General features: G+C 66.3%; 99 protein-coding genes and 5 tRNA genes (1 of these 104 only partly in view). 53 read left to right on the plus strand and 51 right to left on the minus strand.

What is annotated here, in order from left to right; translation table 11 throughout:
* The first annotated feature begins 388 nt into the window (after positions 1-388).
* Genes ACZ5AC_RS13245 through ACZ5AC_RS13280 form a run of 8 tightly spaced genes read left to right on the plus strand, consistent with a single transcriptional unit; the run spans position 389 to position 10,216 of the window.
* Positions 389-2,290: a proton-conducting transporter transmembrane domain-containing protein gene (locus ACZ5AC_RS13245; RefSeq protein WP_464248074.1), complete on the plus strand. Its 1,902-nt coding sequence runs from the start codon at positions 389-391 to the stop codon at positions 2,288-2,290.
* Between the two features lie 30 nt (positions 2,291-2,320).
* Positions 2,321-3,022 (plus strand): hypothetical protein, encoded by a 702-nt coding sequence (locus tag ACZ5AC_RS13250; RefSeq protein ID WP_464248075.1) that lies wholly within the window; start codon positions 2,321-2,323, stop codon positions 3,020-3,022.
* On the plus strand, positions 3,019-4,956 hold the full coding sequence (locus ACZ5AC_RS13255) for a proton-conducting transporter transmembrane domain-containing protein (RefSeq protein WP_464248076.1): 1,938 nt from the start codon (positions 3,019-3,021) through the stop codon (positions 4,954-4,956). The genes ACZ5AC_RS13250 and ACZ5AC_RS13255 overlap by 4 nt, the downstream gene beginning before the upstream one ends.
* Positions 4,956-5,861: a respiratory chain complex I subunit 1 family protein gene (locus ACZ5AC_RS13260; RefSeq protein WP_464248077.1), complete on the plus strand. Its 906-nt coding sequence runs from the start codon at positions 4,956-4,958 to the stop codon at positions 5,859-5,861. The genes ACZ5AC_RS13255 and ACZ5AC_RS13260 overlap by 1 nt, the downstream gene beginning before the upstream one ends.
* Positions 5,858-6,502: a hydrogenase gene (locus ACZ5AC_RS13265; RefSeq protein ID WP_464248078.1), complete on the plus strand. Its 645-nt coding sequence runs from the start codon at positions 5,858-5,860 to the stop codon at positions 6,500-6,502. Before ACZ5AC_RS13260 ends, ACZ5AC_RS13265 begins: the two co-directional genes overlap by 4 nt.
* On the plus strand, positions 6,499-7,935 hold the full coding sequence (locus ACZ5AC_RS13270) for a proton-conducting transporter transmembrane domain-containing protein (RefSeq protein ID WP_464248079.1): 1,437 nt from the start codon (positions 6,499-6,501) through the stop codon (positions 7,933-7,935). Before ACZ5AC_RS13265 ends, ACZ5AC_RS13270 begins: the two co-directional genes overlap by 4 nt.
* The gene (locus ACZ5AC_RS13275; protein WP_464248080.1) at positions 7,932-9,413 is read left to right on the plus strand and encodes a hydrogenase large subunit; all 1,482 of its coding nucleotides are present in this window, start codon (positions 7,932-7,934) and stop codon (positions 9,411-9,413) included. The genes ACZ5AC_RS13270 and ACZ5AC_RS13275 overlap by 4 nt, the downstream gene beginning before the upstream one ends.
* An 11-nt stretch (positions 9,414-9,424) precedes the next feature.
* Positions 9,425-10,216, plus strand: coding sequence for an NADH-quinone oxidoreductase subunit B family protein (locus ACZ5AC_RS13280; RefSeq protein ID WP_464248081.1), 792 nt, complete (start codon positions 9,425-9,427; stop codon positions 10,214-10,216).
* Positions 10,217-10,304: 88 nt separating this feature from the next.
* Here the strand turns inward: ACZ5AC_RS13280 and groL are convergent, their stop codons facing one another.
* Both groL and groES read right to left on the minus strand, forming a co-directional pair.
* Positions 10,305-11,942, minus strand: coding sequence for a chaperonin GroEL (gene groL, locus ACZ5AC_RS13285; protein WP_464248082.1), 1,638 nt, complete (start codon positions 11,940-11,942; stop codon positions 10,305-10,307).
* Between the two features lie 27 nt (positions 11,943-11,969).
* Complete coding sequence (gene groES / locus ACZ5AC_RS13290) at positions 11,970-12,260, minus strand: co-chaperone GroES (protein WP_028576524.1); 291 nt, start codon at positions 12,258-12,260, stop codon at positions 11,970-11,972.
* Between the two features lie 299 nt (positions 12,261-12,559).
* Here groES and serS point away from each other — a divergent pair, with 299 nt between their 5' ends.
* The 12 genes from serS to ACZ5AC_RS13350 all read left to right on the plus strand — a co-directional run bounded on the left by serS (position 12,560) and on the right by ACZ5AC_RS13350 (position 23,195).
* Positions 12,560-13,843 (plus strand): serine--tRNA ligase, encoded by a 1,284-nt coding sequence (gene serS, locus ACZ5AC_RS13295; protein WP_464248083.1) that lies wholly within the window; start codon positions 12,560-12,562, stop codon positions 13,841-13,843.
* Between the two features lie 51 nt (positions 13,844-13,894).
* Positions 13,895-13,970 (plus strand) — tRNA-Lys (locus ACZ5AC_RS13300).
* A 9-nt stretch (positions 13,971-13,979) separates the two neighbouring features.
* A tRNA-Glu gene (locus ACZ5AC_RS13305) sits at positions 13,980-14,055 on the plus strand.
* Positions 14,056-14,077: 22 nt separating this feature from the next.
* Positions 14,078-14,155 (plus strand) — tRNA-Glu (locus tag ACZ5AC_RS13310).
* A gap of 7 nt (positions 14,156-14,162) precedes the next feature.
* Positions 14,163-14,236: transfer RNA gene (locus ACZ5AC_RS13315), tRNA-Gln, on the plus strand.
* 1 nt (position 14,237) lies between these two features.
* Positions 14,238-14,315 (plus strand) — tRNA-Glu (locus tag ACZ5AC_RS13320).
* Positions 14,316-14,494: 179 nt separating this feature from the next.
* Positions 14,495-15,559 (plus strand): hypothetical protein, encoded by a 1,065-nt coding sequence (locus tag ACZ5AC_RS13325; RefSeq protein WP_464248084.1) that lies wholly within the window; start codon positions 14,495-14,497, stop codon positions 15,557-15,559.
* Complete coding sequence (locus ACZ5AC_RS13330; protein WP_464248085.1) at positions 15,556-18,195, plus strand: cytochrome ubiquinol oxidase subunit I; 2,640 nt, start codon at positions 15,556-15,558, stop codon at positions 18,193-18,195. The genes ACZ5AC_RS13325 and ACZ5AC_RS13330 overlap by 4 nt, the downstream gene beginning before the upstream one ends.
* A gap of 187 nt (positions 18,196-18,382) precedes the next feature.
* Entirely contained in the window at positions 18,383-18,634 is a 252-nt protein-coding gene (locus ACZ5AC_RS13335) for a hypothetical protein (RefSeq protein WP_464248086.1), read from the plus strand.
* A 22-nt stretch (positions 18,635-18,656) separates the two neighbouring features.
* On the plus strand, positions 18,657-20,354 hold the full coding sequence (locus tag ACZ5AC_RS13340) for a sensor histidine kinase (RefSeq protein ID WP_464248087.1): 1,698 nt from the start codon (positions 18,657-18,659) through the stop codon (positions 20,352-20,354).
* A gap of 106 nt (positions 20,355-20,460) precedes the next feature.
* Complete coding sequence (locus ACZ5AC_RS13345; protein WP_464248088.1) at positions 20,461-22,338, plus strand: GspE/PulE family protein; 1,878 nt, start codon at positions 20,461-20,463, stop codon at positions 22,336-22,338.
* A 2-nt stretch (positions 22,339-22,340) separates the two neighbouring features.
* A complete protein-coding gene (locus ACZ5AC_RS13350; RefSeq protein ID WP_464248089.1) occupies positions 22,341-23,195 on the plus strand; it encodes an HDOD domain-containing protein in 855 nt (284 codons plus the stop codon).
* Between the two features lie 69 nt (positions 23,196-23,264).
* On the opposite strand, the gene ACZ5AC_RS13355 is transcribed toward ACZ5AC_RS13350, so the two are convergent.
* On the minus strand, positions 23,265-25,133 hold the full coding sequence (locus ACZ5AC_RS13355; RefSeq protein ID WP_464248090.1) for a DUF2207 domain-containing protein: 1,869 nt from the start codon (positions 25,131-25,133) through the stop codon (positions 23,265-23,267).
* Positions 25,134-25,142: 9 nt separating this feature from the next.
* Complete coding sequence (locus tag ACZ5AC_RS13360; protein WP_464248091.1) at positions 25,143-25,697, minus strand: LemA family protein; 555 nt, start codon at positions 25,695-25,697, stop codon at positions 25,143-25,145.
* A 136-nt stretch (positions 25,698-25,833) separates the two neighbouring features.
* On the opposite strand from ACZ5AC_RS13360, the gene ACZ5AC_RS13365 reads away from it, so the two are divergent.
* From ACZ5AC_RS13365 to ACZ5AC_RS13395, 7 genes are all read left to right on the plus strand, one after another.
* Positions 25,834-31,188, plus strand: coding sequence for an alpha-2-macroglobulin family protein (locus tag ACZ5AC_RS13365; protein WP_464248092.1), 5,355 nt, complete (start codon positions 25,834-25,836; stop codon positions 31,186-31,188).
* On the plus strand, positions 31,185-33,554 hold the full coding sequence (pbpC, locus tag ACZ5AC_RS13370; protein WP_464248093.1) for a penicillin-binding protein 1C: 2,370 nt from the start codon (positions 31,185-31,187) through the stop codon (positions 33,552-33,554). The genes ACZ5AC_RS13365 and pbpC overlap by 4 nt, the downstream gene beginning before the upstream one ends.
* Positions 33,555-33,576: 22 nt before the next feature.
* Complete coding sequence (locus ACZ5AC_RS13375; protein ID WP_464248094.1) at positions 33,577-35,175, plus strand: sigma 54-interacting transcriptional regulator; 1,599 nt, start codon at positions 33,577-33,579, stop codon at positions 35,173-35,175.
* 112 nt (positions 35,176-35,287) lie between these two features.
* On the plus strand, positions 35,288-36,379 hold the full coding sequence (locus ACZ5AC_RS13380; RefSeq protein WP_464248095.1) for a PAS domain-containing sensor histidine kinase: 1,092 nt from the start codon (positions 35,288-35,290) through the stop codon (positions 36,377-36,379).
* Entirely contained in the window at positions 36,367-36,978 is a 612-nt protein-coding gene (locus ACZ5AC_RS13385) for a response regulator transcription factor (RefSeq protein WP_464248096.1), read from the plus strand. Before ACZ5AC_RS13380 ends, ACZ5AC_RS13385 begins: the two co-directional genes overlap by 13 nt.
* A 74-nt stretch (positions 36,979-37,052) precedes the next feature.
* A complete protein-coding gene (locus tag ACZ5AC_RS13390; protein WP_464248097.1) occupies positions 37,053-37,199 on the plus strand; it encodes a hypothetical protein in 147 nt (48 codons plus the stop codon).
* 2 nt (positions 37,200-37,201) lie between these two features.
* A complete protein-coding gene (locus ACZ5AC_RS13395) occupies positions 37,202-37,573 on the plus strand; it encodes an iron-sulfur cluster assembly scaffold protein (RefSeq protein ID WP_464248098.1) in 372 nt (123 codons plus the stop codon).
* Positions 37,574-37,636: 63 nt separating this feature from the next.
* On the opposite strand, the gene ACZ5AC_RS13400 is transcribed toward ACZ5AC_RS13395, so the two are convergent.
* From ACZ5AC_RS13400 to ACZ5AC_RS13450, 11 genes are all read right to left on the minus strand, one after another.
* The gene (locus tag ACZ5AC_RS13400) at positions 37,637-39,085 is read right to left on the minus strand and encodes a sigma-54-dependent transcriptional regulator (protein WP_464248099.1); all 1,449 of its coding nucleotides are present in this window, start codon (positions 39,083-39,085) and stop codon (positions 37,637-37,639) included.
* On the minus strand, positions 39,082-41,526 hold the full coding sequence (locus tag ACZ5AC_RS13405) for a c-type heme family protein (protein WP_464248100.1): 2,445 nt from the start codon (positions 41,524-41,526) through the stop codon (positions 39,082-39,084). The genes ACZ5AC_RS13400 and ACZ5AC_RS13405 overlap by 4 nt, the downstream gene beginning before the upstream one ends.
* Before the next feature lie 164 nt (positions 41,527-41,690).
* Positions 41,691-41,924, minus strand: coding sequence for a hypothetical protein (locus ACZ5AC_RS13410; protein ID WP_464248101.1), 234 nt, complete (start codon positions 41,922-41,924; stop codon positions 41,691-41,693).
* Positions 41,925-41,979: 55 nt separating this feature from the next.
* Positions 41,980-43,722: a YeiH family protein gene (locus ACZ5AC_RS13415; protein WP_464248102.1), complete on the minus strand. Its 1,743-nt coding sequence runs from the start codon at positions 43,720-43,722 to the stop codon at positions 41,980-41,982.
* A gap of 272 nt (positions 43,723-43,994) precedes the next feature.
* Positions 43,995-44,747, minus strand: coding sequence for an MlaA family lipoprotein (locus ACZ5AC_RS13420; protein ID WP_464248103.1), 753 nt, complete (start codon positions 44,745-44,747; stop codon positions 43,995-43,997).
* Between the two features lie 8 nt (positions 44,748-44,755).
* Positions 44,756-46,051 carry an alpha/beta hydrolase gene (locus ACZ5AC_RS13425; protein ID WP_464248104.1) on the minus strand — a complete coding sequence of 432 codons (1,296 nt, stop codon included), beginning with the start codon at positions 46,049-46,051 and terminating at the stop codon, positions 44,756-44,758.
* A 101-nt stretch (positions 46,052-46,152) separates the two neighbouring features.
* Entirely contained in the window at positions 46,153-47,352 is a 1,200-nt protein-coding gene (locus ACZ5AC_RS13430) for a tetratricopeptide repeat protein (protein WP_464248105.1), read from the minus strand.
* Positions 47,353-47,836: 484 nt separating this feature from the next.
* Complete coding sequence (gene phoU / locus ACZ5AC_RS13435) at positions 47,837-48,505, minus strand: phosphate signaling complex protein PhoU (RefSeq protein ID WP_464248106.1); 669 nt, start codon at positions 48,503-48,505, stop codon at positions 47,837-47,839.
* A gap of 50 nt (positions 48,506-48,555) precedes the next feature.
* Positions 48,556-49,317 carry a phosphate ABC transporter ATP-binding protein PstB gene (pstB, locus tag ACZ5AC_RS13440; protein ID WP_464248107.1) on the minus strand — a complete coding sequence of 254 codons (762 nt, stop codon included), beginning with the start codon at positions 49,315-49,317 and terminating at the stop codon, positions 48,556-48,558.
* 2 nt (positions 49,318-49,319) lie between these two features.
* Complete coding sequence (locus tag ACZ5AC_RS13445) at positions 49,320-51,122, minus strand: HAMP domain-containing sensor histidine kinase (protein WP_464248108.1); 1,803 nt, start codon at positions 51,120-51,122, stop codon at positions 49,320-49,322.
* A gap of 7 nt (positions 51,123-51,129) precedes the next feature.
* Positions 51,130-51,825: a response regulator transcription factor gene (locus ACZ5AC_RS13450; protein WP_464248109.1), complete on the minus strand. Its 696-nt coding sequence runs from the start codon at positions 51,823-51,825 to the stop codon at positions 51,130-51,132.
* 250 nt (positions 51,826-52,075) lie between these two features.
* On the opposite strand from ACZ5AC_RS13450, the gene ACZ5AC_RS13455 reads away from it, so the two are divergent.
* The gene (locus ACZ5AC_RS13455) at positions 52,076-54,343 is read left to right on the plus strand and encodes a GGDEF domain-containing protein (RefSeq protein ID WP_464248110.1); all 2,268 of its coding nucleotides are present in this window, start codon (positions 52,076-52,078) and stop codon (positions 54,341-54,343) included.
* 23 nt (positions 54,344-54,366) lie between these two features.
* On the opposite strand, the gene ACZ5AC_RS13460 is transcribed toward ACZ5AC_RS13455, so the two are convergent.
* The 4 genes from ACZ5AC_RS13460 to ACZ5AC_RS13475 are packed head-to-tail and all read right to left on the minus strand — an operon-like array spanning position 54,367 to position 60,015.
* Complete coding sequence (locus ACZ5AC_RS13460; RefSeq protein WP_464248111.1) at positions 54,367-55,128, minus strand: hypothetical protein; 762 nt, start codon at positions 55,126-55,128, stop codon at positions 54,367-54,369.
* Complete coding sequence (locus ACZ5AC_RS13465) at positions 55,125-56,534, minus strand: sigma-54-dependent transcriptional regulator (protein ID WP_464248112.1); 1,410 nt, start codon at positions 56,532-56,534, stop codon at positions 55,125-55,127. Before ACZ5AC_RS13465 ends, ACZ5AC_RS13460 begins: the two co-directional genes overlap by 4 nt.
* Positions 56,531-58,000, minus strand: coding sequence for a sensor histidine kinase (locus ACZ5AC_RS13470; RefSeq protein ID WP_464248113.1), 1,470 nt, complete (start codon positions 57,998-58,000; stop codon positions 56,531-56,533). Before ACZ5AC_RS13470 ends, ACZ5AC_RS13465 begins: the two co-directional genes overlap by 4 nt.
* A complete protein-coding gene (locus ACZ5AC_RS13475) occupies positions 57,988-60,015 on the minus strand; it encodes a S16 family serine protease (RefSeq protein WP_464248114.1) in 2,028 nt (675 codons plus the stop codon). Before ACZ5AC_RS13475 ends, ACZ5AC_RS13470 begins: the two co-directional genes overlap by 13 nt.
* A 257-nt stretch (positions 60,016-60,272) precedes the next feature.
* On the opposite strand from ACZ5AC_RS13475, the gene ACZ5AC_RS13480 reads away from it, so the two are divergent.
* From ACZ5AC_RS13480 to ACZ5AC_RS13515, 8 genes are all read left to right on the plus strand, one after another.
* Positions 60,273-60,449, plus strand: a complete 177-nt coding sequence (locus tag ACZ5AC_RS13480; RefSeq protein WP_464248115.1) for a hypothetical protein — start codon at positions 60,273-60,275, stop codon at positions 60,447-60,449.
* A 26-nt stretch (positions 60,450-60,475) separates the two neighbouring features.
* Positions 60,476-61,003 (plus strand): hypothetical protein, encoded by a 528-nt coding sequence (locus ACZ5AC_RS13485; RefSeq protein WP_464248116.1) that lies wholly within the window; start codon positions 60,476-60,478, stop codon positions 61,001-61,003.
* Between the two features lie 75 nt (positions 61,004-61,078).
* Entirely contained in the window at positions 61,079-61,375 is a 297-nt protein-coding gene (locus ACZ5AC_RS13490; RefSeq protein ID WP_464248117.1) for a hypothetical protein, read from the plus strand.
* Positions 61,376-61,401: 26 nt separating this feature from the next.
* Complete coding sequence (locus ACZ5AC_RS13495; RefSeq protein WP_464248118.1) at positions 61,402-62,451, plus strand: sulfite exporter TauE/SafE family protein; 1,050 nt, start codon at positions 61,402-61,404, stop codon at positions 62,449-62,451.
* A 258-nt stretch (positions 62,452-62,709) separates the two neighbouring features.
* Entirely contained in the window at positions 62,710-63,729 is a 1,020-nt protein-coding gene (locus ACZ5AC_RS13500; protein ID WP_464248119.1) for a PstS family phosphate ABC transporter substrate-binding protein, read from the plus strand.
* A gap of 88 nt (positions 63,730-63,817) precedes the next feature.
* Positions 63,818-65,047, plus strand: coding sequence for a phosphate ABC transporter permease subunit PstC (gene pstC, locus ACZ5AC_RS13505; RefSeq protein WP_464248120.1), 1,230 nt, complete (start codon positions 63,818-63,820; stop codon positions 65,045-65,047).
* An 8-nt stretch (positions 65,048-65,055) separates the two neighbouring features.
* Positions 65,056-66,216: a phosphate ABC transporter permease PstA gene (pstA, locus tag ACZ5AC_RS13510; RefSeq protein ID WP_464248121.1), complete on the plus strand. Its 1,161-nt coding sequence runs from the start codon at positions 65,056-65,058 to the stop codon at positions 66,214-66,216.
* 133 nt (positions 66,217-66,349) lie between these two features.
* On the plus strand, positions 66,350-67,426 hold the full coding sequence (locus ACZ5AC_RS13515; RefSeq protein ID WP_464248122.1) for a DUF475 domain-containing protein: 1,077 nt from the start codon (positions 66,350-66,352) through the stop codon (positions 67,424-67,426).
* Between the two features lie 7 nt (positions 67,427-67,433).
* Here the strand turns inward: ACZ5AC_RS13515 and ACZ5AC_RS13520 are convergent, their stop codons facing one another.
* Positions 67,434-67,892, minus strand: a complete 459-nt coding sequence (locus tag ACZ5AC_RS13520; RefSeq protein WP_464248123.1) for an SRPBCC family protein — start codon at positions 67,890-67,892, stop codon at positions 67,434-67,436.
* A gap of 62 nt (positions 67,893-67,954) precedes the next feature.
* Here ACZ5AC_RS13520 and ACZ5AC_RS13525 point away from each other — a divergent pair, with 62 nt between their 5' ends.
* Positions 67,955-68,770 carry a hypothetical protein gene (locus ACZ5AC_RS13525; protein WP_464248124.1) on the plus strand — a complete coding sequence of 272 codons (816 nt, stop codon included), beginning with the start codon at positions 67,955-67,957 and terminating at the stop codon, positions 68,768-68,770.
* A 54-nt stretch (positions 68,771-68,824) separates the two neighbouring features.
* Here the strand turns inward: ACZ5AC_RS13525 and ACZ5AC_RS13530 are convergent, their stop codons facing one another.
* The 5 genes from ACZ5AC_RS13530 to ACZ5AC_RS13550 all read right to left on the minus strand — a co-directional run bounded on the left by ACZ5AC_RS13530 (position 68,825) and on the right by ACZ5AC_RS13550 (position 73,603).
* Complete coding sequence (locus tag ACZ5AC_RS13530; protein ID WP_464248125.1) at positions 68,825-69,262, minus strand: Hsp20/alpha crystallin family protein; 438 nt, start codon at positions 69,260-69,262, stop codon at positions 68,825-68,827.
* A gap of 203 nt (positions 69,263-69,465) precedes the next feature.
* Positions 69,466-70,377, minus strand: a complete 912-nt coding sequence (locus tag ACZ5AC_RS13535) for a phosphate acyltransferase (RefSeq protein WP_464248126.1) — start codon at positions 70,375-70,377, stop codon at positions 69,466-69,468.
* Positions 70,377-70,856 (minus strand): acetolactate synthase small subunit, encoded by a 480-nt coding sequence (ilvN, locus tag ACZ5AC_RS13540; RefSeq protein WP_464248127.1) that lies wholly within the window; start codon positions 70,854-70,856, stop codon positions 70,377-70,379. The genes ACZ5AC_RS13535 and ilvN overlap by 1 nt, the downstream gene beginning before the upstream one ends.
* 267 nt (positions 70,857-71,123) lie before the next feature.
* Positions 71,124-72,161: an L-threonine 3-dehydrogenase gene (tdh, locus tag ACZ5AC_RS13545; RefSeq protein WP_464248128.1), complete on the minus strand. Its 1,038-nt coding sequence runs from the start codon at positions 72,159-72,161 to the stop codon at positions 71,124-71,126.
* 257 nt (positions 72,162-72,418) lie between these two features.
* Entirely contained in the window at positions 72,419-73,603 is a 1,185-nt protein-coding gene (locus ACZ5AC_RS13550; protein ID WP_464248129.1) for a glycine C-acetyltransferase, read from the minus strand.
* A gap of 172 nt (positions 73,604-73,775) precedes the next feature.
* Here ACZ5AC_RS13550 and ACZ5AC_RS13555 point away from each other — a divergent pair, with 172 nt between their 5' ends.
* Positions 73,776-74,249, plus strand: a complete 474-nt coding sequence (locus ACZ5AC_RS13555; protein ID WP_464248130.1) for an Lrp/AsnC family transcriptional regulator — start codon at positions 73,776-73,778, stop codon at positions 74,247-74,249.
* Entirely contained in the window at positions 74,246-74,440 is a 195-nt protein-coding gene (locus ACZ5AC_RS13560) for a hypothetical protein (protein ID WP_464248131.1), read from the plus strand. The genes ACZ5AC_RS13555 and ACZ5AC_RS13560 overlap by 4 nt, the downstream gene beginning before the upstream one ends.
* Here ACZ5AC_RS13560 and ACZ5AC_RS13565 read toward each other — a convergent pair.
* The 9 genes from ACZ5AC_RS13565 to ACZ5AC_RS13605 form a co-directional block, all read right to left on the minus strand.
* A complete protein-coding gene (locus ACZ5AC_RS13565) occupies positions 74,362-75,492 on the minus strand; it encodes a hypothetical protein (RefSeq protein ID WP_464248132.1) in 1,131 nt (376 codons plus the stop codon). The two genes, ACZ5AC_RS13560 and ACZ5AC_RS13565, sit on opposite strands and share 79 nt — an antisense overlap.
* Positions 75,493-75,529: 37 nt before the next feature.
* Entirely contained in the window at positions 75,530-76,561 is a 1,032-nt protein-coding gene (locus ACZ5AC_RS13570) for a prolipoprotein diacylglyceryl transferase family protein (protein ID WP_464248133.1), read from the minus strand.
* A gap of 4 nt (positions 76,562-76,565) precedes the next feature.
* Positions 76,566-77,570 carry a phosphatidylserine decarboxylase gene (locus ACZ5AC_RS13575; protein WP_464248134.1) on the minus strand — a complete coding sequence of 335 codons (1,005 nt, stop codon included), beginning with the start codon at positions 77,568-77,570 and terminating at the stop codon, positions 76,566-76,568.
* Positions 77,567-79,945, minus strand: coding sequence for a hypothetical protein (locus tag ACZ5AC_RS13580; RefSeq protein WP_464248135.1), 2,379 nt, complete (start codon positions 79,943-79,945; stop codon positions 77,567-77,569). The genes ACZ5AC_RS13575 and ACZ5AC_RS13580 overlap by 4 nt, the downstream gene beginning before the upstream one ends.
* Before the next feature lie 260 nt (positions 79,946-80,205).
* Positions 80,206-80,742 (minus strand): GAK system XXXCH domain-containing protein, encoded by a 537-nt coding sequence (locus ACZ5AC_RS13585; RefSeq protein WP_464248136.1) that lies wholly within the window; start codon positions 80,740-80,742, stop codon positions 80,206-80,208.
* Positions 80,743-80,834: 92 nt separating this feature from the next.
* The gene (locus tag ACZ5AC_RS13590; RefSeq protein ID WP_464248137.1) at positions 80,835-82,022 is read right to left on the minus strand and encodes a PhoH family protein; all 1,188 of its coding nucleotides are present in this window, start codon (positions 82,020-82,022) and stop codon (positions 80,835-80,837) included.
* Positions 82,023-82,087: 65 nt separating this feature from the next.
* Positions 82,088-82,489, minus strand: a complete 402-nt coding sequence (locus tag ACZ5AC_RS13595) for a TraR/DksA family transcriptional regulator (protein ID WP_464248138.1) — start codon at positions 82,487-82,489, stop codon at positions 82,088-82,090.
* A gap of 130 nt (positions 82,490-82,619) precedes the next feature.
* Positions 82,620-82,991 (minus strand): sirohydrochlorin chelatase, encoded by a 372-nt coding sequence (locus ACZ5AC_RS13600; RefSeq protein WP_464248139.1) that lies wholly within the window; start codon positions 82,989-82,991, stop codon positions 82,620-82,622.
* Between the two features lie 69 nt (positions 82,992-83,060).
* Complete coding sequence (locus ACZ5AC_RS13605) at positions 83,061-83,228, minus strand: hypothetical protein (RefSeq protein WP_464248140.1); 168 nt, start codon at positions 83,226-83,228, stop codon at positions 83,061-83,063.
* 267 nt (positions 83,229-83,495) lie between these two features.
* On the opposite strand from ACZ5AC_RS13605, the gene ACZ5AC_RS13610 reads away from it, so the two are divergent.
* The 3 genes from ACZ5AC_RS13610 to ACZ5AC_RS13620 all read left to right on the plus strand — a co-directional run bounded on the left by ACZ5AC_RS13610 (position 83,496) and on the right by ACZ5AC_RS13620 (position 87,100).
* On the plus strand, positions 83,496-83,966 hold the full coding sequence (locus tag ACZ5AC_RS13610) for a periplasmic heavy metal sensor (protein ID WP_464248141.1): 471 nt from the start codon (positions 83,496-83,498) through the stop codon (positions 83,964-83,966).
* A gap of 75 nt (positions 83,967-84,041) precedes the next feature.
* Positions 84,042-85,745 carry a two-component system sensor histidine kinase NtrB gene (locus ACZ5AC_RS13615; protein WP_464248142.1) on the plus strand — a complete coding sequence of 568 codons (1,704 nt, stop codon included), beginning with the start codon at positions 84,042-84,044 and terminating at the stop codon, positions 85,743-85,745.
* A complete protein-coding gene (locus ACZ5AC_RS13620) occupies positions 85,742-87,100 on the plus strand; it encodes a sigma-54-dependent transcriptional regulator (protein WP_464248143.1) in 1,359 nt (452 codons plus the stop codon). The genes ACZ5AC_RS13615 and ACZ5AC_RS13620 overlap by 4 nt, the downstream gene beginning before the upstream one ends.
* Before the next feature lie 54 nt (positions 87,101-87,154).
* On the opposite strand, the gene ACZ5AC_RS13625 is transcribed toward ACZ5AC_RS13620, so the two are convergent.
* The 5 genes from ACZ5AC_RS13625 to bioA form a co-directional block, all read right to left on the minus strand.
* Positions 87,155-87,619 carry a universal stress protein gene (locus tag ACZ5AC_RS13625; protein WP_464248144.1) on the minus strand — a complete coding sequence of 155 codons (465 nt, stop codon included), beginning with the start codon at positions 87,617-87,619 and terminating at the stop codon, positions 87,155-87,157.
* A gap of 30 nt (positions 87,620-87,649) precedes the next feature.
* Positions 87,650-89,089: a sodium:proton antiporter gene (locus ACZ5AC_RS13630; protein WP_464248145.1), complete on the minus strand. Its 1,440-nt coding sequence runs from the start codon at positions 89,087-89,089 to the stop codon at positions 87,650-87,652.
* 481 nt (positions 89,090-89,570) lie between these two features.
* Positions 89,571-90,035 (minus strand): universal stress protein, encoded by a 465-nt coding sequence (locus ACZ5AC_RS13635; protein ID WP_464248146.1) that lies wholly within the window; start codon positions 90,033-90,035, stop codon positions 89,571-89,573.
* Positions 90,036-90,074: 39 nt separating this feature from the next.
* On the minus strand, positions 90,075-91,517 hold the full coding sequence (locus ACZ5AC_RS13640; protein ID WP_464248147.1) for a sodium:proton antiporter: 1,443 nt from the start codon (positions 91,515-91,517) through the stop codon (positions 90,075-90,077).
* A gap of 69 nt (positions 91,518-91,586) precedes the next feature.
* Positions 91,587-92,870, minus strand: coding sequence for an adenosylmethionine--8-amino-7-oxononanoate transaminase (gene bioA / locus ACZ5AC_RS13645; protein WP_464248148.1), 1,284 nt, complete (start codon positions 92,868-92,870; stop codon positions 91,587-91,589).
* A gap of 82 nt (positions 92,871-92,952) precedes the next feature.
* On the opposite strand from bioA, the gene queA reads away from it, so the two are divergent.
* The 9 genes from queA (at position 92,953) to ACZ5AC_RS13690 (ending at position 101,723) form a co-directional block, all read left to right on the plus strand.
* The gene (queA, locus tag ACZ5AC_RS13650) at positions 92,953-94,038 is read left to right on the plus strand and encodes a tRNA preQ1(34) S-adenosylmethionine ribosyltransferase-isomerase QueA (RefSeq protein WP_464248149.1); all 1,086 of its coding nucleotides are present in this window, start codon (positions 92,953-92,955) and stop codon (positions 94,036-94,038) included.
* 44 nt (positions 94,039-94,082) lie between these two features.
* The gene (locus tag ACZ5AC_RS13655; protein ID WP_028576583.1) at positions 94,083-94,322 is read left to right on the plus strand and encodes a 4Fe-4S binding protein; all 240 of its coding nucleotides are present in this window, start codon (positions 94,083-94,085) and stop codon (positions 94,320-94,322) included.
* Positions 94,319-95,380: a 3-methyl-2-oxobutanoate dehydrogenase subunit VorB gene (locus ACZ5AC_RS13660; protein ID WP_464248150.1), complete on the plus strand. Its 1,062-nt coding sequence runs from the start codon at positions 94,319-94,321 to the stop codon at positions 95,378-95,380. The genes ACZ5AC_RS13655 and ACZ5AC_RS13660 overlap by 4 nt, the downstream gene beginning before the upstream one ends.
* Before the next feature lie 2 nt (positions 95,381-95,382).
* Positions 95,383-96,144, plus strand: coding sequence for a thiamine pyrophosphate-dependent enzyme (locus ACZ5AC_RS13665; RefSeq protein ID WP_459828055.1), 762 nt, complete (start codon positions 95,383-95,385; stop codon positions 96,142-96,144).
* Positions 96,141-96,704: a 2-oxoacid:acceptor oxidoreductase family protein gene (locus ACZ5AC_RS13670; RefSeq protein ID WP_464248151.1), complete on the plus strand. Its 564-nt coding sequence runs from the start codon at positions 96,141-96,143 to the stop codon at positions 96,702-96,704. The genes ACZ5AC_RS13665 and ACZ5AC_RS13670 overlap by 4 nt, the downstream gene beginning before the upstream one ends.
* 78 nt (positions 96,705-96,782) lie before the next feature.
* On the plus strand, positions 96,783-97,595 hold the full coding sequence (gene aroE / locus ACZ5AC_RS13675) for a shikimate dehydrogenase (RefSeq protein ID WP_464248152.1): 813 nt from the start codon (positions 96,783-96,785) through the stop codon (positions 97,593-97,595).
* Positions 97,592-98,173, plus strand: coding sequence for a DNA-3-methyladenine glycosylase I (locus tag ACZ5AC_RS13680; RefSeq protein WP_464248153.1), 582 nt, complete (start codon positions 97,592-97,594; stop codon positions 98,171-98,173). Before aroE ends, ACZ5AC_RS13680 begins: the two co-directional genes overlap by 4 nt.
* Positions 98,174-98,320: 147 nt before the next feature.
* Complete coding sequence (gene ercA / locus ACZ5AC_RS13685; RefSeq protein WP_464248154.1) at positions 98,321-99,478, plus strand: alcohol dehydrogenase-like regulatory protein ErcA; 1,158 nt, start codon at positions 98,321-98,323, stop codon at positions 99,476-99,478.
* Positions 99,462-101,723, plus strand: coding sequence for a PAS domain-containing protein (locus ACZ5AC_RS13690; RefSeq protein WP_464248155.1), 2,262 nt, complete (start codon positions 99,462-99,464; stop codon positions 101,721-101,723). The genes ercA and ACZ5AC_RS13690 overlap by 17 nt, the downstream gene beginning before the upstream one ends.
* 54 nt (positions 101,724-101,777) lie before the next feature.
* On the opposite strand, the gene ACZ5AC_RS13695 is transcribed toward ACZ5AC_RS13690, so the two are convergent.
* Positions 101,778-103,412, minus strand: coding sequence for a LysM peptidoglycan-binding domain-containing protein (locus tag ACZ5AC_RS13695; RefSeq protein ID WP_464248156.1), 1,635 nt, complete (start codon positions 103,410-103,412; stop codon positions 101,778-101,780).
* Positions 103,413-103,544: 132 nt separating this feature from the next.
* On the opposite strand from ACZ5AC_RS13695, the gene ACZ5AC_RS13700 reads away from it, so the two are divergent.
* Positions 103,545-104,291, plus strand: a complete 747-nt coding sequence (locus ACZ5AC_RS13700) for a TrmH family RNA methyltransferase (protein WP_464248157.1) — start codon at positions 103,545-103,547, stop codon at positions 104,289-104,291.
* Positions 104,292-104,301: 10 nt separating this feature from the next.
* On the opposite strand, the gene fliQ is transcribed toward ACZ5AC_RS13700, so the two are convergent.
* From fliQ to era, 11 genes are read right to left on the minus strand one after another with little or no spacing between them, the layout of a single operon-like run.
* Entirely contained in the window at positions 104,302-104,571 is a 270-nt protein-coding gene (gene fliQ, locus ACZ5AC_RS13705; RefSeq protein ID WP_028576592.1) for a flagellar biosynthesis protein FliQ, read from the minus strand.
* A gap of 21 nt (positions 104,572-104,592) precedes the next feature.
* On the minus strand, positions 104,593-105,381 hold the full coding sequence (fliP, locus tag ACZ5AC_RS13710) for a flagellar type III secretion system pore protein FliP (protein ID WP_464248158.1): 789 nt from the start codon (positions 105,379-105,381) through the stop codon (positions 104,593-104,595).
* Positions 105,317-105,673 (minus strand): flagellar biosynthetic protein FliO, encoded by a 357-nt coding sequence (gene fliO / locus ACZ5AC_RS13715; RefSeq protein ID WP_464248159.1) that lies wholly within the window; start codon positions 105,671-105,673, stop codon positions 105,317-105,319. Before fliO ends, fliP begins: the two co-directional genes overlap by 65 nt.
* Positions 105,666-106,229 carry a flagellar motor switch protein FliN gene (gene fliN, locus ACZ5AC_RS13720; protein WP_464248160.1) on the minus strand — a complete coding sequence of 188 codons (564 nt, stop codon included), beginning with the start codon at positions 106,227-106,229 and terminating at the stop codon, positions 105,666-105,668. The genes fliO and fliN overlap by 8 nt, the downstream gene beginning before the upstream one ends.
* Positions 106,230-106,238: 9 nt before the next feature.
* Positions 106,239-107,216, minus strand: coding sequence for a flagellar motor switch protein FliM (fliM, locus tag ACZ5AC_RS13725; protein ID WP_464248161.1), 978 nt, complete (start codon positions 107,214-107,216; stop codon positions 106,239-106,241).
* Between the two features lie 16 nt (positions 107,217-107,232).
* Positions 107,233-107,784 carry a flagellar basal body-associated FliL family protein gene (locus tag ACZ5AC_RS13730; RefSeq protein WP_464248162.1) on the minus strand — a complete coding sequence of 184 codons (552 nt, stop codon included), beginning with the start codon at positions 107,782-107,784 and terminating at the stop codon, positions 107,233-107,235.
* A gap of 35 nt (positions 107,785-107,819) precedes the next feature.
* Entirely contained in the window at positions 107,820-108,548 is a 729-nt protein-coding gene (locus ACZ5AC_RS13735) for an OmpA/MotB family protein (protein ID WP_464248163.1), read from the minus strand.
* Between the two features lies 1 nt (position 108,549).
* Positions 108,550-109,386, minus strand: a complete 837-nt coding sequence (locus tag ACZ5AC_RS13740; protein WP_464248164.1) for an OmpA/MotB family protein — start codon at positions 109,384-109,386, stop codon at positions 108,550-108,552.
* Positions 109,387-109,405: 19 nt separating this feature from the next.
* Positions 109,406-110,161, minus strand: coding sequence for a motility protein A (locus ACZ5AC_RS13745; RefSeq protein ID WP_464248165.1), 756 nt, complete (start codon positions 110,159-110,161; stop codon positions 109,406-109,408).
* A 23-nt stretch (positions 110,162-110,184) separates the two neighbouring features.
* A complete protein-coding gene (locus tag ACZ5AC_RS13750) occupies positions 110,185-110,880 on the minus strand; it encodes a YggS family pyridoxal phosphate-dependent enzyme (RefSeq protein WP_464248166.1) in 696 nt (231 codons plus the stop codon).
* 11 nt (positions 110,881-110,891) lie between these two features.
* Positions 110,892-111,812 carry a GTPase Era gene (gene era / locus ACZ5AC_RS13755; protein ID WP_464248167.1) on the minus strand — a complete coding sequence of 307 codons (921 nt, stop codon included), beginning with the start codon at positions 111,810-111,812 and terminating at the stop codon, positions 110,892-110,894.
* A gap of 123 nt (positions 111,813-111,935) precedes the next feature.
* On the opposite strand from era, the gene topA reads away from it, so the two are divergent.
* Positions 111,936-114,006, plus strand: partial view of a type I DNA topoisomerase gene (gene topA, locus ACZ5AC_RS13760; protein WP_464248168.1) — the 5' portion only. Its footprint extends 179 nt past the window's final position; 2,071 of the gene's 2,250 nt are visible here — the first part of the coding sequence; it begins with the start codon at positions 111,936-111,938; the stop codon falls past the right edge of the window.

Raw genomic sequence — 114,006 nt, forward strand, 5'->3', positions numbered from 1 at the left:
CACTGAGACGGGTTGGCCACTGAGGTGCGGCTGAAAACCGGGCACGCCGCCGTCTTCGACTCCCTGCACAAAAATTTCCACTGCCTCCCCTCAATTCCTTGACTCGCAATTTTGAGAGGCATATCCACTGGAGTGGAAAAGATAACCTATGCTCTGCGGTCGGAAATGCCAGCCTGATCGCAGTTTGTGATTTCCGGCATGCACGGATCAGAACACGGACATGCCGCAAGGATGCAATGCGCCGCATCACGGAGAACACAACGATCTTCTCTAATATTTTACTGCGTAATTTGTCGAATAAACAGAACAAACAGGATTTTGACCCAGGCGTACAAGAATGGACGTCACAGTTCTTCTCTCCTGCGCGGCAGCAGGAATGCTTACAGGAATGGCCGCAAGCCATTCCTTTCCACGTGGATGGCTGGCCGCCACCCTCGGAGGAACGGTATGCGCCCTCCTTGCCGCGAGCATGATCCTGTCGGGCCATTCCGCCTGGGAGTGGCGCAGCGGGTGGGAGGTCGGAGGTGAGCGTTTGCTGGTGCGCCTCGATGAAATCAGCGCATTTTTCCTGCTCCTTTTGAGCGTCGTCGGGTTCGCCGGCGCCGTCTACAGCCGGGAATACCGGCCCGAAGACCGTCACCCGCGCTCGGCCCGCGCCGGCCGCATGTGGTGGAACGCGATGGTCATGAGCATGGGTCTGGTGCTGACTGCGGGCAACGGCCTGCACTTCCTCCTGGCCTGGGAATGCTTTGCCCTGAGCGCCTATTTCCTCGTCACCCTTGACCGCGCCAATGCCGAGGTGCGGTCCGCCGGCTGGGTCTATCTGGCCGCCTCCCACGCCGGCACGCTGGCGCTCTTCGCCTTTTTCGCCACCCTGGCCGCACACACCGGGACGTGGGAACTGGGGCCAGTGCACCATCTCCCTGACCTTGCCCGCCTCTACTGGCTCGCGCTGCTGGGTTTCGGCATCAAGGCCGGCGTCTTCCCCCTGCACATCTGGCTCCCCGCGGCCCATGCCAACGCCCCGAGCCACGTCTCGGCCCTCATGTCCGGTGTGGCCATCAAGATGGGCATTTTCGGCCTGGTCCGCTTCGGCTCCTGGCTGCCCATGCCTGTGGGCGCCGGCTGGGTCGTGGCCGGTCTGGGCTGCGCCAGCGCCGTCCTCGGGGTGGCCTTCGCCCTGGGCCAGCACGACCTCAAACGCTTGCTGGCCTATCACAGCGTGGAGAACATCGGCATCATCCTCATGGGCCTGGGCTTCGCCATGATCGCCGCGTCCCAGGGTCGGCCGGAGTGGGGCGGTCTGGCCCTGGCCGGCGGCCTGCTCCACGTCTGGAACCATGGCCTCTTCAAGGCCCTGCTCTTCCTGGGGGCCGGCTCGGTGCTCCACGCCGTCGGGACGCGCGAAATGAGCCACATGGGCGGCCTGTGGCGGGCCATGCCCTGGACCGCCGGGTTCTTCACTCTCGGGGCCATGGCCATCTGCGGCCTGCCGCCCCTGAACGGCTTCGTCAGCGAGTGGCTGGTCTTTTCGGGCCTGTTCGACGCGAGCCGGCATCAGACCGGGGCTATCCTGGGCGCAGTGCCCGCGGCCGTCCTGCTGGGGGCGACCGGCGCCCTGGCCCTGGCCTGCTTCGTCAAGGTCTGCGGGGTCGTCTTCCTCGGCGCGCCCCGGGCCGAGGCCGCCGGAAAAGCCCGCGAGTGCGGCCCGGGCATGCGCGGGGCCATGGCTGTCCTGGCGGGGGGGTGCCTGGCCATCGGCCTCGCCCCGGCCCTCTTCTGGCCGATGCTCATGCGCGTGGCCACGGCCTGGTTCGGGCTCGGGACGCCCCTGGACATCCCCAACCGCCTGACGCCGTTGGGCGCGGCCCACGCGCTGATCGCACTGGCCGCCCTGGCTGCGGGTGTCCTGGCCTGCCGGCTCCTGCGGCAGCGCACGACCAGGGCCGTCACCTGGGACTGCGGCTACGCCGAACCCTCGCCGCGCATGCAGTATACCGCCGGGTCCTTCGCAGGCATCATCACCGGCTGGTTCGACTGGATCCTGCGGCCCGCAGTCCACGCGGAACCGCCCGAGGACTTCTTTCCGGCCCATGCGTCCAGATCATCGCACACGCCCGAGACGGTCCTTGAACGGATCGTCAGACCGTGCGGGCTGGCCATCCTCAGACTTTCGGATCTGGCCAGGTGGTTCCAGCACGGCAGGACCCAGGCCTATATCCTCTATCTATGCGCGGCCATCCTGGCGCTGGCCCTGGCCATCCCCCTGAGCGGCGGGACGCATCCCTGATCCATCAACCTTCACGCATCGACAACGGACATGTATCTCAACCTCATTCAGATCGCCGAGTCCTTTGGTGTCTCGGAACAGCTCGTCCTCGAGTGGGTCAGAAACGAAGGCATGCCCCACGTGCATGACCGCGACCGCATCCTCTTCGAGCAGGACCAGGTCATGACCTGGGCGGCCCGCAACGGCCTGGCCGCCAACACGGGCTTCCTCGCCCAGCCGACGCCGGCCCTGGCCTCGAACCTGAACCTCGCCGCCCTGGTCCGGCGCGGGGGGATATGGCGCGACGTGACGCCCGGCGACCTTCCGGGCGTCCTCGAACGCATCGTCCGGGGCCTTCCCGGCGTCTCCCCGGCCGTGCACGGCATGCTCGCCCGACGCATCTGCACCCCGGAGGGGCTGACCATTGCGCCGACCGGCAGGGGCTTCGCCCTGCCCCACCCGGCCAGGGGCGTCTTTCTCGGCGAAGCCTGCGCCCTGGTCTCGCTCATCCTGCTGAGCGCCCCCCTCGAAGGGACCAAGGGTCCCGACGCAGTCCCCGTCACGCGGCTGCTCTTCTTCATCTCGCCCACGCCGCGCCTGCATGTGGACATGCTCGGCCTGCTGGCCCGCAGCGTCGCGTCGGGAGTGCTGAGCACCGCGTTGGACCAGGCGGCAGACGACGAGACCGTGCTGCAGGCCCTGGTCGAAGGCAGCGGACATGCCGTCCCCTTGAGATCCGGGGGGAGACGATGACCTCCGCACTGCTCGGCACGGCCGCCCTGGCCCTTGTCCTGGCCTGCGCTGTGGGGGCGCGTCCGCGCCTCTGGCTCGGGCTCAACAGCCTCGGAACCCTGGCCGGCCTGGGCGCGGCCGCAACCGTCCTGACGGGCGGGCAAGGCTGGGCATTGAGAAGTTCCCTGGCCCCTGGCGGGGAAAACGTCTTTTTGACCCTCGACGCGTTGAGCGCCCTCTTCCTGGTCCTCGTCTGTCTGACGGGGGGACTCGGCGCCCTCTATGCATCCGAATACTGGCCCGACGACCACTTCCCGCGCTCCGCGCCCCGGGGGAGGTCGTGGTGGAGCGCCCTCGTGCTGTCCATGGGCCTGGTCCTGACCTGCGCCAACGGGCTGCACTTCCTCTTCGCCTGGGAAGCCTTCGCCTTGAGCGCCTACTTCCTCATCACCCTGGACAGGGAGCGTTCCGAAGTGCGCCGGGCCGGATGGCTCTATCTGGCCGCCTCCCACGCCGGGACCATGGCCCTCTTCGCGTTCTTCTCGGCCCTGGCCGCAGGTGTCGGGACCTGGGACCTGGGGCCCCTGCGCGACCGCCCCGACCTGGCCCCGCTCTTCTGGCTGGCGCTCCTGGGCTTCGGGGTCAAGGCGGGCATGTTCCCCCTGCACATCTGGCTGCCCTCGGCCCACGCGGGCGCGCCGAGCCACGTCTCGGCCATCATGTCCGGCGTGGCCGTCAAGATGGGCGTGTACGGCATCGTCCGTTTCTCCGGCTGGCTGCCCGTGCCCGACGGCGCGGGCTGGACGGTGCTCGGCATCGGCTGCGCCAGCGCCCTCGTTGGCATCGTCTTCGCCATGGCCCAGAACGATATCAAGCGCCTGCTGGCCTACTGCACCGTGGAAAACGTCGGCATCATCCTCATCGGCCTGGGCCTGGCCCTGCTGGCCGCGGCCCACGGGCACCCCGTCTGGGGGCAGGTCGCCCTGGCCGGGTCCCTGCTGCACGTCTTCAACCACTGCCTCTTCAAGTCCCTGCTCTTCTTCGGCGCCGGCTCGGTCCTGCACGCCACGGGCACCCGGGACATGAGCCGGCTGGGCGGGCTGTGGCGGGCCATGCCGTGGACCGCGGCCCTCTTCGCCATGGGCGCGGCCGCCGTGTCCGGCCTGCCGCCGCTCAACGGCTTCGTCAGCGAGTGGGCCATCTACCAGGGCCTGCTCAAAGCCGTGGCCCAGAAGGGCGAGACCTTCGGCGTACTGCCGGCCGTCATCGTCCTGGCAGGAACCGGAGCCATGGCCCTGGGCGCGTTCGCCAAGGCCTCGGCCATCGTCTTCCTCGGCGCGCCCCGGGGCAAGACCTCGGGACACGCCACCGAATGCGGCCTCGCCATGCGCGCGGCCATGGTCGTCCCGGCCGCCGTCATGCTCTGCGTCGGTCTCATGCCCGGCTTCTTTCTGCATCTGGTGCAGGGGTGCATCGCCGACTGGACGCCGCAATGGGCCGCTTCCGCGCCTCCCATCCCGGCCCGGGCGATCGGTGCGGCGCACACGGCCCTGGCCTGCGCCCTGGCCGCCGCAGCCATCTTCGCCCTGCGCAAGGTACGGGCGGGCGGCATCCGCCGTGGCCCCACCTGGGACTGCGGCTATGCGGCCCCGACCGCGCACATGCAGTACACCGGCGGCTCCTTCGCCGGCATCGTGACCGGCTGGTTCCGGTGGCTGCTGCGCCCCGACAGGCGCATCCGCCGGGTCCGCGGCTATTTCCCGGAATCGGCCCTGGCCCTGGAGCGGGTTCCCGAAACCGTGCTGGAAAAAGGCGTCGGGCCCGCGGCCAGAGCCGTCATGCTTCTGGCCGACGCGGCGCGGGGCCTGCAGCACGGCCGTCTGCACCTCTATATTCTGTATGTTTTCCTCGGGGTCACGGCGCTGGGGATGCTGGTCTTCCAGGGAGGGATGTGATGTCCGCGATGTTGGATCTTTCGTTGCGCCTGCTGGCCTGGCTGGTCCTGGCGCCGCTGCTTCCCGGCGTCATCAACAAGGTCAAGGCCTGGGTGGCCGGCAGGCAGGGGCCGCCCGTGCTCCAGCTCTACTTCGACCTGGCCCGCCTGTGGCGCAAGGGCGTGGTCGTCAGCACCCTGGCTTCGCCAGGCTTCGTCATCGCCCCGGCCGTGGCCTGGGTGGCGGTGGTCGGAGCCGCCCTGCTGCTGCCCCTGGCCGGGGCCGGGGCGCCGGCTTCCTTCGACGGCGACGTGCTGCTCCTGGTCTACCTCCTGGCCCTGGCCCGCTTCTGCACGGCCTGGGGCGCCATGGAAACCGGCTCGGCCTTCGAGGGCATGGGCGCGGCCCGCGAGGTCAGCTACGCCGTGCTGGCCGAGGTCGGCATCATCACCGCCGTCCTGACCCTGGTGGTGCAGTCCGGCAGCATCTCCCTGTCGTCCATGTTCGCGCCGCTGCCCGGACCCAGCGCGGCCCTGCTGGCCGTGGGGCTCTTCATCATCCTGCTGGCCGAAAACTGCCGCGTGCCCTTCGACGACCCCAACACGCACCTGGAGCTGACCATGATCCACGAGGTCATGGTCCTGGACCACAGCGGGCCGCCCCTGGCCATGATCCTGCACGGCGCGTCGGTCAAACTCATGCTCTTCGCCGTCCTCCTGGCCCAGGCCGTGCTGCCCCTGTCGGAACTGCCCCTGCCGGCGTCCGTGGGCGTCCTGGCCCTGGCCGTGCTGCTGACGACCGTGGCCGTGGGTCTGGTGGAGTCCCTGACGGCGCGACTGGCCTTCCGCCGGGTGCCGCTCCTGCTGACCATCGGCTTCCTGTTCTGCCTCTTCCCGCTGCTGCTGACCTGGATGGGTGACATATGAACGATTACCTCAATCTCCTCATCGGCCTGGCCATGGGGCTCAATCTCCTGGCCCTGGGCACCAGCCGCCTGCCCGTGCTGATCCGCGCCGTGGGCGCCCAGGGCGTGCTCCTGGGCCTGGTGCCCCTGGTCCTCGAAGCCCACGAACTGGACTGGCGTCTGGTGCTCATCACCATGGCCACGGTGGCCGGCAAGGGCTTCCTCATCCCGGGCCTGCTGCACCGCGCCATGCGCACGGCCAACATCGCCCGCGAACTGGAGCCCTACATCGCCTACATCCCGTCCCTGCTGCTGGGGGCCGGGGCGACCATCGCGGCCGTGGCCCTGGCCCGCCACCTGCCGCTCCTGCCCGAGCACGCCGGCACCCTGCACGTGCCCGGGGCCATCGCCCTGATCCTGACCGGCTTCATCCTGCTCATCGGCCGGACCAAGGCCATCTCGCAGGTCTGCGGCTACCTGATCCTGGAAAACGGCATCTACCTCGCGGGGCTCCTGCTCATCCGGTCGACCCCGATCCTGGTGGAGTTCGGCATCCTCCTCGACGTCACCGTCGGCATCTTCGTCATCGGCATCATCGTCGACCGCATCCAGCGGGCCTTCGATTCCCTGGACACCCGCAAACTCACGGCGCTGCACGAATGAACTCCATGCTCCTGATCCTCATCCCCCTGGCCGGCGCGGCCCTGGCGGCAATCTGGCCCGACAGGCGCACACGCCCCTTGCTGCTGCCCGCAGTCGGCGCCGCGCACTTCGCCCTGTGCCTGTGGCTCATGGCCGCCCCGCCAGCGGTGGACCCTGCCGCGTGGCTGGCCTTCGACGCCCTGGCCCGGGCCATCCTGCCCGGCGTGTCCCTGCTCTTCCTGGTCTGCGCCTGCTACGCGGCCAGCTACCTCCGGCTCAAGGAGCAGGGCAACAGGGTCTTCGTCGCGGCCCTGCTCCTGGTCCTGGGCCTGCTGAGCGCCGGGCACCAGGCCAGGCACCTGGGCATCCTGTGGATCGCCACAGAGGCCGTGACCCTGGCCTGCGTCCCCCTCATCCATTTCACGGGCACGCCGCGCGCCTTCGAGGCCACCTGGAAATACCTGCTGGTGGGCGGCACGGGCATCGCCCTGTCCCTGCTCGGGTCCATCTGCCTGGGCTACGCCTCCCTGCACGGCGGCGGGTCCGGAGACATCACCTTCACGGCCCTGCTGGCCCACGGCCCGAGCCTGTCCAAAGCCTGGGTCCTGACGGCCTGGGTGCTGCTGCTGGTCGGGTACGGCACCAAGATGGGCCTGGCCCCCATGCACACCTGGAAGCCCGACACCTACGGCGAGAGCCCCGGCCTCGTCGGCGCGCTGCTGGCGGGCGGGGTGACGTCGGTGGCCTTCACGGCCATCCTGCGCGTCAAGTCGGTCATCGACGCGGCCGGGGAAGGGGCCATGGCCGGCCGGAGCCTCCTGGCCCTGGGCCTCTTCTCGACCCTGACCGCGGCCCTCTTTCTGCTGCGCACCCGCGACTTCAAGCGGATGCTCGCCTATTCGAGCATCGAGCACATGGGCATCCTGTGCATCGCCGCGTCCTTCGGCAGCGCCGGGGTCTGGGCGGCCCTCTTTCATGTCTGGAGCAACGGGCTGACCAAGGGCACCCTCTTCCTGAGCGCCGGCAATCTGCAGCGGGCCGCGGGCTCGGCCTCCATGGACGACGCGCGGGGCATGTCCAGAATACTGCCGCACAACTCCAGGCTCTTCGTCGCGGGCATGTTCGCCATCACGGCCTGTCCGCCCTTCGGCCCCTTCTTCAGCGAACTGCTCATCGTCCGCACCGGCCTGACGGCCGGTCACCCCTGGGCCATCGGCCTCTTCCTGGTCTGTCTGCTGCTGGCGTTCTTCGGGCTGTCCCACGTGGTCTTCGCCATCGTCGACGGCAGGCCGCGCCTGAAGAAGCCCGACCCGGTCCACCTGCGCGAGACGGCAGGCCTCGTTCTGCCGCCGCTGGCGCTGCTGGTCGCATCGCTCTGGCTCGGCCTCTTCACCCCGGCCATCCTCAAGGATGCCTGGTCCGCAGCAGTCCTTCAACTCTTCCCACTGCCATGAACACACTCGCACCGTTTTTCTCCTTCGCCAACGCATCCAGAGTCTCCTGGGCCTCTGTCCCGGTCTTTTCGGTGACCAAGCTCGTCCGCCTGACCGGCGAACTGATCCGGGGCGGCGCGCGCCTCGTGGCCTGGTTCGGGGTGCCGGACCACGACGAGACGACCCTGGTCGCCATCCTGGCCATGGACGACGACAGCGTCCTCGGCGTGGCCCGCAGCGAACCCGTCAGCGGCTCGTACCCGTCCCTGACGCCCAGGTTCCCCCAGGCCCACCTCTTCGAGCGCGAAGTCTGGGAGCAACACGGCCTGGTCCCCGTCGGGCACCCGTGGCTCAAGCCCGTGCGCCACGCCAACGGCAACGCGCCGGCCAACGCGCCCTTCTTCCGCGTGGACGGCGGCGAGGTGCACGAGGTGGCCGTGGGCCCGGTGCACGCAGGGGTCATCGAGCCCGGGCACTTCCGCTTCCAGTGCGCCGGCGAGGAGGTCATGCACCTCGAGATCGCCCTGGGCTACCAGCACCGCGGCGTGGAGGAGGCCCTGACCGGCGGTCCCCATCGCGGGACCATGTGCCAGATGGAGGCCGTGGCCGGCGATACGACCATCGCCCACGCCACGGCCCACGCCATGGTCATGGAGGCCCTGGCCGGCGTCGAGGCGCCCCTGCGGGCCCAGTGGCTCAGGTCCGTGGCCCTGGAGCTCGAACGCCTGGCCAACCACACCGGCGACATGGGCGCCCTGGCCCTGGACGTGGCCTTCCTGCCAACCTCGGCGGCCTGCGGCAAGATCAGGGGCGATTTCCTGAACCTGACGGCCCTGCTGTGCGGCAACCGCTTCGGCCGCGGCCTGATCCGGCCCGGCGGGTGCGTGCACGACCTGGAGCCGGAGCGTCTGGCCACCATGGCCGAGCGCCTGAAGACCCATATGGCCGATGTCGAGCAGGCCATGACATGGTTCTGGGACGCGGCCTCGGTGCGAGTGCGTTTTCGTAACGTCGGAGTCGTGCACCCGCCCCAGGCCGTGGCCATCGGGCTGGTGGGCCCCGCAGCGCGGGCCTGCGGACTGGTCCGCGACGTGCGCTTCGACCACCCGGCGGGCTGGCACCGCTTCTCCCAGGCCCCGGTGGCGGTATGGCCCAGCGGCGACATCTTCGCCCGGGCCAGGGTGCGTTCGCTCGAAGTCCAGCGCTCGGGCCGCTATCTTTTCGAACAGCTGGCCGAACCCGTAGACGGGGAGCTGCGCACCGAGCTTGGGGCCCCTCATCCCGAAGCCCTGGCCGTGGCCCTGGTGGAGGGGTGGCGCGGCGAGGTCTGCCACGTGGCCCTGACCGGCCATGACGGACGCTTCCGGCGCTACAAGATCAAGGACCCGTCCTTCCACAACTGGTCCGGCCTGGCCCTGGCCCTGCGCGGCACGGCCGTCTCGGACTTTCCCATCTGCAACAAGAGCTTCAACCTGTCCTACTGCGGGTTCGATCTGTAAGGGGAGCGCTCATGTACATTTTCGACACCCTCATGAACCGCATGCGCCGCGGCTGCCAGACCATGGCCTACCCCAAGGGTCCGGCCCCGTCCCTGCCCGTCCGCCACGGCGGCGCCCTGCGTCTGGACGCCTCGGCCTGTCCGGCGGAGTGCGACGCCTGCGCCGAAGTCTGCCCCACGGGCGCCATTTCGCGGGAGCCCGGTTCGAGCACGACCCTGGACCTCGGCCGCTGCCTGTTCTGCGGGGCCTGCATGCAGGCCTGCCCGCACGGGGCCGTGACGCGGACGAACGACCACCGGCTGGCGGTACGACGGCGCGACGACCTGATCCTGGGCAAGCCCGGCGAGGAGGAGCTGCGCCTGGCAGAAGCCCTGGACAAAAAAATGAAAAGCCTCCTGGGCCGCTCCCTGCGCCTGCGGCAGGTCAGCGCCGGCGGGTGCTGCGCCTGCGAGGCGGACATCAACGTGCTCGGGACCATCGGCTGGGACCTGGGCCGCTTCGGCATCCAGTACGTGGCCTCGCCGCGCCACGCCGACGGCGTGCTCATCACCGGGCCCGTGACCAAAGGCATGGAACTGGCCCTGCAGAAGACCTGGGAAGCCGTGCCCGAGCCGCGCATCGCCATCGCCCTGGGCGCCTGCGCCATCAGCGGCGGGCCCTTCGTCGGCCACCCGCAGCACAACGGCGGGGCCGACCCCATCGTGCCCATCGACCTCTACATCCCGGGCTGCCCGCCCCACCCCCTGACCATCCTCGACGGCTTTCTGCGCCTCCTGGGGCGCCTCGAAGAGCAAAAGGGCTGATTTTCCGGAGAACGCAACGCCCCGGAAAAAGGGCGCAAAAAAAGGCCGGGATCGCTCCCGGCCCTTTTTTTGGCTATGGCAAATCGGCTTAGTACATGCCGCCCATGCCGCCCATGCCGCCGCCGGGCATGGCCGGGGCAGCCTCTTCCTTGGGCTTCTCGGCGATGGCGCACTCGGTGGTCAGCAGCAGGGAGGCCACGGAAGCGGCGTTCTGCAGGGCGATGCGGGTCACCTTCTTGGGATCGATGACGCCGGACTTGAGCAGGTCTTCGTACTCGCCGGTGGCGGCGTTGTAGCCGAAGTCTTCCTTGCCGTGGCGGACCTTGTCGATGACCACGGCGCCTTCGACGCCGGCATTGCCGCAGATCATGCGGATGGGCTCCTCGATGGCGCGGCGGATGACCTGCACGCCGGCGGCCTCGTCGTCATCGGCGGGCTTCACGGACTCCAAGGCGGCCTGACAGCGCACCAGGGCGACACCGCCGCCGGGGACGATGCCTTCTTCAACGGCGGCGCGGGTGGCGTTCAGGGCGTCTTCCACGCGGGCCTTCTTTTCCTTCATCTCGGTCTCGGTGGCGGCACCGACGTTGATCACGGCGACACCGCCGACGATCTTGGCCAGGCGCTCCTGCAGCTTCTCGCGGTCGTAATCGGAGGTGGTCTCCTCGATCTCGTTGCGGATCTGCTTCACGCGGGCCTTGATGGCTTCGGCTTCGCCGGCGCCGTCGACGATGGTGGTGTTTTCCTTGTCGATGACCACGCGCTTGGCGGAACCGAGCTGGTTCAGGGCGATGCTTTCGAGCTTGACGCCCAGGTCATCGGACACGACTTCGCCGCCGGTCAGGATGGCGATGTCCTGCAGCATGGCCTTGCGGCGCTCGCCGAAGCCGGGGGCCTTGACGGCCACGACCTGCAGGGTGCCGCGCAGCTTGTTGACGACCAGCGTGGCCAGGGCTTCGCCTTCGATGTCCTCGGCGATGATGACCAGGGGCTTGCCCATCTTGGCGGCCTGCTCCAGAACCGGGAGCAGTTCCTTCATGTTGGAGATCTTCTTCTCGTTGATGAGGATCAGCGGGTTGTCCATTTCGCAGACCATCTTGTCGGGGTTGGTCACGAAGTAGGGGGACAGGTAGCCGCGGTCGAACTGCATGCCTTCGACGACGTCAAGGGTGGTTTCCAGACCCTTGGCCTCTTCAACGGTGATGACGCCTTCCTTGCCGACCTTGCTCATGGCCTCGGCGATGATGTTGCCGATGGTGGAGTCGTTGTTGGCGGAAATGGTGCCGACCTGGGCGATTTCCTTCTGGTCGCGGGTGGGCTTGGCCAGCTTGTCCAGGCTTGCGATGACGGCCTCGACGGCCTTGTCGATGCCGCGCTTGATGGACATGGGGTTGCGGCCGGCGGCGACCAGCTTGATACCCTCGTGGAAGATGGCCTGGGCCAGGATGGTGGCGGTGGTGGTGCCGTCACCGGCGATGTCGGAAGTCTTGGAGGCGACTTCCTTGACCATCTGGGCGCCCATGTTCTCGAACTTGTCTTCCAGTTCGATCTCCTTGGCCACGGTCACGCCGTCCTTGGTGATGATGGGGGAGCCGAAGGACTTTTCGATGACCACGTTGCGGCCCTTGGGTCCGAGGGTGACCTTGACGGCATCGGCCAGGGTGTCCACGCCCTTCTTCAGTCTTTCACGGGCCTTGGCGTCGAACTTGATAACTTTAGCAGCCATGTGTGCGTCTCCTTATGTAATGAAAGATTAGGCTTCGATAACGGCGAGGATGTCGTCCTCGCGCATGATGAGCAGTTCTTCGCCGTCGATCTTGACTTCGGTGCCGGCGTACTTGTTGAAGATCACCTTGTCGCCGGTCTTGACGCCCATGGGGATCTGCTTTCCGTCATCGGCGACCTTGCCGGGGCCGGCGGCAACCACTTCACCCTTGATGGGCTTTTCCTTGGCGGAGTCAGGGATGATGATGCCGCCTTTGGTTACCTGTTCCTCTTCGAGACGCTTGACCAGGATACGGTCGTGCAACGGTCTGAGCTTCATGTTTTCCTCCAAGATGTTTAAGAATTTCTTCCGAGTAGATAAATTTTCTGGCACTCTTCACCATCAAGTGCCAACACGCGGGCCTGTTCGTTCCTCGCCGGTCCGCGCAAGACAGAGGCCCAAATAATCCCTGCCCCGGTGAAGTCAAGGGCGACCGCGCAAAAAAATTTCATGTGCACCCGGATTTTTCCGCGGCCGCCCTGCGCGTCTTGTGATTCCGGCCGAGGCAGGCTATGGATTTCGCCTTGAAAACGCGTCCCGTTTCGATCAGGGACGACACCGCAGACAAGGACACGCCCATGCTCGACATCAAATTCGTTCGCTCCAATACCGACGACGTCAAGGAAGGCCTGCGCAAGAGGCGCAGCAAGCTCGACCTCGACGATTTCCTGGCCATCGACCAGAAGCGCCGCGACCTCCTGCTGGAGGCCGAGGAGCTCAAGGCCCGCCGCAACCAGGCCTCGGGCGACATCGCCCGCATGAAGAAGACCGGCGAGAACGCCGACGCCCTTCTGGCCGAGCTCGGGGCCATGTCCGTCCGCATCAAGGCCCTGGACGAGGAACTCAAGGACATCGACGGCCAGACCGAGCAGTGGGTCATGTCCATTCCCAACGTCCCGCACCCCTCGGTCCCCGAGGGCGTCGACGACTCGGACAACGTGCAGGTCCGCACCTGGGGCGCCAAGCCCGAGCTGGACTTCGCGCCCAAGGAACACTGGGAACTGGGAACGGCCCTGGGCGGCCTGGACTTCGAGACCGCGGCCAAGATCACGGGCAGCCGCTTCGTGCTGCTGAAGGGCTGGGCCGCGCGCATGGAGCGGGCGCTGATCAGCCTCATGCTCGACGTGCAGACCATGGAGAACGGCTACGACGAGGTCATGCCGCCGGTCATCGTCAACCGCGAGAGCCTCATGGGCACGGGCCAGCTGCCCAAGTTCGAGGAGGACCTCTTCCGCCTGGGCGACTCCAACTACTACCTCATCCCCACGGCCGAGGTCCCGGTGACCAACATCTACCGCGACACGACCCTGGGCGAAGGCCAGCTGCCCATCGCCCACTGCGCCTACACGGCCTGCTTCCGCTCCGAGGCCGGTTCCTACGGCAAGGACACCAAGGGCATGATCCGCCAGCACCAGTTCGACAAGGTGGAGCTGGTGCGCTTCGTCCACCCGGACACCTCCTACGACGAACTGGAAAAGCTGCTGGGCCACGCCGAGAGCATCCTGCAGAGGCTGGGACTGCACTACCGGGTGGTCACGCTGTGCGCCGGAGATTTGGGCTTTTCATCCGCGAAAACTTACGATATAGAGGTTTGGTTGCCCGGTCAGGACAAGTATCGCGAGATTTCGTCCTGCTCCAACTTCGAGGACTTCCAGGCCCGCCGGGCCGGGATCCGCTTCAAGCCGGCAGCCTCGAAGAAGAGCAGACTGGTACACACCCTGAATGGCTCGGGTCTGGCAGTAGGCCGGACAATGGTAGCGATTCTCGAGAATTACCAGCAGGCCGACGGGTCGGTCATCGTCCCCGAAGCCCTGCGTCCGTACATGAACGGACAGGAAAGGATCGAACTGAAAAAAGGGTGACTTTCCGGCTTGACAAGCAGATGGCCCGACTATAGAAGCGTCTTCTCTTTCGGGCCGTTAACTCAGACGGTAGAGTATCTGCCTTTTAAGCAGAGAGTCGAAGGTTCGATCCCTTCACGGCCCACCAAAACCTTGCGTCCCCATCGTCTAGTGGCCTAGGACGGCGGCCTCTCACGCCGCTAACAGGGGTTCAAACCCCCTTGGGGACGCCACTTTTTTTCTGACGCGGTTCGCGTCCCCATCGTCTAGCTAGGTCCAGGACACCGGCCTTTCACGCCGATAACAGGGGTTCAAATCCCCTTGGGGACGCCAAATATTTTGGGCGATCGTTCAACGGCAGGACAGCGGACTCTGACTCCGTCAATCTTAGTTCGAATCTAAGTCGCCCAGCCACGTCCCCATCGTCTAGCTAGGTCCAGGACACCGGCCTTTCACGCCGATAACAGGGGTTCAAATCCCCTTGGGGACGCCATCTTTCCTTTCGCAAGCCCCGGGCAACCGCCCGGGGCTTTTTGCGTTCCGCGGTCCGCCCACGAACCGGACAGGAACTGTCCGAATTGCCGGGAGGTTTTGACGCGGCCCTCCAATTTGGCTACCTTTGTTGACGCCTGCATTTTTCCACACCGCGGACCTCAAACACGGAGAGCGACCATGGACCCAACCCGGCTCATTCCCTCGGCCCTGCCCATTCCCATAGAATGGGGCTGGTTCTACCTTTTTCAGGTGTTGACCTTCATCCTGCACATCCTGGTCATGAACGTCATGCTCGGGGCGTCCATCATCGCCCTGGTCCACAATGTGCGAGGGAAGAGGGACTCCGAGCCCCTGACAAAAACGATCTCCGTCAAGCTGCCTTTCACCATCGCCTTCGCCGTCAACTTCGGCGTGGCGCCGCTGCTTTTCATGCAGGTCCTCTACGGCCAGTTCCTGTACACGAGCAGCGTGCTCATGGCCGTCTACTGGCTGGGCGTCGTCGGCCTGGTCATCGCCGCGTACGGCAGCGCGTACGTCTATGACTTCCGCTACACCGCCCTAGGCTCCCTGAAGACGCTCTTCATCGCCGTCACGGCCCTGTGCCTCCTGGCCACGGGCTTCATCTTCACCAACAACATGACGCTCATGCTGAACCCCGAGGCATGGACCGCGTACGTCGACAATGCCGGCGGGACGATCCTCAACCTCTCGGACCCGACGGTGCTGCCGCGCTACCTGCACGTCGTCGCCTCGTCCACGGCCCTGGGAGGCCTGGCCCTGGCCCTGCTGTACCAGCGGCGCAAGGACGACCCGCAGGCCGGCCGCTGGGTGCGGCACGGCATGAACTGGTACGCGTTCTCGACGGTCGTGCAGATGGCCCTGGGCCTGTGGTTCCTCACGGCCCTGCCCGAACGCGTCTCGCATCTCCTGCTCGGCGGCTCCCTGCCCCACACCCTGGTCTTCGCCGCGGGCGCGATTCTCGGGATCTTCAGCATCAGCAACGCGCTGCGCTACAACGTCCGCACCACGGCCATCATCTCCGTGACCACCGTCTCCCTCATGGTCTATCTGCGCGACATGGTCCGGGACGCCTACCTGAGCCCGTATTTCAACGTCTCCGAACGCGTCGTGACCGGCGAATACTCGCCCTTCGTCCTCTTCGTCCTGACCCTCCTCGCCGGGGTCGCCATCATCGTCTGGATGCTCAGAACCGCGTCCACCGACACGGAGGTGCGCTCATGAACTTTCCTGTCTGGGAACTCCATTGGGCCGGCGGCGGCCTGCTCATCGCGCTGATTTCCATCTTTCACGTCTACATCGCCCATTTCGCCGTGGGCGGCGGCCTGTTTCTCGTGCTGACGGAGCTTCTGGCCTACCGGCGCAACTCCCCGGAAATCCTGGCCTACGCCAAGCGGCACACCAAGTTCTTCCTGCTGGTGACCATGGTCCTGGGCGGCATCACCGGTGTCGGGATCTGGTTCATCATTTCGCTCGTCGCCCCGGCGGCCACGTCGAGCCTCATCCACACCTTCGTCTTCGGGTGGGCCATCGAGTGGGTCTTCTTCCTGGCCGAGATCGTGTCCCTGTTCATCTATTACTACACCTTCGGCAGGATGGGCCGGCGCAATCACCTGATCATGGGCTGGCTCTATTTCTTCTTCGGCTGGATGTCGCTGTTCATGATCAACGGCATCATCGGCTTCATGCTCACGCCCGGCGACTGGCCGGTCACGCGGGGCTTCTGGGACGGGTTCTTCAACCCGACCTTCTGGCCGGCCCTGGTCTTCAGGACCTGCATCGCCCTGATGTTCGCAGGACTCTACGGCTTCGTCACGGCCACGTGGGAAAAGGACGCGCCGACCCGCGAAGCCATGGTCCGCTACTGCGCCCTGTGGCTGCTGCTGCCCTTCGGGGTGCTGCTCCTGTCGGGATGGTGGTACCTGCAGGTCCTGCCCGAAGGGCCCAGGGCCATGATCCTCGGCGCAAACCCCGAGATCGTCCCCTTCCTCAACGGTTTCATCCAGATCTCCGCCGTCCTCTTCGCCGGCGGCCTGATCATGGCCGTGAGGATGCCCGCCGCGGTCAAGCGCCCCATGGCCGTGACCCTGCTCGTCATCGGCCTCATGTACATGGGCTGCTTCGAGTGGATGCGCGAGGCCGGGCGCAGGCCGTACCTCGTCTACGGGCACATGTACTCAAACGCCATCCTGGCCGGGACCGAGGAGGCCATCTCCGCCCAAGGCTTCCTGGCGACGTCGGGCTGGAACCGCAACCAGGAGGTCACCGCCGAAAACGCCCTGGACGCCGGCCGGGAGATCTTCCGCGGCCAGTGCGCCGCCTGCCATTCCATCGGCGGCCCCCTGAACGACATAAAGCCCCTGACGGCGACGTTCGACCGGTTCGCCATGGAGTCCATGATCCGGGGCATGGGCAAGGTCCACGCCTACATGCCGCGCTTCGCGGGCACGCCCCTGGAGCGGGGCGCTTTGGCCTCGTATATCGTTGAGGGACTGCACGGCAGAAAACCCGCGACCGCGGAAGCCCCCGCGCGTCCCGAAACAGCCATCGAAATCCCGGCCTTCGACGCGGAGAACGACGAGTACGTCCTGCTGGCCTGGTGCACCCTCGGGGAGAAATGCATCTCCGACAGCGACGCGCACCTCTCCTTCCTCCCTCCGGGCAGCACCCTGGCTGCCCAGCTCGTGCGCCGCGACCCGCGCCCGGAGATCGTGACACAGGGGGTGAAGATATCCTTCATCCCGCCCGCAGGCTTCGAAAATCCGAGCAAACATGTCGAGTTCTGGAAATACGCGCCGTCTCTGGTCGGCAAGGAGCTGCCCGAGAACGTCAGCGCCAAGGGCCTCGGTCTGTCCGGGGAGATGACGCTCAACGAGAAGAACCTGACCTTCGTGGCCGACGGCATCCCGGTGCTGCCCTACACGGACGACGGCGGCGTCGACCCTTACCCCGTCTTCACCATCGAGGCCCGGGACGCCTCCAGCGGCGAACTTCTGGCCACGACCAGGGTCGTCGCTCCGGTGTCCACCGAGATCGGCTGCCGCAACTGCCACGGCGGCGCGTGGCGCAAGGACGAGACCATGGGCATCTCCGCCCTGACGGCCTCCGACGTTCTGGCCCGGCACGACCGCCGGCACAAGACCGGCCTGCTGGCCCAGGCCGAAGCAGGCAAGCCCGTGCTCTGCCAGAGCTGCCACCCCGACCCGCTGCTGAACGCCGCCGGCAGACCGGAACTGCTGAACCTGCCGGCCGCCATCCACGGCTTCCACGCCAACTACATGAACGACATGGAAGACGCCCAGGCCTGCCACGCCTGCCACCCCACGGGCCCCGACAGCTACACGCGCTGCGCCCGCGGCGTGCACGCGGAGGCCGGGCTGACCTGCGTCAACTGCCATGGCACCATGGAAGACCACGCCCTGTCCCTGCTCAAGGCCGAAAAAGAGGCCGGCAAGGCCAAGGCCGACCGCCTCATGCGGCACGTAAAGCCCAGGCTCGTGGCCACGGTGGACGAAATCGCTCCGCGGCAGCCCTGGAAGGACGAGCCCGACTGCCTGACGTGTCACGTGGGCTTCGAAGCCCCGCAAGGCGACTCGGCCTTCAACCAGTGGGTGCGCGGCCCCGAAGGGCTCTACCGCACCCGCAGCGACGACGCAGGCCTCATGTGCGAGGCCTGCCACGGCCCGACCCACGCCGAATACCCGGCCGTGAACCCGTTCCACCCCGACCTCGACGCCATCCAGCCCCTGCAATACCAGGGCGCGCCGGGCCCCATCGGCTCGGGCGGCAACTGCGCCGTGTGCCACACCGAGGAAATGCTGGACGAGTACCACCACCCCAACATCCTGGGCGGCAACTGACGCGCCCGTCAGCCCGGACCGAAGTCGGTCCGGGCTGACGATATCTTCGGCAATGCGTACGGCCTGCGCACGCGGCGCCTCAGGACAGAATTTCCTTTACCCCCACACGGCCTTGGGTTAGCCTTCGCACAAGGTTCCACCGGAATCCCGTCGCGCCCGACGCTTCCCCCCACACAGGAGAATCGCCATGACGTATCTCCCCTGCGTTGGATGCGGGTGGTGCTGCATGCACGACCAGTGCACCGACTCACTGCGTCGGCACGGGTATCTACCGCGCTGCCCCGAGCTCTTCTGGAACGACGAAGCCGGGCGGTACCTCTGCAGGACCATGCTCGAAGGCGATGCGGGAGACTCGATCAGGCGCAACCAGCATACCGGCAAAGGGTGCTGCGCCCCCCTCAATTCCTGGCGCAAGGATGTCCGCAACCGGGACACATGAAACCGCATCGACCGGACCACGCATGAGCCACGCCTCGCCCGAAACGGACACGTCTGTCGAACCCGTCAGAAAAATCCCTTCCCCCAGAATGATGAGCGGGCAGCTCACCGTCCTCACCATCCTGGTGGCCATAGTGCCCCTCGTGTGTCTGGGCACCCTCGGCTACGTCTTTCACGACTCTTCCTACAGGGCCAAAGTCCGCGCCATCCTCGGCGAACAGGCCATGAGCGCGGCCCAGGGCGTGAACGCCTTCCTCGAAGAGAAAATCGCCAACCTCCGCCAGGAGGCGGGGACGACAGGTCTCGCGGAGCTGTCCGATCCGGCCCGTCTGCGCGAAAGGCTGCACACGCTGCAGGACGCCTACCAAGGGGTCTTCCTCGGCCTCGACATCCTCGACGCGTCCGGCATGGTCGTCGCCGGTACGGGCCCCGCGTCGGCCTCTTCGGCCGCGGCCGACGCGCCGTGGTTCCAGCAGGCCATCAGCCGGCCGCAGTTCGTCAGCAGCCTCGGCATGCGGGACACCCAGCTCTTCATCACCGTGCGCATCGCCTCGGGACAGGGGCCCTGGCTCCTGCGGGCGCACCTGGATCCGGCGCAGATCGACGACAGGGTCCGACTCTTTCAGCCCGCCGGGCCGGGCGGTTCGTTCTTCCTCGACCGGCACGGCTCGGCCGACCCGTCCGCGAGCGGATCGAGCACGCGGGAAACGACGGCGATCCTCGCCGGGCAGGTCTTTCCCGAAGGGCGCCCCGTGGTCATCGACGCGCGCGACGACCGAAACGACATGCGCATGTACGGCTGCGCCCCGGTCAAGGTCTCGGGCGGCATCCTCGTCATTCACCAGGCCATGGACGACGTCCTGCGCCCCCTGGCCAAGGCCCGCCTGCTGGGGCTGGCCATCATGCTTCTCGGCGCGGCCGGCATCGTCGCCACGGCCCTGGCCCTGGCCCGGCGCACCGAGCAACGGCTGCTGAAGGCGGAGCTCACCCAGCAGCACATGCAGCGTCAGCTGGTCGAGGCCGGAAAGCTCGCGGCCATCGGCGAACTGGCCGCGGGCGTGGCCCACGAGATCAACAACCCCCTGGCCATCATGATGGAAAACGCCGGCTGGATCGAGGACCTGCTGTCCTCGGACGACCCCTACAGCGACGAGAACGTCACGGAGATCCGTTCGTCGCTGCAGACCATCACCATCCAGGGGCACCGCTGCAGGGAGATCACGCACAAGCTCCTGAGCTTCGCCCGCAAGACCGACACCTCGGCACGGGTGGTGCGGGTCAACCCTCTGCTCGAGGACATCGCGGGTTTCGCCCGGCAGAAGGCCAAATACCGTGAGGTCGAGATACGCCTCGTCCTGGACCCCGCCGTCGAGGATGTCGCAGGCTCCCCCACCGAACTGCAGCAGATCCTCCTCAACCTGGTCAACAACGCCATCGACGCCATCGACAAGCCCGGCGGCCTGGTCGAACTCAGCTCCTTCCGGGAACCCGACGCCGTGCGCATCACCGTCAGCGACAACGGGCAGGGCATTCCCGCCGACGTCCTCCCCCGCATCTTCGACCCCTTCTTCACCACCAAGGCCGAGGGTCAGGGCACGGGACTGGGACTGGCCATCTGCCGCGACATCCTGTCCAAGATGAACGGCACCATCAGCGTCGACTCGACCCCCGGCAACGGCTCCACCTTCCGCATCCGCCTGCCCCTGCGGTCTGCGGTATGACGTGCGGACGAAACAATTGTGTCTGCACCTACCCTACCAGTTTGACTCGATAAATTTCTGCGGATAATAGCCTGACGAATCAATCAACCCTCTCTGTGGAGCCCTCATGTCCGAGGCCGGCACGACACGTCAGACGTCAGCTCACGGCGAGCTCATCGACATCCTCATCAAGGAAGGCCTGCTGACGGAAAAGCAGGCCGTGCATGCGTCCAGACTGCGCAGCAAGCTCATCCGGCCCAAGCCGCTGCTCGAAATCGTCAAGGAGCTGGGCTACGTCACCGACGAACAGGTCACGGCCGCCATCCGCAAGAACAAGCTGTCCATGCGCATCGGCAGCCTCCTGGTGGAGCTCGGCCTCATCAGCGAGGCCGATCTGGAATCCGCGTTCCAGATCCAGCGCGCAAGCCAGACCCCGCAGAAGATCGGCGAAGTGCTGGTCAGGAACAACTTCATCAAGGAGTTCAAACTCCTCGAAGCCCTGTCCCTGCAGCTGGGCTACCCCTTCATCGACCCGCGCTTCACCAACCTGGATCTCTCCCTGCTGCACCAGGTGCCCTCGACCTACCGCGCCAAGGGCACGTACATCCCCATCGAGCGGGTCGAGAACAAGATCGTCGTGGCCTTCGCCAACGTGCTGGACCAGGAGGACCTTGACGAGGCCCGCACCATGTTCCCCGAGGGCGTAAGCCCCGCCATCGCCACCCGGGAGGCCATCGTCGAGGCCTACCAGCGCTTCGAGCGCGGGGCCCAGGCACGGGAGACGAGCGAGGAGGACTCGGCTGCAGGCATCGTCGAGCGCATCATCCTCGACGCCATCGATTTCAATGTCAGCGACATCCACATGGAGCCCCTGCCGGACCGTCTGCGCGTTCGCTTCCGGCGCGACGGAGTGCTCGAGCCGTACAAGGAATTCCCCCGCGACATCATCCCCAACATTTCGAGCCGCCTGAAGATCATGTGCAAGGCGGACATCGCCGAGAAGCGACGCCACCAGGGCGGCCGCATCCTCTTCGAATTCCCCGGTGGCGAGCTCGACATGCGCGCATCCTTCTACGTGACCATCCACGGCGAGGCCATCGTCCTGCGCCTGCTGAACCGCCAGGGCAACCTCATCGACATCACCGGCATCGGGATGTACCCGAAGATCCTCAAGCGCTTCATCGACGGGGCCCTGTCCAGGCCCAGCGGCGTCGTCATCGTCACCGGCCCCACGGGGTCGGGCAAAACGACCACGGTCTACAGCTGCATCCACCACCTGAACACGCCTCTGCTGTCCATCATCACTGCCGAGGAGCCGGTGGAGTACGTCATCCCGGGCATCTCCCAGTGCTCCATAGACCCCAAGATCAACCTGACCTTCGAGGAGACCCTGCGCCACATCGTGCGCCAGGACCCGGACGTCATCCTCATCGGCGAGATCCGCGACAACTATTCGGCCGAAGTGGCCGTGCAGGCCGCCCTGACCGGGCACAAGGTCCTGACCACCTTCCACACCGAGGACTCCATCGGCGGCCTGATCCGCCTCATGAACATGGACATCGAGGCCTTCCTCATCTCCTCGACCGTGGTCAGCGTCGTGGCCCAGCGCCTGCTGCGCCGCGTCTGTCCGGAGTGCTCCAAGCCCTACAGGCCCACGCCCGGCGAACTGCAGATGTTCGGGTACACCCAGGCCATGGTCCAGGGCGCGAACTTCCGCAAGGGCGCCGGCTGCTCCCACTGCCGCTACACGGGCTATCGCGGACGGGTGGCGGTCTTCGAACTGCTCATCCTCGACGAGATGGTCCGCAACGCCATCCTGGAGCGGCGCACCAGCTTCGACATCCGCAAGGTCGCCCTGGAGAGCGCCGGGCTCGTCACCCTGTTCGAGGAAGGCCTGGTCAAGGCCTCCGAGGGCATCACCTCCCTGGAGGAGGTCATGCGCTGCCTGCCCCTGGTCCTCAAGCCCCGCCCACTCGAAGAAACCCGCCGCCTGCTCGGAGTCTGAACATGAACCAGGAAAAATCCTTCCTCGACAGCCTCAAGGAGCACGTGGTCTCGGGCAAGGCGCAACTTCCGGCTTTCGACCGCACGGGTCTGGCCATCCAGGAGGAGATGGCCAAGGCGGACCCGGACATGCAGGCCATCGAAAAGCACATCCTGCGCGACCCCGCCCTGACCAGCCAGCTGCTCAAAATGGCCAACTCGTCCTTCTACCGCGGCATGCTGGAGATAACCACGGTCCGCAACGCCATCGTCCGACTGGGTCTGGCCGAGGTGTCGAACCTGGTGACCATGCTGACCCAGAAAAAATCCTTCGACACCCATGACCCGTTCATCCGCGAGTACATGGACGAGCTCTGGATCCACTCCGTGGCCTGCGCCCTGGGCGCCAAGTGGATCGCCAAGGAATGCCGGCTGCCGAGCAAGATGAACGAGGCCTTTTTCGCGGGGCTCCTGCACGACATCGGCAAGGCGTTTCTCCTGCTGGCCATCTCCGACATGAAGAAAAACGGGGAACTGGGCGAGACCGTCCCCCGCACCTTCATCGAGGAAGCGCTTGATTCCCTGCACTCGGCCCTGGGAGCGCAGCTCCTCAAGACCTGGAACCTCCCGGACGTGTACTGCATGGTGGCCAGACACCACCACGACGAGGACATGCAGGACCGCGACATCGTCCTGCTCATGGTCAGCCTGGCCAACAAGGTCCTGGCCAAGGCCGGCATCGGCATCACCCGCACCCCTGACATCGACCTGGCCACCAGCCCCGAGGCCGTCCAGCTCGACCTGTCCGAGATCAAGGTCGCGGAACTGGAGCTGACCATGGAGGATTACGTGGCCTTCATCCAGGAAGGGGAAGCCTAGCCCCGCAGCCTCCCCCCGCAGTTCAAGCAGATCGGGCCGGCTCCTTCCAGGAACCGGCCCGTCTCGTTTCTACCAGCCGCCGCCTCCGCCGCCGCCACCGCCGCCGCCGGAGGAGCCGCCCCCGCCCATGCCCGAAGAGCTCCCCGGAGCGGAAGAAGCCGAGGACACGGCCGACGACACGCCGCTGCCCAGGCCCGTCGCGAAGCCGCCGGGATGCAGGGAATTCCAGTGGCGCCCGGCATACCACTGCGGCTCGTACCCCGCCCGGCTCAGGATGCCGGCGAACCGTTCGCCCCACTCGTTCTCCACGTCCAGGGCCATGGCGTAGGGCAGGAACTTCTCGAAGAGTTCCGGCGTCTCGTCGGGCGGGTGGATGAAATTGAGGCGGTCCTCCTCGGCCACGGACAGGTAGAGCCGAAATCCCTCTATCTCGTCCAGGACGCGGCGACCGGCCTGGGTCGGGGCCTTGAGCAGCTCGTAGAAGACGGCGTTGATCAGGATCATGCCCAAAAAGATCATACCCGGCGCGAGGCCGGTCTGGCTGAGCAGGAAACCCAGCCCCATGACCTCGCCGCCCAGGAAGGGCAGGGCGAAGACCGACAGGAACACGGCCCCAACCTTGCCCATGACGTCCCGCGCCCGCCAGGCGTCAAAGACCTTGCGCAGCAGCGTGACGCAGCCGAAGGTCCAGCCAGTCAGCCAGACGCTGAGGAACAGCACCGCGGGCGGAAAGTCCGCGCCGAAGGCCATTGCCCCGACGGTTGCCAGGGTGATGACCACACCGGGGGCCACCCAGCCGGAGTTGGCCAGGAAGTACGTGGAGGACAGCTCCTTGCCGAGCTTGTCCTTCATGACCTGCCTGGCGCGGCCCACGACCTTGTGGTTGGTGTTCTTCAGCTCCACGGATGAGCCGGCCTTGCGCAGCTCGTCCCAGACCGCGCGTTCCCCGGCGGACAGATCGGCCGGAGCCCGCTCGGCGAGTTCGAGCCGCACGCTGGCGTTGTCCTTGATCCTGAGCCCGCCTTTGACGGCGATGTTCACGATGCCCGCCGTGAAGGCCGTGTTGTCGAATTTCATGCGCCACAGCATGCGCACCATGGCCGGCGAAAAACCCTTGGGCGGGGCGAAGCGCGGGATGATCACGCCCTTGGCCGGGTCCCGGCCGACCTTGAGCCAGGCCAGCAGGTAGTAAACGAGCAGCAGCGCGCCCCCGACGCCGACGAACGCAAGGCTTCCGCCCTCGGCCATGATCGTCTCGGCCACGCCGGGCGCAGGGGGTTCGGTCACGAAACCCTTGGGCCAGGACACGGCTATGGTCAGGCCCTCGCCGGGATCGTACGCCCGGGACGAGGTGAAGACGACCCGGTTCTCCCCGGCCGCGAAGGTCCGGCTGGCCGTGCTGCCCTGGGGGCCCTCATAGGCCACGGCCTCCAGGGCCGCGGCCCCGCCCGGCAGGTGCACGACGCAGCCGACCCGGTCCAGGGGCAGCCGCCAGCCGTTGCCGTTGACGTTCCAGTAGAGCTCGTCGTGATCCTGGAAGAAGCCAAGCTGCCGGGTCGTCGAATACGTCAGGGTGTACGTGTAGGTTCCGGGCGCAAGGATGACGTCCTTCTGCCCGATGTAGATCGCCACGCCGTTGGACCTGCTTTCGGTATGGTAGGGCTCGGGCCGCCCGTCGCGCCGGACGTCGGCGAGGGTGAAGCCCACCCGCACGGCCTTCCCGTCCGCGCCCTCGTACGTGGTCGGAAACTCGCGCACGATGCCCCGCTTGATCTGATCCCCCGTTGCCAGGACCGTGATGTTCTCCGTGACGACCATGGACCCGTCGGGGTCGATGACGACCGTGGAGGCGAAATCGAGGATGCGCTCCTGCTGGGCGTACAGCGGACCGGCGACGACTAACGCCAGGAAAAACGCCAGAAGAAGTCTGCTGCGCATGGCCGCCGCCTAGAACGCGACCGTGGGCACGGCCCGCTCGGCCGCGCTCTCCAGTTCGAAGAACTCGGCCTTGGCGAACCCGAAACGCCCGGCGACCAGGTTGGAGGGAAAGGACTCCACGGCGATGTTCAGGTTGCGCACGGCGCCGTTATAGTAGCGCCGGGCCAGCTGAATCTGTTCCTCGATCTCGCCCAGGGAGGCCTGCAGCTGGGCGAAGTTGGCGTTGGCCTTCAGGTCCGGGTAATTCTCGGCCAGGGCGAAAAGCTTGCCCAAAGCCGCGCCCAGGAGCCCCTGGGCCTGGGCCGTCTCGCCGACGCCGTGGGCGTTCTGGGCCAGGCCGCGCAGCCGGACGACCTCTTCCAGCGTGCCCTTCTCATGAGCCGCGTAGCCCTTGACCGTGGACACGAGATTGGGAATCAGATCCGTGCGCCGCTTGAGCTGCACGTCGATGCCGCTCCAGGCTTCCTCCACCATGTTGCGCATCCGCACCAGGCCGTTGTAGGTCACGACCGCCCACAGGACAACGGCCGCGATCAGGCCGAACACCACGACAAAACCGATCATAACCCCTCCGAAATCATGCTGTTTACGCTGCCCTTCTAGGGCAAAGAGCCATCCTTGAAAAGCGCGGCCTTGCTTTTTGTACCGGACCTTGCCAGACCATGGGCACCAGACACCCTTCAGCCCGCGCGAGGTGCTCATGTCCGCCGCAAAGAACTGGATCATCGTCCTGCTCCTGCTCGTCGTCGCCGTCCAGACCTGGCTGCTCCGGGACCGCTATTTCCTCCCCCCGCCGCAAGGGCTGGCCGTGAGCGCCGTCAGCCTGGACAGCGCCATGCGCACGACCATCTCCGTGGAATTCGACCGCGCCGTGCCGGACGACAGGCGCGCCATGCCCGCGCCGGCCTCCATCACCCCCGCGGCCGAGGGGCAGTGGGTCTGGGCCAACCCCTTCACCCTCAAGTTCCTGGCCCAGACCCCACTGCCTCTGGACATGCAGTACACCCTGACCCTGAGCCCCGAGGTCTTCCCGGCGGACGTCCTGGCTGGCGAACGCGACCTCGTCGTGCGCACAGGCAGCTTCGAGGTCCGCGAGCTGACGGTGAACGAGCTGGCCTCGGAGGCCGGGGCCGACATGGTCGAACTGGAGGGCAACATCACCTTCAACGCGCCCGTGGACCCGCAGCAGCTCCTGCCCGCCCTGCGCCTGACCGAGGGCAACGGCACGCAGGTCGAGCTCGTCCTGCAGACCCGCTGGCGCTCCACGAGCTTCGGGTTCCGCAGCGTCCCCGTGCGCAAGGCCCCCCAGGCGCGAACCCTGACTCTCGGCCTCGACCCGGCCCTGACCGTGGCCGGCAAGAGCCTGACGCTGGGGCGGGAGTTCCGGCGCGAGATCGTTCTGCGCCTGGACCCGGTGCTGCGCGTGGACGGCGTCTCGCCCCAGTCCGACAAGGGACAGGCGCGCATCCAGATCGAGTTTTCCGCGCCGGTCGACGCGGCCGCCCTGCGGGAGAGGCTGCGCGTCGAGCCGCAGGCGGAGGTCGCGGTTTCGGCCCGCGGACGGACCGCGACCGTGAGCGGCGCTTTGTCACCAGGCCGCGAGTACACGCTGCGCATCGCCAAGGGCCTGAAGGCCGCGGACGGGGCCCTGCTTCCGGCCGACCACGAAACGCCCGTGCGCATGCCCGACCTGCCGCCGAGCGTGGACTTCTCGGCCACGGGCATGTTCCTGCCCCGCCAGGGCGGCGGGCTCCTCGGCGTGGAGCACGTCAGCGCCGACAGCGCGGACCTGACCGTGAGCCGCGTCTTCTTGAACAACCTCGGCCCCCTCTTCCAGGACTACGGGTATTCGATCTTCGACGGCGGCGGGGCCAGGGACACGGTGCCCTACCACCTGGGCACGGAGATCCTGCGCGAGACCATCGCCCTCACGTCAGCACCCAACGCGGTGCAGGAACGGACCCTGTCCCTCTCGGAGCTCATCCCCGACGGCCGACCCGGCCTCTACAAGCTGGGTCTGAGCCTGCCCGGCGACTACCGCGGGGCCACGCGCTGGGTCCTGCGCACGGACATCGGCCTGGTGGCCAAGCAGGAGGCAGCCGGGTTTCTGGTCTGGGCCGCGTCCATCGAGGACCTGCGGCCCCTGGAGGGCGTCGAGGTGCGTCTCGTCAGCAGCCGCAACCAGGTCCTGGGCACGGCCCGCACCGACACCGCTGGCCTGGCCCGCATCCCCTCCGCCGGCGATGACGAGGCCGGCTTCCCGGCCATGATCCTGGCCGCATCGGGCGAAGACTTCAGCTTCATCTTCCTGGAGCGTTTCCGCGTCGACACCACGGGCCTCGACGTCAGCGGCGCGACCATCGGCGGGGCCGACCTGCAGGCCTATGTCTACGGCAAGCGCGACATCTTCCGGCCGGGCGAAACCGTCGACGGCGCGGTGCTGGTCCGCGACGGCCGCATCGGCACGCCGCCCGACCGCCCCCTGACCATGGAGCAGCGCGATCCCGAGGGGCGCCTGCTGCGCACCCTGAACCTTGCCCCGGACCGGGGCATGGCCTCCTTCAGCCTGGACGTCCCCGACTGGTCCCTGACCGGGCGCTACCTGCTGCAGGCCATGAGCGCGGGCCAGGCCATCGGGTCCTGGACCTACCAGGTCGAGGAGTTCATCCCCGACCGCATCAGCGTGGAGATCGCCACGAACAGCACCGGGGCCGCCCCCGGCCAAGTCCTGCCCTTCGAAGTGGCTTCGCGCTACCTCTTCGGACCGCCGGCCTCGAACCTGTCCGCAAGCGTCAAGGCCAGGCTCGTGGCCGCGGGCTTCGCGCCCAAGGGCTTCGAGGCCTACGCCTTCGGCGACCCGGGGCGCACGTTCGAGCCCCTGGCCATCATGGCGACCGAAACCAGGCTGGACCGCGAAGGCCGCGCCGCCTTCACCGTCGACATCCCCAAGGACCTGACCCCGCCCCTGGCCCTCGAAGCCGAACTGACGGGCCGCGTGCGCGAGCAGGGCGGACGCGGGGTCACGGCCAGGCGGCGCGTGCCGGTGCACGCCTACAGCCTCTACCCGGGCCTCAAGCGGCCCGAGTCCGCGGAGCTGGAACCGCGCAAGACGGCGGTCTTCGAGTTCGTGACCGTGGCTCCCGACGGCTCCCGCACGAAGCACCCGGAGCTGGTCGCCACCCTCTTTCAGGACCGCTGGCAGACGATCATGCGGCGCACGGAGGAAGGCTTCGCCTACGAGTCCGTGCGCAACCCCGTCGAGGTCTCGACCCAGCGCGTGGCCGCGGGCGACGGCGCGGGCTCCTTCAGCGTGGTCCCGCCGGACTACGGCTCCTACCGCGTGCGCCTGGCCGACCCGCAGGGCGGGGCCGCGGCCGAGGTCGAATTCTACTGCGGCGGGTGGGGCTATTCGCCCTGGGCGGTCAAGAACCCGGCCCGCCTGGAGCTGATCCCGGACAAGGAAGGGTACAGGGCCGGCGAGACGGCCTCGGTCCAGATCCGCGCCCCCTTCCCGGGCAAGGCCCTGGTCACGGTCGAGGGACGCGGCGTGGAACACCTCGAAATCGTCGAACTGACCGGCAACACGGGCCAGCTGCGCATCCCCGTGCGCGAGGACTGGCAGCCCAACGCGCACCTCACGGCCACCCTGGTCCGCCGGGCCGGGGACATCCTGCCCGGCACCCCGGGCCGCGCCTTCGGCGCCATTCCGCTGTTCGTGGACAGCCTGTCCAACAGGATGGACGTGCGCGTGGACGCCCCGGCCGAAACGCGCCCCGAGACGGACCTGCGCATCACGGTCCAGGCCGAGCCCGGCGCGCGCGTGACCGTGGCCGCCGTGGACGAGGGCATCATGCAGCTGGCCGGCGGCCGCAACCCCGACCCCTTCGGGCACTTCTACGCCAAGCGGGCCCTGGACGTGGCCAGCTTCGACAACTTCGCACTGCTCTTCCCGCACCTGGCCCTGCACCGCCCCCTGGCCGGCGGCGGCGACGCCCTGGCCGGGGCCTCGTCCTTCATGCGCACCGAAGGCATCCGCAGGGTGCGCCCCGTGACCTTCTGGTCCGGCGTGCTCACGGCCGGGGCCGACGGCGCCGTGACCCACAGCCTGCGCCTGCCCGACTTCCAGGGCGCCCTGCGCATCGTGGCCGTGGCCAACCGCGACCGCTCCTTCGGCACGGGCACGGCCATGACCCGCGTGCGCGGCCCCCTGGTCCTGACCCCGACTCTGCCGCGCTTCCTGTCGCCGGGCGACACCGTCGAGATTCCCCTGACCCTGCGCAACGACACGCCAACGGCCGGGGAATTCCGCATCACCGCCACGGTTTCCGGCCCGGCCGGCCTGGGCGACATGCCCGCTCCCCTGACCCTCGATCCGGGACGCGAAGGCACCGTGTACGTGCCCCTGCGCTGCGGCGCCGATGAGGGCAAGGTCAGCCTGGCCTTCACGGCCGCCGGGAACGGGGAGACGGCCACGGCCAGAGAGGAGCTCGACCAACGCTCGCCCCTGCCCGTGGAGCGCCTGCTGGAAAACACGGCCCTCGGGGAGGAGTCGGGGCGAATCGCCGGGCCGGCCCCGGACAGGCTGATCCCCGGCACGGTCAGGCGCACGGTGCGCCTGTCCACGTCGCCGCTCACGCGCTTCGCGGGACAGCTGGAGAACCTGCTGGGCTACCCGTACGGCTGCGCCGAGCAGACCGTGTCCAAGGCCTTCCCGCTGCTCCATTTCCCGGCCCTGGCCGCCGAACTCGCGCCGGGGCGCTTCACGGCCGCCGGCCCGGCCGGCCTGGTCCAGACGGCCATCCGGCGCCTGCAGACCATGCAGACCCCGTCCGGCGGCTTCGGCTTCTGGCCCGGCGACACGGAGCCCAACCCCTGGGTCTCGGCCTACGTCTGCCATTTCCTGCTGGAGGCGCGCCAGGCCGGGCACACCGTACCCGGAGACATGCTGGGCGGCGGCCTCGGCTACCTCGGCACCCTCGCCGCCCCGGAACCGGGCAGCCCGCCGGACAAGGTCGAGCAGGCGGCCTACGCTCTCCATGTCCTGGCCCTGGGCCAACGACCCGACCTGGGCAGCCAGGACTACCTGCGCGCCACCTTCGGCAAGACCCTGAGCGGCGTGGCCCGGACCCTCCTGGCCGGCGCCTATCTCGCGTCGGGGAACCAGGCCCCGGGCTTCGAACTCCTGCACGTCGCGCCGTCCTTCGACGACGCCAGACGCGAGAGCGGAGCCAACCTCGGTTCGGGGCTGCGCGACAGGGCTCTGACAGCCCTGGTCCTTCTCGCGTCCATGCCCGACGACCCGCGCCTGCCGGACCTCATGAACCGGCTCGGCCAGGACCTGGGCGCAAACGTCTGGTACTCGACGCAGGAGACGAGCCTGGGATTCATGGCCTTGGGCAAGTACCTCTCCGGCCGGGACGACGACCGCCCCTTCGCCGGCTCCATGACGTGGGCCGGCGGAGCGCGGGACTTCGACGAAACGCGGCTCCTCGTGGTCCGGGACATCGCCGCGGCCGGGGCCATCGAGCTGAGCAAGACCCCGGCCGCCCGCGTGGTCTACGCGGGCGTCCTGACCTCCGGCACGCCGCACAGGGACGCCCACGCTCCGCGCTCCGAGGGGCTCGCGGTCGAGCAGACCTTCCTGGACGAGGGCGGTCGGCCCCTGGACCTGGCCGCCGTGCGCCAGGGCCAGCTCGTCGTCATGAAGACGCGGGTCCGCAGCACCACGGGCCGCGTGGACAACGTGGTCGTGCAGAGCCTGCTGCCCGCGGGGCTGGAGGTGGAGAACCCCCGGCTGGCCACGACCGAGCGCCTCGACTGGATGCAGGAGGAAAAGACCCTGGACGGCTACCAGGATCTGCGCGACGACCGCATCCTGGTCTTCACGGACCTGCGCGACGGCGGCTGGCGCGTACGCCACGCCGTGCTGCGGGCCGTGACGCCGGGAACCTTCGCCTGTCCGCCGGTCCAGGCCGAGGCCATGTACGTCCCGAGCCTGCGCGCAAGCGGCCCCGTGGGTGAAATCCGCGTCCTGCGCGACGAACCGGCCCCATGACGAAACGCTCCCGGACGGCGGCCGCCCTGCGACGGGCGGCCGCCGTCTCGTCCCTTTGCCTCGTGCTGGCCGGTCTGCTCGGGGTCATTCTGGACCGGCTCTTCCCCTTTCCGGAGGAACGCCTCGAACCGCCCTTCTCCGCACGCGTCCTGGACCGCGACGGCCGCCCCCTGCGCTTCTTCCTGGCCGAGGACGGCATGTGGCGCTTTCCCTTGAGCCTGGACGACATCTCGCCGGAGATGACCGCGGCCCTGATCGACTCCGAAGACCGGCATTTCTACCGCCACCCGGGCGTCAACCCCGTCGCGGCCCTGCGCGCCCTGTGGACCAACCTGCGCGCGGGCCGCATCGTCAGCGGCGCGTCGACCATCCCCATGCAGGTCGCCCGCCTGGCCGACCCGCGGCCGCGCACGGCCACGGCCAAGCTGATCGAATCCTTCCGGGCCCTGCAGCTCTGCGCCCGCCACTCCAAGGCCGAAATCCTGCGCTGGTACGTGAACATGGCGCCCTTCGGCTCCAACGTGGTCGGCGTGGGGGCCGCGTCATGGCACTACTTCGGCAAGGACCCGCGCGCCCTGTCCCTGGGCGAGATCGCCCTGCTCTCGGTCCTGCCGCGCTCCCCCTCCCGCTACAACCCGCTGCGAAACCCCGAGGCGGCCCGCGCCGTGCGCGACAGGGTGCTGGGGCGGTTCGCGGCCCACGGCGTCTTCGAGCCTGGCCGGGTGGCCGAGAGCATGGCGCTGCCGCTCCTGGCCTCGCGCTCCCCGGTGCCGCAGGGCGCGCCCCACTTCAGCCGCTGGGTGCGCTCGCGGCTGCCCGGCGAGAGCGTCGTCCGCACGAGCCTCGACGCCCGCATGCAGCGCGTCGCCGAGGCCCTCGTGGCCGGGCGGATGGAGGGCCTGCGGCGCGAGGCCGTGGGCAACGCCGCCGTGGTCGTCATGGATGTCGAAAGCCGCCGCGTCCTGGCCTGGGTCGGCTCGGCCGATTTCTGGGCCGAAGATGAAGGCCAGGTCGACAACACGCTCTCGCGGCGTTCGCCCGGCTCGACCCTCAAGCCTTTCCTCTACGCCCTGGCCTTCGACCGCGGGGAGCTCGTTCCCGGCTCCATGCTCCTCGACGTGCCCACGGACTTCTCCGGCTACGCGCCCGAAAACTACGGACAGAACTTCCAGGGCCTGGTCAGCGCGCGCACGGCCCTGGCCGGCTCCCTGAACGTCCCGGCCGTGCGCCTCCTGCACCGTCTGGGCACCGCACCGTTTCTGGACCTGCTGCGCCGCGGGGGCCTGTCCACACTGGAGCGGCCTGCCGGCCACTACGGGCTGCCCCTGGCCCTGGGCGGGTGCGAGGTGCGCCTGCTGGAACTGACCAATCTCTATGCGTCCCTGGCCGCGGGAGGCGTGTTCAAGCCGGTGGAGCCCCTGGCCGGACAGCCGGAAAAATCCGGGAGCGCGGAACGGCTCTTTTCCCCTGAGGCCGCGGCCATGGTCCTGGACATCCTGGCCTCGACGAGGCGGCCCGACCTGCCCGACGCCTGGCAGTTCACCGTCGGCGCCCCGGCCGTGGCCTGGAAGACGGGGACGTCCTTCGGGCACCGCGACGCCTGGGCCGTGGGCGTGAACCGCGACCTGGCCATCGGGGTCTGGACGGGCAACCCCGACGGGTCCCAGTGCGCGGGCATATCGGGCACGCGCCACGCCGCGCCCCTGCTCTTCGACCTCTTCCGAGCCCTGGCCCCGGGCGGCGGGCGTCTGCCGGACTTCGCGGCCCCGGCCCTGACGCGCACGGACGTCTGCGCCGACAGCGGAGACAGGCCGGGACCCTTCTGCCCCATGGCCGCAAGCCCGGCCATCGCCGGCGTGACGCGCCTGCCGGTCTGCGCCATGCACCGGCAGATCTTCACGTCGCCGGAATCCGGCCTGCGCCTGCACGGGGACTGCCTGCTGAGCCAGCCGTCGCGGACCGAAACGGTCCTGGTCTGGCCGGCCGAACTGGTGGCCTACAGACAGGCCCAGGGGGCGCCGCTGTCCGGCCTGCCGCGCATGGACCCCGAGTGCCCCGACGTGCCCGCGGAGGCCGGACCCGTCATTTTGTCCCCGGACCCGAACACCCCGTACCTGACCCGTCCCGACGCGCCGCCCGATTTCCAGCGGCTGGCGTTGTCGGCCGCTCCCGGCGCAGGGACGACGACGCACTTCTGGTACGTGGACGGCCGTTTTGCCGGCCAGGGGCCGCCCGACAGCCCGTGCTTCGTGCCCCTCGCGCCCGGCAGGCACGAGGCGACGGTCACCGACGACCTGGGCCGCAGCGCCCGCGCCGCCTTCACCGTACGGACCCCGGCCGGTCTTGGCAGCGCAGGCGCCCCCTGATAGGCAGGGGCACGGAGGCACCATGCCCATCAAGCTCCACCTCGTCTTCCGCGACCGCGTCGGCATCGTCGCCGACCTGTCGCGGCGCATCGCCGACCGCATGTTCAACATCGTGTCCATGGAAGTGGACCGCGTGGACGACCTGGCCCATGTCTATGTCGAGGTCGAGAACCGCGAGGCCGACGCCGCCCCGACGGACCTGGCGCAGTCCCTGGCCGACATCCCGGGGCTGACCAGTTCGCGGCCCATCGACACCCTGCCCCAGGAGGAGCAGGCCCGCAGGCTGCGCGTTGTCCTGGACAACATCGCCGACTGGGTCATCGCCGTGGACGCCGCGGGGCGCGTCACGACCATGAACGCCGTGGCCTGCGAGATCCTGGGTCTGGAGCAGGACGAGGCCCTGGGGAGCGACCTGCGCGAACTGGGCCTGTCCGACGCATCCATCCTCGAAGGCCTGCAGGGCCGCGAATGGGCGGACGTGAAGAAGACCCTGGTCACGCCGTCGGGACGCTTCCAGTACTTCGCCACCTGCCGCCCCATCCGCGACGGCGACGGGCACATCATCGGCGCCGTGGAGATCGCCCGGGACATGCAGGAGATCCGCATGCTGGCCCGCAGCATCTCCGAGCCCTCCCAGATCAGCTTTTCGGACATCGTCGGCCAGGACCAGGCCATCAACAACCTCATCGGCTACGCCCAGCTCATCGCGGCCACGGACTCCATCGTCTGCATCCGCGGCGCCTCGGGCACGGGCAAGGAGCTCTTCGCCCGGGCCATGCACACGGCCAGCCGCCGCCCCGGCCCCTTCGTGCCCATCAACTGCGCGGCCCTGCCCGAGCATCTGCTGGAAAGCGAACTCTTCGGCTACGTCGGCGGCGCCTTCACGGGCGGCCTCAAGGACGGCAAGGCCGGCCTGTTCGAGGTGGCCGGCGAGGGCACGGTCTTTCTGGACGAGATCGGGGACATGCCGCTGTCCTCCCAGGCCAAGCTCCTGCGCGTCATGCAGGACCACTGCGTGCGCCGCATCGGCGGGTCGCGGGAGATCCCCATCCGGGCCCGGATCATCACGGCCACCAACCGCAACCTGGAAAAGATGGTCGAGGACGGATCCTTCCGCCAGGACCTCTACTACCGCATCAACGTCCTGCCCATCCACATCCCGCCCCTGCAGGAGCGCCCCGGCGACATCGGCCTGCTGGCCGAGCACTTCCTCTTCACCCTGGCCTCGCGCATGGGCCGTCCGGCCAAGGCCATCGCGCCCGAGGGCCTGGCCAAGCTGCGCGCCCACCACTGGCCGGGCAACGTGCGCGAGCTCAAAAACGTCATGGACCGCGCGGCCATCCTCTGCCCCGACGACGTCATCGGCGAGCGCTTCGTCATCCTGGCCCACGAACTGGGCGACCGCGTCCCCGGCCAGGCGGCCCCGGCCGTGCGCCCCGAACCGGGCCAGGCCCTGAAGACGCAGCTGGACAGGCTGGAAAAGGACATCCTGGAATCGGCCCTCAAGCGCGCCCGCAGCGTGCGCCAGGCGGCCAAGGTCCTGGGGCTGTCCCACACGGCCATGCTGAACAAGATCAGAAAGCACGCCCTGCGGGTGACGCGGCCCCTGCGAATCGAGTGAGGTGCCGTCGACCCGAGACTTGCCAAGCCCATGCCTTCGTGGTCATAGCGACCGCATGTCCGCTCGCCGCCGCCCTTTCCTCCCCCGGTCCCGCCGGCACAGGCTCCTGCGCATGTACCGGACCGTGGCCGATTTTACCTACGACCTCGAGGTCTGGATCGGCCCCGCCGGGGACCTGCTCTACATCTCGCCGTCCTGCAGCCGCGTGACTGGCTACGAGGCCGACGACGCCCTGCGAGATCCGGGGTTCTTCGAACGTATCATCGCGGCCGACGACTTCCCGCGCTGGAGGCAGGCCATGGACGCTCGCGGGGACATTCCCTCCATGGATTTCCGCATCCGGCGCCTGGACGGGACGGAGATCTGGCTGGCCCAGGAGACGACGCGGGTCTTCGACCCCGGAGGCCGCTTCCAGGGCTGGCGTCTGTCCCTGCGCGACGTCACGGACAGGGTCAGGACCCGCATGTTCCTGGACCAGGCCAGGCTGCACCTGGAAGAGCGGGTGCGGGAAAGAACCGAGGAACTCGAAGTGTCCCGCGAACGCTACCGGGCCCTGTCGGGGTACCTGCAGGACAGCATCGAGAAGGAGCGCGGCCGCATTTCCCGCGAGATCCACGACGTGCTCGGGCAGGACCTGACCGCCCTGAACATGGGGCTGCACCGCCTGGAGCGCTCCTTTCCGACAGGGGACGCCCGCCAGGGACAGGTCGCCGAACTACGCGGCCTGGTGGCCGGCACCCTGGAGACCGTCCGCCGCATCTCGCGCGAGCTGCGGCCGCCCATGCTCGACGAATTGGGCTTCGCCGAGGCCGTGGCCTGGCTGACGCGGACCTTCGCCCAGAGCTCGGGCCTGCGCATCGACCTCAAGGCCGGCCCCATCCCCGACCTGTCGGCGGAGCAGTCCACGGCCCTGTACCGGGTGCTGCAGGAGGCCATGACCAATGCGGCCAGGCATTCCGGGGCCACCCGCATCGACGTGCGCGTGCAGGCGTCCGGAGCGGCCCTGACCCTCGACGTGTCCGACAACGGGATCGGGATGCCCGCAGGCCGTCCCGAATCATCCGGTTCCCTGGGCCTCATGGGCATGCGGGAACGCATCCGCATGGTCGGGGGAACCCTTGAGATCACCGCCCCGAAGGCGGGCGGAACAACCATTTCGGCCAGGATTCCCCTGGCAGCAGAGGCCAGGCCATGCGCATCCTGATCGTCGACGACCACGCCGTGGTCCGCCGCGGCACCATGAACATCATCGCCGACCGCTTCCCCGAGTGCACCTTCTCCGAGGCCGGAACCCTGCACGAGGCGCGTCTTGTCCTGGAGAGCGCGGCCTTCGACCTCGTCATCCTCGACATTTCCCTGCCCGACGGCAGCGGCCTCGATTTTCTCGAACTGGTACACCACGCGCGGCCGGGGCTCCCCGTCATCGTCCTGTCCATGCACCACGAAACCGAGTACGCCCAGCGCTGCATGAGCCTCGGCGCCCGCGGCTACCTGAGCAAGAACTCGGCCCCCGAGGAACTGGAGGAGGCCATGACCTCGGTCCTGGACGGCGGGATGTTCGTCAGCCCGTCCCTGCTCGGCACGGGGGAAAGGATGGACGCCCTGGACGGCCTTTCTCGCCAGGAGCGCGAGGTCGCCCGCCGACTGGGCCGGGGCGAGACCATGACCCAGATCGCGGCGGCCCTGGGCGTCAGCGTCAAGACCGCCAGCACCTACCGCACCCGCGCCATGCGCAAGCTGGGCATCGCCACCACATCCGCCCTGATCCGCTATCTCCTGGAACGCAGAATCCCCGGCCTGTAGCCCTGTCGGAATCGTCCGACAAGGTTGCGTCCCGCCGGCCCGCGGCTATCCTTCCCGCAAACAGGAAGGATGTCATGGAACAGATTGGCACGTTGCTGCTGCTGGCCGGGGCCTTGGGCCTCGTGCTGTCGATATGTTTGCTTGGGCGCCGAAGGCCGGCCAGGCTCCTGAACCGGGGTTTCGACTTCGGCGAGGCCAAACGATTCGAGAATACGCGGTGAGCATGACCGAAGAGGAATTCGAGATACTGGTCTTCGACCCGCCGCACCTGGGCATGCCGGGCAGGCCGTCCAGCTGCGGACGGTGCGAGAACGTCGAGGGGTTCGTGGAGATATTCGTGACCGTGGAAGACGGGCGGATCATCGACACGGGCTTCCTGACGAACATCCCCGGCGACGGCCTGGCCTGCGCCTCCATGTGCTGCGAGGCCTCCGTCGGCCTGACGCTGCCGGAAGCCTCCGCACTGGGCGAGGAGGCCTGTCTGGACAAGCTCCCGTCAACGGCGCGGGAACGCATGTCTCGGGCCGGAATCACCGAACTCTGCCTGCGGGCCATGGAGCAGGCTCTCACAGGGGCTGCCGCCGGCTCAAGCTGAGGCGAAGCCCTCCCCCAACAGAACCGCCTCCGGCCGGAGACGCCGGTCACGACACGGCGAATCCTACTCGACGCCCCGATACCTGGCGGCGCTCTCCCCCATGCGGGCGAGAATCTTCTGCAAAGCCACGCGCGAAAGGCCCGAAACACGGGCGGCCTCGGACACGTTGCCCCGGGTCTGGGCCAGAAGGTCGCGGACGTAGTGCTGGGTGAAGGCGCTGACGACCTCGGCCTTGGCCGACTTGTACTCGCCCAGCGGAGATCCGGACACGCGGGCGCATCCCGCCGGCGGCGCGGACGCCCCGGCGCCCTGGCAGACGAGACGGACGAGGTTCATGTCCACCCGTTCGGACGTGGCGAAAACCGTCATGCGCCGCACGAAGTTCTGCAGCTCGCGCACGTTGCCGGGCCACGGGTTGCCGGCCAGCCAATACATGACCTCGGGATCGACCTCCTTCTCGGCCAGGCCCATCTCGCGACACGCCACGCGGAAGAAGTGCGCGGCCAGCAGCGGGATGTCCTCGGTCCTCTCGCGCAGCGGGGGCAGCGTGATGGAAAGGACGTTCAGACGGTAGTAGAGGTCTTCGCGGAATGTCCTGTCCTTCATGGCCGCCTCCAAGTCCTGGTTGGTGGAGGCAATAAGGCGCACGTCGACCTGCACCGTGGAGTTCGAGCCCACGGGGCGGACTTCGCCATCCTGCAGGACCCGCAACAGCTTGGTCTGTACGGAAGACGAGATGTCCCCGATCTCGTCGAGGTGCATCGTGCCCTTGTCGGCGGCGGCAAAGAGCCCCTTGTGGTCACGGTCCGCGCCCGTGAAGGCGCCCTTGACGTACCCGAACAATTCGCTTTCGAGCAGGTTTTCCGGAATGGAGGGGCAGTTCACGGCCAGGAACGCGCGGGCCGCCCTGGAGCCGAGGCGGTGGATGAGCCGCGCCACCAGCTCCTTGCCCGTGCCGGACTCCCCGCGGACGAGCACCGTGTACTCGGACTGGGCCACGGCCGCCACGGTCCTCTTGAGCTGCCGCATGGCCGGCCCCTCGCCGACCAGTTCACCGCCGGCGTCCTGCCGGGAAAGTATCTCGCGCAGGCGGTTGTTCTCCTCCAGCAGCCGGCTGCGCTCCATCCCCTTCTCCACCACCCGGAAGAGCTGCTCGGGCTCGATGGGCTTGGTCAGGAAGTCATAGGCCCCGATCCGCAGGGCCTCCACCGCAGTTTCGATGGTCCCGTACGCCGTCAGCACGACGGTGCTCAGGCCGGGGTTGACGGCCAGGGCTTCCTTCAGGAGCTGCATGCCCGTCATTTCCGGCATGCGCAGGTCCGTGATCATCAGCTGGACAGGCGCCTCGGCCATGACCCGCAGGGCTTCCCGGCCGCTCTGGACCGCGACGACGCTCAATTCCGGAAAACGGCCGCCAATGAGGCGGGCCAGGCCGCGGGCGAAATCCCCTTCGTCGTCGGCGACGACGACCCGGTTCTCCCGGACGCGGTCCGGCGATGCAACGACATTCATGAATTGAGTCCTCGATATCCTGGTTCGGTCTGCGGGGCGTCAGGCAGGGCGGGCAGGGTCACGACGAACCGCGCTCCGCCCAGGGGCGAACGCCCGACGGCAACCTCCCCGCCCACGTCCCGGACCATGCCGTAGACCACGGCCAATCCCAGGCCCGTGCCCGCTCCGATGGCCTTGGTGGAGTAAAAGGGGTCGAAAATGTGCGGCTCATCTTCCACAGAGACTCCGGGGCCGTTGTCCTCCACGACGATGTGCACGCAGTCTCCGTCAGGGGCCACACGGACCACGATCTCGCCGTCCTCTTCGCCGACGGCGTCGAGGGCGTTGATGACCAGGTTGCTCACGACCTGCTCCAACTCCCCTATTCCCAGACGCACAAAAAGCGGGCCGGGCTGGCTCTCCAGCCTCAGCTCCACCCTTTTCTTGGCCGCCTGCACGGAGAAGACGTCGCGCACGAACGCGACCACGGCGCAGGCGTCCGAGGTCCCGGAACCTGCGGCCTTGGGGCGGGCGAAATTGAGCAGTTCCTGCACGACCCGCTGGGCCTGGCGCGTGTGTCGCTCGATGATGTCCAGATCCGCGGCCTGCTGCGGCTCCGTGACGGTCTGACGCAGGAGTCCCGCGTAGCAGAGGATGACACCCAGAGGGTTGTTGATCTCGTGGGCCAGGCCGGCCGTGAGCTTGCCCACGGTCGCCATCTTCTCCGAATGCCAGACCTGGGCGCGCATGCGCTTCTCCATGGTCGTCTCGCGCACGTAGACCACGACTCGGTCGGTCTGGGCTTCCTGGCTGCGCACCGGGTACATGGACAGGGAGAATGACCTCCCGCCGGGTAGTTCCACCTCGCGCTGGTCCGGCGCACCGCGACGGATGGCTTCGAGCATGGGGCACTTGCCGGATGCGGTGTCGAAGAAGATGGCCAGCATGTTCCCGTCGGTGCGGGCCCCGTCCGTCAGCTCCGATGTGAGCTGCCGGGCGGCCTGGTTCACGGTCAGCACTCCGCAGCTCGAATCCATGAGGGCCAGGGGGTCGGTGATGCCCTCGACGATGGTTTCGAGCACGCTCATCTGCCGCAGCAGGCTGTCGATGGCCGTGAGGTTCTCGGCGGCCGTTCCGAGCTGCCGCCCCAGGGCCAGCAGGACGCCGCGGTCGTGGCGGGCGGCCTCCTCCTCGCTGTCCCAGGTCAGGCAGAGGATGCCCTCGGCGTTGCCGGAACTCGATTCGACGGGCACGAAGATGCGCGCACCGGACTGGATGCAGGCGCTGCCCGTCAGCACGTCCACGAAATCGGGCGGCAGTTCCGGCGCCCCCATCGTCTCGGGCCAAACGTAATAATTCTGGGAGGCCATGGTGCAGACATAGGCGATGCCGCGCGCTCCGAAGCGGGTACAGATCTGGGGCAGCGCGAAATTCCACAGTTCCGCGCGGGAACTGCTCTGGCGCATGTCCTCGAGCAGGCGCACGAACAGGCGCACGTCGGCCTGCCTCGCCCCGGCCTCCCGCGACAGCGCCTCGGTGCGTTCAGCGACCATCAGACGCAGATTCTCGGCATAGTCCTGGAGCTGGTGGCGGGCGGTGTAGAGGTGCTCGCCCATCTGCTCCATGCCCTCGACGAGTTCCTCGATCTCGTCGCCCTGCTCCAGCTTGCGCAGGATGGCCGACCCCTCGGCGTCGGCCACGTTTCGACGGAAGACGTTGTTCAGGCGTTTGAGGTTGTTGACCACGAGCACCCTGAAGAGGACGTTGGTGGCCGAAAAGAAAAGAAGGGCCCCGAAAGCGAAAAAGGAGAAGTAGGTCAGAATGGTCTGCTGCACCCGCCCCACGCTGCTGTGCACGGAGATGCCCACGAAATCCACGCCGGCGATGGCACCAAGTTCCTTGCCGAACCCCCTGGCGCCATAGAGGGATGTCAGTTCCGAAGGCGCGGCTTCCGGCCGCCCGTGGCAATACATGCAGCTTTCCTCGAAACGGACCGCACGGGCCTTGATGTAGTACCGTTCCGTGTCCATGGTCCTGTACCCTTGCCAGACCTCCTGGTCGGGATTGGCTCGGAAATACCCTATCAGCTCCCTCTCGTGGACATTGGCCTCGTAAGACGGATTGCGTGCATCTATGGCCACCCGACGGTAGATGACGCCCTCGTGGTCGTCGTTGATGGAGGCCATGATGGTCCGGGAGATGAAGGATGAGGACATGGCCTCGATGACGAAGGTCGAAGGCAGGCGCTCGTACATGGCCGGCCGGAGCACGTCGCGCACGTAGTGCTGGATGGAGTCCACGTTCTTGAAGATGAGCAGGGCCTTGTCCCTGACCTCCTCCTCGAGGACGTTCTTCATGTGCAGGTAGAACCCGGTGGAAAAACCGATACCTAGGATGAGGGCGGCGACGAGCAGGCCGGAGACGAACTTGGTCTGTATTTTCAATGGCTTTGGGATATGCATGGGCCTGCCTGGAACCAGTGCCGCTTCGGTGGACGAGCGGCGGACTGAGATGATCGGACCGGGAGGCCGCGCCGTCAGCGAACGGGCGCCTCACGAATTCGATTAGGCGAGACGGGATGAACTGGCAAGGACCGGTCGATGCGGCCGGACGGGAGCCGTGGCGGTCATTGCTGCTTGAGAACCTCGTAGAGATAGTTCTCCCCTTCCTTCACCTGCTCCACGTCGGTGTAGTAGTAGCGCGTGGGGTCGATGCCGTTGTCCGCCAGGTACAGGGACATGCGGTGCAACACCCCGACGGAGTTGGTCAGCACGGGCAGAAAGAGGTAGACGAAGGCCAGGGCCGTGCCCAGGGCCAGGACGAAGTTCCTCATTCGCACGGACAAGCTTTGTGGGTTCATGGTTCAGAGTCCTTTACGGGCCGAGAGGGCAAACCCTCCCGGCCCGGTAGCGGTTTTAGATCTTGGCCGTGATTTCCGGGAAGACCACATAGAACATGACGTAGGCCATGGCCAGGGTCAGGGCAAGGTTGAAGCTCTGGCCGCAGACGTACAGGATGAGCGGCTTGCCGCCCTTGAAGTACTTGGCCAGCTCGCGGAAGTTGGTGGACAGTCCGATGGCGGCGAAGGACAGGGCGAAGAACCAGTCGCGCAAGAGCTTGGTGCCGCCGCGCACGATGCCGTGTTCCATGACCGCGTCGCCCAGATCCTTGCCAAGATTCTGGTCCAGGATGGAGAACATGATGGAGGCGGCGATGAAACCCAGCACGAACTTGGGGAAGCGGTGCCAAATCTCGCCGGCGCCGACGGAGTGGCCCGTCTCGGTGCTCTCGACCTTGGTGACCCAGTAGATGGCCACGCAGAAGGCCGTCACGCCGATCATGACGTTCTGGATCATCTTGATGGTCGCGGCCACGTACATGGCCTTCTGACCCAGGAACGCGCCGGCCGCGGCCACCGCGCCGGTGGAGTCGATGGTGCCGCCCATCCAGGCGCCGCCCAGGACCTCGGGGATGCCCACGGCCTTGATGAAGGCCGGCATGGCGATCATCATGATGGCGGTGAAGACCAGGGACAGGCCGATGGAAAGGGTCAGCTCCTCCTTCTTGGCCCGGCAGGCGGCCGCCGTGGCGATGGCCGCGGAGGTGCCGCAGACGGACATGTCGGCGGAGATGACGATGTTCAGGGTCCTGGAAGGCATCTTCAGCACGGTCTGGCCGAAGATGTAGGTCACGACGATGACGATGGGCGTCACGACCCAGGCCACGAAGATGCCGGGGATGCCGATGGCCACGATCTTGTTGAAGAGGACCTCGGCGCCCAGGAGCACAAGGCCGGTCTTGATGAAGAACTCGACCTGGCAGGACGGCAGGACCCACTTGGGGGTGCCCAAGGTGTTGGCGATGAGCATGCCCAGGACCACGCCCCAGGCCTCGGCGCCGAAACCGTACTGCTTGGAGATGGCCTGACCGCCCAGCATGTAGGCCAGCACCGCGACCAGGAAGACCATGGTGAAGCCCTGCGCGAACTCCATCATGTTCTTGCCCATGAGGGCTATGCCCAGGCCGAAGGCCAGGGCCAGGAAGACGCACAGGCCGATGAGGCCGGGGATCAGGTTGAAGGCCTTGTTCTCGGTCTTCTTCTTGGCGTCACCGGCGGCCTTGTTGGCGTCGCGCCAGGCCTTGATCTTGGCGGATGCGTCGTCGTTCAGGGCCTTGTCCTGGAACATGGCGCCCGCGGCGGCTTCCTCGGCGGCCACGGCGGCGGTCAGCGCGGCCTCGGCATTTGCCTTGGCCTCTTCGTACTTGGGCATGGCCTTTTCGTTCTTGGCCTTGGCCTGCTCCTCACTCTGCATCAGGGAGTCGAGGGGGTTGGACGTCCAGGAGCCTGGGGTCTTGGTCCAGTGAGAGGCGAACTTGCCGAAGGGGGTGCTGGTGCCCTTGAGTTTGCCCTTGTCGTCCTGAGCCTTGTACCAGGCGAGGGTCTTGAAGGGGGCCTTGGCCGCCTCGGCGGCCTGGATCTCGTCGGCGGCCTTGATCTTGGCTGCGAATTCGTCCTTGGGTCCGAAGCTGGTGTAGGCCAGGATGCACACGGCGATGATGATGAAGCCGAGCCAGATGGCCAGAAAATCCTCTTTCTTCCACAGATCCGACCACTGGCTCTTGCCGTGGTCGATGACGACGTTGCTGTCTTGGGCCATGGGTGTTTCTTCCTCCTTGCTTGTTTCGAATGAATCCCCGCTGCGGGGCACCTTTTCGAAACGACGGATAACAAAAGCCATGCCAAGCAAGCCCAGAGGTCACGCCATTCAATTTCAACACGTTACAGGCAGCGGATGCCCGAGATGCGACAACATGACTTGTCACCTGAAAACCTGAGTTTACAGAACGGATACCATCTGCGGAAACAGAAAGGGAGGCGGGTAAAGGAAGCCGGCCCCGACGGCGGGTACGCCGAGGCCTGCCGGGAAGTTTACTTGGCGATGTCGAGCTCGCGCTTCTTGGTGTAGACGAAGCGAACCAGCTGATACTCGAATGGGCTCCCGGTTTCGTAGTACCGGAACTTGACCTGATGCCGGGCGTCCACGGCCTTCAGCCCGTACACGGCCGTGGTCGCCGTGCCCCGAGCCGCCCACCCCATGCCGTCGAAGACGAAGTCCGCGGGGTTGAGGGTCAGGACCGCGTCGAAGGCCGTGCCCCCGGCGTCCCGCAGCCCAGAGGGCCCGAGGACCGGCAGGACCAGGTACGGCCCGGGGGGCACGCCCCAGACGCCCAGAGTCTGCCCGAAATCCTCGTTCTCCTGCGGGATGCCCCCCTTGCCCAGCACATCGATCAGGCCGCCCAGCCCGATGGTCGTATTGAAGACGAAACGGCCCAGCGAAACCGAGGCCTTCTTGGGGTTGCCCTGCAGGACCGAGTTGACGAAAATCGGTATTTCTTTGAAATTGTTAAAAACATTCGAGACGCCCTGCTGCACGCTGTCCGGCAGGACCGCTTCGTAGAAACGAACCACCGGCAGGTAGACGTACCGGTCCAACTGGGCGTTGAAATGGTACATCGAGCGGTTGAACCCTTCCCAGGGGTCTTCGACCAGGAAGAGCCTCTCGACCTCCGGGTCTTCGGGCAGCCCACGGTGCACGGGAGCCTGGAAAGGCCCGGGCTGGTGCTCCGGAGTGGTGGCGCAGCCGCTGGCCAGAACGAGAAGAAGAAGGAGAAGAACGCGCATGGGTCGCCTCATTTGCGGAAGAAATCGAGCATGGCCGCCACATTGTCCCTGAAGCGCAGGTTGCCGCAATGGCCGCCGGCGGGAAAGACGGTCAGGCGCGGCCCGAACGTGTTCTCCAGGAAGGCGAAGTTTTCCGGCGTCAGGATGGGATCGTCGGCGTTTGTCATGACGGCGATGCCTCCCGCGCCGCGCAGAAACGGGCCGATGGCCTCCAGACTGCAGGCAGCTACGGCCTTTTCCGGGGTGATCGCCGGGTCGTGGAACTGCAGAAAGGGCAACAGGTACTCCCTGACGTAGTCCTCGAAGCTCACGCCCACGGCCGAATCGAGGTAGGGGGCCAGGGATTCGTCCTTCACGATCCGGTGCCCCCGCGGCACGATGTACCCCGCGCCCGTGCACGTGTCGCTGGTGAAAACCATGGACGCCAGTGACAGACGGAAGGCCACCCCGATGAGGATCTTGAGCTCCTTCTCGGAGATGGAGCGGTTGCGGTGCAGGGCGAAGAGGAACTCGTCGCCGAAATTCACCTGGTCGCTGGCCCGGTACGCCTCGGAAAGCTGGCGCACCAGCCCGGCCACGGTGCGCGCGGCCTCGGACCGGTCGGCCACGTTGTCGGACAGCAGATGGTCGAGGCGGATGGCCGAGGTCATGAGGTTCACGGCCGGGTTCAGCAGCAGCACCTTCTCGAAGCCGAAGCGCCCCTCGCGGGTGTCCAGTTCGGCCAGGAAAGCCGCCTGGGTCCCGCCGAGGCTGTAGCCGGCGAGGTGGAAGGACGCGATCCTGTCCCGCCCTATCCGGTCAGCGATGGCGTCCATGGTCTGGTAGAGGTCGGCCACGTCGTGGGGGATGTAGCCCGGCACCTGGGTCGTCGAGGCGCTGACCACGAAATTGGGATAGGTCGGCGAGGACAGCGTGACCACGTGGAAGCCGGCCCGATGGAAGACCCGTTGCAGGAAACTGCACGTGGCCGACTCGTGGGAGGAGCCGGTGCCGGCCAGGATGAACAGCAGGGGCGCCTTGCCCCGCTGCTGCGCCAGCGTGTACTGCAGGGTGTCGTCGTACCACAGGATCTCGGGTACGGGACGATCATGCAGGAGCATCTCCCGGCCGCGCACGGCTCCGAGATCCTGCAGGGGGTTCAGATCCGAAAAGCCGGCCGGCCGCACGGATGACAGGTCGAACTCGTCCCGCGGCAGCGTGCCGAAAACCGTGGCCTCGTAAGGGTTCGTGAACGGATAGTCATAGGCCTGCGCGGAAAACGCCGCGGACAGGGCGAACAGGCAGAACAGAACGACGCGGTGCATGCCGGGCCTCCACGTAAGGAAAATGTTGCGGTCTTCTAGCCCTTGGCTTCCGGCGAGGCAAGTTCGGCCGCGGCCGGCCAGGCGAGCCAGTGCACGGGTGTTCAGGACTGCCGGGACGGGTCCCCGTCGCCCCCGGTTGCGGAACGGATCTTTCCGATGGCGGCCTTGGCCTGCTCGAAATCCGGGTCGACCTGCAGGGCGGCCCGCATGTACCGGTCCGCATCCGGGAACTTCTTCATCTGGAGGTAGACCATGCCGATGTTGAACGGGATGAGCGGAGACTCCTGCAGAATCTCGGGCCGGGCTGCGACGGCCTTTTCGAACTGCTTGACGGCCTTCAAGTGCTCCTTGCCCTGAAAATAGGCCATGCCCATGTTGTAGTGCAGCCCCGGTTCGTCCGGGATGACATGCAGGGCTTTCTGGTACGCATCCACGGCGCCCTGCCAGTCGCCCTGCTTGCGCAGGGAAAGCCCCATCTCGTTGACCATCCACAGGTCGGCGCGCGAGAAATCGCTGCCCTTGCTCTCCAGGGCCTGTCGCATGAACGCGAGCCCCTGCTCGGGGTTGATCTCGCGCAGCTTCACGCCAATCTCCATGTATGTCGAGGCCAGCATGTCGTTGGCCTGGGCCCGCACGATGCCCAGGGCGTCCTGGTAGTATTTCTGCGCAGCCTCCTCCTGGCCGTTCTTGCTGTACTGCTCGCCGATGCTGATCTTTCGCTCGTGGTTGAGGGGCGAAATCTTGTCCATGAGCAGCAGGTATTTGAGATAGTTTGCCGCGTCATCGGCCTCGAGGTAGAGGTTGGCCAGCCGCTGCAGCGGCTTCAGATTCAAGCGCGACCCCTTGGATGCTTCCTTGTAATAGAGCTCCGCGTTGCCGAAATCCTTCTTGCTCTTGAAAATGTCGCCCTTGAGCATCATGCATATGGAACTGCTCGGCTTTTCCTTGAGGAGCATCTCTATCTTCGGCATGGCCTCCTCGTACAGGCATTGGCCGATCAGCTTCTTGATCTGCTCCACTTCGACGAAAAAACTGTTGGTCGGCCTGATGGCGAAGGCGATCTTCTGGATGAGGTTGTTGATGGAGATGGGCTTGACGATGATCGAATCCACATCGTTCTCCGCGATGAAGGACACATGCTCTTCGGACACCTCAGGCGTCAGACAGATGATCTTGACCTTGTCCCCGAAACTCTCCTTGATGCGCTTGAATTCGTAGACATTGGATTTGCCGCTGATCTTCGACTCGATGAAGAGGACTATCTGCGCGTAGGCATTCAGCAGATCGCGGCATTTCCGCACCACATCCGAAGATACATGCGCCACTGCAAGCGAATCATAATTGAAGCCGATGAAACGCATTGCGCCGCGTACCGTCTTAACAAACATTTCATCATTCGTGACAAGAAAGAAAGATCCGTTCTGTTCCTTCAGATAGTTTGAGACCATCTGGTCATAAATAACTGCTTCTTCTTTCCGGATAAGCTTATGAGACATGTTTCCTCTTCCAAATTCAAGATGCATCCGTTCCCAGGACTTTGCGTGCGTACTGAGCCAACGTATCCATGGATAGCTCACAACGGCCACCACAGCAAGGATGCGCAGCACGCTGTTGCAACCCTGCGGACGCATGGACTTTTCCCGGGAAAGACGGAAAGGCGAATCGCGGGCGACTGGCATCAGCGCCTCCCGCACAGCCCGTAAAGCGGCAGCGGGGATGGCGCGCCGTCCTCTGGTCGCGCCATCCCCGCGGGGGAGTGATGCTGATTCCGACGCCGCGCCGGGATCAACGCTCGTCGAAATAGACCTTGTGCTTGATGTTCACGCCCTGGGTGATGAAGACCACGGACTCGGCGATGTTCGTGGCCAGGTCCCCGATGCGCTCGATGCGGCGAATGAGGATGATGGTGTGCACGGACCGCTCGATGGCCGGAGTCTCGTGGATCATGTATTCGATGACCTCGCGCATGTTCTTGTGGTTGAGGACGTCGACCTCGTTGTCCAGCTTGCAGACCTCCAACGCTTCCTCGACGTTGCCCGAGGCGAAGGCCTGGGCGGCGTGCCGGAGCATGGCCAGGGCCTTGCCGCCCATCTCGCGGACGTTGTCCTGGAACGGCAGGGCCGGGCGGGAACTGAGCATGATGGAGCGCTCGGCGATGTTGACCGCCTCGTCCGCGATGCGCTCCAGGTCGACGCTGATGCGCATGCACCCCAGAATGAAGCGCAGGTCACCGGCCACAGGCTGCTCCAGGGCCAGCAGGCGCAGCCCCAGTTCGTCGATCTCCACTTCCAGCCGGTTGACCTCGACATCACCGTCCTGGACCTCTTCGGCCAGGTACAGGTCCTTGTTCACGTAGGCCTTGATGGACTTCTCGACGGCGGCCTCGGTCAGCGCCACCATCTTCAGCACCTTCAGTTTCAGCGTCTCAATCTCTTCATGCAGATGCGTATACATACTTCACTTCCTTTGAAATTTTCGTAAATTGCCGTTTCACCGGGCGCACATCAGCCGAAACGGCCGGTAATGTAGTCTTCGGTCTGCTTGTTCTCCGGCCGGGTGAACAGCTTGTCCGTGGGGCCGACCTCGATGAGGCGCCCCATGTAGAAGAAGGCGGTCCGGTCGGAGACGCGGGCGGCCTGCTGCATGGAGTGCGTGACGATGACAATGGTGAATTTGCTCTTGAGATCGTGGATGAGTTCCTCGATTTTCTGGGTCGCGATGGGGTCCAGGGCCGAGGCCGGCTCATCCATGAGCAGCACCTCCGGTTCCACGGCCATGGCGCGGGCGATGCACAGGCGCTGCTGCTGCCCGCCCGACAGGCTCAGGCCCGACTGGTCCATGCGGTCCTTGACCTCGTCCCACAGGGCGGCGAGCTTGAGGCTCTCCTCCACCCGGGCGTCGATGAATTCCCGGTCCCTGACCCCGTTGACGCGCAGCCCGTAGGCCACGTTCTCGTAGATGCTCTTGGGAAAGGGGTTTGGTTTCTGGAAGACCATGCCCACCCGCCGGCGCAGCACGACGACGTCGTGGGACGGGTCGTTCAGGTCCTGCCCGTCCATGGTCAATGCCCCTTCGATGCGCGTACCGTCAATGAGGTCGTTCATGCGGTTGATGCAGCGCAGGAAGGTCGACTTGCCGCAGCCGGACGGCCCGATGAGGGCCGTGGCCTGATGCTGGAACATGTCGAAGGAGATGTCCTGCAGGGCGTGGAAGTCCGAATAGTAGAAGTTGAGATTTCTGGAAGAAATCTTGACTGTTTCTGCCATGTTTATTCCTCTGATGTCCGCCCCGCGACGGGGAGGGTGATGATGAAGCGTGAGCCGGCCCCGGTCTCGGGCACCGGGCTCTGGACGATGATCCGCCCGCCATGGCTGACCATGATGTGCCGGCAGATGGCCAGGCCCAGACCGGTGCCGCCGATGGCGCTGTTGCGGTCCTTCTCAACCCGGTAGAACCGTTCGAAAATCCTGCTCTGGTCCTCGGCCGGGATGCCGGGACCGTTGTCGTCGATGAACACGGACACCCCGTGGCCGGAGGACTCCGCGTGGACCCTGATCCGGGCCGTTTCGTCGGGCACGTACTTGAGCGCGTTCTCCAGGACGTTGCGGAAGACCTGAACCAGCTGCTCGAAGTTGGCCCGCACGGCGGGCGTGCCCTGGGAGAGGTCATTGACGAAATCGACCTTCTTGCGCAGGGGATGGCAGCTCTTCCAGGCCGAATACAGGGCCGAGGCCGGGTCCACGGAGACCATGTCCACCCGCTGCTTGCCGTGCTCCAGCCGGGAGAGCTGCAGCAGCTCGTCGAGCATGGTGTTCATGTGGTTGGCGTTGCGCTGGATGACCTCCAGGAAGGTGCGCGTCTGGCCCGGGTCGTAGCTGTCCAGGCCCAGGAGCGTCTCGGCGTAGCCCTTGATGGACGTCAGGGGGGTACGCAGCTCGTGTGACACGTTGGCCACGAAATCGCGCCTGATCTGTTCCACCCGCCTGATCTCGGTGATGTCGTGGAAGACCATGATGGCCCCGAGCTCGGCGTCGCCCTTGATGGGCACGATGGACACGTCGAAGCTTTTTCCGCTCTGGAGCGCGACCACGACGTTGCCCTGCGAAAAATCGCCCGCCTTGCGCTTCTTCAGGGCGGCGTCGCAGGCGTCCTGCAGGTCCTGCAGGAGGCAGAGCTCCATGGGCTTGCGCCCGGCGAAGGTCGAGAGACCGGGGAAAATCTCCTGGGCCGCGTAGTTGCCGCGCAGGATGTTGCCCCGGCCGTCGAGGACGATGAGCCCCGCCTTCATGCCGTTCAGCACGGCTTCCGACTCCATCTTCTGCTTGACGATGGTCTGCAGGTTGGACTCGATGCGCTCCAGCATGTTGTTGAAGGCGTTGACCAGCGGCGTCATTTCCGTGCTCGGGGAGAAGCGGATGCGCTTGCCGGGCCCGCCCTGCCCGATGTCGGCCGCGGCCTGGGCCACGCTGGAGATGGCCCGCGAGACCTGACGCGACATCAGGGAAACCAGCCCGAAGGCCAGCAGGATGCTGAAGCCGTAGACCCAGCCCGTGTGCCCGTAGAGGCTGTCCAGCGTCTTGCGCATCTGGCTCTGGGGCCTGGCCACGCGCACGACCCCTTCCGGGACCGCGGCGTTGCCGCCGAACCTGCGGGCGACATAGAGCAGGTCCTGGCTCAGGGTGTCGCTGTAGCGCAGACTCGTGCCGATTTCGCCGTCCAGGGCCTGCAGGACTTCCGGCCGGCCGGCATGGTTCTCCATGAGGCCGACCTGTTGCGCCGCCACGCCGGAGTCCGACAGCACGGCGCCGTCCAGGGTGATGTAGGTGATGCGGATCTGCATGCTCGCCGCGAGATCCCGCAGCACGCTCCCGAGCGCAGGGCGTTCGGTCACGCCGGACAGCGCCCATTCGACGGTCTGCAGGTCGCGCAGGGCGCCCTCCCTGGCCTCGCGTTCGATGGTCTGGCCCAGGTTCTGGCGCAGATGGTACGCCGGCACTCCCAGGGCCAGCAGCAGAATGACCCCGAAGGCCAGAAGCAGCCGTAACCGCAGGGAAATTGGTGGTGTGGTCATGTCTGTCCTAGTCGGCCTGGTTTTCTCGTTTCATGCGGTAACCGATGCCGCGGACCGTCTCAAGCCAGTCGGCATACGGCCCGAGCTTCTTGCGCAGCCGCCGCACATGGGTGTCCACGGTGCGGGAATATCCTTCGAACTCGTAGCCCCAGGCATTGCTCAGGAGCTGCTCTCGGGAAAGCACCTTGCCTTCGTTGCGCACGAATTCGCCGAACAGGTTGAACTCCGTGGGCGTGAGATGCGCGTCGGCCCCGTCCACCAGGAGGGTGAAGGCCTCAAAATCGGCCACCAGGCCCTCGCGCTGCCAGTGGGCGACCTTGGGCATGACGTGCACGTTGCGGCGCAGGACCGTCTTGATGCGCAGCATCAGCTCCCGCGGGCTGAAGGGCTTGATGACGTAGTCGTCGGCGCCCAGCTCGAAGCCGAGGATCCGGTCGACCTCGTCCCCGCGGGCCGTGAGCATGATGATCGGTATGTGGGCGCAGTCGGAGCTGGACTTGATGGCCTTGCACACGTCCGTGCCGCTCATGCCGGGCAGCATGAGGTCCAGCAGGACCAGGTCCGGCCGCTCGCTCTGCACCAGCTGCAGGCCCTTCCTGCCGTCGCGGGCCACAAAGCAGTCGTAGCCGCCCGACTTCAGATGAAAGGCCAGCAGATTCGCGATATCGGGTTCGTCTTCGATGACGACGATCTTGTGAGCCATTTTTCCCCCTTTTTTCCAAAGCGGCCGCGGGTGATGCCGACCGTATCCTGGCGGGTTACCGGCCCTTCGTGACAGGATTGTGACAGCGGCATGAAATTCCTGTAACATCCCTGTTTTGACGACTCAACAAAGTTGCCGCCGCTCCTTCACGCTTTCGTCGCAATTCCGAAACACACCATCGCACAAAAGGTCCGTCACACGCCGCATGCGTGCATGCCGCACGCATCGCCGGTCCCCTGAGGATACAGCCATGCTCCAAGTCCACACGGCCCGTCCACCTGAAGCGCCCCAACCCATTCTCGAAATCAGAAGATTCCTCCAAACGAACCGCGCGCTCAGCATCTTCGTGTGCCGGCTCAAGGACTTCACCCTCTGCCGGGAACTTTACGGCGCGCATGTCACGGAGGAAATCGAGAACCTCCTCGTGGCCTCCCTGGATGCATACGGTCAGACCAACCCGGCCATGAGCGCCCGGCACGCCCTGCGCATCGGGACCGGCGAGGCGCTGCTGCTGCGCAACCTGTGCCCGCTGGGCGAAGAGCGCCTCATGGACCAGGCGTTCAGCCTGAAGATGTCCCTGCAGGCCGCCCTGCGCAAGCACACCATCTCGTCCCTCGGCAGGGAGTTCGACATCGAGGTCGGCTTCTCGGTCCTGCACGAATCCCCGCTCATGGAAAAGGAGCGGGCCCTGCACGAGGCCATCGGAGACGCCAGACGCATGGCGCAGGGGGCCGTCAACCTCGAGGCCATCAAGCTGTCCGCAGTCTTCCGCTCCATCGTGCGCAACGGGCAGATCAACGTGCTCTTCCAGCCCATCTACGACTTCAAGAAGGGCACTGTTCTGGCCTGGGAGGCTTTGTCCCGCGGCCCCCGCGGGTCGGAGTTCGAGTCCCCGGCCTTGCTCTTCGACTTCGCAGAGCAGACCGGGCAGCTCTTCGTCCTGGAACAGACCTGCCGCGCCAGGGCCATCGAGACCGTCGGCGCCCTGGCGCCCGGACAGAGCCTGTTCCTGAACATCCATCCCCGCGCCGTGGTCGACCCGACCTTCGCCCCGGGCAGGACCCTGGAGCTCATCCAGGCGTATGGCCTCGAACCCGAGAACATCGTCTTCGAGATCACCGAGCGTCATTCCATCAAGGACTTCAGCTCGTTCCACAAGACCCTGGACCACTACCGCAGCCAGGGCTTCAAGGTCGCCGTGGACGACGCCGGGACGGGCTACTCGGGCCTGTCGACCATCGCCGCCCTGCACCCGGACTACATCAAGGTGGACATGTCCCTGGTGCGGGACATCGACAAGGACCCGGTGCGCCGGGCCCTCATGGAGACCATGGTCACCCTGGCGGGACGAATCGGGTCGGAGATCATCGCCGAGGGCATCGAAACCAAAGGCGAGGCCGGCGCCCTGATCGAGATCGGCGTCCACTACGGCCAGGGCTACTTCCTGAGCCGGCCGCATTTCCCCAAGCCCGAGACGCACCTGGACATCAGGGAGCTGGTCCCCCTGCGACAGGACGCGCTCAGCCGGCTGTCCTGCTCCATCCCCATCGGCCAGCTGGCCCAGAAGACCATGACGGTCAGCCCGCGCACCCCGGTGCAGTCGGTGCAGCGCATCTTCTCCACCAACCCCGCGCTGACGAGCGTCGCGGTCGTGGAGGACGGCCGCCCCCTGGGCCTGGTCATGGGCTACAGCCTGGACCGGCACCTGGCCACCCTTTACGGCCGGGCGCTGTACGCGGAAAAGCCCGTTTCCCTGCTCATGGATGCCAAGCCCCTGGTCGCGGACGAACGCGAGCCCGTGGAATCCGTGGCCAAAAACGCCAACACCCGGGAGATGCTCAAGGCCTACGACGAGGTCATCGTCACCCGCGAAGGGAATTTCCTCGGCGTGGTCACGGTGCAGCAGATGCTGACCACACTGGCCCAGGTGCAGGTCGAAATGGCCAAGGGCACCAACCCCCTGACCGGCATCCCGGGCAACGTCGCCCTGGAGAAGGAGGTCGAGGCCACGCTGCGCAAGGGCAGGCCTTTCGCCATGCTCTACGCGGATCTGGACCACTTCAAGGTCTTCAACGACGTCTACGGCTTCAAGGACGGCGACCTGGTCATCCTGCTGCTGGGACGAATCCTGACCTGGGCCATGGCACGCCACGGCAGCCCGGGGGACTTTCTGGCCCACATCGGCGGGGACGACTTCGTGGCCATGGTCTCGCCCGAAAGGGCCGAGCGCATCTGCAAGGCGGTGGTGCGCTGCTTCAGGCGCCTCATTCCCCTCCACTACCATCCGCAGGACCGCGAGCGGGGCTGGATCATGGGCAAGGGACGGGACGGCAGGGAGCAGCAGTTCCCGCTGGTCTCCGTGTCCATCGGCATCGTCGAGTGCAGCGAGAACATCCGGGGTTGCAGCCTGCAGCTTCTCGGGGAAAAGGCGGCGCAGGTCAAAAGCTACGCCAAGTCCCTGCCTGGCAACGTCTATGTCCGCGACCGGCGCGGGCACTCCTGCGCCGCGGCCCAATAACGTTTCGGCGGAAAGACGGTCTGTTATGGAGTGGCGGCGCCGAAGCGCAGCTCATCGATGCCGCAGAGCATGAAGCCGAGGATGGGACGGCATTTTTCCGCGCACGGCGCGCAGAAGCGGCCGTGGGTCCGGGTGCCCGACAGGTTCTCCCGGCCGACGTAGAACTCGGCCAGGGCCATGGGGACGAGGCCGTGCAGGGCGGCGTGATGCAGGAGCTTGGGCGCGCAGCACTCGCCGGTGCCCGTGGGCATGGCCCGGCCGAGGAAGACATCGCGCAGGGCGCGACTCTGCCCCCGAAAATTGGCCGGGCGGTAGAGGTCGAAGATGCGTTCCATCAGGCCGGCGGACAGAGCCCGACGTTCGGCCAGGAGATCGCGGCGCAGAGGGTCTTCGGGCGAGAGGGCGGCGATGCGGGCTGTCAGGGCCTTGATGCGCGGCTCGTCGTCACGGATCGTGCTCTGGAACCGTGCCGGGTCGACGATGGGCGGCACCCAGCCCGGCACCTCCCAGACGCCGTTGTACTGTCCGGAGAAGGCCTTGAGCACCCGCTCGTTCCCCCGTCCATCCTGACAGACCAGCACCCCGAACATCTGGCCGCGGGCCGGCCCGAAGAGGTAGTCGAGGCCCAGGCGCGGGTCGTCGCAGCCCGGCGCAGCGATGCTCCCCCGCGCCTCCATTTCCGCCATGAGAGCCAGGGCATGCGGCATCGCGGGAGCCGCGGGCAGGACGTGCTCCCGCCCGCAGTCCCGGCAGAACCCGGCGCAATCCTCGACGGACCGGGTCACACGTCCGCCTGCAGACCGAAACGCTTCATCTTCCGCCACAGGGAGGCCCGGTCGATGCCCAGGAGCCGCGCGGCAGCGGTGCGGTTGCCGTCGACATGGGCCAGCGTCCACTCGATCTGCTCCCGCTCGCACTCCTCCAGGGTCATGGGCTGGCGCTCGCCGGCCCTGACCAGGTGGCGCGGGGCTTCGAGCAGCTCGGGCGACAGGTGGGCCGGCAGAATCTCGTCACCCGTGCAGAATACCGCCGCGCGCTCGATGATGTTTTGCAGTTCGCGCACGTTGCCAGGAAAGGCGTAGCGCGACAGGATGTCGAGCACCTCGGCCGAGACGCGCGGCGCGGGCCGCCCGCTCTCCCTGGCCGTCTTCTCGGCGAAGAAGTGCGCCAGCAGCGGCAGGTCCTCCAGGCGCTGCGCCAGGGGCGGCATGCGCAGGACCAGGACGTTCAGCCGGAAATAGAGGTCCTGCCGGAAACGCCCGGCCTCTACCTCGGTACGCAGGTCCTTGTTGGTCGCGGCCACGAGACGCACGTCGACGGGGATGTCCGCAGTGCCGCCGACGCGGCGGATCGAGCGCTCCTGCACGGCCCGCAGCAGCTTGACCTGCATGGCCAGAGACATCTCCCCCACCTCGTCGAGAAAGAGCGTGCCCCCTTCGGCGGCCTCGAACAGTCCCTTCTTCTGCCTCGTGGCGCCCGAGAACGCGCCCTGCTCGTGCCCGAACAGCTCGCTTTCCAGCAGCTCCTCGTTGAAGGCGCCGCAGTTGATGGCCAGGAAGCGGGCCTCGGAGCGGCGGCTGAAGAGATGGACCATGCGCGCCGCCACCTCCTTGCCCGTGCCCGTCTCGCCGAGGATAAGCACCGTCACGTCGGACGGGGCGATGCGCACGATGGTGCCTTTGAGTTCGCGCATGCACGGGGCCTCGCCCAGGAGCGGCACGGGCAGGGTCCGGTCCTTGAGCTGCTCGCGCAGGCGGGCGACCTCAAGGCGCAGGCGGCGCTTCTCCAGGGCCCTGCGCACCAGAAGCCGGGCCTCGTCGAGGCGGTAGGGCTTGGCCAGATAGTCGTAGGCCCCGGCGCGCATGGCCTCGACGGCCGTGTCCACGGTGGGGTAGCCGGTGATGACCACGACCTCGATGTCCGGGTGCCGCTCCTTGACGGCCTTCAGCAGGGCCAGACCGTCCATGCCCTCCATCATGAGGTCCGTCAGGATGAGGTCGAAGTCGGCGCCCTGCAGAAGCCCCAGCGCCTCCTCCCCGCCTCCGGCCGTGACGGTCTCGTGCCCCTGCCGGGCCAGGGCCAGGGCCAGGTTGTCGCGGGAGATGACCTCGTCGTCGACCACGAGAATCCGCGCGGCCCGCTCCTCCCCCGCAACTCCCCCGCCCGGTGCGGCCGCGCGTCCCGCGCTCACAGCGCGCCCCCGGCGACACCGGCCAGGGGCAACCGGACGGTGAAGCACGTGCCGCGGCCCGGCTCGCTCTCGACCCCGATGGAACCCCCGTGCTTCTTGATGATGCCGAAGACCACGGCCAGGCCGAGGCCCGTGCCCGTCTCCTTGAGGGTGAAGAACGGGTCGAAGATGCGCCCCATGTGCTCGCGCGGGATGCCGGCGCCCGTGTCCCGGACCTCCAGCACCGCCAGGGGCGCGGCCGGGTCCCTGCGCGCGGCCAGGGTGATGGTGCCGGGCGGCGTGATGGCCTGGATGGCGTTGATCATCAGGTTGAGGAGCACTTCCTGGAAGCGCTGCCCGTCCAGGAGCAGCTCGATGTCCGGCGGGATGTCCGTGACGATGTTCACGCCCGCGGGCACCTCGCTCGACACCAGGCTCACGGCCCGCTGCACGACCTGGTGCAACGGCACGGACTTCAGGCAGAAATCCGTCTCCCGCGCGAACTCCAGGAGGCCCTTGACGATGTCCCGCGAGCGGCTGACCTCCTGGTAGATGTTGTCGAGCATATGGCGGGTCAGGGCGGGGTCCGGCGGCTGCGGCGCGTCCAGGTCCTCCTGCAGGATCTGGCAGGACGTGGAGATGTTGTTCAGGGGGTTGTTCAGCTGGTGGGCGATGCCCGAGGTCAGCACGCCCAGGGAGGCGAGCTTCTTCTCCTGCAGGAGCTGGCTCTGCCTGCGGTCCAGTTCGACGATCATGTGGTTGAAGGCCTCGACCACGCCGCGGGTTTCGTCGCTGGTGTCGGGCAGGGGCAGGGCCTCGAAGTTGCCCTGCACGATCTGCCGTGCCGAATGCTCGATGACGCCTAGGGCCCCGAAGATGCGCCGCCCCACGAGCCAGGAGAAGAACGCCGCCACGCCGGTGAAGACGGCGATGGCCAGCACCAGCTGGTGCTTGAGGGTCGCGACGATGCCCAGGATTCTGGCCCGCTGGGTGGCCACGAAGCGGTGGACCAGGTCCACGAGGTCCTTGCCCTGGTCGCGCAGGCGCGGGTCGGACGCCGAGGCCTGGGTCATGGCGTGCGCATTGCCGTCGGTTCTCAGCCCGGCGAAGGTCTCCTTGTACGAGCTCAGGTCCTGCCGCAGTTCGAGCAGCGTCGCGCGCCCCTCGCGGTCGGAGCTGCTGAGCCCGCCCTCGGGGTTCTCGATGCGGTCGATGATGCCCAGGGCGCTGTCGCAGTAGCGCAGGGTCTCCACGTAGTCGGCCTCGCCCATGTAGAGCAGGTAGTTCTTCTCGTAGCGGCGGATTTCGAGGATGTCGCTGCTCAGGTCGTCCACGACCTCGGCCAGGGCCAGGGCCTCCTCGATCTGCAGCAGGTACTTGTAGGAAATGCCGCCCAGCACGGAGAAGCCGAGGATGCTCAGAATCATCCCGAACAGGACGATGCGGCGGATCTTGCCGCTGGCGAAGCGGGAAATCAGTCCGTACATGCGCCGCCCCCCTTGTCGTCCAGGACCACGGCCAGGGCCTGCTCCACCCGCTCGACCAGCGTGACCGGCGGCAGATCGCCGACGCTTTCGCGCAGGGCCTCCACGTCGGCCGCGTTGCCCGCGGGCAGAACGACCATGGCGGCCCGTCCGCGCAGGGCCGCCAGAATCTTCTCGCGCACCCCGCTGACCGGAAGCACCCTCCCCACCAGGGACAGCTCTCCGGACAGGGCCACGTCCGAACGCGCCGGACGCCCCGTGAGCAGCGAGACCAGGGCCACGGCGATGGTCAGTCCGGCCGAGGGGCCGTCCTTGGCCACGCCGCCGGCCGGGATGTGGATGTGTATGTCGTGGCCCTCGAAGAAATCCTCGGCCACGCCCAGGGCCACGGCGTTGCTGCGGATGAAGCTCAGCGCGATCTGGGCCGACTCCTTGAGCACCCCGCCCAGGGAGCCGGTCAGGATGAGCTGGCCGGGCCCGGTCATGCGCGTGGCCTCGACGAAGATGATCTCGCCGCCCGTCTCGGACCAGACCAGCCCCGTGGCCGTGCCGACGAGGGCCCCGGCGGCGGCCGCGTCGTGGCGGTAGCGCGGCGGACCGAGGAGCACCGCCGCGCCTTCGGCGCCCACGGGCGCGGCCACGGCCTCGGCCCCGCCGTCCAGGCGCAGGCGTGCCAGCTTGCGGCACAGGCGGGCGATCTCGCGCTCCAGGCCGCGCACGCCGGACTCGTTGGTGTACTCGCGGACGATGCGCACCAGGGCCTCAGGGAGGATGTCCGGGTACGGGTTGACCAGGCCGTGCTCGCGCAGCTGACGCGGCAGCAGGAAACGGGAGGCGATGTCCATCTTCTCGGCCTCGGAGTAGCCCGAGAACTGCACGACCTCCAGGCGGTCCAGCAGGGGGCCGGCCAGGCGCTCCACGCCGTTGGCCGTGGCGATGAAGAGCACTTCGGACAGGTCGAAGGGAATTTCGAGATAGCGGTCCACGTAGCGGGCGTTCTGCTCGGGGTCGAGGATTTCGAGCATGGCCATGGCCGGGTCGCCCTTCACGTCCTGGCCGATCTTGTCCATCTCGTCGAGCATGAAGACCGGGTTGCGCACGCCCACGCTCCTGAGGGCCTGGATGATGCGGCCGGGCATGGCCCCGACGTAGGTCCGTCGGTGGCCGCGCAGTTCCGCCTCGTCGCGCAGGTCGGCCAGGGACATGCGGTAGAAGCGCCGCCCCAGGGCTTCGGCGATGGCCCGGCCCACGGACGTCTTGCCCACGCCGGGGGGGCCGACGAAGCACAGGATGGGCGCGCGGCTGGCGTAGCGGCGCGTGCGGGACTGCAGGGCCGAACGCACGGCCTCGCGCAGTTCGCTCAGGTCGATGGGCTTGGACAGGTAGTGCACGGCCCCGGTCTTCAGGGCGCGCACGGCCGTGTCCACGGTGGCGTAGCCCGTGACGAGGATGAACCTGGCATCCGGGGCCACGTCCCGGGCCGCCTCCAGGAGCTGCATGCCGTCCATGCGCTCCATCTTCAGGTCCGTGACGATGCAGTCGAACTCCTTGCGCCTGAGCAGCTCCAGGGCCTCCTCGCCGTTGGCCGCGACGTCCACGTCGTAGCCTTCGCGGTCGAGGACGTGCCGCAGGTTCGAGCGGGCGATGGGCTCGTCGTCGACGACCAGCAGCGAGGCCCGGCGCCTGGTCTGCAGCACGCGGGAGGCAAGATGCTCCAGCACTCGCTCCCGGACCTGACCCAGACCGGCGTGGCTGCCGTCGAAGACCTTGGCCGCCTGGCCCAGGTCGAGATTGTCCTGGGTCAGGGCGCCCCACGGCAGGGCCAGGATCGTCTCCACGTAGTTCAGGGCGATGGAGTATTCCCCCACGGACGAGTCTGTCTTCTCCATCCGGCCGATCTCCGACTCCAGCACCGCCCGCACGTTCTCGGGCACATCGGCCTGCCGGCATTTCTCCCGAAGCCCCGTCGGGTCCTCCGCCGGGGCCGGCGCCTCAACTTCCTGCTTGCGAAAAAACATCGATCAATCCCCTGCCTGGCGCCCTTTCGAGTACCGGCGTTGCAATCTGCAACGACGCTACAATCTGCAGCGCCTCCGGCAAACCGGGCTTGTTATGGATTTCACGTTTGCGGCGTTGTAATTTGCAACATCGCACAAAACCCCGCCGACCTTCCACTCAAAATTACAATCTTGATTTCAGCATGTTAGAGCAAAAAATCGTTCTGGCACGAGCCTTGTTTAAGGCCGGTCATCACTTTTAACGCGAGGTTAGCAAAATGAGCACCATCCGAGAAACGATTGAAGACACCTACACAGCCAATGCCTTTGCCGAACGGGGAATGACCAAGGACGCCCAGATTCTGCTCAAGGGTGAAAGCCGCCAGACGGCGGTCAAGGCCGATGCCGTCAAGCAGGTCGAAAAGCGCCCGCGTCCCACGCTCCACGCCAAATAGGCCCACAACTGCGCAGGAGCGAACAGATGCCTCGAAACTGGTTACGAAACACGTTGCACCCGGGCTCGCCCAGCCTGCGGCGCGCCAAATCCGTCGAAGACCGCCTGGCCGACTACACCGAAGCCGTGACCCTGGCCGAGGCCGGGGAACATATGCTGGCCTCGGACGTCATCCGGCACAGCGGCACGGGGCGCAGGCGCATTCTGGTCATCGGACATGGCTGCACCTTCTCCTCGCACCTGGGGGAATACGCCCTGAGCGTGGCGGAACGGATGGGCAGCGACCTGCTCTTCCTGAGCGTCGGACTGCCCAAGAAAGACCCCAATTGGCGCAAGTCGTTCACCCAGTTGGCGGACAGCGCCGCCGACGCCTGGCGCCAGGCCGCTGAGCGGCAGCATCTGAACGTCCAGCACGAAGTGCGGTTCGGCACCGTGGACGAGGCCGTGAGCGAGCTCGTCCGCAGCTGCGGCCGCATCGAATTCATCCTCAGCGAACCTGAAGAGGGCGAGCAGGTGCTCGGCCAGACAGGTCTGGCGCTTTTCACGGTGAAGTGACGGCCGTCCCGGAGGCGGGATCGATCCAACGCAACTCAACCGCTGCAAGCGGATACAACCAACATGGAGAACACAATGGCCTCATCTGAAAAGACATCGAAACCCATCGGAAAGACTCTCGTCTTCGGCGCCTTGACCGCAGCCTTCTACACGGGATTTTTCGCATACGGGGACGCCATCGCGGCCCAGTTCGCCCAGGGCTCCTTCTGGGCGGCCGGTCCCATCGCCACGGTCTTCGCCGTGTCCTACCTGCACGGCGAGTTCGCCAGCAACCTGTGGGCGACCCTGGGCATCTCCGCGGTCCACAAGCAAGCCCGCAAGACCGTCGAAGCCACCAAGCGCCCGGCCCAGCGCCCAGTCCTCAACGCCTGATCGCCCGTCACGAAGGAGACATCACAATGGATATCTTAAGCCTCGACCCCACCAAGTTCATCGACCTCAACGCCATGGCCATCACCTTCCTCTTCCTGGTCGGCTTTATCGGCGGCCTGGTCAGCGGCTTCATCGGCTCCGGCGGCGCCTTCGTGCTGACCCCGGGCATGATGAGCCTGGGCGTGCCCGGCACCGTGGCCGTGGCCAGCAACATGTGCCACAAGTTCCCCAAGGCCCTGGTCGGCGCCATCAAGCGCTTCCGCTACGGCCAGGTGGACGTGAAGATGGGCCTGATCATGGCCGCATCGGCCGGCATCGGCGTGCAGGTCGGCATCAAGATCCAGCAGATCATCCTGGCCATGTGGGGCCAGGCCGGGTCGGATCTCTACGTCAGCCTGTCCTTCGTCTTCGTGCTGGTCTTCGTGGGCGGCTACGTCATGAAAGACGCCATCAAGTGCGCCCGCAACGGCGGCGAAGAGGAAACGACGGCCCTGGCCAAGCGCCTGCAGAAAGTCGAACTGTGGCCCATGATCAATTTTCCCCGCTCGGGCCTGCGCATCTCCCTGTGGTTCACCCTGCCCGTGGGCTTCGCCACCGGCATTCTGGCCGCCACCATCGCCGTCGGCGGGTTCGTGGGCGTGCCCGGCATGATCTATGTCATCGGCGTGCCCGGCCTCATGGCCTCGGCCACGGAGCTCGTCATCGCCTTCGTCATGGGTCTGGGCGGCTCCATCAACTGGGCCATGCACGGCATGGTCGACATCCGCCTGGTGCTCATCATCCTGGGCGGGTCGCTCCTGGGCGTGCAGCTCGGGGCCATCGGCACGACCTATGTCCGGCCGCACATGATCAAGATGGTCATGGCCACCATCATGCTCATCGTCGCCGTCAGCCGCGGCCTGGCCCTGCCGACCTATCTGGTCAAGCTTGGCCTGATGGAACTGCCCGAATCGACCCTGGGCCTGCTCAAGAACGTGAGCTTCGCCTCCATGTGCCTGGCCCTCCTGGTCGGCTCCGTCATCATCCTCGGCAGCATGTGGAACGGCCGCAAGGCCCAGGCCGGCGCCGCAAGCTAAACGGCCTCCGCCTGTCCCGAAGTCGGCAAGCGAGCCCCCTCGACCCGGGGGCTCGCTTTTTTTCGGACGACGCGACAATTTCCCGCAACCCGCTTTTCATGGCGCCCGACATGGGTTATCAGTCGACCATGCGTTCGCGTCCCCGCTGTCACATCTCCGTCACAATCGCCTCAACATCCTGTAACATTGCGCGCCTAGTTAGTCCTCCAACGCATGATGCGAAACTCAAGTTTGAAACATCGCCAAGGAGGCACCATTATGAACCGTTTCCTGAAGAAAGCCGTTTTGGCCCTGGCCCTGCTGGTCGTCGGCAGCGGCATGGCCCACGCCCGTGACCAGGTCAAAATCACCGGCTCGTCCACCGTCTTCCCCTTCTCCAGCTACGTGGCCGAAGAGCTGGGCGCCACCACCAAATTTCCCGCCCCCGTCGTCGAGTCCACGGGTTCCGGCGGCGGCCACAAGCTGTTCGGCGCCGGCATGGGCCCGAACACCCCCGACATCGCCAACTCCTCCCGCCGCATGAAGGACAGCGAGTTCGAAGCCGCCGAGAAAAACGGCGTCGTCGACATCACCGAGGCCATGATCGGCTACGACGGCATCGCCATCGCCCAGAACAAGGACAACGAGCCCATGAGCATCACCCTTGAGGAACTGGCCATGGCCGTAGCCGCCGACGTGCCCGTCGACGGCAAGATAGTCCCGAACCCCTACAAGACGTGGAACGAGATCAACCCGAACCTGCCCGCCCGCAAGATCGTCTTCTACGGTCCGCCGACCTCTTCCGGCACCCGCGACGCCTTCGAGGAGATGGTCGTCGAGAAGGTCTGCGGCAAGATCGAGGGCTACGAGAAGGGCTACAAGAAGATCCGCCAGGACAGCGCCTACGTCCCGGCCGGCGAGAACGACAACCTGATCGTGCAGAAGCTCTCCAAGGACAAGGACTCCTTCGGCATCTTCGGCTACAGCTTCCTGGAAGAGAACGCCGATTCCATCCAGGCCGCGGCCATCGGCGGCGTGACCCCCGACGCCGAGAGCGTGGCCTCCGGCACGTACCCCATCTCCCGCTCCCTGTACTTCTACATCAAGAACGCCCACTACGACGCCATCCCCGGCCTGAAGGAATACGTGGAGCTGTTCATGAGCGAGAAGATGATCGGCAAGGACGGCCTGCTGAAGAGCATCGGCCTCATCCCGCTGCCTGACGACGCCCGCGCCAAGGTCCGCGAGGACGTGCTGGCCAAGAAGAAGCTGACCCTGGATGACCTGAAGAAGAAGTAAGCCCCAGGCTCAACCATGTCCCCGAAGGGCCGAGCCGTTATCCGACGGACCGGCCCTTTGCCGCGACCGACACAAAGCGAGGAATCTCGTGACCACAACCTACCTGGCCCAATATCTCTTCGCCGGCCTCCTGCCCCTGGCGCTCTTCGGCTATCTCGCGGGCCGCAGGAAAATCCGCGCCCAGCAGGACCAAAGCGCCAGATACAAAGCCTCCGAAAACCTGTTCGGCTGGTACGCCGTAACCAGGATGCTCCTGCCCGCGGTCGTCGTCAGCGCGGGCGCGACGGTCCTGGACCTCTTCGATCTCATGGAGGTTCCCTGGCCCATGGTCGCGGCCACGGCCCTGCTCCTCGGCGCAGGCGCCATGTGGATCGGCCTCAGGGCCATCAACCCGGGGCTTCGGGTGCGAACGGCCCTGGAGAAGACCATCGTCCGCGTCCTGCTGCTGGCCTCGCTCATCTCCATCCTGACGACCATCGGCATCGTGCTGTCCATCGTCTTCGAGGCCGTCCACTTTTTCCGCATCGTCAATTTCTGGGACTTCCTGACGGGCACGACCTGGAACCCCGACGGGGCCACCATCGGCGAGGACGGCGGCGCGCAGCACCTCTTCGGCTCGGTGCCGCTCTTCGCCGGCACCTTCATGATCACGGCCATCGCCATGTGCGTGGCCATCCCCGTGGGCCTCTTCTCGGCCATCTGCATGTCCGAGTACGCATCCCTGCGCGTCCGGCGCATCGCCAAGCCCGCCCTGGAGATCCTGGCCGGCATCCCGACCGTGGTCTACGGCTTCTTCGCGGCCATCACGGTCAGCCCCTTCATCGTGCGCCTGGCCGAAAGCGTGGGGCTGCAGGCGGATTTCACCAACGCCCTGAGCCCCGGCCTGGTCATGGGCATCATGATCATCCCGCTGGTCTCCTCCCTGTCGGACGACGTCATCAGCTCCGTGCCCCAGAGCCTGCGCGAGGGGTCCCTGGCCCTGGGCGCCTACCCGTCGGAGACCATCAAGCGGGTCGTGCTGCCGGCCGCGCTGCCGGGCATCGTCTCGGCCTGCCTCTTGGCCATCTCCCGCGCCGTGGGCGAAACCATGATCGTGGTCATGGCCGCCGGCCTGCAGCCCAACCTGACGTGGAACCCGCTGGAAGGGATGACCACGGTCAACGTGCGCATCGTCGACGCCCTGACGGGCGATCAGGCCTTCGACAGCCCCGAGACCCTGGCGGCCTTCGGCCTGGGTCTGGTCCTGCTGGTCCTGACCCTGTGCCTGAACATCGTGTCCCTGACCGTCATCCGCAAGTTCCGTCAGAAATACGAGTAGGAGAAAACATGAGCATCCACATCGACCCGCGCAGCCTGCGCAAGCGCAAGAACCGCGAGGCCCAGTTCAAGGCCCTCTCCTACATGGCCATCTCCGTGGCCGGCATCTTCCTGGTCATCTTCTTCGCCGACATCGTGCGGCAGGGCTACACGGCCTTCCAGCAGACCGAAATCGCCGTCGAGGTGACCTACACCCAGGAAATCTACGACAACCCGCGCTCGGCCATCGACGAGAAGATCGCGCCCCTGGTCAGCCGGGGCGTGACCCGCATCCTGCCCATGCATCTGCGCGAAAACCCGCATCTCATGGGCAAGACGGAAAAGCTCTGGGTCCTGGCCAACGCCGAGGTGGACCAGCACGTCAAGGGCAAGGCCAACCGGCTCAAACCGCGGGAAGTCAGCCAGGTCGACGAAATGCGCGCGGCCGGGAAAATCAGGAAGGCCTTCAACACCGGATTCTTCACCAACGGCGACTCCAAGCTTCCGGAAATGGCGGGCATCCTCTCCGCGGCCGTGGGCACCCTCTACCTCCTGGCCATCACCTTCGCCTTCAGCTTCCCGGCCGGCGTCATGGCCGCCATCTACCTGGAGGAATTCGCGCCGGACAACCGGCTGATGAACATCGTCGAGGTCAACATCAACAACCTCGCGGCCATCCCGTCCATCCTCTTCGGCCTGCTGGGCCTGGCCATCTTCATCAACTTCATGGGCTTCCCCCGCTCCTCGGCCCTGGTGGGCGGCCTGACGCTGGCGCTCATGACCCTGCCGGTCATCATCATCGCCACACGCGCGGCCATCCGGGCCATCCCCGACTCCATCCGCGAGGGGGCCCTGGCCCTGGGGGCGACCCACTGGCAGGTAGTCTGGGACCACATCCTGCCCCTGTCCCTGCCGGGCATCCTGACGGGGACCATCATCGGCCTGGCCCGCGCCATCGGCGAGACCGCGCCCCTTCTGATCATCGGCATGGTGGCCTACATCCAGGACATGCCCCGTGGCGTGACCAGCGCGGCCACGGTCCTGCCGGCCCAGATCTACGTCTGGTCCTCGGAATCCCTGCGCGCCTTCACCGAGCGCACCTCGGCCGGCATCATCGTGCTGCTGGTGGTGCTTCTGTCCATGAACGCCGTGGCCATCCTACTGCGCAACAAGTACGAGCGGAAATGGTGAGATCCTGAAACCCAAGCCGAAGCGAAAAGGGGAGCGATCCCCTTTTTTTTGTGCCGTCTTGACGGTATGAGGGGCGGCGAGCTACCCGCTTCCCGAACGTTCGTCGCCGTGCACAGATCCAGGGAGACCCGCCATGAAACAACAGCGCAGCACCATCAGCTATTTTCTCGAATCCATCATCCTCTCCCTGGTCGGACTTTCGGCCGCCTTCTACCTCGGCTTCCACTCCGGGGGGATGCCCATGGGCCTGGCCTTCCTGCTGACCACGACCCTGCTGGCCTGTCTGGAGACGTCCGTGTCCCTGGACAACGCCGTGGTCAACGCCACGGTGCTGCGGGTCATGAGCCCGTTCTGGCGGATCATGTTCCTGACCGTCGGCATCGCCATCGCCGTCTTCGGCATGCGCATCCTTTTCCCCATCCTCATCGTCTCCGTGGCCGGGAACATGCCCTTCGCCCAATCCTGGGTCATCGCCACCACGCAGCCCGACGAATACCGCCACATCATGGAAGGCAGCCACATGGGCATCATGGGCTTCGGCGGCACCTTCCTGCTCATGGTTGCCCTGACCTATTTCCTGAACAAGGAGAAGGAGACCCACTGGCTGCCCTTCATCGAGAGATTCTTCGTCAAGGCCGGGAGCGTCGAGAACGCCGCGGCCAGCATGACCATCGGCTTCGTCATGCTGACGACCCTGTTCCTCCCCTCGGCGGAGAGGTACGTCTTCATGATCAGTTCCCTGAGCGGCTTCGCCGTGCACGCCCTGATCGACGTGCTCAAGCACATCGTGGGCGGCGGCGACATCGTCACGGTGGCGGGGAGGAACGGGCTGGTGGGCTTTTTCTACCTGGAGGTGCTGGACAGCAGCTTCTCCTTCGACGGCGTGGTGGCGGCCTTCGCCATCACCAACAAGTTCTGGCTCATCGCCATCGGCCTCGGCATAGGCGCCCTCTTCGTGCGGTCCATGACCGTCTATCTCGTGGAGAAGGGCACCCTGGAGCAGTACAAGTACCTGGAGCCGGCCGCCTTCTGGGCCATCGGCTTCCTGGTGCTGGTCATGTTCATGTCGGCCGCGGGGCATCATCTGCCCGGCGGCGAGGTGACCACGGGCCTGGCCAGCATGGTCATCCTCGGGGCGGGGGTGCTGACCAGCATCATCCAGAAGCGGATCGAGGACAAGCTCCGCGCCTGCCGGCAGGAAACGACCTGACCCAGGTTCAGGCCGGTCCGAACATTCCCGCCAGCGCCTGCCAGCGGTAATCGAAGATGGCCTCCAGCCGGGAGGCGACCATCCCCCGAACGGCCTCGCCCAGGGGCCAGAACGGCAGGGCGTAGTGGACCTCGTCCTCCATTTCCGTGCCGCCGGGCACAGACCGGAACCGGTGCTGATGGTGCCACAGGCGGTAGGGCCCAAGCCGCTGCTCGTCGACGAAGAAGTCGGGCTCCCGCACATGGGTGATCTCCGTGACCCAGCCCACCCGCACACCGGGCAGGGCGCGGACAGTGTAGGTCAGGATCTGGCCGGCGTACATTGGCGCGGGGCTCGGGGTCGTGACCCGGAAATCCAGCCAGGGCGGGGTGATGGCGGCCAGATTGAGCGGGTCGGAGAAAAAGGCCCAGGCCGTGTCGCGGTCCACGGCCAGGGTCTGGGTGCGATGCAGACGATGCAGGGTCATGACGGCTCCTGAAGATTGGAGGGGCCAGGGCGGATCCGCCCGAGACAGACATGGGGGCCATGATGCCGATTCTTCCCGAAGATGAACAGGTCCGGGGCGGGGTATATCTCTGCCAGACGGGGCCTTGCACGTCCTGCGGCAGCTGCTGCGGGCTCTACAACGTCCGCGGACTGTCCCGGGAGGGACTTCGCTCCGTCCTGCTCCAGCGAACCGAAGCCTTCGCACGGGTTCCCCGCAGCATCGACGCCATCCTGGCCTTCGAGCAGGAGCGTCTGGCTCGCGAAGGCGACGACTATCCCATCCAAGATTTCCACCACTGCGTCTTCGTCGGCCTGATCCGCGACGGGGGCGAACGCGTGGGCTGCCTGCTCCACCCCCTGGCCGACGGCAACGCCGGCGTGGACTGGCGGGGCCTGAGCTTCTACGGCGGGGCGGCCTGCAAGCACTTCTTCTGCCCGACCTACGACCAGTTGGACGCGCGCTGGAAGCGCCTGGTCCGCCATGTCGTCGACGACTGGTACGCCTACGGCCTGATCATTCCCGAACACCGCCTCCTGACCGCCCTGCTCGGCGCCGTCGAGGCCCGCCTGGGCCGCGAGCTGGCCCCGGACGACCTCTCGCCCGACGGTCAGTCCGCCCTGGCGGAACTGCTGCGCGTCAAGCTCGACTGGCCCCTGCGCGACGCGGACACGCCTCTGGCCTGGAACTTCTTCAGCACGCGCCGGACCGAACGACCGGGACTCGACGCCGGCCAGCCCGCCGACCCGCTGCTGCTGCAGGCCCTGTGCGAACTGGACACCCGGCCCGAACACGCCGCGCAGGCCCTCGGACGCCTCGAAGAACTCCTCGACCGCACAGCCGCCCTCTCCCGAAAATGAAAGGACCGGCTCGAAGCCGGTCCTTGGGGTGAGGGGCGGGTCATCCGCCAATGGTCACTCGACGTGGATGTCTATGGCCTTGGGCCGCGTCTTCTCGGTCTTCGGCAGATGCAGGTGCAGCATGCCGTCCTTGAAGACCGCCTTGATGCCGTCCGGGTCCACGTTGTCCGGCACCGTGAAGCGCCGCACGAAGGTGCCCGTGAACCGCTCCACGCGGTGATACTTCTTGTCCTTCTCTTCCTTCTCGGTCTTGCGCTCACCCTGGATCGTCAGCACGCCGTTCTCCACGGACACCTTGACATGGTCCTTCTCCACGCCGGGAATATCGGCCTTGATCAGAAACTCGGTTTCGGTCTCGGCAATATCCACCCGCGGAGTCCAGTCGCTGGATGCAAGCGCCTCCTGACCGCCGCGCGGCCATCCCACGGCCTTGGTGTACCGATCGAACATGTCCTCGATTTCCCGCCAAGGATCCCATTTCATCAGTGTCATGGCCAACCTCCTTCCGTGACCTGTCTTCAATGTGTTCCACGGTCCCGGACCGCTTCCGGGTCACCACGCAGATAAGACAGCATGACGGACAGTCAAGGTTGAACGGCCCGCAAAACCTGACCAATACTTATTATTTCAGTGTATTAAATGACAAAGCGGCCCGGGGGCCGCTTAACGGGAGGAGAAACGGTTGAACCGGGTGCTCACGCGTCCGCGCCGGCCAGATAGGCGGCCAGGGCCAGGGCGTAGAACTTGGAGCGGTCGGAGTCCCCGCGCGAGGGCACGACCAGCGGGCAGCCGGCGCCGACGACGATGCCGGCCATGGGCAGGTCCATGAGGCTGGTCACGGCCTTGTAGAGCACGTTGCCGGTGACGATGTTGGGCGCGCAGAGGATGTCGGCCCGGCCGGCCACGGGGTGGTCGACGCCCTTGGCCCGGGCCTTCTCCTCCGACACGGCGATGTCCAGGGCGAAGGGGCCGCCGACCACGGCGTCGCCGAAGATGCCCATGCGGCAGAGCCTGGCCAGGATGTCGGCGTCCTTGCTGGAGACCATGTCGTTGTAGGAGACCTTTTCCGTGGCCGAGAGCACGGCCACCTTGGGCGGGTCCATGCCGAGGCGCTTGGCCACGTCCACGGCGTTCTTGATGATGTCGATCTTGCGCGTCAGGGTCGGGGAAATGTTCACGCCCGCGTCGGTGACGATGAGAAGCCGCTCCTCGCGCGGGTGGGGGAAGACGCCGATGTGGCTCAACAGGCCCTCGCCGCGCTTGCGGCCGAGCACCGCGCGCAGGAGCACGTCGGTCTTGACCCCGCCCTTCATCAGGAACCCCGCCCGCCCCTCCTGCAGGAGGTCGAGGGAGAGCTTGAGGGCGGCGGCCGTGTCGGGTTCGTGCAGGCACTCGAAGCCGGAAAAATCCGTCCCCGCCAGCTCCGGCAGTGCCTTCATGCGCTCCACGTCGCCGACGAAGACCGGCTCGGCCAGCCCCTGGCGGTGGGCCTCCAGGCCGGCCAGGACCGCGTTGGCCTCAGCGCAGGCGGCGATGACCACGCGCGCGGCCGTGCTGCGGGCGCGGACCAGCTCGACCATGCGGTCGAGTGTGGTCACGGCGGCCATCAGCCGTCCCCCCGCGACAGGGCGATGAGGCCCGTGCGACTCAGGGACTGGATGCCGTGGGGCGCCAGGGTGCGGATCAGGCCCGCAACCTTGCCTTGGGGCGCGGCGAGCTCGGCCGAGATGGTCTCGTTGCCCATGTCGATGACGTTGGCGCGGAAGACCTCGAAGATCTGCAGGATCTGGCTGACCGAGGCCGGGGTGATGCGGACCTTGATCATGACCAGCTCGCGGTCCATGAGGTCGCGGTCCGAGAGGTCCTCAAGGCCCAGGACGAAGCCCAGGGACTCGATCTCGCGGGTCACGGCCCCCACCTTCTCGTCACCCGCCTCGACGCAGATGATCATGCGCGAGACGTCCTCGCGCTCGGTCTCGCCGCAGGAAATGGAGCGGATGTTGATGTCGTGGCGCTCGAAAACGTGGGCCATGGCGGCCAGGACGCCGGGCTTGTTCTGGACCAGGGCGGAGATGGTGTGGCGCATGGGGGCTCCTTGGAAACGTTGAGTACGTACCTGCCGCATATGTCAGGGCCTGGCCGCCGAGGCAAGGCGGCCGCGGACGCTTCGGACCTGGACGGAAAGGCATGGATTCCCGCCTTCGCGGGAATGACACCGGGGCGAGGTGGCCAACCTTTGCGGGTAAGGCGCCAAGGGCTTCAGATTCTGCTCCGGCCTCCCGCACAGCCGACACGTCATCCCCGCGAAGGCGGGGATCCATGCCTTTGTATCCTTTCCGTCAACAGCCCCGCATCAGGCGTTCCAGTCCAGGATGACCTTGCCGGACTTGCCCGAGCGCATGACGTCGAAGCCCTTCTGGAAGTCCTCGGCCGCGAAGTTGTGGGTGATGACCGGGGCCATGTTCAGGCCGCTCTGCAGCATGGCCGTCATCTTGTACCAGGTCTCGAACATCTCGCGCCCGTAGATGCCCTTCAGCTTCAGGCCCTTGAAGACGACCTGCCCCCAGTCGATGGCCGTGTCGCCGGGCATGATGCCCAAGAGGGCCACGTGGCCGCCGTGATTCATCTGGGCGAGCATCTCGCGGAAGGCTGCGGGGCTGCCGGACATTTCCAGGCCCACGTCGAAGCCCTCGGCCATGTGCAGGTCGGCCATGACCTCGGACAGGGATTCGCTGGCCACGTTGACGGCGCGGCTGACGCCCATCTTGCGGGCCAGGTCCAGGCGGTAGTCGTTGACGTCGGTGATGACCACGTGGCGCGCCCCGCAGAAGCGGGCGATGCCGGCGGCCATGATGCCGATGGGGCCGGCGCCGGTGATGAGCACGTCCTCGCCGACCAGGTCGAAGGACAGGGCCGTGTGCGTGGCGTTGCCCAGGGGGTCGAGCATGGCGGCCACGTCGCCGGAGATGGTGTCGGGCACCTTGAAGGCGTTGACGGCCGGCACGCAGAGATACTCGGCGAAGCAGCCGGGGCGGTTGACGCCCACGCCGATGGCGTTGCGGCAGAGGTGGCGCTTGCCGGCCTTGCAGTTGCGGCAGTGGCCGCAGGTGATGTGCCCCTCGGCCGAGACCCGGTCGCCGACCTTGAGGCCGCGCACTTCGGAGCCCACCTCCACGATGCGGCCGACGAACTCGTGGCCCACGGCCATGGGCACCGGAATGGTCTTCTCGGCCCAGGCGTCCCAATTGTAGATATGGATGTCGGTGCCGCAAATGGCGGTCTTGCCGACCTTGATCAAAATATCGTTGTGGCCGACCTCGGGCACCGGGATCTCTTCCATCCAGATCCCGACTTCGGGTTTGGCCTTCACCAGCGCTTTCATCTTTTCCATAACCTTCTCCTTTCTTCTCTCACCAAATAAAATACGAAATTTCGAGCTACCCAAGGAGTGTCGGGGGGCCGGGATCGCGGCTCGTCAACTGTCTGACTGAGCCTGGCATCGTTAGGCGAACCATTGCCCCCCACCCGAAGCTCAGGCCCGGGGCCGACAGGAGCAATGGTTCGTCTTACGAGGCCCGCGAAGGAGTTTTGACGGGCCGCGATCCCGGCCCCCCGACACTCCCCCACCGACGAAGCCCCCCTCCACGCTCAAATCACCCCCAATTCCTTCCCGACCTTCACGAACGCCGCCACGGCCCGCTCCAGATGCTCCCGCGTATGCGCCGCGCTCATCTGCGTCCGGATCCTCGCCTGCCCCTTGGGCACCACCGGGAAGCTGAACCCCACGACATAGATCCCCTCCTCAAGCATCCGCGCGGCCATGCGCTGGGCCAGCACCGCGTCGCCGAGCATGACCGGGATGATGGGGTGCTCGCCGGGAACCAGGGTGAACCCGGCCTCGGTCATGGCCTTCCGGAAATACCGGCTGTTCTCCACGAGCTTCTGCCGCAACTCCGGCTCGCGCCGGACCAGGTTCAGCACCTCCAGCGAAGTGGCCGCAATGACAGGGGCCAGGGTGTTCGAAAACAAGTACGGCCGGGAACGCTGCCGCAACCATTCGACGATCTCCTTGCGCCCCGAGGTGTAGCCGCCCGAGGCCCCGCCCAGGGCCTTGCCCAGGGTGCCGGTGATGATGTCCACGCGGCCCATGACCCCGCAGTGCTCATGGGTGCCGCGGCCGTTCTCGCCCATGAAGCCCACGGCGTGGGAGTCGTCGACCATGACCAGGGCGTCATAACGGTCGGCAAGGTCGCAGATGGCCTTCAGGTCGGCGATGCTGCCGTCCATGGAAAAGACGCCGTCGGTGACGATGAGGCGGTAGCGGCAATCGGCCGCGTCTTTCAGCTGCGCTTCCAGGTCGGCCATGTCGTTGTTGGCGTAGCGGAAGCGCTTGGCCTTGCACAGGCGCACGCCGTCGATGATGGAGGCGTGGTTCAGGGCGTCGGAGATGACGGCGTCCTCGGCCCCGAGCAGGGTCTCGAAGAGGCCGCCGTTGGCGTCGAAGCAGGAGCTGTAGAGGATGGTGTCGTCGGTGCCCAGGAACTCGGACAGGCGGTCCTCCAGCTCCTTGTGCACCCCCTGGGTGCCGCAGATGAAGCGCACCGAGGACAGGCCGTAGCCCCAGCGGTCCAGGGCCTTGTGCGCGGCCTCGGTCAGACGCGGGTCGCCGGCAAGACCGAGGTAGTTGTTGGCGCAGAAGTTGAGCACCTCGCGGCCGCCGGCCACGGTGATGCGCGCGCCCTGGGTCGAGGTGATGACCCGCTCCGCCTTGTACAGGCCGTTGTCCCGCAGCTCGGCCGTCTGCCGCGCCAGATCCTCGAGTATCCGTTTCATGCCTTCCCCTCCGATAAATTTCGATTTGCGTAATTTTATCGCGATAAAATTTCTTGTCAAGAAATCAAAGAACAATATATTGCTGAATGCACGAAACACACCCTCTGCCCAGGCCGCCGCAAAACCTTGCCGGCCGGAAAGGGGTCACGTAAGAGCGTCGCGGGAGAAGAACGTGAGCGAAAAGGACTTGAATCTCGACCAGATGGACCGGCAGATCATCGACGCCCTGCAGAAGAACGGGCGCGAATCCTACAAGAGCATCGCCCAGAAGCTGGGCGTGTCCGACGGGACGGTGCGGCTGCGCACGGAGCGCATGATCAGAAGCGGGTACCTGCGCATCTCGGCCTCGGTGAACCCCATGTTCTTCGAGGACGGCCTGACGGCCACGGTGGGCGTGAGCCTGGAGGGACGGGCCAACGCCGAGATCATGCGCGCCATCGCCGCCCTGGACGGGGTGCAGTCCGTGGCCAACGTCTCGGGGCGCTTCGACCTGCTGGTGGAGATCCACGTCTCGTCGCGCAACGACCTGCGCCGCTTCCTGGTCGACGACCTGTCGGCCGTGGGCGGCATCCAGAACACCGAAACGTTTCTTTATCTCGAAACCATCGACAAGTGGGTGCGACAGCGCTCCGAAGGAACCGAATGAGCCATATCCTGCACGGGTTCACGGACCCGAAATATCTCGACGTCATGATCGCCAAGGCCGAAACGCAGCTGAAAGAGGCGGAAAACGAAGAGGACCGGCAGCGTTTCGCCGCCTATCTGGAAGTTCTCAAGGGCTGGAAGGGCAAGCTCGCGACGAGCCGCGACGTCTGCGCGCCCGAAACCCCGGAATAGCACGGGTCCGCGGCACCGAGGCCCTCGCCCATGCGCAGGGCCGTCAGCTCGCCACGGTCCAGCCTGGTTTCGTACCCCTCCCCCAGCATCCGCAGCGCATCCCTGCGCGCATCCCGGCCATACCGCTCGGCCCAGCACCTGAACACGTCCCGGGCGCGGCCGCGCAGCGCCTCTTCGGAGGCCGTTGCGGCCGCGGCATGGAGCGCCTCCAGCGTCTCCGGCTCGGGCAGCCGGGCCAGACGATCGGTGAAGAGTCTTTTGTAGCGTTCAAGGGAAGCGGCCACATGGCTCTCCTGAACCACGGACAGCCCCGACCACCCGGCCCGCATCCACTGGAAGACCCCGCTGACGACCGTTCCCTCCCCTTGCAGATAGACGCCAACGGACACGTTGGTCTGGATGCGCGACGACACCCAGCCAAGCCCCGCCCTGGTCAGCCCCTTCTCCCCGGAATAGACATAGCGCCCGTCCCCGTCTCGCCCCAGCACATACCCCTTGGTGCCGACCTCCGAATCCCCGGCCTGCACGCTGACGGACAGCACGGCCCCTTCCTCGGGGAACAGGACGACGGCGCGGCGCAGCGTCATGCCGTAGCATCCGCCGGTGGACGGGTCGGGAGTGGTCCGGTCGTACTGCTCGCCGCGCACGACGACCGGCCCGGCCGGTGGCCAAGGGTCGGCCCACAGGCGCCGCTGCCGCTCATCCGCCCCCGGCGTGGTCCAGACGGACGAGCGGATGGAAAAGGGTTTGACGACCTCTTGGGGGATCTGCGGGTTGTAGAGGTAGCGCAGCAGGCGCCGCAGGGGCATGCGGACGGGGAAACCCTGGAAGGCCCCCGGAGCATCCTGGTACCTGGGCAGGCTCGTCGCGACGTCGGCGTTGGCGCGCACATGGGCGAGGACCGGCGCGATGCGGGCCGGATCCGGCTCGCCCCCGGCCAGGAACTCCGTGCAGAGGTAGTCCACGGCCGCCAGCAATCCCGCGGACGCGGCCGACCGGTCCTGCGCCGCCGCCGGGCCGGCCGCCGCAAGGAGGACGAGGGCGAGCCCCATGGCCCACCCTCTTGCGATGCGGGACAAGGAGGCCACGCTAGATTTCCCCTTCCCTGATCGCGAAGCGCACCACGGAATCCGTGACGGAGCTGCGGCCCGTGTACAGGAACACGGCCAGGAAGACGCCCTGCAGCAGGAGCAGCACGGGCACGCCCCACAGGGCTGCGACCCCTCGGCCGAGATGCGCCTGGACCCCGGCCGCATCGAGCGTCAGGGCCGGGACCAGCCCGAACAACACGCCGAAACCGGCCATGATCTGATAGGCCGAGATCTTTCGCCCGCCCCGGTAGTCGGCCCGGAGAAACTCGGAAACGACCCGCCAGACCTGCGTGGTCACCAGGGGCAGGACCATGGCCATGGGGAAGTTCCCGGCAGCGAAGAAGGCCATGCCGAGGCAGGCCGCGCCGCAGTAGAGGTACGCGGTCATGAGCTGCACCGGCACCAGCCTTTGACCGCACAGGCCGTGGGCGTAGGCGGCCTTCTTGGTCCGGCCTTCGAAGACGATGTTCCATCTTTCGAACAGGCCGCGCCACGGCGCGGGCAGCGTGTCCACGGGTCGGCCGTAGCAGCACCCGAAGCTCAGGCAGGCCATGCGACCCACGCCCTCGCCCACGGCGTAGGCCACGGACAGCGCCGCCAGGGCCGGCAGCACGGCCCCGGAACCCGTTGCGCCGACCACGGCCCAGGCCACGAAGGGCGCGACGACGATGCCGACGAAGACCGCCCCGCCCACGGTCAGGGTATTGCGCTTGCCCTCCACCAGACGGGCCACGATCTTCGAGGCCGGTATGCACAGCCCGAGCATGCCCGCCACCATGAGGCAAAGCCCTGCCAGGCCCATGCCCACGGAGGCCAGCAGCGCCACGGCCACGGCCGTGGCCAGGGTGTAGGCCAGGGCGCTCAGGGTCCCGTACCAGGTCAGATTGAGCCCCCGCCAGGAGCCGTCTTCGTTCCTGGCCAGCGGGACGCTGGCCAGCATCTGCCAGCGCTCGCCGGGCAGCGTGCGGCCGCCCCAGGCGATGAAGGCGAAGAGCGCCGCCCCGAAAGCGATGATTCCCGGATATTCCATGAGTTCAGTCCTGTATGGTTGAAGTGACGACCCGTCCGATGGTCCGCCGCACCAGCACGTCCGTCTCCACCCACGGGCGGTCCAGCCAGTTGGAGAACCGGCTGCCCACGTCCCTGCGGAACTGGTTGGCGACGAGATCGGCGCCGAATTCGACCCGGCCCGGTTGGAAGAAGAGTACGTCCAGGGAGCTGCCCGGCCGGTACAGGCTCTTGGGCTGCCCCTTGCGCAGGAAGAGGCCCCGCTGCATGGGCTCGGCCGGCTCGTAGCCCTCCCCGGCGTAGGCCTGCACGATCTGCCCGATCATCAGGGCCGCCACCTCGACCATGGTCACCAGGCCGCACCCGCTCCCGCCGGGCACGTCCGTGTCGATGACCGTCACGGCCCGACGGTTGCGGGAGAACGGCGTGGCCTCGGAGATGACCGCGGACGGATTGCAGGAGTGGAACGCGCCCTCGATCTCGTAGAAGTCGCGGACCACGCCGCTGACCGGCACGTGGTTGTAGTGGTACTTGTCCGGAGTCAGCCGGAACACGGCGAACTCGCCCCCGGCGAAGGCCTCGACCCATTGCGGGCGGCCCAGGAACTCCCCGAAGGAGAAGAACTTGTCCTTGATGAAGAGCACCGACCCCTCGCTCAGGGACCCGGCGAACATGCGCGCGTCCGCCGGCGAGACGACGGCCTCCGGGCTTTCGTCCATGGGCCGGACCTCGGCGTAGCGGATGCGGCGCTCGAAGATGCGGCGCGGGGTGTCGTAGTGGGCGGCCTCCTCCACGCATTCGCCCAGGTCGATGCCGAGCCTGCGGATGAGGGCCTCGGCCCCCGAAAGCCTGGCTCCCAGAGGCAGATCGTAGTTGAGAAAGCCCAGCAGGCTGGAGGCGCGCCTCGAAATCACGGCCTTGAACACGGCCGGGGCCTGCTCCCGGACGCGGGAATAGAGATAGCCGATGATCCGGTCGCAGAAGAGTTCCTCGTCGCGGACCCGGCCGTCGCAGACATATTGATGCGTCATGATTTCCTTCCACGGATGCGTGCGTTGTCGCGGTGCATGCCGACGACCAGCAGCAGGAGCTGCGTCAGGGTCCGGCGGCAGCCGCTCAGTTCCCCGGTCAGCCGAAGCTCCTCGTCGGCCTCCCGGATGAAGTCGAGGATGTCGCGGCCGCCGAGCAGCGCGGCCAGGCCGACGCGGCAGAACTGCTCGGGCAGGCAGCCGAAATCGCGCACGGTCGCGCAGTCCTCGCGCAGATACTCCAGGGCCTCGGCCAGGTACGAACGGCGCAGCCCGTCGCGGTAGACGTCCTCGGCGGCCATGTTGAACTCCCGCCCCCGCAGGGACAGGGGCGAACGCGCCCCGGTGCTGTCCAGGACACGCCGCGTGAGCTTGCCCGCGGCCCCGAGCCGCGGGTCCAGGATGCGGGCGCGCAGGTCGGCCAGCAGCCCCTCCGCGCCGAACAGTTCGACCAGGTCCGCCCCTTCCCGCTCGATGAAGTCCAGGAGCGCCAGCCGGTATTCCGGCACATGGGTTCGCACGTGGCCGGGGTAGCGGCGGCTGGGCCGCACGCGGTCGGCGCGCGAGACCAGGTCCAGGAGAAAGGCGTTGCCCGAGTCGCGGCGCACGAAGAATGTGGGCAGCGAGATGGCCGTGGCGAAGAATATCTGCCGCCGCTCGCTCTCGACCTCGGGCGTGTCCGGGATGGCGGCGCGCGTGACTCGGCCGGAGAGGATCAGCTTGCAGGCCAGGGCGCTCAGGAGCTGCTGCAGGGTCGCGGCGGGCCGCATGTCCTCCTCCAGGGAGTCGAACAGGCTGTAGAAGCGGCCCTCGAAGCCGGAGAAGCCCATGGTCGCGAAGGCGCGCTGCTTGTAGAGGAGATAGGTCGACATGGACTCGTGGAACACGCCCATGGACGCCAGCTCCCGCTTGAGCCGCAGGTCGTTGCCGAGTTCCCCGTTCAGGGCCGGGCAGCGGTGGGTGCTCATGAGGGTCGTCATGTAGTCGAGCAGCCTGAAGTCCGGGATGAAGTCCCCCTTGAGCCGGAACAGCCGGGCGACGGCCCGGTCCATGAGGGGCGGCCCGAAGGGCGTCAGGGGCCGGCCGAAGACCTTGAGCCTGGCCTTCTTCTTCCAGCGCCGCCAGATCATGCGCAGGTGGGAGTAGTCGAGTTCGTGGGGCAGGAAACCCAGGGCCTTCTCCGGGTGGAAATCCTCGAAGTCCATGCGCAGGGGCGCGGCGCTGTACGTGCCGACGAAGAGGGGCAGGAAGTGCTCGACGATCTTGATGGTCAGGTCGCCCAGGTACTTCTCCTCGGCCGGGCCGAAGTCGCCCCCGCCCTGCATCAGCTCGCCCAGACGCGCGCTGCCCAGGGAGATGTGCGTGCCGTTGTTGGCCAGGCAGGTGTTCGACGTGTTGGGCAGCACGACCAGGTTGTTGGTCAGGATGCCGGACTCGCGGAGTTTGGCGATGGTGTTCAGCTGGCTGCGCGAGAGGATGCGGTGGCACAGCCCCATGTACTCCTTCTTGGCCTCGCCGCGGTCCCAGCCCGACAGGCAGGGGTTCATGAACAGGTCGCGGTAGTGGGCGTCGGGGATGAGTTCGTTCAGCCGCTTCTGCCTGGCCGGGGGCATGGGGGCGAAGTAGATCATGGCGCGCTGCCCGTGCTCGAGCAGGCCGAAGCTCTCGTTGGCGTGATCCAGCAGGAGCTGCGACAGGAGAAAGCGCTGGCTCGTCTCGCGGGCGACGCCCCGACCGCCCCGGAAGGCGGCGTTCATGGGCGCGGGATAGAAGGAGAAGGTCTCGGGGGAGGTGTTGTCGTTCAGGAAGTGGTCGAGGAACTTCTCGGCCAGCCTGCGGACCGGGGGCTGCACCCCGGAGCCGGCCAGGTCGGCCAGGGAGAGCTTGAGCAGGTAGCTGATGGGCACCCGCAGCCACTCCTGGCCGTTCCGGATGATGAAGAAATCGGGGCTGTCCCTGCGCCGGCCCGAATCCGGGTCGGCCTTGTCGGCCAGCAGGTCACGCTCCAGGGTATGGCGGGCGAAGGCGCCGAGGCGATCCAGGGGGAAGCGCACCCAACTGTTCTCCCACACCGCGTCCGGACCGCCCTGGAGATAGCGCTCCAGCTCCACGAGCGACGCGCCCGCCGTGTCGCCAGAGGCCGTGCGCCGCGTCAGGTTCTGGTAATGACTCGACTCCCGGATCATGATGGGCAGGTCCACGTTCTCGGGGCTGCCCATGACCGCGACCTGCAGCTCGCTCTCGCTGCCCGCCGTGGCGTCGTCCGGGGCGAACGGCAGCTCGCCGAGGGATCTCTCGCTCCAGGCGCCACCCAATCCCATGACCGTGGCCAACCGCGCTTCCATGCTCACCCATGTCATCGTCTCTTCAAGAAACATGCGCACCACCTTGTTTCCACGCATTCACCAGATCAATATGGAGGCGATGCGAAGGACCGGTGACCACCTCGTGACAGGTCGAAAATCCTGGCCCGCCCTGTCATTGGGGCGTCATGGACAACACTGGCGCAGGGATGCGCGAAAAGCGGACGGATTCTTCGTCCACTAAGCAAGAAAGGGATTTTGAAGACAAAGGGACAAGAGCCTGGCGGCATGCTTGCCAGACTATCAGATCGCTACGTGGGGCGGCGGCCGACGACCTATTTGTAGCGGGCGTGGCACTCCTTCTTGGCCCGAGCCATCTCCTCCGCCACGGCGGCGATCTCCGCCGGGCTCCCGGCATCGAAGGCCGCGCGCAGGCGATCGCAGAGCGCGGACCAGGCGACGTAGGAGTCTTCCCCTTCTCCCTGGAGGACCACCATCTTTTCGGAGTCGGCGAGGAACACGGACACGATCTCCCGCGACGGCATCTCGGCCTTGGCCACGCTGTCGCGCATGGCCTTGAAGTAGACCTGCATCCGCTTCTTCACGCCGGAGAGGCTGTCGCACACGGCCCCAGAACCGCATGGCTCCTGCGCCCCTTCGCAAACCGTGAACCCCGTGCCGGTGAACTTCACCTCCAGAGTATCGTCCTGGCCAAGGTCGATCCGGATCTTGAACTTGGCCAGTTCCGCCAGGCTGACCCCAAGCGAGGCCACTTCGTCGCATCCCGCCTCCAGGGTGTCGGCCAGCCTGCGCAGCAGATCGGCGGCTTCGGGGCGGGAAAGGTGCAGATTGTATTTCTTTTTCGCTGTCATGCGGTTCCTCGAAAGCCATTGGCGTACATCGACATTTTCCCACCCGGCGCGGCCAAACCCGGTCGGGCTTGGCCGCGCCGGCGCACGTCGTTCTAGAGCCCGGTCCTAATGACCATGTCCGTGATGGGCCCGCGCGAGCGCTCGCCCTTGAGCACGATGTGGCCGTAGCCGGGCAGGCCCTTGAGCATCTTCACGGTCCAGTTCAGGCCGTTGTTGGATTCGTTCAGGTAGGGGTTGTCCACCTGGCGCGTGTCGCCCAGGCAGATGCACTTCACGTTCTCGCCCATGCGGGTCAGCAGGGCGCGGGTTTCGGCGCGGGACAGGTTTTGCATCTCGTCGACGATGACCACGGCGTTCTCCAGGTTCATGCCGCGGATGAAGGCGATGGGCAGGATCTCGAAGCGCTTGGGGTTGAAGCGGAAATTGCCGCCCTCGCTGTCCATGAAGATGCGGTTGGCCGGACGCAGGTCGTGCAGCTTCATGATCAGGTCGCCGACGTAGCGCACGTAGGGCGCCATCTTCTCCTCCAGGTCGCCGGGCAGGTAGCCGAGCTTGGCCCCGATCTCGATGACGGGCTTGACCAGGTAGATCTTGCGGTAGGGGTTGTCCTTCTGCTCCAGGGCCAGAAACAGGGCCGCCGCCAGGGCCAGGAAGGTCTTTCCGTAGCCGGCCTCGGACTGCAGGGTGACCAGGTTCACGGCGTGGTCGAGCATCAGTTCCAGGGCCAGGTTCTGATAGACGTTGCGCGGCCGCACGTTCCAGACGCTGTGCTGGTAGTCGATGAAACGCGGGCCCGAGGTGGCGTGCATGTAGGGCTGGCCGCCGACCCAGGCGAAACTGTTGGGGATGGGCTCCTCGCCCTCGCGCACGAAGCCCGTGTAGGACTGAGACTCGGAGCGGAAGGGGTTGGAGTCGCGGAAGCCTTCGCTGGCAATGGCGTGGATGCGGGCCTTGAGCTGCAGGATGCGGTCGTTGGTGACCAGGATGGGGGCATCCACCCCGCTGTCCTTCAGCTCCTCGAGGATCAGGTCGTCGCCGGCCTTGCTTTCGGCGTCGTCAAAGGCCCGCGGCGGCAGAAAGAGGATGTCGGGGTCGTCCTGCAGGACGGCGATGGCCTGGGCCACGATGTGGGACACCCGCGGCTCGCGCTTGAGCTTGTCCAGCTCGCGCAGGACCGTGTACGGCAGGATGACGCGGTTCTCCTGGCCGTTGCGCAGGGTGCGGATGCAGGAAGGGTTGTCAAGGAGCACATTGGTGTCGAGGACGTAATTCTTCTGCATGGACGGGAGCAATCCTCAGGGGCCGAGAGCCCCGGTCAGGACCGTTGAGGGAAAGGCGGCCGGCCTCAAACCGCTGCCAGCACCCCGCCCCCTATCCCGGTGCGTCCGAACTCGCCGGGATGCGCGTCGATCATCTCCTGGCACTCGATGCAGTAGCGCGCGCTCGGGATGGCCAGCAGCCTGCGGTCCGAGATGTCGTCCCCGCAGAGTTCGCACACCCCGTAGGAATCGTTGTCGATGGCCTTGAGGGCGACGGCGATGTCTTTGAGCAGCTTCACGTTGCGATTGAAGCGTATCATGTTCCAGTCCTGGGAGGAAGCCGTGCAGGCCTGGTCGGCCGGATCGGGCTCCAGGGCTCGGTCCTGGCGCATAACCTCTCGAAGATCTTCGATTTCCCGTTCGATTATGACGTACTTTTCCCGCAACTGACGTTCGATGCCCTGGTGCATGTTCCTGCTCTGCGACATGGGGGAGCCTCCTGGATTGTGGTCGCCAGGACCCTCCGGCCCGCCCGGAGGAAACCTTCCAACCGTTGGCTCACCCTATGCCCCGCATGTTGCGGATCGGCGACGGCGGTGAGGAGGCTCCATGACAACCCTATGGGGCTGCGGCACGAAGACGGTCCGCGATGAGCGTTTCCATGGCCGGGTCGTCCTGCAGGGTCGGCTGGACGACGAACTGAAGTCCCGGCATCTCCCGGCGCAGTTCGGCGATCATTTCGGGGATGTCCTGCTCGATGTGCACGCCGTTGTAGAGAAAGTACTGCATGATGACGATCCGCGAGCAGCCGTCCGCGGCCAGTCTGCGCACCTGGTCGGCCAGGGTCGGCTCGCCCAGGGAGAAGAAGGCCGGCAGCACCGTCATGCCCGGCATGCGCCGCGCCACCCGTTCGACCATGGCGGTGAAGGCTTCGCCCACTTCCCTGCGCCGGCTGCCGTGGCCGAGCACGATCATTCCCGTCGTGTCCATGCTTCGCTCCTCGAAAAAGGAAAGGGCCGCCCTCCCGTGGTCGGGCGGCCCGGTTTATCGCCGTGGCCCCTAGTGCTTGTGGTCCTCGTGGACCGGGGCTTTCTTCTCGTCGTGGGTGTGGTCGTGATCGTGGTCGTGGGGGTGGCTGTGGGTCAGATCACCGTGGGAATGTTCGTGATCGTGCTTGACCACCGTCGTGGTGGCCTTGCCGCGCAGGCATCCGCATCCTTTGCACATATGAGCCTCCTTGCGCCCGTTGCCAGGCAGATTGCTGTGTCGTGACGCCATGATCGTAATCCTTTCCCGCACGAAGGCAAGACCGGCAAGGCCGCGGTCGGATTGCACAACTCGACCAATTGTGCAACATGGTGCACAAAAACCAGTTCCCAGAACTCTCCCATTTTCGCAACCGTTCTAATTTACAAAACATTCAGCACTGGCACGCAGGATGCTATACGCAATCCGACATCACACCACTACCTCCACAGTGTGACAGGAGCATTCATGTACGCAAGATACCTCATCCTCCCCCTCCTTCTGGTCCTCATCCTCGCTGCCGGGGCCCAGGCTTACAAAGGCGGCTGTCCGGGACAGGGACACTACCAGGACTTCATGTCCGGCCTGACCCCCGAGCAGCAGGAAAAGGTCCAGAAACTGACCGACGTGCATCACGAGCAGCTCTTTGCCCTCCACAAGGAGCTCAAGGCCAAGCACGAAGCCATGGAAGCCCTGTTCTCCGCAGTGCCGGTGGACAAGGCGGCCGTGGACAAGGCCATGGCCGAAGTGAACGAACTGCAGGCGAAGAAGGCCAAGCTCAATGCCGACTACCGCATCGAGCTGACCGAAATCACCGGCAAGCCCGTTCCCTTGGAATCCCAGAGAGGCTGCGCAGGCTCAGCCGGGTGCGGAGCATACTCCAGCGGTGCCGGGACCGGCGCCGGCGACGCACCCGCCTCTCCAGCCCAAACCCTGTAACCGCTCATCCCCTCCCTGTACCGGGCAAAGGCCGCACCCCCTGCGGCCTTTGCCTTTTCAAGCCAGGAGCAGGCCATGGACATCGCCCTCCCGCACCGCAGCAGCCGCACCATCATGCTCATGGCCACCATGGCCGTGTTCGTCCTCGGCCTGGCCCTGAGCTTCTCCACCTGGCGCAACCTGCGGCAGCAGCAGGAGTCCTTCCACGAACACGCCGTGGTCACGGCCAGGGCCATCGCCGCAGGCATCGAAATCAACCTGCGCCGTGAACTGCGCCTGCCGCCCTCGTCGGAGCACGCCACAGCCCTGCTCAATCTCCAGCGCGCCATGGCCAAGGACATCCTCAAGGACTACATCGCCCGCTCCGACGCCCGCTTCATCGGTCTCTACAACCCCATGGGCCACATCCTCTTCTCCTCCCACGACGACCCCAAGGCCATCCACGGGCAGCTGCCGACCATCGCCTGGGCGAGCATGGGCACCGCGGGGGAGTGGACCGGCGAGATGAATTTCGAGGGCCGCCCCATCATGGTCCTGGGCCGGATCAGCCACCTGAGCGCGGGCCTGGACTGCCAGGACGAACAGTGCCCGCCCGAGCACAAGCCCCCGATGCTCCTCATCGGCGTGGACATGACCCAGCATCTCGAAGCCTTCGGCAAGTACAGGCGCACGGCCATCCTGCAGACCGGCTACATCCTGGCCGTGACCATCGTCTTCTGGCTGCTGCTCATGGGCTTCCTGCAACGCAAGGAGCAGGGTCAGCGGCTGGCGCGCCTGGAGTCCTTCAACGCGCGCCTTCTGGACAACATGCCCGACGGACTCCTGACCCTTTCCGCCGAGGGGACCATCGTCGCCGCCAACCCCGCGGCCCAGGGCCTCATGGACGGCTTCAGGCTCATGGGCGAACCCCTGGCGACGATACTCGACAGCCTCGGGCTGCCGCCCGAAAAGATCGGCTCCCAGGAATGGACGACGCTGGCGACGGGCGACAAGCACCTCGAGATCCGGCAACTGCCCCTCAGGGACGGGTCCGGCCAGAGCCTCGTGCTGCTGCGCGACCGCACCGAACTGGCCGGCCTGGAGCGGGAACTGCACCTGAACGAGAAGTTGGCCGCCATCGGCCGCATGGCAGCGGGCGTGGCCCACGAGATCCGCAACCCCCTCTCGGCCCTGCGCGGCTTCGCCCAGTTCTTCGCCAAGAAGCTGGCCGGCAAGGACCCCGAAGAGCTCTACGCGCGCACCATGGTCCAGGAGGCCGACCGCCTGAACCGCGTCATCACGGACCTCCTCTTCCTGGCCCGGCCCCGCCGGCTGACCTTCGACCAGGTCCCCCTTGCGGAGGTCTTCGGGGAGGTGCATACTCTGTTGTCCATGGACGCCCGGGCCAAGAACGGCAGGCTGGAGGCGGACCCGGCGCCGGGTACCGTGACGGCGGACCGCGACGCGCTCAAGCAGGCCCTCATCAACCTGACCATGAACGGCATCGAGGCCCTGCCCGACAGCGATGGCGTCATCCGGCTCCAAAGCCGCGAGGACGACAAGGGCACGTGGGTCCTGGTCCGGGACAACGGCCGGGGCATGACGGCCGAAGAGCGCGAGCACGCCCTGGAGCCGTTCTTCACCACCCGCGACAAGGGCACGGGGCTGGGCCTGGCCATCGTGCACACCATCATGCAGGAGCATGGGGGCAGCATCGACATCGAGACGGCCCCGGACGGCGGCACCACCGTGTCCCTCTTCTTCCCCCGCAACCACAGCCAATCGGAGAGCCCGTCATGACCCCCACCGTGCTCATCATCGACGACGAACCCGCGCACCGGCTCATGGTCCGCGTCGTCCTGGGCGACGCCGGATTCAAGGTCCTGGAGGCCGACAACGGCCCGGCCGGGCTGGCCGTGGTGCGCACCAGGCCCGTGGACGTGATCCTGCTGGACATGCGCATGCCCGGCATGAGCGGCCAGGAGGTGCTGCAGCGCCTGCAGGAAAGCGGCAGCTGCCCTCCGGTCATCATGCTCACGGCCTTCGGCAGCGTGGGCAACGCCGTGGAGGCCATGAAGGCCGGGGCCTGGGACTACCTGACCAAGCCCACGGACAACGACGAGCTCCTGGCCGTGGTGCAGAAGGCCTGCGACCATGCGCGCCTGACGCGGGAAAACCGCGACCTGAAGAAGCAGATCGGCCAGCTGCGGGACACCCGCCTCATCGGCGACAGCCCGGCCATGCGCCGAGTCGTGGAGCTCATCGAACAGGTGGGGCCCAGCGAGGCCAACGTGCTCATCCTCGGCGAATCCGGCACCGGCAAGGAGCTGGTGGCCCAGCTGCTGCACGAGCACAGCCTGCGCAGGGAAGGGGCCCTGGTGAAGGTCAACTGCGCGGCCCTGCCCGAGACGCTGCTTGAGAGCGAACTCTTCGGATACGTGCGCGGCGCCTTCACCGGCGCCACCCAGGACAAGCCCGGCCGCTTTCAGCTCGCCGCCGGAGGCACCCTTTTCCTGGACGAGATCGGCGAACTGCCCATGACGCTGCAGGCCAAGATCCTGCGCGCGCTGCAGGAGCGCATCGTCGAGCCCCTGGGCGGCGTGAGCCCGGTCAGCGTGGATGTGCGCTTCATCGCCGCCACCAACCGCGACCTGCCGGTCATGATCGCCGAGGGAAAATTCCGCGAGGACCTCTACTACCGCCTCAATGTCCTCGAAATCCGCATTCCGCCCCTGCGCGAACGCGCCGAGGACATCCCGCTGCTGGCGGACCACCTACTGGCCAAGCTTTGCCGCAAGAACAACCGCCCCGTGCGCTCCGTGAGCCGGGACTTCCTGGACGCCCTCTCGCGCCACGAGTGGCGGGGCAACGTGCGCGAACTGGAGAACGTGCTGGAGAGATCCCTCATCCTCTGCCGCGGCGACGTCCTCGACGTGCGGGACCTGCCGGAGCACCTGCTCTCCCCCGCCCGCACGCCCGCCACGCCCTCCGCGACCGCCCCGGCCGAAAACCCGCTGGAGGCCGCAGAACGCCATGCCCTGGAGGAAACACTGCGCAGGTATGCCGGGCACAGGGAACGCACGGCCCAGGCCCTGGGCATCAGTCGCCGCACCCTGCAATACCGCCTGAAGAAATACGGCCTGACCACCAGATGAAAGAAGCCGGCCCCCGAGGGAGCCGGCTTCTTCATTTCACACTTCCGCAGGACTTCAGATCCCGCAGGCGTCCTGCAGGTACTTCAGGCGCAGGTTGCGCGTCACCAGCACCGGGCAGTTGGCCCCTTCCAGCACGCGAGTGACCACGCTGCCCATGATCACGTTCTCCAGGACCGAGAGGCCGCGGGAGCCGATGACGATGAGGTCGCAGTCCAGCTCGTCCTGGACGTTCAGGATGACGTAGTCCGGGCGGCCGCTGCGCGAGATGAGTTCGATCTCCATGCCGCAGGGCTCGAGCATCTTCCTGTATTCCTCAAGCATGGCCATGGACTTGGCCTGGGCGCTCTGGCGCAGCTTCTCGGCCATCTCGCCGCCGATGGTCATATTGATCGGCTCCCAGACATTGAGCAGGAATATCTTGGGGTTGCGGGCATTGACCAGCTGGGTCCCGTACTTGGCCGCGTTCCTGGAGGAATCCGACCCGTCCACCGGGATGAGCACTTTTTCAACTTTGATCATCTTCTTGTCTCCAGTGTGTTTGCAGCGGCGTTAGAAGAAAAGGATGGTCATGAGCACGAAACACGGGATCAGGATGCCCACGGACCAGGCCATGTAGCCGAAGAAGCTGGGCATCTTGATGCCGGACGATTCCGCGATGGACCGGACCATGAAGTTCGGGGCGTTGCCGATGTACGTGTTGGCGCCCATGAACACCGCGCCCGCCGAGATGGCCATGAGGGTGTGCACATGCTCCATGAGGAAATGGGCGTCGCCGCCGGCCGTGTTGAAGAAGACCAGGTAGGTCGGGGCGTTGTCCAGGAAGCTCGAAAGCGCGCCCGTCAGCCAGAAGTACATGGCGTTGTTGGCCACGCCGTCGGTGGAGACCAGGGCGATGAGGCTCGACAGGGCTCCGTCCATGCCCGCGCGCAGGATGGCGATGGCCGGGATCATGGTGATGAAGATGCCGGCGAAGAGCTTGGCCACCTCGATGATGGGCTCCCAGTTGAACTCGTTGCGGCGGCGGATGTCCAGGGCCGTGGTCTTGAGGCTGATGCCGGCCAGGATCAGAAGCAGGACGTCGCGGGCGATGTTCTGCAGTTCCATGTGGACATGATACACGGTGACGCCGCCCTCGGGCTTCCACATGCCGCTCATGAGCACGCCGCCGACGACGCCGGCCAGGAGCAGCAGGTTGAAGGTGCCTTCAAGGCGCAGTTTGCCGTCCTGGCCCGCGTCGGGAGACTGGGGACGGCCTTCCTTGCCGAACAGCACCGTGTCGATGATGAAGTACAGGGTCAGCAGGATGACCGACATGACCGCGAAGGGCATGAACAGGTGGATCGTGGTCCAGAAGAAGGACACGCCCTTCAGGAAGCCCAGGAACAGCGGCGGGTCGCCAAGAGGCGTGAGGCTACCGCCGATGTTGGCCACCAGGAAGATGAAAAAGACGATGGTGTGAACCTTGTACTTGCGGTGCGAGATGGCCCGCATGAGAGGCCGGATGAGCAGCATGGCCGCGCCGGTGGTTCCCATCCAGCTCGCCAGCAGGGTGCCGATCAGGAGGATGACCGTGTTGACCTGCGGCGTGCCCACCAGTGAGCCGCGCAGGCACACGCCGCCGGCGATGGTGAAGAGGGAGAAAAGCAGGATCAGGAACGACACGTATTCCAGGGCGATGGTGTGGACCACCGAATACGTGGCCAGTTCGAAGCCGTGGAACAGGGCGAAGGGCACCAGAAACGCGACGCTCCAGAAAGCGGCCACCTTGCCGTAGTGGTGGTGCCAGAAGTGCGGGACGGCCAGCGGCATGACGGCGATGGACAGGAGCATGCAGGCGAAGGGCACGACCCACAGGACGCCCAGGTGCTTGCCGATCTCCTCGGCCTCATGATGCAGGTCGCCGCCGGAAGCCCACACGTCCGGCAACACTCCAAGAACTGCCAAGCCGATGACCGCCAGGCAAAAAAACCAGACAGAACTCTTGCGCATCCCTTGTTCTCCTTTTGGGCCGCAGCCTGAAGCTGCGTCCCGTTCACGTGAACGTTCAGGGCATCGGTCGCGACGCCCAGCCTCTCCTCTCCCGTCTCCAAAAAAACAGGCCCCTGGTCACCCATGCCTTACCCATGGGTTCCAACGGCCAAAGGGCGAAACCCGGCGACGCGTTCAGCGCCTCCCATCCGGCTTTCGTCCATGCGCAAGGCCCTTGCGTCAACGCGCGTTCATGGACCTTCTTCACGCACGGCGGGTGCATATGACATATCGCCCGCTGGAGCAATACCCCCCTCCAATCGGCCGTCTGTCTGGGTCGCCGGGCCCGGACGGCGGAATTAGTCCCGGGGCGGAGGGAATTGTCTCCGCAAAAACCCCCGCAAGCCGCATCTAACCGGAATTATTCCGAGCTTGCCGGTCAGAAAAAAAGGCCGCCTCCCTCGCGGGAGACGGCCTCGGATCGGCGCGATGCGGAAAACGCCTACAGCCCGCAGGCGTCCTGCAGATACTTCAGGCGCAGGTTGCGCGTGACCAGCACCGGACAGGTCGCGCCCTCCAGCACGCGCGTGACCACGCTGCCCATGATCACGTTCTCCAGGACCGAGAGGCCGCGGGAGCCGATGACGATGAGGTCGCAGTCCAATTCGTCCTGGACGTTCAGGATCGCGTAGTCCGGACGGCCGCTACGGGTGATGAGTTCCACATCCATGCCGCAGGGTTCGAGGAGCTTCTTGTGTTCCTCCAGCAAGGCCATGGACTTGGCCTCGGCCGTCTTGCGCACCCGCTCGGCCATCTCTCCGCCGATGGTCATGTTCACCGGCTCCGTGACGTTCAGGAGGTAGATCTTGGGGTACCTGGAATTGACCAGGTGCGCGCCGTACTTGGCCGCGTTCCTCGACGAATCCGACCCGTCCACCGGGATGAGCACTTTTTCGACTTTGATCATGATCGCGTCTCCATGGCGGCATGGCCGCCCTGCTTTCGATTAGTGGAAGAAGAGAATGTTCATGAGCACGAAGCACGGCACCAGGATGCCCACGGACCAGGCCATGTAGCCGAAGAAACTGGGCATCTTGATCCCGCCCGACTCGGCGATGGACCGGACCATGAAGTTCGGGGCGTTACCGATGTACGTGTTGGCGCCCATGAACACCGCGCCCGCCGAGATGGCCAGCAGCGTGCCGACCTCCGACATGAGGCGCTGCGGGTCGCCGCCGGCGGTGTTGAAGAAGACCAGGTAGGTCGGGGCGTTGTCCAGGAAACTCGACAGCACGCCGGTCAGCCAGAAGAACATGGTGTGGTTGCCCAGGCCGTCGGCCGTCTTGACCATGGAGATGAGCCCCTGCAGGGCGCCGTCCATGCCCGCGCGGAGGATGGAGATGGCCGGGATCATGGAAATAAAAATGCCGGCGAAGAGCTTGGCCACCTCGCGGATGGGCTCCCAGTCGAACTCGTTGCGGCGGCGGATTTCCGGAGCCGTGGTCTTGAGGCTCACGCCGGCCAGGATGAGGAGCAGGACGTCGCGAACGATGTTCTGCAACTCGACGTGCACGTGGTAGACCGTCACGCCGCCCTCGGGCTTCCACATGCCGCTCATGAGCACGCCGGCGACCACGCCGCCCAGCAGCAGAAGGTTGTGGGTGCCTTCCAGGCGCAGCTTGCCGTCCTGACCCGCGTCGGGGGATTCGGGACGGCCTTCCTTGTTGAACAGGTAGGTGTCGATGGCGAAGTACAGGGCCAGCAGAATGGCCGAGAGGACCGCGAAGGGGACGAACATGTGGACCGTGGTCCAGAAGAAGGACACGCCCTTCAAAAAGCCCAGAAACAGCGGCGGATCGCCCAGGGGGGTGAGGCTGCCGCCGATGTTGGCCACCAGAAAGATGAAAAAGACGATGGTGTGGACCTTGTACTTGCGGTGCGAGATGGCCCGCATGAGCGGCCGGATGAGCAGCATGGCCGCGCCGGTGGTTCCCATCCAGCTCGCCAGCAGGGTGCCGATCAGGAGGATAACCGTGTTGACCTGCGGCTTGCCCACCAGGGAGCCGCGCAGGCACACGCCGCCTGCGATGGTGAAGAGCGAGAAGAGCAGGACGATGAAGGAGATGTACTCCAGGAACAGGGTGTGGACCACGGAATAGAAGGCCAGTTCGAAGCCGTGGACCAAAGCGAAGGGCACCAGGAAGGCCACTCCCCAGAAGGCGGACACCTTGCCGTAGTTGTGGTGCCAGAAGTGCGGCACCGTCAGGGGCATGACGGCGATGGACAGGAGCATGCAGGCGAAGGGTACGACCCAGATCACGCCCAGGTGCTTGCCGATCTCCTCGGCCTCATGGTGCAGGTCGCCGGCAGCCAACGCCTCGGGCAACATGCCGAGCACCCCCAGCCCGATGGCCGCCAGTGAAAAAAGCCACGTAAAACTCTTTCGCATCCGATGTTCTCCTTCTGGGCCGCCGCCCACGACGACAGCCGGTCGTTTGTGGACGGGAGAGGGAGAACATCAACTGCGATGCCCTTCCACCACCCGAACCAAGGATTTGGTCAAAAAGGCCAGGTCCTGGTCTTCCATGATGTATGGAGGCATCACGTACACCAAACGGCCAAAGGGACGAACCCAGACGCCCTGATCCACAAAAGCGGTCTGAATTTCGGCCATCCGCACGGGCTCCCGGAGTTCCACCACCCCGATGGCGCCAATTACCCGTACATCAATAGTATATGTCAATTTTCGGCACGAATCAAGGCCTTCGGCGAGAAAACGCCCGACCCTGGCCACCTGCGCGGCCCAGTCGTTTTTTTCCAGCAAATCCAGGGAGGCCCTGGCCACGGCGCAGGCCAGGGGATTGCCCATGAACGTGGGGCCGTGCATGAACACGCCGGGCTCCCCTTCGCACACGCCCGCGGCCACGCGTTCCGTGGCCAAGGCGGCGGCCAGGGTCATGTAGCCGCCGGTCAGGGCCTTGCCCAGGCACATGATGTCGGGGCAGATCCCCGCGTGCTCGCAGGCGAAGAGCCTGCCCGTGCGCCCGAAGCCCGTGGCTATCTCGTCGGCGATGAGGAGCACGTCGAAGGCGTCGCACAACTCGCGCACGCGACGCAGGTACATGGGGTGGTAGAAATGCATGCCCCCCGCGCCCTGCACCACGGGTTCGAGAATCACGGCCGCGATCTCCCGATGGTGGCGCTCCAGGGCCTCGCGCATGGGGCGGATGTCCTCCTCGTCCCACTCCTCCCCGAAGCGGCAGCGCGGCCGGGGGACGAAATGGTGGTGCGGCAGGACATTGGCGAAAATCTCGTGCATTCCGTTCACGGGGTCGCACACGCTCATGGCCGCGAAAGTGTCGCCGTGGTAGCCGCCGCGGACGGTCAGCAGCCTGCTTTTCTCGCTTCTGCCGCGGCAGATCCAGTACTGGAAGGCCATCTTGATGGCCACCTCCACGGCCACGGAGCCCGAGTCGGCCAGAAAGACGCGGGTCAGGGGCTCCGGGGTCATCTCGACCAGCTTGCGGCACAGTTCCACGGCCGGCTCGTGGGTCAGGCCGCCGAACATGACATGCGCCATGCGCGAGAGCTGGTCCGTGACGGCCGCGTTGAGCACGGGGTGGTTGTAGCCGTGGACTGCGGCCCACCACGAAGACATGCCGTCGATGAGCTCCCGGCCGTCGGCCAGCTTCAGGCGCACGCCCGAGGCCGAGACGACCTGGCGCACGGGCAGGGGCGCGGTCGTGGAGGTGTAGGGGTGCCAGACGTGCCGGCGGTCGAAGTCGAGAATGTCGTTGTTCATGGACGAACCCTGTTTTGGGCTGTTGGCGGGAATTGCGCTTCCGGTCCGCTTGGACTAGCAGCACGTGGACACGAGGAAAAACATGACGCCTATCCCCGAGGAATTCAATCTTCAATCCTACGATTTCGACCTGCCCGAGTCCCAGATAGCCCAGGACCCGGCCGAGCGGCGCGGCGCGTCGCGCCTGCTGGTGCTCGACCGCGCCGGCGGCGGGCTGCGCGACTGCATGTTCGCGGACATCGCGGAACTGCTGCCCAGGGACGCGCTCATGGTCGTCAACAACACCAAGGTCCTCCCGGCCCGGCTCATCGGACGCAAGGAGTCTGGCGGCAGGGCGGAGTTCCTGCTCCTTACGCCCCTGTCACTGATCGAGCCCCAAACCGGCCCGGACGGCGGGAGCACGGCCGAGGTCGAAGGCCTGCTCAAGGCCTCCAAGGGCCCCAGACCGGGCGAGCGCCTGCATTTCGACGGGCTGGAGCTCCTGGTGCTGGAAAAGGGCGAGTTCGGCCGCAGCCGCGTCCGCCTGAACTGGCGCGGCGAACTGGCCGACCATTTCCTGAAGCTGGGGCACATCCCCCTGCCACCCTACATCCGCCGCGAGGACAAGGGCGAAGACCGCGACCGCTACCAGACCGTCTATTCCCGCGATGACAAGCTCGGTTCCGTGGCCGCGCCCACGGCCGGACTGCACTTCACGCCGGAGATCATGGCCGCCCTGGAAGCTCGCGGCATCCGCACGGCCGAAGTCACGCTCTACGTGGGCTACGGCACCTTCAGCCCCGTGCGCTGCGACGACATCCGCGAGCACGTCATGCACGCCGAGTACGCAGAGGTCCCTGAGGAGACCGCCGAAGCCATCGCCAGGGCCAGGGCCGAAGGGCGTCCCGTGGTGGCCGTGGGCACGACCACGACCCGCACCCTGGAGAGCATGGCCACGCACCTCGGGGGGATCGGCCCCTTCCGGGGCTGGACCGACATCTTCATCCGTCCCGGGTACAGCTTCAAGGTGGTGGACCAGCTCATCACCAACTTCCACTTGCCCCGCTCATCCCTTATCATTATGGTCAGCACACTCGCGGGCAGGCGGCGGATCATCGATGCCTACACCCATGCGGTGCGGCACGGCTTCCGCTTTTTTTCCTACGGCGACGCCATGCTCATCCGCTGACCACGCCAGTCCCGTTCACCATCATCCCCCCGTGGAGGTATTCCATGCCTAGCAGAGTCGAGTTCCGGGAGGACCGCTGCAAGGGCTGCCTGCTCTGCACCGAGGTCTGCCCGACCGGCATCATCCAACAATCGAGTCGGTTCAACCAGAAGGGGTACAAGGTCGTGGAGATCACCCCCGAAAGGATGAACGAATGCAAGGGCTGCGCGTTCTGCGCCATGATGTGCCCTGATTTCTGCATCAACGTCTTCACGACGAAGCAGGCCAAAGGAGGGAAGAAATGAGCACTCCCAAGCGCATCTTCGTCAAGGGCAACGAGGCCATCTCCCGCGGCGCCCTGGCCGCCGGGATGAAGTGCTTCTTCGGCTACCCCATCACGCCCCAGAACGACATCCCCGAATTCCTGTCCCAGGCCCTGCCCGAGGCGGGCGGCGAGTTCGTGCAGGCCGAGAGCGAGGTGGCCGCGGCCAACATGCTCATGGGCGCTGCGGCCTGCGGCATCCGGGCCATGACGTCCTCGTCGAGCCCGGGCATGTCCCTCAAGCAGGAGGCCATCTCCTACATGGCCGGCAGCGAAATTCCGGGCGTCATCGTCAACGTCAGCCGCGGCGGACCGGGTCTGGGCGACATCGGGCCGTCCCAGGGCGACTACTTCCAGTCCGTCAAGGGCGGCGGGCACGGCGACTACAAGCTTCTGGTCCTGGCCCCCGGCACGGTGCAGGAAGCCTATGACCTGACCATCAAGGCCTTCGACCTGGCCTTCAAGTACAGAAACCCCGTCCTGGTCCTGGCCGACGCCATCATCGGCCAGATGAAGGAGCCGGTGGTGCCGTGGGTGCCCGAGAACCGCGACCCCGAAGAGGGTCAGGACTGGGGGCTGCAGGGCGCAGTGAACCGTCCCCCGCGGCTCATCAAGTCCCTCTTCCTCGACGACGGGGCCCTGGCCGGCCAGAACCTGAAGCTCCAGGCCAAGTACAAGGCCATGCAGGTCGAGGCGGACCAGGAACTGTTCCTGACCGAGGACGCCGAACTCATCGTCGTGGCCTTCGGGTCCATCGGCCGCATCGCCAAGAGCACCGTGCGCAAGCTGCGCGCCCAGGGCAAGAAGGTCGGCCTGGTCCGGCCCATCACCCTGTTCCCGTTCCCGTCGGACGTGCTGCTGGGCCTGGCCAAACAGGGCAAGCGTTTCCTGACCATCGAGCACAACATGGGCCAGATGGTCGAGGACGTGCGCCTGGCCATCCGCACCGTGGCGGACTCGGCGTTCCACGCCCAGCTTCCGGGCAACCTGCCGACGCCGGACGATTTCGAAGAACCCATCTTGAAGGCGCTGGAGGGCTGAGCATGACCCAGGAAATTCGCGTCACCAACTACCCCGAGGTCCTCACCGACCGGCCGACCCACTACTGCCCCGGCTGCCACCACGGCACGGCGCACCGCCTGGTGGCCGAGGCCATCACCGATCTGGGCCTGGTGGACAAAAGCATCCTCATCGGCTCCATCGGCTGCTCGGTCTTCATCTACAACTACCTGACCCTGGACGCCATCGAGTCGCCTCACGGCCGCGCCCCGGCGGTGGCCACCGGCGTCAAGCGCGCCCGGCCCGACAAGATCGTCTTCACCTACCAGGGCGACGGCGACCTGGCCTCCATCGGCATGGCCGAGATCATGCACTGCGCCAACCGCGGCGAGAACATCACCACGATCTTCGTCAACAACACGGTCTACGGCATGACCGGCGGCCAGATGGCCCCGACCACCCTGGTCGGTCAGAAGACCACCACCTGCCCCGGCGGCCGCTGCCGCGAGAACGAGGGCATGCCCATCCGCATGACCGAGATCATCGCCTCCCTGGGCGGCGTGGCCTACGCCGAGCGCGTGGCCGTGAACAACGTGAAAAACATCATGAAGGCCAAGAAGGCCGTGGCCAAGGCCTTCGAGTACCAGACGAAGGAAATCGGATTCTCCTTCGTTGAGATCCTGGCCACCTGCCCGACCAACTGGCACATGACGCCGCTGCAGGCCAACAAGCGCGTGGAAACGGAAATGATCCCCTACTTCCCCCTGGGCAACTTCAAGGACGTGCTGGCAAAGGAGGAGAAATGAGCATTTACCAGGATGCAATCATCGCCGGGTTCGGCGGCCAGGGCGTCATGCTCATCGGCAACCTCCTGGCCTACGCGGGCATGGATGCGGGGCTGAATGTGACCTACATCCCGGTCTACGGCCCCGAGATGCGCGGCGGAACGGCCAACTGCACCGTCGTGGTCTCCGACGACGTCATCGGTTCGCCCATCATCCGCTCGCCCGTGAGCCTCATCATCATGAACGGCCCGTCCCTGGACAAGTTCCAGCCGCGCCTGCAGGACGGCGGGACGCTGATCCTCAACTCGTCCCTCATCGACCCGGCCAAAACCGAAAAGGACAGAGTCAAGGTCTTCGCCGTGCCCGTCAACGAGATCGCCGACGGCCTGGGCAACGCCCGCATGGCCAACATGGTGGCCATCGGCGCCTACGTGCAGGCCACGGGCGTCCTGCCGGTCAAGCAGGTCCAGGACAGCCTGGAGTCGGTCATCTCGGCCCACTACAGCCACATGATCCCCAAGAACGCGGCGGCCATCCAGGCCGGCGCGGACTACGTCGTCGCCAACGGCCAATACAAGTAGCATTGCCGGGGTCCTCGGGACCCCGGCTTTTTTGTCCTCGCGGCCCCGCCTCTCCACCCGAACCGCCCGAGGTGCGACATGCTTCTTCTCGGCATCATCGGCCACCCCCTCTCCCATACCTTAAGCCCCGTCCTGCACAACTGGGCCTTCCGCGAACTGGGCATCCAGGCCTCCTACCACGTCTGGGACACCCCGCCGGAAAAGCTCCCGGCCTTCATGGCCGCCCTGCGCACCCTGCCCATCCACGGGGCGAGCGTGACCATCCCCCACAAGGAACCGGTCATGCCCCTCGTGGACAGGCTGACGGCCAACGCGCGGGAAATCGGCGCCGTCAACACCCTGTACTGGGAAGACGGCAGACTGTGGGGGGAAAACACCGACGTCACGGGCTTCATGGCTCCGCTCTTGGAGCGCGGGACGCCTCCGGGCACGGTCCTGGTCCTGGGCGCGGGCGGCGCGGCCCGCGCGGCGGTCTGCGGCCTGCACCGGGCAGGGTGGAAGGTCCTCCTGTCGGCCCGCACGGGCACGAGGGCCGACAGGCTGGCCCACTCCTTCCAGGCCGAACACGTGCCGTGGAGCGAGCGGCACGAGGTGCGGCCGGACCTGCTGGTCAACACCACGCCGTTGGGCATGTCGGGGCCCTTCCAGGGCCTCTCGCCCTGGAAGGGCCCCCTCGCGGGCGTGTCCCTGGTCTACGACCTGATCTACAACCCGCGGGAGACCCCGCTGCTGCACCAGGCCACGCGCGAAGGCGTGGAGGTCGTGCACGGCCTGCCCATGTTCGTGCACCAAGCCCTTGCCCAGTTCGAGCTCTGGACCGGCCGGCGCTTTCCGCTGCCGCAGGCCCTGGCCCTCCTTGAGGAAACCCTGGCGGCCAGGGGCAAGGCGTGATCCGCTGCCCCTGGGTCGACCCGACCAAGCCCGACTACGTCCGCTACCACGACGAGGAGTGGGGCGTCCCGGTCCGCGAAGACCGCACGCTCTTCGAATACCTGGTCCTCGAGTCCGCCCAGGCCGGGCTTTCCTGGTACACGGTGCTGCGCAAGCGCGAGGGCTACCGTGCGGCCTTCGCCGGATTCGACCCGCAGGCCGTGGCCGGCTTCACCCCGGCCGACGTGGAGCGCCTCATGGCCGAGCCGGGCATCATCCGCAACCGGCGCAAAATCGAGGCCGCCATCGGCAACGCCCGCGCCTTCCTGCGGGTGCGGGAGAGCTTCGGCTCCTTCGCCGAGTACCTGTGGCGGTTCGTGGACGGACGTCCCATTGTCCACACCCTGCGCACCCTGGCCGACTATCCCGTGACCATCGCCCAGTCCGACGCCCTCGCCAGGGACCTCAAATCCAGGGGCTTCGCCTTTCTCGGCGCCACGACCTGTTACGCGTTCATGCAGGCCACGGGCCTGGTCAACGACCACAGCCTCGACTGTTTCCGACGGAGGGAACTGCTGGGAACGTCCGAAGAATCGTGAGGCCGCAGACGGCGACCGAACGCTCGCCACGCGCGGCAAAACAAAGTTATGTCTGGCTTTGCGGAAAAAAATCGCATATTTTCCACGTAGTTTCTCTTCCCCTGAGCCGACGGGGCAGTGTCGGCAAACTCCTTGGAGGGATGCGGCATGAGCTTCACCGAACTGCGCAAATTCGTCGCCCCTGAAACGATCTTCGGCGTGGGAGCCCTGCTCGTTGCCGGGCAGTACGCCAGCAAGTTCGGCATGATGCGCCCCCTCGTGGTGACCGATCCGGGAATCGTGGAGGCGGGCTGGGCCGGCAAGGTCCTGGAGAGCCTGGCCGCCTTCGACATCGAAGGGGTCCTGTTCTCCGCGGTCTCGCCCAACCCCAGGGCCGAGGAGGTCATGGCCGGGGCCATGACGTACATGGAGCACGGCTGCGACGGACTGGTGGCCGTGGGCGGGGGCAGCCCCATGGACTGCGCCAAGGGCATCGGCATCGTGGTGTCCAACGGCGGCCACATTCTCGATTACGAGGGCGTGGACAAGATCATCGTGCCCATGCCGCCGCTCATCGGCATCCCGACCACGGCCGGCACCTCGGCCGACGTGTCGCAGTTCGCCATCATCAACGACACCGAGCGCAAGACCAAGATCGCCATCATCAGCAAGACCATCATCCCCGATGTGGCGCTCATCGACCCGCAGACACTGACCACCAAGAGCCCCTATCTCGTGGCCTGCACCGGCATGGACGCCCTGGTCCACGCCATCGAGGCCTTCGTCTCCAGCGCCCATTCGCCCATGAGCGACCTGCACGCCCTGGAGGCCATCAGGCTCGTGACCAGCAGCCTCCTGGCCTCCCTGCAGAACCCCGGCGACATGGAGCTGCGGGCCAAGACCATGCTCGGCAGCATGCAGGCCGGCCTGGCCTTCTCCAACGCCAGCCTCGGGGCGGTCCACGCCATGGCTCACAGCCTGGGCGGCTACAAGGACCTGCCCCACGGCGAGTGTAACGCCATGCTCCTGCCCCACGTCATCGACTTCAACTTCCCGGCGGCGCCCGAGCGCTTCCGTGTCATCGCGGAGACCATGGGCATCGACTGCCGCGGGCTGAACACCAAGGAGATCCGGACACGCCTCCTGCAGTCCATGATCGAGCTGCGCAACGCCGTCGGCATCCGCGAACATCTCGGGCAGAAGGGAATCCGCACCGGCGACATCCCGGTGCTCTCCGCCAAGGCCGTGCTCGACCCGTGCCTGGTGACCAACCCCAAGACAGCCACCACCCGCGACCTCCAAGTCATCTATGAAGAAGCGACCTGACGAGCCGGCGAACGACACGACGTCCCTGCGCGACAAGATCGTCGGCCTGAGCGAGTCCTCGGGTCGCAAGAGCTATTATCCCATGCTGCAGCAGAAGATCCGGGAGCTGCAGAACGAGATATCCGAGAGGTGGCGCGCGGAGAACACGCTGCGCCAGACCCTGGCGCGCATCAGCCGGCAGCAGGCCGTCATGGCCGAGATTTCCACGGACCCCAACGTGTTTCACGGCCGGCTGCGGGACGCGGCCCCCATGATCACCGTCAAGATGAGCCATGCCCTGGAGGTCAGCCGGACAGGCCTCTGGATCAGGCAGGGTGAGCGATTCATCTGCCTGGACAAGTTCGACGCCCGCTACGATGCACACAGCTCCGGCCAGATTCTCAGACTTGAAGAGTTCCCGACGTACCATGCGGCCATAGTCCGGGAAGTGGTCGCAGCCGACAACGTCTACACGGATCCCCGGACCATGGCCTTCGCCTCGTCCTACCTCGCTCCCAACGGCATTGAATCCATGCTCGACGTGCCCGTGCAGATTGAAGGCGAAATCGCCGGCATCATTTCCTTCGAGCACACCGCAAGCCCCCGCTCCTGGCAGCCCGACGAGATCACCTTCGCCGGCCGCGTGGCCGACCAGGTGGCGCTGATCATGGAGAACAAGCGCAGGCGCATGGCCGAGGAGCGCCTGAGGGAGGCCCACGCCGAACTGACCAGGAACTTCCGCTTCACGGAGGTTCTCCTCGACGCCATCCCCATCCCCCTGTTCTACAAGGACTCGAGCCTGCGATATCTCGGCTGCAACCGCGCCTTCACCGAGGTCATGGGCGTCAGCCGCGAGGAGCTGCTGGGCAAGACCACCCGGGAATTGTGGCCCGACCTTTCACCCACCTATGAGGAAAACGACCGCTACCTGCTGCGCGGCGCCCCCAGAAGCACCTACGAGGCCAAGGTCCGCGACAAGGATGGAGACCTGCGCGAAGTCATCTTCGCCAAGCAGGTCTTCTTCGACGAGCGCAACCGCACGGACGGCATCATCGGCTCCTTCGTGGACATCACGGAACGCATCCGCTCGGAAAAGGAGTCGCAGCGCCTGCGGACACTGCTGTCGAACATCATCAACTCCATGCCTTCCATGCTCATCGGCGTGGACGCCGACGGACGCATCGCGCAATGGAACCAGCAGGCGGCCCGCGTGACGGGCGTCGATGAAGAAGAGGCCAGAGGCAAACCCCTCGGACAGATCGTGCCGTGGCTTGAACCTGAGATGCGCAAGATCCGCCAGTCCATCGCCGACAAGAAACCTTTCTTCGAAGGAAAACTGCGCAGAATCGTGGACGGGGAGACGCTCTTCGAGGACGTGACCATCTATCCCCTCATCAGCAACGGGGTGGAGGGCGCGGTCATCCGTATCGACGACGTGACCGACAAGGTCCGCATCGAGGACGCGCTGGTCCAATCGGAAAAGATGCTCTCCGTCGGGGGGCTGGCCGCCGGCATGGCCCACGAGATCAACAACCCGCTGGCGTCCATCATGGGCAACGCCCAGGTCCTGGAGACACGCCTGACCCAGCCCCTGCCGCAGAACGCGGCCGCGGCCCGGGAGGCGGGCATCACCATGGAGGCCCTGCGCACGTACCTGGATTTGCGAGGCATCCCGAAAATGCTCCTGTCCATCCGCAGCTCGGGGGCCCAGGCGGCCCAGATCGTCAGCAACATGCTCAGCTTCAGCCGCAAGAGCGACGCGGCCCTCGTCCCGGAGGACATCACCTCCATCCTGGACAAGACCCTGGAACTGGCCAGCACGGACTACAACCTCAAAAAGAACTACGACTTCAAGAAAATTCAGATCGTCAGGGAGTACGAACCGGGCCTGCCCATGGTCCTGGGCTCCGCGAGCAAGCTGCAGCAGGTCTTTCTGAATCTTTTCCGGAACGGGGCCGAAGCCATGGGGGAGAAAAGGTACCCCGAAGGGCTGAGCCCGCGCTTCACCCTGCGGGCGCGAAGCAACCCGCCCTGGGTGCGGATCGAACTGGAGGATAACGGGCCCGGGCTGGAGGAACCGGTGCGCAAGCGCATCTTCGAGCCGTTCTTCACCACCAAGCCCGTGGACAAGGGCACCGGGCTTGGCCTGTCGGTGTCCTACTTCATCGTCACCGAGGACCACTCCGGCGTGATGAGCGTGCAGACCGCCGTTGGCGAATGGACGCGCTTCGTCATCGACCTGCCCGCCGCACCCCGTCGCAAATGAAAACGGCAGGCCCGGGGGCCTGCCGCAATCTGACGCACGCGCTTTCCGCAACGACTATCGGGAATAGACCTTGAGCTGATCGCCGGGCCGGATGTGACTGTTGGCCGCCAGCTTGTTCCAGCTGAGCAGGTCCTCGGCGCTCACGCCGAAACGCTTGGCGATGGACCACAGGGTGTCGCCCTGCCGGACCTGATAGCTGACCAGTTCCTTGCGCACGCTCTCGGCCTGGGCCTGGGCCTTCTTGGTTTCCTCGCGGCCCGCGTCGGGCACGAACAGCTTCTGGCCGACCTTGAGGGTTGCGGAACCTTTCAGGCCGTTGGCCTGCAGCAGGGTCGAGGGATCGGTCTCGAACTGCTTGGCTATGGACCATACGCTGTCGCCCTGCCGAACCTCGTAGTTGGCCCGCTTGGAAGCCCACTTCTTCGTCTCGGCCACGGCGGGCTCGCCTTCGCCCGAAGCCTGGCCGGGAACGCGCAAGACCTGTCCCACGTTCAGTTTCTTGACCGTGTTGGCCTTCTGCAGATCCTTGACCGGGACGTTAAACTTCTTGGCCACGCCCCACCAGGTATCGCCGGGCTGCACCCTGTGGCTGGCGTACTCCGTGCGTTTGACGATGACCGGCCTCCTCAGGAACTCCTCAGCCTTGGCCACGAGGTGGCCGGGCACCGCGACCTGTATGGACCGCGTGGGCGGCGCCTCCTGCTTGCGCAGGGCGGGGTTCAGCTCCCGGAAGGACTTCCAGTCCATGCCCATGCTCTTGGCCATGGCCTGCAGATCCGTACCCGGAGCGGCCTTCAGCTTGGAAGGAGTCGCGGGCCGTCTGTCGAGATCGAGGGGTTCGAAGCCCAGTTTCTCAAGGTTCCTGGCCACTTTGACCAGGGCGAGAAACTTGGGGACGTACAGTTTCGTTTCCTTCTTCAGGTCGTCGGAGGCCTCGCACAGGGTGAAATAATCCTCGCTGCCGGTCTTCTTCAGAGCCCGACCCACCGCACCCTCGCCGGCATTGTACGCCGCCAGGGCCAGAGGCCAGTCCCCGAACTCGGCATACAGCTTCTTCAGGTACGCGATGGCTGCCTCGGTGGACTTGTACGGATCGCGCCGCTCGTCCACCCAGCTGTCCACGGTCAGCCCGTAAATCCTGCCGGTCTGAGGCATGAACTGCCAGATGCCGCCGGCTCCGGCCGGGGAGACGGCGAATGGGTTGAACCCGCTCTCGGCGAAAGGAAGGTAGATGAGGTCCTCGGGCAGGCCTTCGGCCAGAAAACGCGCCCGGATGTGCGGCAGATAGGCCTGGGCCCTCTTGAGCCACCCTTCCATGGTCCCCCGATGGGAATGGGCATAGTAGTGAAAATAGCGCTGGACTTCCGCATTATCATCGGTATCCAGGGCGACAGGAAAGGACATCTGCGCACTGAGGATGCTTTTTTCCTCGGCGGACAGCTCACTGCCCGCGGGGATGTCCTCCCGGCCCTGCAGGACATCGACGTAGTCGACATCCTCGTCCTGAGCCGAAACTTCCTGGGTGGCGTTGCCGGAGTCGGGGGATGTATCCTCTGCCTCTCCGGCGTCCTGCGCCGTCACGTCCACACCCGGTCCGACAGAGGCCGGGTTCTGGGCCTGCTTGGCGGGCATACACCCGGCAAGGGCCAACAGGACGGCGAGCAGGATCACTCGTATATCGACTGTCAAAACAATCTCCTGGTCAAATGTTGGCCCCTGGGACGCGAAAAATCCATCCCAGCGAGATCGAGCATTTTGCCCTGCTACAGAAAAAAAACCGAAATTGCAAACCCGCCAGCCCGGCTCATCACGGATCAGCACATGAACGAAAATTCCGACCTCAGAAGCCATCTGACCCCCGGCCGCAAGCCCGTCCTCGAACTTCTCCGCACTCGTCCCGAGACCCTCGACACGGTCTTTCTGGCCGAGGACGCGCCCGGGCTTGGAGACGTCCTCAGCCAGTGCAAGGAGGCCGGCGTACGTTTCCGCAAGGTGCGCCGCGCCGAACTGGACCGCATGTTCCCCGGCAACCACCAGGGCGTGGTGGGCCGCCTGCGGGGACGGCAACTGGTGGACCTGGACAGCCTCATCGCCGAAGCCGGCCGCTGCCCCTTTCCCCTCATCCTGGCTCTCGACCAGGTCCAGGACCCCGGCAACGTCGGCACCCTGGCCCGCACCCTGCTGGCCCTGGGCGGGGCTGGGCTTCTTTTCCCGCGCGACCGCACGGCCTTCATCGGCCCGGCCGCGGCAAAGGCGGCGGCGGGAGCCCTGGACCGGCTGCCCCTGTGCCAGGTGGTCAACCTGGCCCGCGCCCTGGACGCCTGCGCCGAAGCGGGCCTGACGATCTACGGCTCCGCGGCAGGGCCGGCAAGCACGGACCTCTTCACGGCCAGGCTCGATTTCCCGGCGGTGCTGGTGCTCGGCAACGAGGACAAGGGAATGCGCCCGAACGTGGGCAAGCGCTGCGCGGCCATGCTCTCCATCCCCATGCGGGGCGGGTTCGACTCCCTGAACGTGGCCCAGGCGGGGGCCATGATCATGACGGAGATGCTGCGTCGAAGAAACTGAAGGCGGGAGGCTACTTGATGTACTGAGGGAAGTTCAGGAACACGTCCTGGGTGAAGGTGATCATCTTGTCCATGATCCATGGGAAGGAAATAAGCAGCGCCACGAAGACGGCGATGATCTTGGGCACGAAGGTCAGCGTCATCTCCTGAATCTGGGTCGCGGCCTGCAGGATGCTGACCAGCACGCCGACCCCCAGGCCCACGCCCAGCATGGGCAGGGAGATGGCCAGGGTAAGTTCGATGGACTGCCGCGCGAAACCTATCACGAATTCGGGGGTCATGGGTTCACTCCTTGACTCGGGCTAGACGAAACTGTTGACGAGGGAGCCGATGAGCAGGTTCCAGCCGTCGACCATGACGAAGAGCAGGATCTTGAACGGCAGGGACACCATGACCGGCGGCAGCATCATCATGCCCATGGACAGGAGGATGCTCGCCACGACCATGTCGAGGATCAGGAACGGGATGTAGATCAGAAACCCGATCTGGAAGCCCGTCTTGAGCTCGCTGATGACATAGGCCGGAATGAGGACCATGGTCGGGACCTCTTCCTTGTTCTTGGGACGTTCGAGGCCCGTGATGGTAAAGAACACGGACAGGTCCTTTTCCCGGGTGTGCTTGAACAGGAACGTCCTGAGGGGCGTTTCGGCCCGTTCGATGGCCACGTCGTACCCGATCTCTTCCTTCAGGTAGGGCTGCAGGGCCGTGTCGTTGATGGTCCGTCCCGTGGGCATCATGATGACCACGGTCATGAAGATGGCCAGGGAGGCCAGGACCTGGTTCGGCGGCATCTGCTGGGTGCCCATGGCCTGCCGCAGGAAGTGGAAGACGATGATGATGCGGGTGAAGGACGTGACCGTCAGTACGATGGCGGGGGCCAGGGACAGGACCGTCAGCAGGGCCATGACCTCCAGGGCCACGGCCACCTTCTGGGGCTCGGCCTGGGCGCTGGACAGGGACAGGGACAGGGACGGGACGCTCGGGGCCTGCTGGGCCAGGGCCGCCAGGGGAAAGAGCAGGAGAAGGCTAGGAAGAAGAATCCTGGCCGCTTTCACGCTCCAGTGCGGTCTGAAAATCCGGGGTGGGGTCATGGTCTGCCTTGTGCTCCGCGATCAGGTTGATGCCGGCGTCGGTCACGCCCAGCACCAGAAGCCTATTCAAGAAGCGGACCACCACCAGCTGTTTGCGCGGGCCGAGGGCCACGCGCTCCTCGATCCGCAGGGTGCCCGCCCCGCGGCCCTGCAGGCGCGAGGCCAGCCCGAAACGCTTGAGGAGCGCCAAGGCCAGAAAAATGAGCCCGAGGATGAGCAGCAGAGCCGCGGCCATCTTGACGGCGGCCAGTCCCAACCCTGCGCCTGCGCCTGTCAGGGTTGCGTTATCCAAGCTGCTTCACCCTCTCGATGGGGCTGATGATGTCCGTCAGGCGCACGCCGAACTTCTCGTTGATGACCACGGCCTCGCCGCGCGCCACGAGCTTGCCGTTGACCAGGATCTCCAAGGGTTCGCCGGCCAGCTTGTTCAGTTCGATGACCGATCCCTGACCGAGCTGCAGCAGCTCGTTGATGAGGAGCTTGGTGCTGCCGAGCTGGGCCGAGACCTCCAGCGGGATGTCGAGGATGAAGTCCAGATCCTTGCGCAGGTTGTCGGGCTTGGGCGCCTTGGCCTCGCCCGTCAAATCTTTGTATTCAAAATCCCGACTCTGGGCGGAAAGCTGCTTCTGCTTCTTCTCGCGCTGGATCTTGCCCTCCTCCTCGTCGGCCAGGGCCTTGGCCCACTCCTCGGCCAGAGCCTGGTCCGAGCCGCCCGCGTCCTGCTCCTTGAGGGCCGCGCTCCAGGCATCGGCCAGATCCTGCCCACCTCCGCCGGCGGACTCCGCTGCGCTCTGCTCTTCGAGGGCTGCGGCCCACTCCGCCGCCAGTTTGTCCTGATCTTCGACCATACCGTTCCCCTAGTAATTGAGTTCCTGTTCCTTGATGACCTTGAAGGCCTTGTTTCCCTTGACGAACCCCGGCTGTCCCAAAAATTTGAGCACGCCCTGGATGCGGGCCGTGAGGAGATCGTCCTCGTCCTGATCCAGGAGCAGGATGTCCCCGACCTTGAGGTCGAGGAGCTGCCGGCCGGTCATCTGCGTCGTGCCGAAGGTCACGCCCACGTCCACGGGCGTCTCCATGAGCCGGTCCCGGAAGCGGGAGATCCAGGCGTGGTCGATCTCCAGGCGCTCGGTCTGGAAGGCGGCGTACAGCTTGGACCGGATGGGCTCGATGGTCGCGTACGGCAGGGCCAGGACCATGGAGCCCAGGGCGTTCTCCAGTTCCACCTCGAAGGAGATGACCACGACCACGTCGCTGGGCGGCACGATGGTCGCGAACTGCGGGTTGATCTCCGAGCGCAGGAGCTCGATGCTGACCTCGTGCACCGGCCTCCAGGCGTCCTCCAGGTTGGCCAGGATGATCTTGACCACCTTGACGATGATGGACTGCTCGATGGGCGTGAAGTCACGCCCCTCGATCTTGGGCTGGCTGCCCGCCCCGCCGAAAAAGTTCTCAACCAGGGAGAAGACCAGGCGCGTGTCGACCACCAGCAGGGCGTTGCCGCGCAGGGGGTCGATCTTGAAGATGTTGATGCTGGTGGGCACGGGCAGGGAGCGCATGAAGTCCCCGAACTTGGACATGTCGATGGAGATGGGGTTCACGTCCACCCGCTTGCGCATGGTGTTGGCCAGGGCGCTGGTGCACAGTCGAGAGAAGCGGTCGTTGATGATCTCGAGCACCGGCATGCGGCCGCGGATGATGCGGTCCTGGTTGGCCAGGTCGAAGGACACGACGCCGCTCTGATCCTCGACGATCTCCTCTTCGGTCTCGATCTCCCCGCCCGAGATGCCCCGCAGCAGGGCATCGACCTCGTCCTGGTTCAGGATCTTGCTCATAGACTTCCCGCAGGCCCTACTGGACCACGAATTCCGTGAAATATACGTTGCGCACCTTGCCCTTGCCCAGAATCTGGTTCAGGCGCTCAACGATCTGGTTCTTGAGTTCGATCTTGCGATCCATGCTGCTGATCTCCTCGAAGGTCTTGCTCGACAGCAGGAGCAGGAGCGTGTCCTTGACCTTGGGCATGGCCGCTGTCAGCGCGGCCGCGGCCGCGGCGTCGGCCACCTCCACGTCCATGGTGGTCTTCAGGTAGCGTCGGCCCATGGGATCGGACAGGTTGACCACAAAGGCGTCGAGGGTGACCAGCTGGCCGCCGGTTGCGGACGCCGCGTCAGCCTTCTTCTCGCCTTCGCCCTTCTCTGCCGAGGCCTTCTCGCCATCGGCCGGCGCGCCGTTCTCGGCCGCCGCATCGCCCGCCATCTTGGGCTGCAGATAGAACTTCCAGGCCGCGAACCCGCCGCCGCCCAGCACGGCCAGCACCAGGACCAGGATGATGATCAGCTTGAGCTTTCCGCCCTTTTTCTTGGCTTCCTTTTCCGGGGCCTGCGCTTTTTTGTCGGCCATTTGTCCCTCCTTCGTCGTTCATGCGAAAACCGGGCCTAAAGATACGTTCTGCCTGTGGTTTTCAATAATATTTCCACACGCCTGTTCCTGGCCCGGCCTTCGGGCGTGGCGTTGTCGCCCAGAGGAAAGGCCTCGCCATAGGCGGAAACCGAAAACCGTCCGGGATCGAAACCCGTCTGCAGAAAGAATCCGAGCACGGCCATGGCCCGCTCCGCGGACAGGACGTAGTTGTCCTTGGTCGCCCCTGGAACGTTGTCCGTATAACCCGCCACGTTGACCGGCATGGTCGTCGTGGCCAGAAATCTGGCGAACTCGGCCAGCAGCTTGCGGCTGCCTTCGCTGAGCTCGCTCCCGCCGGTCTCGAAGAGCAGCCCGTCGGACAGCACCAGGGCCAGGCCCTCGGGCCGCGCCAGGATCTGAAGATTGGCGTTCAGAGTGCTCCTCGACATGCCCTCGGGCAGGACTTCGTCCGGGAAAAGCAGGTCCTTGATGCGCTGCGGGTTCTCCAGCACGTCGGCCGGGTTCTCGATAGCCATCTGCACGAGGGTGAAGCGCGTCGGAATCCTGCCTGCGCCCTTCTTCGGGGCCAGACCCATGTCGCCCGCGAAATTCGAGACCACGTCGCGCAGCACCGACCGGTCCATGGAGGACATGGACAAAAGCAGCACGAAAAAGGCCAGCAGGAGGGTGACCATGTCCGCGAAGGTGACCATCCAGGCCGCCCCCGCCACCATGCGCCGGTAAGGTTTGCGTTTGAGGGCCATCTCAGGGCTTCCCCGGCATGTCGAAGCGGAAGAGGAAATCGTCCACGCTGAAGCTGTCCTTCACGCGCGCCTTCTCTTCCTCCAGCGCCTTCTGCGCGGCCAGCTCGGCGCTCCAGCTGCCGATGCGGCGGTCCAGGGTGAGTTCCACCCTCCGGTTGGCCTGCCGGCCTTCGCGGCTGTCCCCGCCGACGCGCGGCCGAAAGCGGCCGTAGGCCTCCAGACGCAGCTTGTCCGGCCCAATGCCGGCCTCGAGAAAATAACGATACACGGCCACGACCCGGGCCAGGGAAAGCTCCCAGGAGAAATCGACCTTGACCCACGGCTTGGGCAGATAGTCCGGCCCGAATTCGTCCATGCCCTCGGCCGTGTGCCCCGACAGGCCGAGGGGATACGCGCTCGCGGCCACAACGGGCAGAACCCTGGCCAGCAGGGCCCGTCCGTGCTCGGTCAGATCGGCAGTCCCGGGCGCGAACAGGGCCGCGGCATCCATGGACAGGCGCTGGATGAACCGGTTGGACTCGAAGCGCAGATCCTTGTCCGGGTCTTCCTGCAGCCGCTCCTTGACCGGCGAAAGGTCGTGGAAAACGTTGATGGGGCCGGGGTCGACCCGCGTACGGGTGTCGGAGGTGGTCAGATCGTCCAGGCTCGGGGCGCCCGTTCCGAAAGTGCCGGAAACCGAGCCCAGGGCCACCTTGCGCTTGTAGACGTCCGTCATGGAGGCCATGGACACCAGCACGATGAAAAACGTCATCATCAGGGTGACCATGTCCGAAAAGGTGATCATCCAGGACGGGAGCCCCGAGTCGGGTTCCTGACGTTTCTCCCTGCGCTTGAGCATGGCGTCCCCCGGCCGGCCCTCAGGGTCTGAACCTGCGTTCCTTGGGCGGCAGGTAGCTGTTCATCTTCTCTTCAAGGATGCGGGGGTTCTCGCCCCGCGAGATGGACATGATCCCCTCGACGATCATGGTCCGCACCAGCACCTCTTCCCGACTGCGGGCCCTGAGTTTCCCGGCCATGGGGTTGAAGACGAGGTTGGCCAGGATCGCGCCGTAGAACGTGGTCAGCAGGGCCACGGCCATGGCCGGCCCGATGGTGCTCGGGTCGTTCATGCGCTTGAGCATGAGCACCAGGCCGATGATGGTGCCGACCATGCCCATGCCCGGCGCCAGCGTGCCGAACGTCTGCAGGATCTCCGCCCCCTTGAGGTGGCGTTCCTCCAGGCAGGCGATCTCGGTCTCCAGGATCTCCTGGATGAGCTGGGGGTCGAGGCCGTCGACGGTCAGCTGCAGGCCCTTGCGCAGAAAGTCGTCGGGGATGTTCTTGAGGTGGGCCTCCAGGGACAGGATGCCCTCGCGGCGCACGCGGGTGGCGTAGTCCGTGAACTGCGCGATGAGCTCCCCGGGCTCCTGGGCCTTGGAGGCGAAGGTCTTGCCCATGATGCGCGCCACCCCGAGCACGCTCTCCAGGGGGTATGTCACCAGCACGGCGCCGAGGGTGCCGCCGCAGACGATGAGGACCGAGGAGAAGTCGAAAAAGAGCATGAAGTCGCCGCCCAGTGCCGCGATGACCAGCCCGAATGCGACCAAAATTCCGATGATGGTGGCCAGATCCATAAGTCAAGCGTCCCCTTTGGCCGTTAGTTCGTGTCGCGTTCCCCGAATATCCGCGTGCCGATGCGCACCAGCGTGGCCCCTTCCTCGATGGCGGCCTCGAAGTCCCCGGTCATGCCCATGGACAGGTCTGAAAGCGGGAGCCCGAAGCCTGCACGCAGGGACTCGGCCATACCGCGCAGGCGCGCGAACCAGGGTCGCGCCCGCTCCGGGTCGTCGAAGAACGGGGGCATGAGCATGAGCCCCCGCCACCGCAGATGCTCGCAGCCCGCCAGGAACTCCGCCAGCGGCGGCAAATCCCCTTCGAGGATGCCGCTCTTCTGGCTCTCGCCCGCAAGATTGACCTGTACGAGCACGTCCTGCACCAGGCCCATGGCACGGGCCCTGTCATGCAACGAACGAGCCAGCTTCAGGGAGTCGACGCCGTGGATCAGGCTGAATCGCCCCACCACGTTCCTGACCTTGTTCGTCTGCAGGTGCCCGATGAAATGCCACGAAATTTCCGGGGGCAGGGCGGCCATCTTGGCCTCGGCCTCCTGCACGTAGTTCTCCCCGAACTCCCGCTGCCCGGCCTCGTACAGGGCCCTCACTGCGTCGGCGGGGTGCAGCTTGGACACGGCCACCAGGCGCACGTCCCCGGCCTCGCGCCCGGCCGTGCGGGCCGCCGCGGCCATGCGCTCCAGCACCTCGCGCCACCTCGCCCTCATCTCCGCCGCGTCCATGCCGACCCTCCTCAGGATCCCAGGCCCAGGGAAATCATGAACTGCCCGTCTTCGGTCCATCCCTCGCGGACCTTGACCCACAGCTCCAGATGGACCTTGCCGCCCAGCAGGCCCTTGATCTCCTGACGGGCCAGCTGGCCGACCTTCTTGAGGTTCTGACCCTGCCGGCCGACGATCATGCCCTTGTGACTGTTTTTTGACGTATAGATCGTGGCCGAGATCATGGTCATGTTCTGCTCCGGGAGTTCCTCCCAGCTCTCGATCTCCACGGCCACGTTGTAGGGCAATTCCTGTTCGAGGCCCAGAAAAAGCTTCTCGCGGATGATCTCCGAAGCCAGGAAGCGCACCGAGGCCGTGCTCAGCTGGTCCTCGGGGAAGAGCGGCGGGCTGAGCGGCAGGAACTCGCGGATGATCTTCAGAAGCGTCTCCAGGCCCTCGCCGGTCCTGGCCGATACGGGGACGAGCTCGACGCCCGGCCAGAGGGCGGCGCAATCGGCCAGCAGGCCCAGCAGGCGCTCCTTGGGCTTGATCTGGTCGACCTTGTTCAGGGCCACGGCCATGGGCACGCCCAGAGTCCCGAGCTTGGCCGCCATGGGCCTCAGGTCGCGTTCGAGGGCCTTGGCGTTGCCCGCGTACTTGGAGCCGTCGAGGAACAGCACCACGCCGTTGGCCTCCTGCACCGCGCCCCAGGCCGCGTCGACCAGGAAGCGGTTCAGCTTGCCGCGGGCGGCGTGGATGCCGGGCGTGTCCAGGAAGACGATCTGCTCCTCGGCCGTGGTGCGGATGCCGGTGATGCTCGTGCGGGTGGTCTGGGGCTTGGGCGAGACGATGGCGATCTTCTCTCCCAGGACGGCGTTCAGAAAGGTGGATTTCCCGGCGTTGGGGGGCCCGATGAGGGCGATGAAGCCGGCTTTGTATGTGCTTTGCGTCATTTCCATGCGATCTTTGTAAAAGGATATTGCCGGGTTGAAAACCCGTCACGGGGACAAGCACGGGAATGGCGGGAAATACCCCTTGCCCTGCGCTTCGGAATCTGGATATAGGCCCCAAACATTATGGGCAAGGACTTAATCATCGTCGAATCACCCGCCAAAATCAAAACCATCAAGAAGTTTTTGGGCAGCGGTTACGAAGTGGAAGCGTCCGTGGGTCACGTGCGGGATCTCCCGGCCAAGACCCTCGGCGTGGACGAGGAACACGACTTCACGCCGGAGTATCAGATCATCCCCGGCAAGGCCAAGGTCGTCAGCAAGCTCAAATCCGCAGCCAAGGCGGCCGACACGGTCTACCTGGCCCCGGACCCCGACCGCGAGGGCGAGGCCATCGCCTGGCACGTGGCCGAGATCATCAAGGGCTCCAACACCAATCTCAAGCGCATCCAGTTCAACGAGATCACGGCCAAGGCGGTCAAAGAGGCCCTGGCCCACCCGACCGAACTGCGCAAGCCCCTCTTCGACTCCCAGCAGGCCAGACGCATCCTGGACCGGCTCGTGGGCTACAAGATCTCTCCGCTCCTCTGGAAGAAGGTCAAGCGCGGGCTGTCCGCCGGCCGGGTCCAGTCCGTGGCCCTGCGCCTCATCGTGGACCGCGAGCGCGAACGCCAGGCCTTCGTCTCCGAGGAGTACTGGGTCTTCAAGGTCGCGCTGCAGGGTGTCACGCCCCCGCCCTTCGAGGCCGACCTGTGGAAGGTCGACGGCGCCAAACCCGTCATCGGCGACGAGGGCGCGGCCCTGGCCCTGGAAGGGCGCATCGCGGGTCAGCCGTTCCTGGTGGAGGACGTGGTCGAGAAGGAGCGCCAGCGCCAGCCGCGCCCGCCCTTCATCACCTCCACCCTGCAGCAGGACGCCAGCAACAAGCTCGGCTTCAACGCCAAGCGGACCATGTCCGTGGCCCAGCGCCTCTACGAAGGCGTGGAACTGGGCGAGCGCGGCACCACGGCGCTGATCACCTACATGCGTACCGACTCGGTGCGCGTCTCCGACGAGGCCCGCGACGCGGCCCGCGAGTGGATCACGGCCAACCTCGGCCCGGATTTCTACCCCAAGACGGCCAGGGTCTACAAAAGCAAGGGTTCGGCCCAGGACGCCCACGAGGCCATCCGCCCCGTGGACCCGTCACTGACCCCGGACTCCATCAAGAACGCCCTGCCCCCGGAGCAGTACAAGCTCTACCGCCTCATCTGGGAGCGCTTCATGGCCTCGCAGATGGCCTCGGCCCGCTTCTGGGACACGGTCGTGACCGTGGCCAGCGGCCCGGCCCAGTGGCGGGCCAAGGGCGAGCGCCTCATCTTCCCGGGCTTCCTGCGCGTCTGGCCCCAGGTCGAGGACTCGGCCACGGCGACCCTGCCGGGCCTGGAAAAGGGGCAGGAGCTGCGCCTGGACAAGCGGCACAAGGAGCAGAAGTTCACCCAGCCGCCGGCCAGATTCTCCGAAGCGTCCCTGGTGCACCGGCTCGAAGAGCTTGGCATCGGCCGCCCCTCCACCTACGCCGCCATCATCTCGACCCTGACCGAACGCGACTATGTGCGCATGGCCGAAAAGCACTTCGAGCCCACGGACCTGGGCGTCATCGTCTGCGACCTGCTGGTGGAGCATTTCGGACAGCTCATGGACGCCGGTTTCACGGCGCGCATGGAGGAAGGCCTCGACCACGTGGCCGAGGGCGACACGGACTGGGTGGAACTGCTGAAGGATTTCGCCAAGGATTTCTACCCCACCCTGGACAAGGCCCGCGAAACCATGGCCCAGGTCAAGGCCGGCATGGACACGGGCCTCTCGTGCCCGCAGTGCGAGGGCGGACGGCTGGTGGTCAAGTTCGGCAAGAACGGCACGTTTTTGGGGTGCGTCAACTACCCCTCCTGCGCCTTCACCAGCAACTACACGCGCGACGCAGCCGGGCAGATCCAGCTGGTCAAGGAGGAGGCCCCCGAGGAACTGGGCCTGTGCCCCAAATGCAAGACCGGCCGCCTCGTGGTCAAGAAGACCAAGACCGGCGGCCGCTTCGTGGCCTGCTCCAACTACCCCGAATGCCGGCACGCCGAATCGGTGGGCACCGGCGTGGCCTGCCCCCGCGAAGGGTGCGACGGGGAACTGGTGGAGAAAACCAGCCGCCGCGGCAAGCCCTTCT

The sequence above is a fragment of the Desulfomicrobium aestuarii genome, assembly GCF_055385525.1.

Bases quoted from the DNA above. Each gene is read 5' to 3' on its own strand.
- ACZ5AC_RS13245 (WP_464248074.1), top strand. From the start codon at position 389: ATGGCCGCAAGCCATTCCTTTCCACGTGGATGGCTGGCCGCCACCCTC.
- ACZ5AC_RS13250 (WP_464248075.1), top strand. From the start codon at position 2,321: ATGTATCTCAACCTCATTCAGATCGCCGAGTCCTTTGGTGTCTCGGAA.
- ACZ5AC_RS13255 (WP_464248076.1), top strand. From the start codon at position 3,019: ATGACCTCCGCACTGCTCGGCACGGCCGCCCTGGCCCTTGTCCTGGCC.
- ACZ5AC_RS13260 (WP_464248077.1), top strand. From the start codon at position 4,956: ATGTCCGCGATGTTGGATCTTTCGTTGCGCCTGCTGGCCTGGCTGGTC.
- ACZ5AC_RS13265 (WP_464248078.1), top strand. From the start codon at position 5,858: ATGAACGATTACCTCAATCTCCTCATCGGCCTGGCCATGGGGCTCAAT.
- ACZ5AC_RS13270 (WP_464248079.1), top strand. From the start codon at position 6,499: ATGAACTCCATGCTCCTGATCCTCATCCCCCTGGCCGGCGCGGCCCTG.
- ACZ5AC_RS13275 (WP_464248080.1), top strand. From the start codon at position 7,932: ATGAACACACTCGCACCGTTTTTCTCCTTCGCCAACGCATCCAGAGTC.
- ACZ5AC_RS13280 (WP_464248081.1), top strand. From the start codon at position 9,425: ATGTACATTTTCGACACCCTCATGAACCGCATGCGCCGCGGCTGCCAG.
- groL (WP_464248082.1), bottom strand. From the start codon at position 11,942: ATGGCTGCTAAAGTTATCAAGTTCGACGCCAAGGCCCGTGAAAGACTG.
- groES (WP_028576524.1), bottom strand. From the start codon at position 12,260: ATGAAGCTCAGACCGTTGCACGACCGTATCCTGGTCAAGCGTCTCGAA.
- serS (WP_464248083.1), top strand. From the start codon at position 12,560: ATGCTCGACATCAAATTCGTTCGCTCCAATACCGACGACGTCAAGGAA.
- ACZ5AC_RS13325 (WP_464248084.1), top strand. From the start codon at position 14,495: ATGGACCCAACCCGGCTCATTCCCTCGGCCCTGCCCATTCCCATAGAA.
- ACZ5AC_RS13330 (WP_464248085.1), top strand. From the start codon at position 15,556: ATGAACTTTCCTGTCTGGGAACTCCATTGGGCCGGCGGCGGCCTGCTC.
- ACZ5AC_RS13335 (WP_464248086.1), top strand. From the start codon at position 18,383: ATGACGTATCTCCCCTGCGTTGGATGCGGGTGGTGCTGCATGCACGAC.
- ACZ5AC_RS13340 (WP_464248087.1), top strand. From the start codon at position 18,657: ATGAGCCACGCCTCGCCCGAAACGGACACGTCTGTCGAACCCGTCAGA.
- ACZ5AC_RS13345 (WP_464248088.1), top strand. From the start codon at position 20,461: ATGTCCGAGGCCGGCACGACACGTCAGACGTCAGCTCACGGCGAGCTC.
- ACZ5AC_RS13350 (WP_464248089.1), top strand. From the start codon at position 22,341: ATGAACCAGGAAAAATCCTTCCTCGACAGCCTCAAGGAGCACGTGGTC.
- ACZ5AC_RS13355 (WP_464248090.1), bottom strand. From the start codon at position 25,133: ATGCGCAGCAGACTTCTTCTGGCGTTTTTCCTGGCGTTAGTCGTCGCC.
- ACZ5AC_RS13360 (WP_464248091.1), bottom strand. From the start codon at position 25,697: ATGATCGGTTTTGTCGTGGTGTTCGGCCTGATCGCGGCCGTTGTCCTG.
- ACZ5AC_RS13365 (WP_464248092.1), top strand. From the start codon at position 25,834: ATGTCCGCCGCAAAGAACTGGATCATCGTCCTGCTCCTGCTCGTCGTC.
- pbpC (WP_464248093.1), top strand. From the start codon at position 31,185: ATGACGAAACGCTCCCGGACGGCGGCCGCCCTGCGACGGGCGGCCGCC.
- ACZ5AC_RS13375 (WP_464248094.1), top strand. From the start codon at position 33,577: ATGCCCATCAAGCTCCACCTCGTCTTCCGCGACCGCGTCGGCATCGTC.
- ACZ5AC_RS13380 (WP_464248095.1), top strand. From the start codon at position 35,288: ATGTACCGGACCGTGGCCGATTTTACCTACGACCTCGAGGTCTGGATC.
- ACZ5AC_RS13385 (WP_464248096.1), top strand. From the start codon at position 36,367: ATGCGCATCCTGATCGTCGACGACCACGCCGTGGTCCGCCGCGGCACC.
- ACZ5AC_RS13390 (WP_464248097.1), top strand. From the start codon at position 37,053: ATGGAACAGATTGGCACGTTGCTGCTGCTGGCCGGGGCCTTGGGCCTC.
- ACZ5AC_RS13395 (WP_464248098.1), top strand. From the start codon at position 37,202: ATGACCGAAGAGGAATTCGAGATACTGGTCTTCGACCCGCCGCACCTG.
- ACZ5AC_RS13400 (WP_464248099.1), bottom strand. From the start codon at position 39,085: ATGAATGTCGTTGCATCGCCGGACCGCGTCCGGGAGAACCGGGTCGTC.
- ACZ5AC_RS13405 (WP_464248100.1), bottom strand. From the start codon at position 41,526: ATGCATATCCCAAAGCCATTGAAAATACAGACCAAGTTCGTCTCCGGC.
- ACZ5AC_RS13410 (WP_464248101.1), bottom strand. From the start codon at position 41,924: ATGAACCCACAAAGCTTGTCCGTGCGAATGAGGAACTTCGTCCTGGCC.
- ACZ5AC_RS13415 (WP_464248102.1), bottom strand. From the start codon at position 43,722: ATGGCCCAAGACAGCAACGTCGTCATCGACCACGGCAAGAGCCAGTGG.
- ACZ5AC_RS13420 (WP_464248103.1), bottom strand. From the start codon at position 44,747: ATGCGCGTTCTTCTCCTTCTTCTTCTCGTTCTGGCCAGCGGCTGCGCC.
- ACZ5AC_RS13425 (WP_464248104.1), bottom strand. From the start codon at position 46,051: ATGCACCGCGTCGTTCTGTTCTGCCTGTTCGCCCTGTCCGCGGCGTTT.
- phoU (WP_464248106.1), bottom strand. From the start codon at position 48,505: ATGTATACGCATCTGCATGAAGAGATTGAGACGCTGAAACTGAAGGTG.
- pstB (WP_464248107.1), bottom strand. From the start codon at position 49,317: ATGGCAGAAACAGTCAAGATTTCTTCCAGAAATCTCAACTTCTACTAT.
- ACZ5AC_RS13445 (WP_464248108.1), bottom strand. From the start codon at position 51,122: ATGACCACACCACCAATTTCCCTGCGGTTACGGCTGCTTCTGGCCTTC.
- ACZ5AC_RS13450 (WP_464248109.1), bottom strand. From the start codon at position 51,825: ATGGCTCACAAGATCGTCGTCATCGAAGACGAACCCGATATCGCGAAT.
- ACZ5AC_RS13455 (WP_464248110.1), top strand. From the start codon at position 52,076: ATGCTCCAAGTCCACACGGCCCGTCCACCTGAAGCGCCCCAACCCATT.
- ACZ5AC_RS13470 (WP_464248113.1), bottom strand. From the start codon at position 58,000: ATGTACGGACTGATTTCCCGCTTCGCCAGCGGCAAGATCCGCCGCATC.
- ACZ5AC_RS13475 (WP_464248114.1), bottom strand. From the start codon at position 60,015: ATGTTTTTTCGCAAGCAGGAAGTTGAGGCGCCGGCCCCGGCGGAGGAC.
- ACZ5AC_RS13480 (WP_464248115.1), top strand. From the start codon at position 60,273: ATGAGCACCATCCGAGAAACGATTGAAGACACCTACACAGCCAATGCC.
- ACZ5AC_RS13485 (WP_464248116.1), top strand. From the start codon at position 60,476: ATGCCTCGAAACTGGTTACGAAACACGTTGCACCCGGGCTCGCCCAGC.
- ACZ5AC_RS13490 (WP_464248117.1), top strand. From the start codon at position 61,079: ATGGCCTCATCTGAAAAGACATCGAAACCCATCGGAAAGACTCTCGTC.
- ACZ5AC_RS13495 (WP_464248118.1), top strand. From the start codon at position 61,402: ATGGATATCTTAAGCCTCGACCCCACCAAGTTCATCGACCTCAACGCC.
- ACZ5AC_RS13500 (WP_464248119.1), top strand. From the start codon at position 62,710: ATGAACCGTTTCCTGAAGAAAGCCGTTTTGGCCCTGGCCCTGCTGGTC.
- pstA (WP_464248121.1), top strand. From the start codon at position 65,056: ATGAGCATCCACATCGACCCGCGCAGCCTGCGCAAGCGCAAGAACCGC.
- ACZ5AC_RS13515 (WP_464248122.1), top strand. From the start codon at position 66,350: ATGAAACAACAGCGCAGCACCATCAGCTATTTTCTCGAATCCATCATC.
- ACZ5AC_RS13520 (WP_464248123.1), bottom strand. From the start codon at position 67,892: ATGACCCTGCATCGTCTGCATCGCACCCAGACCCTGGCCGTGGACCGC.
- ACZ5AC_RS13525 (WP_464248124.1), top strand. From the start codon at position 67,955: ATGCCGATTCTTCCCGAAGATGAACAGGTCCGGGGCGGGGTATATCTC.
- ACZ5AC_RS13530 (WP_464248125.1), bottom strand. From the start codon at position 69,262: ATGACACTGATGAAATGGGATCCTTGGCGGGAAATCGAGGACATGTTC.
- ACZ5AC_RS13535 (WP_464248126.1), bottom strand. From the start codon at position 70,377: ATGGCCGCCGTGACCACACTCGACCGCATGGTCGAGCTGGTCCGCGCC.
- ilvN (WP_464248127.1), bottom strand. From the start codon at position 70,856: ATGCGCCACACCATCTCCGCCCTGGTCCAGAACAAGCCCGGCGTCCTG.
- tdh (WP_464248128.1), bottom strand. From the start codon at position 72,161: ATGGAAAAGATGAAAGCGCTGGTGAAGGCCAAACCCGAAGTCGGGATC.
- ACZ5AC_RS13550 (WP_464248129.1), bottom strand. From the start codon at position 73,603: ATGAAACGGATACTCGAGGATCTGGCGCGGCAGACGGCCGAGCTGCGG.
- ACZ5AC_RS13560 (WP_464248131.1), top strand. From the start codon at position 74,246: ATGAGCCATATCCTGCACGGGTTCACGGACCCGAAATATCTCGACGTC.
- ACZ5AC_RS13565 (WP_464248132.1), bottom strand. From the start codon at position 75,492: ATGGGGCTCGCCCTCGTCCTCCTTGCGGCGGCCGGCCCGGCGGCGGCG.
- ACZ5AC_RS13570 (WP_464248133.1), bottom strand. From the start codon at position 76,561: ATGGAATATCCGGGAATCATCGCTTTCGGGGCGGCGCTCTTCGCCTTC.
- ACZ5AC_RS13575 (WP_464248134.1), bottom strand. From the start codon at position 77,570: ATGACGCATCAATATGTCTGCGACGGCCGGGTCCGCGACGAGGAACTC.
- ACZ5AC_RS13580 (WP_464248135.1), bottom strand. From the start codon at position 79,945: ATGTTTCTTGAAGAGACGATGACATGGGTGAGCATGGAAGCGCGGTTG.
- ACZ5AC_RS13585 (WP_464248136.1), bottom strand. From the start codon at position 80,742: ATGACAGCGAAAAAGAAATACAATCTGCACCTTTCCCGCCCCGAAGCC.
- ACZ5AC_RS13590 (WP_464248137.1), bottom strand. From the start codon at position 82,022: ATGCAGAAGAATTACGTCCTCGACACCAATGTGCTCCTTGACAACCCT.
- ACZ5AC_RS13595 (WP_464248138.1), bottom strand. From the start codon at position 82,489: ATGTCGCAGAGCAGGAACATGCACCAGGGCATCGAACGTCAGTTGCGG.
- ACZ5AC_RS13600 (WP_464248139.1), bottom strand. From the start codon at position 82,991: ATGGACACGACGGGAATGATCGTGCTCGGCCACGGCAGCCGGCGCAGG.
- ACZ5AC_RS13605 (WP_464248140.1), bottom strand. From the start codon at position 83,228: ATGTGCAAAGGATGCGGATGCCTGCGCGGCAAGGCCACCACGACGGTG.
- ACZ5AC_RS13610 (WP_464248141.1), top strand. From the start codon at position 83,496: ATGTACGCAAGATACCTCATCCTCCCCCTCCTTCTGGTCCTCATCCTC.
- ACZ5AC_RS13615 (WP_464248142.1), top strand. From the start codon at position 84,042: ATGGACATCGCCCTCCCGCACCGCAGCAGCCGCACCATCATGCTCATG.
- ACZ5AC_RS13620 (WP_464248143.1), top strand. From the start codon at position 85,742: ATGACCCCCACCGTGCTCATCATCGACGACGAACCCGCGCACCGGCTC.
- ACZ5AC_RS13625 (WP_464248144.1), bottom strand. From the start codon at position 87,619: ATGATCAAAGTTGAAAAAGTGCTCATCCCGGTGGACGGGTCGGATTCC.
- ACZ5AC_RS13630 (WP_464248145.1), bottom strand. From the start codon at position 89,089: ATGCGCAAGAGTTCTGTCTGGTTTTTTTGCCTGGCGGTCATCGGCTTG.
- ACZ5AC_RS13635 (WP_464248146.1), bottom strand. From the start codon at position 90,035: ATGATCAAAGTCGAAAAAGTGCTCATCCCGGTGGACGGGTCGGATTCG.
- ACZ5AC_RS13640 (WP_464248147.1), bottom strand. From the start codon at position 91,517: ATGCGAAAGAGTTTTACGTGGCTTTTTTCACTGGCGGCCATCGGGCTG.
- bioA (WP_464248148.1), bottom strand. From the start codon at position 92,870: ATGAACAACGACATTCTCGACTTCGACCGCCGGCACGTCTGGCACCCC.
- queA (WP_464248149.1), top strand. From the start codon at position 92,953: ATGACGCCTATCCCCGAGGAATTCAATCTTCAATCCTACGATTTCGAC.
- ACZ5AC_RS13655 (WP_028576583.1), top strand. From the start codon at position 94,083: ATGCCTAGCAGAGTCGAGTTCCGGGAGGACCGCTGCAAGGGCTGCCTG.
- ACZ5AC_RS13660 (WP_464248150.1), top strand. From the start codon at position 94,319: ATGAGCACTCCCAAGCGCATCTTCGTCAAGGGCAACGAGGCCATCTCC.
- ACZ5AC_RS13665 (WP_459828055.1), top strand. From the start codon at position 95,383: ATGACCCAGGAAATTCGCGTCACCAACTACCCCGAGGTCCTCACCGAC.
- ACZ5AC_RS13670 (WP_464248151.1), top strand. From the start codon at position 96,141: ATGAGCATTTACCAGGATGCAATCATCGCCGGGTTCGGCGGCCAGGGC.
- aroE (WP_464248152.1), top strand. From the start codon at position 96,783: ATGCTTCTTCTCGGCATCATCGGCCACCCCCTCTCCCATACCTTAAGC.
- ercA (WP_464248154.1), top strand. From the start codon at position 98,321: ATGAGCTTCACCGAACTGCGCAAATTCGTCGCCCCTGAAACGATCTTC.
- ACZ5AC_RS13690 (WP_464248155.1), top strand. From the start codon at position 99,462: ATGAAGAAGCGACCTGACGAGCCGGCGAACGACACGACGTCCCTGCGC.
- ACZ5AC_RS13700 (WP_464248157.1), top strand. From the start codon at position 103,545: ATGAACGAAAATTCCGACCTCAGAAGCCATCTGACCCCCGGCCGCAAG.
- fliQ (WP_028576592.1), bottom strand. From the start codon at position 104,571: ATGACCCCCGAATTCGTGATAGGTTTCGCGCGGCAGTCCATCGAACTT.
- fliP (WP_464248158.1), bottom strand. From the start codon at position 105,381: ATGACCCCACCCCGGATTTTCAGACCGCACTGGAGCGTGAAAGCGGCC.
- fliN (WP_464248160.1), bottom strand. From the start codon at position 106,229: ATGGTCGAAGATCAGGACAAACTGGCGGCGGAGTGGGCCGCAGCCCTC.
- fliM (WP_464248161.1), bottom strand. From the start codon at position 107,216: ATGAGCAAGATCCTGAACCAGGACGAGGTCGATGCCCTGCTGCGGGGC.
- ACZ5AC_RS13730 (WP_464248162.1), bottom strand. From the start codon at position 107,784: ATGGCCGACAAAAAAGCGCAGGCCCCGGAAAAGGAAGCCAAGAAAAAG.
- ACZ5AC_RS13735 (WP_464248163.1), bottom strand. From the start codon at position 108,548: ATGGCCCTCAAACGCAAACCTTACCGGCGCATGGTGGCGGGGGCGGCC.
- ACZ5AC_RS13740 (WP_464248164.1), bottom strand. From the start codon at position 109,386: ATGCTCAAGCGCAGGGAGAAACGTCAGGAACCCGACTCGGGGCTCCCG.
- ACZ5AC_RS13745 (WP_464248165.1), bottom strand. From the start codon at position 110,161: ATGGATCTGGCCACCATCATCGGAATTTTGGTCGCATTCGGGCTGGTC.
- ACZ5AC_RS13750 (WP_464248166.1), bottom strand. From the start codon at position 110,880: ATGGACGCGGCGGAGATGAGGGCGAGGTGGCGCGAGGTGCTGGAGCGC.
- era (WP_464248167.1), bottom strand. From the start codon at position 111,812: ATGACGCAAAGCACATACAAAGCCGGCTTCATCGCCCTCATCGGGCCC.